The organism is Demequina flava, assembly GCF_000975035.1.
In the GTDB taxonomy this organism is placed as follows: Bacteria; Actinomycetota; Actinomycetes; order Actinomycetales; family Demequinaceae; genus Demequina; species Demequina flava.
Window position 1 is genome coordinate 1,056,885 of sequence record NZ_BBRA01000001.1, and the last position, 115,343, is coordinate 1,172,227.

Consider the following 115,343-nt stretch of genomic DNA (forward strand, 5'->3'; position numbering starts at 1 on the left):
ACTGCACGCACTTGCCCGGAGCACACGTCACCGACAAGTCGACGCTTCGCGGTCGCAAACGGGGAACGCATCGCAGAGTCCCACGGGCCCGACATGGTGACGCGCTTGGGAAGGTGCGGCACGAGCCCCCGACCGGTGTCTCCCAGTTTGGGGACGCCCGCCCGCAGGCAGATGTGGAGCGCCTCGCCCGTCGCTTGCGCGTACTCGAGCGCATTGATCATCTGGAGAGGGGACTCAACCCATGCGACGCGTGCCATCTACTTAGGACAACAGACGCACCTGAACTCTAGGTGGCGGCAATGTGAAGAATCGGTGCCGAAGGCTACTTTGAGGCTTGGTACGCCTTCACGACTTCCTTGGGATCGCCGTCCATCTTCAGGTTGCCGTGGTCGATCCAGATAACGCGGTCACACGTGTCCAGGATTGAACTCATCGAGTGGCTCACCAGGAACACCGTTCCGGCCTGCTCGCGCATCTCTCGGATACGTTGCTCGCTCTTCTTTCTAAAGCCCTTGTCGCCCACCGCTAGCGCCTCGTCGACTAGGAGGATCTGGTGGTCTTTGGACACGGCGATCGAGAACCGCAGGCGCGCAGACATTCCCGAGGAGTAGGTCTTCATCGGAAGGTCGATGAATTCCTCCATGCCAGCGAACTCCACGATCTCGTCGTACTTGGCTTCAATCTCCTTCTGAGTCAGCCCGAGCGCGAGACCTCCCAGAATGACATTCTTCTCGCCGGATAGGCTTTGGATCAGCGCGGCGTTGACACCGAGGAGCGCGGGTCGGCTGGCCGCAAAAACCTGGCCCTTAGCAGGCGCGATCAGGCCAGCGATCGATCGCATCAGCGTCGACTTGCCCGATCCGTTGTGACCGATGACACCGATGCTCTCGCCCTCGTGCGCCACGAAAGAGACTCCCTTGAGCGCGTGCACGATGCGCACGTCACGCTGCTTGGTGAGTAGGGCGCGACTCTCAGCGGCCTTCTTGCCGGAGGAGAACGTCTTGTACTTCACGTGAAGCCCGTCGACGACCACCGTAGGTGCGCCAGGTGTCACGTCGGCGGGCCGGTCAGATTCAGTCGTGGCCATATCGCTCCTCCGCGCGCCAGAAGAACAAGATGCCGACCACGAGGGTGATGAAGCCACCCAGACCAGCAATCCACCACATCCACGCTGGAGCAGACCCACTGTTGAACACAGCGTCACGAACTAGCGCGACGTAGTCGTGTACTGGGTTGAGTTGCGCGATAGTCAGCAGAGCGGGCTGGTCGGCCAAGACGGCTTCAAGCGAGTAAAAGATTCCTGTGGTGTAGAACATCACGCGGGTGATCAACGGGATGATCTGCGTCATGTCGCGGATATGCACCGTCAGCCGCGCGGAGATCAATGCGACACCCAAGTTGAACATCGTCATGCAGACCATGATCGGGATGATCATGAACCAGCTCCAGGCTGGCGGCACCCCGAGCACCATCACGATGATCATCATCACGATGATCATCGGTATCAATTCGATGACCTGGCGAATGATCTCCGCGATCGGCAGGAGCATTCGGGGGAAGTTCAGCGACCTCACCAATGAGGCGTTGCCGGTGATGGATTTCGCACCCGCTGAGAACGACTTCGAGAAGAACTGGAAGATGAAGACACCGATGATGAGGAACGGAATAAACGGCTCATCACCGCGGGTGTCTCGAGGCATGATGACGCCGAAAATCGTGCCGTAAAGCGCAGCATTCAACAGCGGAGAGAGAACAATCCACGCCAATCCAAGGCGGTTGTCGCTCATCGAGGCCTGGACGCGGTACTTCGCTAGCGAGATCGCGAAGCCGCGGCGTTCCCACATCTGCTTGAAGTACGCACCAAACGACGCACGTGCGCCGACGCGTTCGAGGCCTGCTTCGCGAGCAATCGCCTCGTAATCGATGGTGGTCACGTAGCTCCTACATCCTGGGACACCAACAGTCCACCAACGCTAACGGGCGCCTGTGGGCACGTATACGTTAACAGGCACCACGGGGAGGGCCGATGTTTGGGCACCTTTAGGCGCCCAGGCGCGCCATGGCCTGAAGGAGAGCGCCGTTCTCGTCCGGGGTGCCAATCGTCACGCGGATACCTTCGCCCGCGAAGGGACGTACCAGGAGTGATGGCTCGTCTTGGGCCAGAGTGGCCGCAATCTCGATCGACCGATCTCCGGCTGGGATCCACACAAAATTTCCCTCTGCAACGGGGACATCCCACCCCAACTCGCGCAAGCCATCCCGCAGGCGGGGGCGTTCCACGACGGTGCCCTCGACTCGCTCGAGCAGCTCGTCGACCGCGTCCAGCGAGGCCGCGGCCGCTACCTGGGCGACCGTTGACACCGAGAAGGGCGTCACACAGGCCCGCACAGGTGAAATCAGCTCGGCAGAGCCCACTGCATATCCCACGCGCGCGCCCGCGAGGCCGTAGGCCTTGGAGAAGGTGCGGGTGACGACAAGGTTAGGGTGGCGCTCGAGCGCAGCGAGGCCGTCGACGGTGTCGCCGTCGCGACCGAATTCCACGTACGCCTCATCAAGCACCACGAGGACACGCTGCGGCACCGCCGCCATGAACGCCTCGAACTCATCGTGGCGAATCGCTGGTCCGGTGGGGTTGTTGGGCGAACACACAATCGCAACGCGGGTCTGCTCAGTCACCGCCGCAGCCATCGCAGGCAAGTCGTGCCGAGCTTCGTCCGTGAGCGGCACGGGCTTCGCCGTCGCACCGGCGATGGGGGCAAGAATCGGGTACGCCTCGAAACTCCGCCACGCATAGATAACTTCGTCGCCCGCCCCGGTATAGGCCTGAAGGAGGTGCTGCAGGACGGCCACGGAGCCGCCGCCCACCGCGACTCGCTCGACGGCGACGCCCAGGAAGTCCGCGATCTTGGCGTGAAGTTCCACCGCGAACATGTCTGGATAGCGGTTGAGCGTGGTGCCCGCGTGCGCCACGGCCTCTGCGACCGATGGCAGCGGTCCCCAGGGGGACTCGTTCGATGACAGTTTGATGGGGGGCAGGCGGTCAGCCTGTCCGCGAGCGCCGGGGATGTACGCGGGTAGCGCTGCAACGGCGGGCCGAGGAGTAGGAAGAGTCATGGGGTCCAATATGTCAGGTGTGGCAGACTCGCGGTCATGAAGTTCGTCCTGAGATCAGCTGCCATGGCTCTTGCCGTGTGGATCACGACCCTTCTTCCGCTCGAGATTGTCGTCACCGGAGGTGAGGATGAGTGGTGGACACGCCTCCTCGTATTCCTGGGCGTCGGCGTGTTGCTCCAGCTCATGAATCAGATCGTCAAGCCGGTGGTGTCGATCCTCTCGCTCCCGATCACGATCCTCACGCTCGGCCTATTTGCCCTGGTGATCAACTGGTTCATCCTCTGGCTCGCGGCCTGGATCACGGGCTACATTCCCGAAGTGACGCTCGAGATTGGCGGCTTCTGGCTCACCCTTATTGGCGCGCTGGTCATCTCGATCGTGTCGGGCATTGTCAACGGCTTGACGGGGTCGAAGGACTAACAGTCGGGCCGATGCTCGGGCCCGGTCGCGGTTCCACGTTTGGCTGGGGTCGCGGTTCCTGTGGCGCTTCGAACGTGGGACGCGCATATGTCCGGGTGGCCTGGCGGCCCGCAGTCGATTTTGTGAGGGCCTCGCGGGCGGCGACGACCGACGATGCGGCTTCGAGATCCATGCTCGCGCCCACGTGACGGTAGGTCTCAATCCCGTGCGCACTAATGGGCCCATCGCCAAGCGCTGCGATGTCTGGGTCGGAGCTCGCCCTCAGGTCGGCATTGACGTACGTGACGTTGGGCGCAGCGTTGTCCGGAAGCCCATCCGACCCTGGCACCGGGTCTTGGACGTTCGCGATCACGACTGTGTCAACGTCGGGATTGTTGGGGACGTCTCCATGTGGTGACCCGACGAGCACCATGTTGGTGATGTTGAGCTGCGAGGTGACTTCCTCACACGCCGCAACAGAGGCCGCGGCGGCAGCACCCTGGCTGTGACCAACGAGGGTGATGGGAGCATCCGGCGGCAGACCCGCTTCGAGCAGGGCGTTGGCAACGAGTTGCGACAGGTCGTTGAGGTTGTCTACCTTGCTGAAGTCGTCGGTCGTCATCTGCGTGAAGTTGCCGTGCCAGTCGCCTGTTGCCCCGTCGCTCAACCCGTGGTCTTCGGTGCCGGGGATGTACACGAAGACGCTCGCATCCGCCCCTTCTCCATAGACGTCATAGGCAATCTCGCCATGTGGTGAGCTCGACACCTCACCGAGGTTGCCCATCATGCTCTCGAACCCCGCGAGTTCGCTCGGCCCGGCCACAGGCTCTGCAAACTCCACGCCCTCCATCCGGGGCTCACCGGCCCAGTACTCTCCCGCCTCAAACACACCTCTAAGTCCCGTCGCGGCGGCGTCGTACATACTCGGCCCTCCGAGCGCGGCCGAGAGCCCCCAGATTGGGGGTGTCCCGACGGGAGTCCGAGTGAGCCCCAGCACCCCCGTGACGGTGGCACGGTTCACGACCCCCGTCACGGCAGGCGCACGGTCCGGCATGAGGGCACTCCCTACGCGGTCCTTGCCTGTGATCGTCCCCAACGCACCCAAGGGCGTCGTCTTCCACGCACCCGCCGCGAGAACTCGCCCAACCCACAGCTGGGCTCCCAGAATGTCCCCGAAGTACCTACCGGCCGCGCCCCACAAGGACAGTCCTGCCGAGGCTGCCCGCTCGGCCTCCTCATACCCCGCTGCAACAACTCGGAGGCCCTCCGCGCAGTCCGTCAGCGCAGCATCCAGCGCCTCACACGAATCCACGCCATAGCGAGCATCCTCCACCGCGGTCTTGGCACGATTGACGTCGTCCCAGACGGTCGGCACCGCCTGAGTCTGCGCGAAGAGCAGCGACGCGTGCGCGATCCGCAGACGCAGAGAACACTCCGAGAGAAGACCGGCGCAGGTGTCCACAATGACCGCGGCCGCAGTGAGATCTGTCGTGACCGCCTGTGTCCCGCCGGCCCCACCCGAGACCGCAAGCGGAACGGCCTGTTCCTCGCTGCTCATTGACCAGCCGCATCCGCGGCACTCTGGGCCCCCCAGCACGCCGCGCGCGCCGCATAGACCGCGTCTTCGAGGGAGGTGAGCTTGGCCGTGAGCTCAGTGAGCCGTTCCTGATACGCATCGGCCGCAAGAGACACCCACTGCACATCTCCCGCGGCGGCCAGGGCATCGCGCGCGTCCTGCAATGCGTTCACGGCCAAACTCAGGGAGCCATGGGGCAGATCGAGGGCGGGTGGCGGCGCCAAGGTCGTCATGTCGTGTCCGGTCATGCCAGCGACGGTAAACACCAACAATTGACATCAAAAGCCCACAAACCCGACCTGTGGACAACTCCGCCGCCCACCCGCGCCTGTGCGTGGAACAATGGCGCCGTGACTTCTTGGAACCCCGCAGCCCTGACTGACTTCACGACCATTGAGCCCGCCGTGGCCCTGACGCCGCTGGATGGCCGTTACCGCGGCGCCGTGGCACCCCTGGTCAACCACCTCTCCGAGCCGGCGCTCAACCGCGCCCGCCTCCACGTTGAGGTTGAGTGGTTCATCCACCTGTGCGAGACCGGCGCAGTCCCCGGAGCCCGCGCCCTCACCGCAGACGAGACCGCACTCCTACGCGCCATTCCAGCCGACTTCGACGGTGCCGGCATCGCCGAGCACGCCGAGATCGAGAAGGTCACCGTCCACGACGTCAAGGCCGTCGAGTACTTCATCAAGCGCCGCATCGAGGGCACCTCGCTCGAGCCGCTCAGCGAGCTCGTCCACTTCGCCTGCACGTCGGAAGACATCAACAACCTGTCCTACGCACTCATGGTGAAGGGCGCCGTCGAGCAGGTCTGGGCTCCCGCCGCTGCCTCCCTGGTGAGCGATATCGCGGACCTGGCCCGAGCATCGGCCGGTCAGCCCATGCTGTCGCGCACCCACGGCCAGACCGCGACCCCCACCACGCTCGGCAAGGAGCTGGGAGTGCTCGCGCACCGCCTGAACCGCCAGCTCACCCGCGTGGCCAAGCAGGAGTACCTGGGCAAGATCAACGGCGCGACCGGCACGTACGGCGCCCACACCGCCGCAGTCCCCGGGACCGACTGGGTCGAAGTGTCGCGCACGTTCGTCGAGGGCCTGGGCCTCACCTGGAACCCGCTGACCACCCAAATCGAGAGCCACGACTGGCAGGCCGAGCTGTACGCGGACGTCGCGCGCTACGGCCGGATCCTGCACAACCTCGCGACGGACGTATGGACCTACATTTCGCTGGGCTACTTCGCGCAGGCAGCGGCGAAGGGTTCGATCGGCTCGTCTGCGATGCCGCACAAGATCAATCCCATCCGCTTCGAGAATGCCGAGGCCAACCTCGAGATCTCCGCGGCGCTCTTCGACACGCTGGGCTCCACGCTCGTCACCAGCCGCCTGCAGCGCGACCTCACGGACTCCACGTCGCAGCGCAACATCGGCGTCGCATTCGGCCACTCGCTGCTCGCGATCGACAACGTCCGGCGCGGCCTGGGCACGCTCAGTGTTAATGGCGCGGCGCTGGACGCCGACCTCGACGCCTCGTGGGAGGTGCTCGCGGAACCCATCCAGTCCGCGATGCGCGCCGCCGCCGTCGCGGGTGTGCCCGGTATGGAGAACCCCTATGAGCGCCTCAAGGAGCTCACGCGCGGCCACGTGATCGATGCGGGCGCGATCCGCACCTTTGTCGACGGCCTCGAGCTGCCTGCGGAGACCAAGGAACGCCTGGCCGCACTCACGCCGGGCACCTATGTGGGCCTCGCGGAGCAACTTGTGGCGCGCTACCTCAGCGTCTAGCGACTCCTGGCAGGTGCTGAGTGCTCATTTTCAGCGATTTTGGGCACTGAGCACCTGCTGAGACGCGCTACTCACGCGGTGACGACGCCGTCGCCAACACTCACCACGCCGGGCCGGTCGATCCCTAAGTAGACCGCCGCCTTCAGGTCGCGCGTTCCGCCCAGCGCCTTAAGCCACGCGGTGCGCCCGTCCACCCCGTCCTGCTCCTGGTCAATAGTCCGACACCGGGTGACCCGCTTGATGGTGTGAAAGACGACGTCGCCGATGCGCACTTCGCCGTCCCAGGCCTCTTCCTCGAAGGGGCGCTCGGTCTCGACTACGAGGTTCACCCGGAGACGTCGGGGGTCGGCATCGACGCCTAACTCGCGAGCGCACCAGTCCAATGTGGCCGTGCCGATCACTGACACTGGGCTGTCGTCAAAGTGCGGCACGTCGCTCTCCTGCGCCACCCTCACGTCCGCGTCAAAGTCTGCGGTGAGTGCAGCATCGGCCCTGGTGTCCCCCGCAAACCACGTACCTGCCGGACCCGCGATTTCGACTCCCCCGGCCGTGGTGTGGGCCGCGTACTCGAAGATGCGGTCGCGGCGCACAAACCTGCTCCCGTTCTTGCCGCACGCCAGGCGGTCATCCCCGTCGCGCACCGCCCACGCCCGGTCACCCACCAACCCGCGCGCGTCGATCTCGACGGACTCGAGCGACTCGCCGCCCATCGCTTTGACGGGGTAGCGGCGGATGCTCACAACAGTGGTGGTCATGATTCGAGCGTAGGGCCGATGCTCGGGGCCAGTCACGTACTGCGCTTACAGTGTCGGGGTGAGCCAGACAGTCCTGCCTAGCCGGCGCCGCATGCGGGCCGAGGTCCTCATCGTGCTCGGGCTGTCGCTGGGGTACTACGCGATCAGCGCGCTGCTCACGCTCATTGAGCGCTATCTGGCCGAGCCCGTGATTGGCGATCAGGTCGCTCAGCTCAACCGTTCGCGCTCCGACATCGACGTGGTCGACATGGTGCAACAGCTCGTCTACCAGGCGTATCTGTTGATGCCAGTTGCGCTCGCGCTCTACCTGTTGTCCGCGGGTGGGCGGCGTATCCGACCGCTGCTGGGCCTGACCGGCCCCGCGCGGGCGTGGTGGCGGGATGTGGCGATGGGCTTAGGGCTCGCGGCGTGCATCGGCCTGCCGGGCCTGGCCCTCTACGCCGTCTCGCGAGCGCTGGGCCAGACCGTCCGGATCGACACCTCGGGCCTGCCGGATGCGTGGTGGTCCGCGACCATCTTGCTGTTGTCCGCGGCCGTCGCTGGCGTCCTCGAGGAGACCATCGTGGTCGGCTACCTCATGACCCGGCTCAAGGATCTGGGATGGTCTGTGACCGCGGCGATCGTGGCATCGGCCCTGCTCCGCGGCGCCTATCACCTCTACCAAGGCTGGCCGATGGCGCTCGGCAATGTCGTGATGGGCCTGGTATTTGCGTGGTGGTTCCATCGCACCGGCCGCCTTGCGCCGCTCATCTTCGCTCACTGGACGCTCGATGCGGTCTCCTTCATCGGGCCAGAGGTCGTGCCTCAGGAGTGGCTCACCGAGCTGGGTATCGCATAAAGAAGGCCGCTTGCTCCTAGACTCTGGGCATGGCCGGATCTGAGCAGACGCAAGAGTCGCCTGCGCAGACGGAAGAGAGAGATCCGCTGCAGGGAGTCGCGGTCTTCGACGCGCCCGAGCAGCGCGTGCACCGCTTCACGGACATGATCGCCTTCATCGTGACGGTGCTCGGAATCGTGCTGACGCTGCTCCTCGGCGCGTACGGCACCTCCACGACGGCAGGGTTCGCTGAAGACGTCGAGGGCATCGCCTCCGTCCTCCAGCGACTGCTCGTGGCGCCGGTCAACATTTTCTCCGGCATCGTCACCGTCGTGGTGCCCACCGCCATCATCATCGACCTTGGCGTGCGCCGCGAGCCACGCCGCATACTGGAAGTGCTGGGCGCGGGAATCCTCGCGTTCATCGTCACCGTGATCGCCGCCATCACGACCCTGCTGTGGGGCAGCGACGAGCTCATCGCGAGCCTGTCGATCCCGGGCGCCGAGGGCGAGATGGTCGTCCAGCTTCCCGCGTACCTCGCCGCGGTCGCCGCGATGCTCACCGCCGCGGGACTGCGGACAACGCGTCGCGTGCTCGCGTGGTCGTGGCCGATGATCTGGATCTCCGCCGCGGTCGGCATCATCTCCGGCATCGTCACGGTGCCAGGGGCGATTACGGTCGTGCTGATTGGCCGTGCGACCGGGCTGGTGCTCCGGTACCTCTTGGGGTCTTCGGCAGACCGCGCGTACGGCGGGCCGCTTGTTGACGGTATTCGCCGCGCTGGGTTCGAGCCTAAGCGGATCGTGCGTTCGGACAAGGCCGAGGACTACGTGCTGGAAGAGGACGACGCCGTCGCCTCTGCGCTCGGCCGCACGCGCACGGGGCGCGTCTACGCCGTCACGACCGTCGAGGGCCACCAGCTCGTTGTGCTGGCACTCGACGGTGATCAGCACGCCGCCGGCTTCGCATCGAAGTTGTGGCAGACGATTCGCTTCCGCGGGCTCGACGCGCGCGCAGAGGTCAGCCTTCGCCAGACGGCCGAGTCAACAGCCCTGGTTTCGCACGCGGCCCGAACCGCCGGCGTCCGTACCGCCCGCGTGCTCGGCATGAGCCAAGCCCGCGACACCATGCTGATCGTCTACCAACGCCCTGCGGCTGTACGGCCGCTGTCGGAGTTCACGGAGGACGAGGTCTCCGACGAGATGCTCGACGCGACGTGGGCCCAGCTCGCTCATGCTCACGCCTCGGGAATCTCGCACCGCAAGCTCAGCTCCGACACCATCCTCGTGGGCGACAACGACGGCATCGGCGCGCCCGTGATGTGGATCACGTCGTGGGACATGGGAGAGGTCGCCACGTCGACGTTGGCTCGCCGCATCGACAACGTGCAGCTCCTCGCGGCGCTGGCGACCATCGTGGGTGCCGAGCGCGCCGCCGCCTCCGCGTACCGCGCGTTGGGCGAAGAGGTCGTTGAGCAGGTCGCGCCGCTCATGCAGGCGATCGTGTTGCCGCGGGACACCCGGGCGGCGATGAAGAAGGACAAGGGCATGTTGTCCCGCCTTCGCGAGAGTTTGGTGACGCTCGTTCCCGATGCCGAGGTCGAACAGCAGGACATCGCGCGCTTTGGCTGGCGCACGATCTTCACGTTCGTTGCCGCCATCATCGCGGTCACATTCATCATCACGCGGTTCAACACGCAGGACCTCATCGACGCCCTCCAGGGCGCCAACTGGTGGTGGGTCGGTGGCGCCGTGTTCTGGGGCATGCTCACCTTCATTGGCGCTGCCCTCGCGCTGATCGCGTTCTCGCCGGTAAAGCTGCCGCCGTGGCGCACCGTTGTCGCTCAGGTCGCTGCGGCGTACATCGCCCTCGCTGTGCCCGCCGGCATTGGGCCAGCGGCGTTGAACCTGCGCCTGCTGACCAAGCGGAGGGTTCCCACGCCGCTCGCGGTGGCCACAGTGGCCCTGGTCCAGGTGTCCGCGGTGATTGTCACCGTGGTCGGCCTGTTCGTGCTGACACTCTTCACGGGTTCGCAGGGCACGCTGGCATCGCTGCCGTCGACGTCCGTGCTGATTGCTGTCGGCGTGACGATGGCCGTGATCGTGGCATTCATGTTCGTCCCGAAGGTGCGACGCTGGGTCATCGCGAAGATCATGCCGCCGATTCGCCAGACCTGGCCGCGCCTTGTGCAGGTGCTTGGCCAGCCCACCCGCTTGCTCACAGGCCTGGCCGGCAACTTGATCCAGACCTTCGCCTACGTAGGCGCGTTCTACTGCACGCTCGAGGCGTTCGGCCAGAACCTCGCGATCATGGACGTCGCCGTCATCTACTTCCTGTCCAACGCTGTGGGCGCCGTGGTGCCGACGCCTGGCGGTATTGGTGCCATCGAGGCCGCACTCATCGGTGGTCTGACGTCCGCCGGTGTCCCGATCGCGGTGGCCACGCCCGTCGTGCTGATCTACCGATTCATCACGTACTGGGCGCGCATCCCGCTGGGCTACGTCGCCATGAACTGGCTGCAGAAGAAGGGCGAGCTCTAGCCCCCTTTTCCCCTGGCCGTACATACTCGGCGGGGTTGGGGCGGTTCAGTTGCCCTGGCCGTCAGTTTGCGTCGGGCCGATGCTGGCTCGCGACGACGTGGAACACATGCCAATGCTTGGGCCCGCTTGCGGACAAACCGTCCACGTCCTCTTCCTCCCCAGTCGAGAATGTCCAGCCCTGAGCACATGTCACGCACCTGCGCTTCGCTGTGGACGGTGACGTCGTGACGTCCCGCCCACGAGTCACGCTCCCCAAACAAGTCGACGGCAAGGATGCCCCCTGGTAGGAGCGCGCCTGTCATCCGCGTCCACAGCGCCGCGAGCGCGTTGGCGGGCAACCACGGGAGCGTGTACGCGGAGTGGATCAGGTCTGCACGGGAAGCTCGAGCCGCTCCCGGAGATCCGCTACCTGCGTCGCGACGCTGGCGGCTAGTTCCGGTGGGGTGCGCTCCCGCACCAATATCGAGAGCGGTGCGCCCCTCGCCGGGTCCGGCGTGTTCCACGACGGTGGCACACAAGTCGCGCGGCGACACGCGGCTCGCTTGCGACGCGTTGTAGTCCAACCAATGCCGGGTCGCCGCGTCCATGCGTTCAGCCTAGGCGCGCGCAGGGCCGATGCTCGGGGCGCCAACGCGGTCGATGACCACTAGGAGGGTGGTGGCGTCTGCCCTGTACCGCCCCGCAAGTGTGAGCGGGTTGTGAGCGGGCGATGGTCGACTGGAACCCGAGTGATCACGCAGCATCGAGAGCACGAACAGGAGCATCCATGACACCTAAGAGATTCCTCACACCGGCAATGGCAGTGGCAGGAAGCGTCGTGGCGACCGCATCTTTAACCGCCTGCGGCTCCAACCCAATCAATAGTGCGATTGACGGAGCCGCCGATCAGTTGGCAGAGCAGGGGGCGGAGGAGATCGTCGAGGGCATGTCCGGAGGCGGGGTCGACATCGAGTTCGAGTCGCTCCCCGACGGTTTCCCGGATGAAGTTCCGCTCGTGTCCACATCCATTGTCTCGGGCGTCGCGATCCCCGGAGAGGACGGCGAGGAGGGCGGCTTCAGCGTCAACGTGTCCGATGACCGAGACCCAGAGACCGTCGCAGAAGCGGTGAGGAACGACTTCGCGGACTGGGAACAACTCAACTGGAACGACGCACTTCTGGGCGGCCAATACACCACGAGTGACTGGTCCGTCGTGGTCGCCATCCTCGAGGGCGACTCCGAAAGCGACAGCGTCGTGGGCTACACCGTAATCCCTGTCGCCGACTAGGCGAAGCGCGCCTGCCACGACCCAGCACGGTGCCCACCTCTCCTGGTCGGCACGATCCCTAACAAGAAGGAGACCCATGTTCAACAAACAAAAGCCTGCTCGCGTCGCAGTGCTCGCTGGTGCCATCACAGTCACGGTCGTGCTAGCTGGATGTTCGTCTGACGCCGAGGGCGACAGTGCCCCGGCGGGTACCACGACCCAAGCTACCGAGGCCGCGTCAGACACCGTGAACTCGACGTCGGCGGAACCCGTTGAAGAGGATTCCGATGCCACAGCCTCTGCCGATGTCCCAGAGGGCTTCCCCTCGGAAGTCCCGCTGGTGTCTGGCGACGTCATTGACAGCACCAAACTCGACCGCGGCACCTACGTCCTTTACACGGTCACCGTTGCCGACGAGCGGGCCCCAGCGGACGTCCTCGCATCTCTACCCGCACAGTTCACAGGCTGGGGCCTGACCTTCGAGGACGACACCTCGTCGCAGTTCACGAGCAACGAGCTCGGATACAGCGTGACCGTCACGGCCACCGCACGGGATAGCGGGTCATCGGTGGAATACGACGTGCCGGTTCCGAGTGAATAGCCGACGAGTACCGAGGGTTCGCTATCCGGGCAACTCGGGCCCATGCCTTCGGGCAGCGTGAGAACCGCTGCTCGCTTCGCACCCACGTCGTTGGGGAGGTTAGTCCTCCCGCACCCAGAGCGCCATGCCTGGCGCAGCGAAGAACAACTCATCGACCGCGGACCGCTGATCGCGCACCGACGGTTTGTCACCACGCCCACTCGCGGGCACGCGCGAAAGCGCAAGCCACGTGTCGGCCGCGCTCGAGGCGAGGCCGAGCTCGTGCGCGTCCTTCGCTATCGAGTCCAACGTAGAGACGTCGCCGGACACCGATGCGGCAGCGTGTTCTGCCAACAAGTCGAGGAGGCCGCCCCCGCCCACATGTTTCGCCGCTTCGAGGATCGTGGCGGCCTCCGCCACGTTCTCGCCCACACGCACGGCGCAGTGCGCGAGCGTCCCTGCGAAGAAGCTGTGCTGAGCAGCGAGCAACCATTGTGCGGCGTCGACGAGCGTCCGCGACGCCAAACCCGCCTCACCAGCGGCGTTTGCTTGCCACGCCTGTGCCCACGCACGCAGCATGACGACCTTTGGATCGCCCTGCGCAGCTTCAGGAACTGCGGCGAAGTGCTCGTGCGCCGCGTCGCTCCCCGATGTCGCCGACGCTGCCGCGCCCGCGAGCGCGCTGGCAGCGGGGAGGAGCCCTGCCACATCACGCCACTGGAGGTGTGCGCACGCTGCGGTCGCCAAACTGTATGCCTGGGTCACATCCCCAGCGACGAGCTCCGTAAACCCCAGCGCATACTCCCAGGCACCCAACGCATCGGCCCCACGCGCCTGTGCGTCAACAATATTTGCGTTCAGCCGGCGCCGAGTAGCCTCCATGTCGCCGGTGTTGGACAGGGCCATCACTTCGGTCAGTTCGATGAGGGACGCCCCGCCCGGCACCTGCTCGACGGTCGCCTCAGGGACTCGCCGTAGCCGTGCCAGCACGGACTCGGCTTCCACAAGAGGGCCCGTGATCACTCCAGACATGCCCACCGTGATCAGACCCAGGACCGCTGAAGCCTCTGAGACCTCGTGCGGCGCTCCAACGGGGTCTCCGGACAGCCCCGCGACGGCCGTCCACCGCATCTGTTCGCGCCGCAACTGATCCGCGACCTCTGGGTCGTCGACGCGGGCCACCGCGTCGGCGAGGGCAGCCAGCGCTCCGTGTGCGTCGTGGCGACCCATTCCACGGTGGCGCGCACAGGCGACAGCCACGGAGGCGCGTTCCGCGTCACTTCTCACCCGTTCCGCAGCGTGGACGAGGTGCGCATCGGCGTCCCCCGCCATCCCCAAAGAGGAGGCGGCAAGCCCCGCGACCCGATAAGCGTCGGCGAGATCCGGAGCCTGTGCAATGACCGACTCCGCTGCGCGCAGCGCAAGTCGTTCGTCCGACGTCCCGAGCGCGTGCTCGGCAACCTCGAGCGTTGCGTGCGCATCGATCACGGTGTCGAGGTCAAGCGCCAAAATGTGGGCGCGTCGTCGCGCCACGGGCCGCTGCGCAGTCGCTTCGCCAAGCAGCACCTCGAGCACCTCGCCCATCAACTCGCGCCACAATGCCTCCGAAAGCTGAGAGCGGAGAACCTCTGCGTCGAGGGGATGCGACAGACGCAGCCAGCCGAGAGTCGAGGACTCAGCGATGCCGGCGCGGACCAATTCGCGCCTCACGTCTTGCCCGAGCGCGGCATCTGGGAATTCCCCTGCGATCGCCAACTTCGCCGCGCCTTCGCGGGCAGTCGCAGTCAGGCTGCGGCACCGCTCACCGACAAGTTGCGTCAATCGAGCACTGGACGCAGGTTCCCCCTGCAACTCCCAGACCGTGCCGTTGTCCACGAGCCTTCCCTCGTCGAGCGATGCCTTAACGACTTCACGCAAGTGCAACGGATTACCCTGAGCGGCACGGAGCATCGCGGCTCTGGCCGCGGGGCTGACAGGACCGTTCACGATCCGGGCAGTCAGTTCATCGGCTTCCTCGTTCGTGAGAGGCTCGACACCGATGCTTGTCACATCGCCGCTGTCATAGAGCGCCGTAATCTCCTGAGGAGCCTCAGTCAGGGTTCTCGAGGTAAGGATCGCGGGAATCCTCGTCGTGCGAATCAGCTGTGTGACCACGAAAAGTGAGGCGTCATCAAGGAACTCGACGTTGTCCACGAGCAACACCATCCTCGACCGTTGACGCGAAAAATGAGTGATGAGTGCCGCGGCGGATGTCCACTCATGGGGCATTCCATCGCCCGCGCCCGCGAATATCCCCAGTGGAACTTCCTGACTCAAGGCACTCGCCCTGAGCACGGGGGCCGAGAACCGGCGGCCTTGGAGCTGTGCGCTGATGGTGCGCAACAGGTGGGTTTTGCCTATGCCCGCTGGGCCAGTAAGCAATACTGTTCGGTCTTCGCGGAGCGCACCACCAAGCAGGTCGGGCCGATTGGACGTGAGCGAGCCCGAGGGCCCGGCAACGTCCTGGGGCGCATGTCGTGCGCCCGTGCCGCTCGTGGTCTGCCCCACAGCGCGTCGGAGCAGCGCCCGGGGCGGCTCCTCGCGCAAGATCCCGACGTGGAGCGAACCGAGATCACTGCCGGGCTCCGCACCGAACGCCTCCGCTAGCACCTCGCGCGCACGTGCATAGACATCGAGCGCCTCGTTCGCACGGCCGTCGCTGTACAGGGCCGACATGAGCTGACCCCAGTGCCGCTCGTTAAACGGTGACTCGTCGACGAGCGCATGAAGCTCGGGCAAAACCTCAGGGCCCCTGCCAAGAGCTAGGTCCGCGTCGATCCGCTCCGCGCGCGTTGCGATCCGGAGCCGCTCCAAGCGCACTCCGGCCGAGCGCACCTCTCCGACCTCGGGCACTCCCAAAAACGCAGGCCCTCTCCAAAGGTCGAGTGCCGCATGGAGGCGTTCGGCCCCCTCCGCCACATACCCGGAGTCAAGAAGCCGAATCCCATCCTCACGCAACACCTCGAATTGATCGGCGTCCGTGTGAACCTCCGCAGGGTCCAGCCTGTACCCACCGTCCGCAAACTCGATGTCCGCGGAGATGGCCGTTCGCAGGCGCGAAACCCTTGCTTGGAGAGCATGTACGGGATCTCGCGGGAAGTCCTCACCCCATAGGTCTTCGGCCAAGGACGCTGGCGAGACGGGATGCCCTCGCGCCACAACGAGCCGCGCCAGGAGTCCTTTTTGGAGGGCTCCGCCGAGAGCGCAGGAGCGACCGCCTTTGCTGGCGCTCACTGTGCCTAGCACGAGAACGTCCAGCATTCCTGATCCCCTTCAACTCAGTAAAAATCGACCCTATCAGGGACGAAGAAAGTGGCGCGATCGGACCCCAGACAGGCGAGTTTGAGCCTTCCCCCGGGTAGATTCGCCTTGACGGATCGGCCGCGAACCCATGAGCGCGCTCCAGGCTCCCGCTGAGGCACGACGCGCGCAACGGCACGGGCTGGCCGCCCGTCACGTCGGGCGTGATGCAGCCGTCGGGACTAGAGCGGCGCGTCCGTGGGCGACGTCGCCGCATGAAAGATCGCGCCGTGTCCAGCGCCAGCTCGCTAGGCCAGCGAGCACCGGTCTCTCACTGCCTGTCGAACTCGGACACGCTCCCCTCGGCAGTAATTTCCAAGACATCGCTCTCGCATACAAACGTTCCAGAGGCCCCGGACGGCTCGCCAGGAACCTCAATGGTTCCTGCGGGGCTCTCCATCGTGGCGACTGACCCCACCGTGTCCTCGGTCCACTCGACGGTTCCTTCATCTGCAGCCTGGTAGCGACCGGTATCAGTGCCCTCGCGCACAAGCTCGATGGTCATGCCGTCCTGTTCCAATGTCATGGTCCACGTTTCATAGGTGACGCCGTAGTGCCCCTCGGGGCCAAACGTGACCAAAACACTGCCGGTCGGATCCGAGACCGAGCCGTCCGCGCCCGTTCCGGCAGCAGCATCCTCGAACAGCGCGCCGAGTTTCTCGTTGTCGGCTAGCCAGGTTCCCACGAGGCAATTCGTTGGCGACGCCGCCTGGACGGGTTCACCGTCACCATCGTCGGGGCCAGCCAACTCCTCATCATCGTCGGGCGGGGCTTCGTCGGCGGAGGCAGTCGCGGCTGACGTGGGAGATTCCGGCGAGGACGATCCCCCGCCGCCAGATCCGTAGCCCTGAGCCTCAAGGTCGTCGTCACAGGCCGTCACAGCCACGGCACTTATAGAGGCGAGCACGCCCGCTGTAAGTCCTGAGATGAGGCGTCTACGCGTCGTCGGCATCCAGTTCCTCGCTTCCTACGATTCGGGATTGTTAAGGTGTCGCGGCAGCCGACGGCAAATCGGCAGGTAACTCAAACAAGCTGTCGTCCACCGGAGCGTCACGCTGGCATGTCCCCTCAGCAAACAAGGCTTCGTCATCAAAATCGGCTGGCTCGAAACCGGGGTAGCGAGCAGGCGCGGCCTCTTCATAGGCGTCGGTGTCGAACTCCATTGCCTCTGTCATGCCGGCGACCCACACCAGCGTGCGATCGGGGCCACGGATAACATGGGCCAGGCCTCCCTGGGCCTGTTGCTCAATTCGAAACACATCTTTCGATCTCAACGTCGTGGTCGCGTCGTACGCCTTATGGGTGTACGTGCATACAACGGCATCCCCGTCCGCGAAGGCCGCCTCCATGGGCGACAGTGCGGGCTCGTCATCATCCATCGCCAGCGCCGGTGTCCCGGAGTCTTGATCCGGCACCGGGGCCTGCGTCGTCTTGATGGGGGTCTTACTAGGCTCCGTTGGTGCCACGATCGCTTCCGATGAAGGCTCCGCAGTTTCCATAGGCGTCGCAGCTTCTGCCGTAGGACTCGCGGCCGCTGCGCCGTCACCGCCGAATCCGTCTGTCGCGACATAGACAACGGTAGCCGCCGCACCCACGAGCAAGACGATGCCAACGGTCAGTGACGTGGCGGCGAGGCCTCGGTCTGAGCCCACCAGCTCGCGACGCGCGCGGGCGCACGCCACAAGATGACTGAAGAAAGGCAAGTGCAACATCGGCCCCTCCGTCCATTGATGACTCATACGATTTCTCATTGTTCCCAGCGCCCCTCACATTCGGCTCACACGCGCGCTCGCCAGGTGGCGATGGTCGAGAAGAGCTACCGGCGCCGGCGTGCTGACGGTGCGCAGTCGCATTTGAGCGGGCAGGAGGCGCGATACCCGATGCCGGCGGGCACCAAGAAGGCCGCCACCACTGTTCGTGGTGACGGCCCTTGGAGTGCGGACCGGGCTGATGGGAGCGGTCCGCTTCCCGCGGTGACGGGAGAAGGAACTAGCCCGTGACGCCGGTGACCTCATTGAGTGCGAAGCCAACCTCGGCGGACTTCCAGATCTCTCCGGTCACGTAGTCCACGGCGTGCACGGTCTGCGTGGCGGGGTCGCTCACGTAGGCCATGCCGTCGAGGACCGTGACGGAGGGGTGGGCGGTCTGCCACTCTTCGGGGACATCCCACGCGTCGATGACCTGAGCCTCGGCGGTCTGCTCGCCGGTTGCCGGGTCCAGTGTGCGCAGCACGCCGTCTGTACCCAGCACCAGAGCCTCGCCGTCAGTGCCGCGAGCCTGGCCACGCCAGGTGTAGAGGGCACCGGCCCCCTGGAATGGGTCAATCACGGTGACGGTCTCTGCCGCGGGGTCGATGAGCGTGATCTCGCCCAGGCCCAGTCCTGCGTCCGGGTCATCCTTGAAGTCGCCGAGCACAATGTCGCTGCCATCGACGGCGTGCAGATTGCCGGTGCGCGCGTAGTCGCCACCCGTCGCCAGCTTGTGCACGTGGTCGCCGTGGAACACGAGCACGCCGTCGTTGCAACCAAACAGCACGAACTCCGTGCCATCAGCGGTCTCAACGGTGGTCTCGCCGTGAACACCAGGGCACTCGTCGCTGACGACGACCTCAGCGTCCTCCCCGTCAAGCAACATCGCGCCGGTGCGCTCCTCATCGTTGCCGCGGGTCACCCACATGTCGCCGTCCTGCTCAACAGCAGCAACGCCGTGGTGCGCTTCGTCGGCAGTCCACTCACGCATCACGTGGAGGTGCTCGTGCTCGACCATGTCGGTCCACTCCGAGGTCTCGACGACCGTCACACTTCCGGTGCCGTCGTCCCACAGAGCGGTCAGGCCATCGTGGGGGACCACGTGTCCTGGTGTCTCGGCTTCGATGAACAGGTCGGTGAGCGCCGGATCTGCCGTGAAGTAGTGGTCGTGGTCGCCGTGTCCCTGTGACCACGTTCCGGCATCGAGGATGGCCCAGCCGCCCTCGGTGGAAACGGCCACGTGGCGCCCGTCGCCCGCAGGAGAGACGCGGTTGAAGCCGTCAATGGCGACATCGCCGACGACCTCGAGGGAAGCGGCGTCGAGCACCACGATGCCTCCGTCATAGGTGGCTACGAGGCGAGGCGTCTTGGCGGCAGCTTCCTGCGCGCTTCCACCGTCGTCGTGGGCATCAGTTGCCTCGTCGTGGTGTTCGGAGTCGGAGGCATGTGCATCAGTTGCCTCGTTGGTGGGGGTGGACGAGGCGGCGGCGTCCACCTCGCCTTCGTCGGATGCGCAGGCACTGAGCGCGAGCAGCGCGACCAGGCCCAAGGCTGGGGCTGCGGTGCGAGAGTTTTTCATCTGTTTGTGGCCGGGGAAGGCCATCCCTTTCTATCGAGATGGGCCGGCGCAGTGCCGGCGGGACAGGACAGACGCAAGCGCGCCTGCCACTGCGAGAAACCTAACACATATCGGTAATCATTCTCATTATCGTTGAGGAGGTGCACGGAGCACGCTCGGCACACGAGGCGCACGAGGCGCACGAGGGACGAGGGACGAGGAGTCCACCGGGCAAGCAGAGTGGGCGCTGGGCGGGCGCGGGTAGCGTGTAGCCATGGCGCCCATCCGCGGCGCCTGTGGCTTCGAACACTTGAGTGCCCACCGGCATCCAAGGAGGATTCATGATCGACTCGGCTGCGCTTGCGTACGCGCTCGTGCTTGGCGCTGTTGCCGCCTTCAACCCGTGCGGCTTCGCGCTGCTCCCCGCCTACATCACCGCCATCGTGACCGGCAGCGTCGAGGACGACGTCAGCCGCGCCTCGGCCCTTCGCCGTGCGATTCGCTTCGGCGTCGCGATGAGCGTGGGCTTCCTGGGCGTCTTCCTGCTGTTGGGATTGCTCTTCGGGGGCGTGAGCCTCGCATTGCAGGCCTCGATCCTTCCGTACGTCTCCTACGTGACGATTGTCATTGGCGCCGGGCTCGTGTGGCTCGGTGTCGTCGTGACCGTCAAGGGTGAGATGCGCGGTCCCGGCCTTCGTATCAGTGGGGCCGCGCCACGCACCACGTTCTGGTCCCAGGTCGGATACGGAGCCGCGTTCGCGGTGGCGTCGCTTAGTTGCACGATCGGGCTATTCCTGGTGGTCGTCACGCAGGCGCTCAACGCCTCGGGGCCCGTCGCCGTGGTTTCGCCGTTCATCGCATACGGACTGGGAATGGGCACATCGGTCGTGCTCGTCTCCATCGCCGCGGCGCTCGTGGGCTCGGGATTGGCTTCCGCGCTACGGCGCCATACCGTGAAGCTCATGCGCATTGGCGGAGTGCTCATGGTGCTCGCCGGCCTCTACGTCGTCGTCTTTGGCCTGGCTGAGGTCCTACCGCGCTACGGCATCACGTTCCTCGAGCCGGTCCTCGAAGCCACAATCTCCGCGCAGGCCGCCGTGTCACAGGCTGTCGGGTCATGGGGCACTCCTGTCCTGCTGACCCTGGCAGGGATCGCACTCATTGCGGTGGTGTGGGCGTTCATCACTGGTCGACGCTCCGCTGACGCCCGGCCCAGCGACGGCGGACCCGGGGGGCCGGGAGGTTCCGGCGGCTCGGGCGGCAGCGGCGACTCCGCTACCGACACAACCCAGAAGGCGCCGGTATCATCCATCCGCACTGCAGACTCCTCGACCCTGGATTCAATCAAGCGGGCAGCCGGCCAATAGTTCGGGCCCGCTGAACACCACAAGGGCCGGTATCCCATCGTGGGATACCGGCCCTTGTGTGTAAGCCGTACGCGGCGAACGCGCCCTACTTGGAGGCGAGCTCCTCGGCGGCCTCGAGGATGCCGTCGGTGTCGAGCGAGCCGCCAATGGTCTCAAACGTGCCGTCGTCGTTGATCAGTACAAAGGCCGGCTGGTAGGCGATACCGAAGTTGGCCCACAGGGAGCCGTCCTCGTCGTAAATCTGGTCAAAGCTACCCACGCCGTAGGTGTCGACGAAGTACTGCGAGGACTCGATGTCCGCCTGGCCCGGCAGCCCGTACAGCGTCACGCCTTCGGGGAGCTGCTCGTTAGCGGCGACGACCTTAGGGGCCTCCGCCTGGCAGGTGGGGCACCACGAGGCCCAGGCCCACAGGATCGAGTCGACGCCCGCGAGCGACTCGCCGTTGAACTCTTCTCCGTCAAGCGTCACGGTCGTGAACTGGAGTTCTTCCGGTACATCGGCAGCCATAGCGTCGTCCGATCCCTCGTCCTCCATCGCGTCCTCTTCCATGGAGTCGTCCTCCATGGCGTCGTCGCTGGATTCGGACTCCATTGCGTCGTGCGTGGCTTCAGCCGTGGCCTCCATGGAGTCCTCGGTCGCGGACATCTCGTCGCCGGGTTCGGCCTCGGTGGCACAGGCGGCCAGGGACAGTGCGGCAACGCCCACCACAGCGGTGGTCACGAAGCGGTTCTTGCGGATCATGGGGTCCTCCCAGGTCAGTGTCTACACGGTACGACGCCGGGGCACGGCTCGCTCATCCTGGCATTCGTGACGAACGCGTGAGCGGATGGGTCGCATCTACCGGCAACAACGCGTGAGGACGCGGAATCACTCCCGGCGGACCGTCCGCCGGCGCTCAACAGCAGCTCTCGCTACAGATCGGGCGCCATATCCGTGAAGTGGGCGTAGTCCTTCTTGAAGGCCACGGCGATGGTGTCGGTGGGTCCCGCGCGGTGCTTGGCGACGATGAAGTCAGCCTCGCCGGGCCGGTTGTCGCGGTCGTAGACGTCCTCGCGGTGAAGCAGGATCACGATGTCCGCGTCCTGCTCAATTGCACCGGACTCACGCATGTCGGAGAGCATGGGCTTCTTTTCGGTGCGCTGCTCGGAGCCACGGTTCAGCTGCGAGATCGCGATGACCGGAACCTCAATCTCCTTGGCCAGGAGCTTGAGCGCGCGCGAGAATTCGGAGACCTCTTGCTGGCGCGACTCCACCTTGCGGCCCGAACTCATCAGCTGCAGGTAGTCCAGGACCACGAGTCCGAGGTTGTGCTGCTGCTTGAGGCGGCGGCACTTCGCGCGGATCTCCATCAGCGTCATGTTGGGGGAGTCGTCGATGAACAGCGGTGCCTTCGCAAGGCTGGCGGCCGTCTGCGCGAGGCGTTCCCAGTCGCTGGGACCCATGGGGCCCTTGGTGAGCTTGGAGAGCTTCACGCTGGCCTCAGCCGCAAGCATACGCTTGGTGATTTCTTCGCGGCCCATTTCCAGCGAGAAGATCACCGAGGCGCGATTGTGGTGAATCGACGCGGATCGCGCAATGTCGAGTCCGAGCGTGGACTTACCGACGGCGGGACGCGCGGCGATGACCACCATCTGGCCGGCCTGGAGGCCACCGGTGAGTTCGTCGAGGTCACGGAAGCCCGTGGGGATGCCGAGCATTTGGCCGTCGCGGCTGGAGGCGGCGTCCACCTGTTCGAGCGTCTGCTCCATGACATCGCCGATTGACAGGTAGTCCTGGGTGTTGCGGCGCTCAGTGACCTTGAAGATCTCGGCCTGCGCACCGTCCACGACCGCGTCGATCTCCGCGCCGTCGCCGTCATAGCCCATGCCCGCAATGCGCGTGCCGGCCTCGACCAAGCGACGCAGGATCGACTGCTCGCGCACCAGCCGGGCGTAGTAGCCAGCAGACGCCGCCGACGGCACCACGGAGATGAGGGTGTGGAGGTACTCCGCGCCCCCGATTCGCCCAAGCTCGTTCATGCGCTGGAGCTCTGCGCCCACCGTGAGGGCGTCAACGGGGTCACCCGCGTTGTAGAGCTTCACTGCGGTGTCGAAGACGACCTCGTGGGCCGGCTTGTAGAAGTCGTCCGCGCGGACCATCTCGATGACGTCGGCCATGGCGTCCTTGGACAGCAGCATGGATCCGAGAACGGACTGCTCCGCTTCGAGGTTTTGCGGGGGGAGTCGCTCGTAGGTCGTCGGCTCAGGTCCGTACGATGCTTCGAGTTCTTCCACCGACATGGTGCGCGCTACCTCCGTGCGATTCGGGATGTGAGAACAGTGTCTCGCGAGGCACTGACACGCCAACGTAGGGCCACTGCCACCCTGTGGACAACTCGGCCCGTGGATGACCCGTGGACAACACCATCCAAAACCGTGGATAGCTTGTGGACGGGCCCCGGGAACGCCTGTGGAGGGCGATGTGGATAATGCCACAGCATCCCGAGGCAAAGGTGAGGTACCAGGGAGTTTGGCTAACCGAACGCTGGGGATAAGTGATTCAGAAAAGTCCTCGGCGTGTCGCACATGGGCGTGTCGGCCGCAAAGATATCCACAGAATCAGTTCGGGGGACAACTGGGCGCGCCCAGCCAAGGCAACCCGCGCATCGGCCCGCGAACGCAACAAGGCCCGGCTCCCACCGAAGTGGGCACCGGGCCTTGTATGAAACGCGTTACTTCGCGGCCACGACCTGAACGGCAACGGTCGCGGAGACGTCACCGTGCAGCGACACGTCCACGTTGTACTCGCCCAGCGCCTTGATGGGCTGGCCGATGTGGATGCGGCGCTTGTCGACCTTGGCGCGGTCGCCAATGGCGGTCGCGATGTCAGCCGGGGTCACGGCACCGAAGAGACGGCCGGACTTGCCAGCCTTGACCTCCACCTTGACGGGGGCCGACTGCAGGGTGTTGCGTGCAGCCTGGGCCTCCTCGACGGAAGCGATCTCCTTGGCGCGCTGCGACTTGCGCATCGCCTCAATCTGCTTCTCCGCACCAGCGGACCACGGGGTGGCCAGCTTGCGGGGAACCAGGTAGTTGCGTGCGTAGCCGTCCTTGACGTCAACGACGTCACCGGCGATGCCGAGGCCTGAGACCTCGTGGGTCAGGATGAGCTTTGCCATGTCTGACCCCCGATCAGCGGCCGGAGCCGGCGTAGGGGAGGAGCGCCATCTCGCGTGCGACCTTGATCGCGCGCGCGATTTCACGCTGCTCCTGGACGGAAACTCCGGTCACGCGGCGCGAACGGATCTTTCCGCGGTCGGAGATGAACTTGCGCAGCAGTGCGGTGTCCTTGTAGTCGACCTTGTCGACCTTGGCCGCCTTAAGCGGGTTCACCTTCTTGCGCGGCTTGCGAATATCGGGCTTAGCCATTTCTTGTGCTCCTGAAGTGGTTACAAGTGTTTAGAACGGGGGCTCGTCGGACGCGGGGGCAGTTGCCCACGGGTCGTTCGAGGAACCGCCTGCCGGCGCACCTCCGCCGAAGCCACCGCCGCCGCCTTGGCCGCCACCTTGACGCTGCGTACGGTTCACCTTTGCGGTGGCGTATCGCAGCGAGGGGCCAACCTCGTCGACCTGCAGTTCAACGACTGTGCGCTTTTCACCATTGGACTCAAACGAACGCTGTACGAGGCGGCCGCTCACGATGACGCGAGTGCCCTTCGTCAGCGACTCGGCCACATTCTCAGCGGCCTCGCGCCACAGGGAGCAACGCATGAACAGGGTGTCGCCGTCCTTCCACTCGCCGGACTGGCGGTCGAAGGTGCGCGGCGTCGAAGCCACCGTGAAGTTGACGACAGCGGCGCCGGACTGGATGAATCGCAGTTCCGGGTCAGCCGTCAGATTGCCGACAACGGTGATGGGTGTTTCGCCTGCCATGTGGTTCCCCTAGTTTCGTGTTGAGTATTTGGTTGCAGTCGGGATCAGGTGCTACTTAGCGTCGGGACGCAGCAGCTTGGTGCGAAGAATCGACTCATTGAGACCCAGCTGACGCTCGAGCTCCTTGGCCGTGGCGGACTCAGCGGTGAAGTTCACAACCGCGTAGATTCCGTCGTTCTTCTTCTTGATCGGGTAAGCCAGACGACGGCGGCCCCAGATGTCGATGTTGTCGACGGTGCCCTTGTCGGTCGTGACCACGTTCAGGTACTTGTCGAGCGACGGCTGAACCGTACGCTCGTCCACCTCGGGATCGAGGATGACCATCATTTCGTACTGACGCATCGAGTAACCCACCTCCTTTGGACTATGACGGCCACGGACGTTCCGTGGCAGGAGGGTTGATGCTTGCGCGCATTTCACCCAGGTAGGTGAAGACGAGCGCAGACCAGGATACCCCGCCGGACTGACACTGCGCTAGCGGCTGTGAGGAATCTCCCGTAGGCGAACAGCGCACACGATCTATGCTGGCCGGGTGACTGACGCGCCTGACACTTCCCGCCCTGTGATCGTCCTCGGCATCGGAGGGGATATTGGCGTCTATGCGTTCCTGCGCGCCGGTCACGAGCGCTACGGCTGGATCCCCAAAGTCATGTCGAAGGTGCGGACGACCTTCATGAAGCATTCGACGCTCGTGGAGTGGATTCCCGAACCCCGGATGGACGACCCGTCCGCGATCGTCGCCCACCTCAACACCTTCGCGAGCGAGCACCCAGATCACGATCTCATCCTGTTCACCAACCTTGACTGGACGGTGCGGATGCTCGCGGAGAACCGCGACAAGCTCGACAGCCGCTGGCACATCCCGCTGTGTGACCTCGACGCCTTTGATCGGGTGTCCTCCAAGACCACCTTCGCGCGCCTATGCGACGACCTCGGCATTCGCACCCCGGTCACGTTGGACGTGGGATTTACGGCCGATGCCGTGGCAGCTGGCGCGCTCACGCCGGCCGATGCCGTGGCTGAGATCCAGGCCAGGGGCCTGGAGTATCCACTCATCGGCAAGCCCGCCGCAAGCGCAGATTGGTTCGAGGTCGACTTCCCGGGCAAGCTCAAGATCCATCACTTTGCCTCTGAGGCCGAGGTTGTTGACGTCCTCGAGCACCTTGCGGAGCGCAAGTACCCCAGCGAGTTTCTGGTGCAGGAGTTTGTCCCCGGCGACGAGACCCACATGCGTTCCATCACCGCGTACCGCTCCACCAGAGGCGAGGTAACGCTCTTGGCCGGCGGACAGGTCCTGCTCGAGGAACACACTCCCGGCACACTCGGCATCCCCGCAGCGATCCTCACCGAGCTCGATCACGACGCGCTCGACGAGGCCCGCCGCTTCCTTGACGCCGCCGACTACACGGGCTTTGCCAACTTCGACTACAAAGTCTCCAGCCGCACAGGTGAGCGCGTCTTCTTCGAAATGAACCCGCGCATCGGCCGCAACAACTTCTACGTGACCGCAGCCGGAGCCAACGTCGCCGAACCCGTCGCCCACGACCTGCTTGGCCTTCCCAGCTCAGCCACGGCATCGGCCGGTCCCACGAGCCCCGAAACCCAGGTGCTGTACTCCGTGGTGCCGTTCCGCTTGCTGAGCCGCTACCTGCTGGATCCCGCGCTCAAGGCGAAGGTCACAGCGGCCAAGAAGGCTCACGGCCTTGCCCACCCGCTGCGCTACAAGGCGGACCGCTCGCTCAAGCGGCGCCTGTGGGTGCGGGCGCTGGATGTGCGACTGGCTCGCAAGTACCGCACGTACTATCCCGAGCCCACCGAGACCGGCTTCTAGGCGGCCGCGCGGGGAGGCGCCTCGCCGGCCACGGGGAAGCGGTCTACCCTCGTGACTGTGACAGCCACCCTCCACATCGACGAGATCTCCACCGACGACTTCCTCGCGCTCGCGCGCACTGGCTCCGAGCCCGTGCCCATTGAGCAGGGACCCGCCTGGGACCCCTATGACGAGGCCGTCGAGGGCCGCGAGCACTGGCGCCGTCTCGTGATCAAAGCGGGGGCCGATGCTGTGGCAGTGGTCTCGCTCAGCGCTTACGAGGGGCGCGGCTTCCGTTACCTGTGGGCACGTCACGGTCCGGTCTGGCTGACCGAGCAGACCCCTGAGCGCGAGCGCATGGTGCGCGCGGCGCTGATTGCGTACCTGCGCAAGGAGGCTCCGTGGGCTGCGTTCGTGCGCTTGCACGCCAAGCACCCCGCAAGCGACCTGCACGAGCTCCTGCAGACGGTCACCTACGACCACACCGTCATCCTTGACCTCACCAAGTCCGAGGACGACATCCTCGCCAGCTTTTCCAAGCGCGGCCGCTACAAGACGCGGCGCACGCTCAAGGATGAAGCGATGACGGTCACCGAGGAGTCGAACTGCACGCCGGAGGAGTTCGAGGAGCTGTACGCGATCTATCGCGAGACCGCCGAGCGCGACGGCTTTGGAATCTTCCCCGCGTCCGTCTACCTCGAGATGCTCGAGAGTTTGGGCGAGCACGTTCGCCTGTGGGTCGCGCGCCGCCACGACACCGGAGCCGATGGTGACCTGTTGCCCGGTCGCGCCGTGTCCTGGGTGCTGTCCACCGTGTACGACAACGCCGGCTGCGACACCTACGCTGCGGGCAACATGGAGGCACGCAACACCAACGCCGCCATTCGCCTCAAGTGGGAGATCATCACGGCGCTCAAGGCCGAGGGCATCACGCAGTACGACCTCATGGGCGTGGGTTCCGACCGTGCTCCCACGCTGATGGGTGTGCGCGAGTTCAAGCAGCAGTTCGGCGAGATTGTGTACGTGGACCCGGCGTGGGACGTGGCGCTCAAGCCGCTGCGCTATCGCATGCTGGGGTGGGCGCTACGCGCCAAGCGAGCTCTGCGCCGGTAGCGGCCGCCGGCTCACCGCGAGGGCGGTGAGCCAGATGAGTGCGACGATCGCAGTCGCCCAATGGGTCATGTAGAGCGGGGAGTCGATCACGCTGGGGGTCGGCCCCGCCTCGTCTCGCAACCCGGCCATCGTCAGCGCGATCCACACTGCGCTACATCCAAGGATCACGGCGCGCCACATGGCACCGACGGAATCGCGGTCGCGCCTCCAGCCCCACACCACGGCCGCTGTTGCCGCGACCCAGGCGAGGATCATCGCTCCGGTGGCCACGGCATCGGCCGTTGGCGAGGAAACCTCAAACCGCAAGGTCGCTAGGGGTGCGTACGGCGCGTACGGCGCGTAAACGATTGGCGCCAACGCCACTGCGCTGACCACCCACGCCACGACCCCCATGCGGCGCCTCGTGCGATGGACGGCACTCACTGCGAGTGCCGCCATCACGACGATGGCGCTCAGGGCCGCGACGCTCACGGGCAGGCCCTACGGCGCCGCGCTCGCCGAGGGGGCTGGTGACGGGTTGGCGCCGGCGTTGTTGCCTCCGCCACCGCCACCGGAGTTGCCGCTATCGACGCTGGGGGACGGAGAGGGTTGCGGTGGGTCCGGGGTGTCGGTCGGAACCGGGTCCGGGGTGTCCGTCGGGACGGGGTCCGGCTCAGGCGGCTCCGTTGTTTCCGTCTCGGTCGGCGTGGGCGTCGGAGTCGGGGACGGAGTCACCGAGGGGCTCGGCGAAGTGGTCGGTGAGTGAGTGACGGCCGTTCCTACGTTTGCGCGGTCCGGGAATTCCTCGACCGGGTAGTCCTCGAGGATGTCTTCCATCATCCAGGTCCAGATCGACGCTGGGACGCTTCCACCGGTGATCTCGCTGTAGCCACCGAAGGGTGTGATCTGCTCCGTGGAGCCGTCCTCACCCACCTGGTACATATTCACCGCGCCCACAATCTGCGGGGCGAAGGCGACGAACCATGCGGAGCGGTTGTCGTTCGAGGTTCCGGTCTTGCCGGCCAGTGGACGACCGAGCTCCCGGGCCGTGATGCCGGAACCACCCTGAACGACCTGCTGCATCGCGTAGGTGGTGTCTGCCATCACGTCCTCTTCGAAGACCCGCTCTGGCTCAGGCTCGCGCTCATAGGCGACCTCGCCCTCGCGGTCCGTCAAGGACGCGACCAAGTAGGGCTCGGTACTGAGGCCGCCGGTAGCGAATGTCGCGTAGGCCGATGCCATGTCGATGGCGTGCGGCGATGCGGTTCCGAGGACGTTCGACGCGTTGGCCTCGAGGCCCAGGGTGTCCTCGGGAAGTCCGGCGCGGATCGCGGTATCCATGACAACCTCGGGGCCGATGTCCTGCGAGAGGCCCACATAGGCGGTGTTGATCGAGTCCTGAGTCGCCTGCACGAGGTCGACCCAGCCGTAGCTCACGCCACCGAAGTTGCGGACCGGGTCGTCGAACCCTGGGAATTCCATCTCGTTGTCGCCCAGGTACTGCGAGCTGAGTGCGATTCCGCGCTCGAGCCCGCCGACCAGGGCGAACGGCTTGAACGTCGACCCCGCCTGGGCGACGTCCTGCGTGACGGCGTTGCGCTGGCGCTCGAGGTAGTCCGAGCCGCCGTACAACGAGGTGATGGCGCCGGTGTCGGCTTCCACGGTGACAACTCCCACCTGGAGGTTGTCGGCGTGGTCGTCGGGCATTTCACCCACGGCATCCTCCGCCGCCTGCTGGTGGTCCGGGTTGATCGTGGTGATGATCGAGTAGCCCTGGGACTCCACTTCGTCACGGCCGATGCCCGTGTCGGCTTCAACCTCATCCAGCGCGGCCTGGAGGATGTAGCCCTGGGTGCCGCCGAAGGTGTCCTCGTTCGAGGGGTCGATGGGCTCAGGGAATTCCGTGATGTCGTCGCGCTCGGATTGCGTGAGGTATTCCGTGTCGACCATGCCGGAGAGCACGTAGTTCCAACGCTCTTCTGCCTTGTCGTGGTCCACGGCCGGGTCCCACGCGCTGGGCGCGGGAACGATGCCGGCGAGCATGGCGGCCTCTTCGATCGTGAGGTCAGCGGCGTGCTTGTCGTAGAACTCGCGGGAAGCGGCGTCAATGCCGTAGGCACCGCGGCCCAGGTAGATCGTGTTCATGTAGTTCTCAAGGACCTCGTCCTTGGACTGCTGGGAATCGATCTTGAGCGCGAGGAGCGTCTCCTTGATCTTGCCCGGGATCGACGTCGTGGTCTCGCCCACGTAGTAGCGCTCTACGTACTGCTGCGTGATTGACGAGCCACCGCGCGGGTTGTCATTCACCACGGTGTCCCACAGCGCGGACAGCATTCCGGGGATGTTGATGCCGGAGTTCGTGTAGAAGGTGCGGTCCTCGGCGGCCACGAAGGCCTGCGGCACGTAGTCCGGGAGATCCTCGATGGCGACCGATTCGCGGTCGGCGACGCCCAGGCGCGCCATCTCTGTCTCACCATCCGCGTAGTAGAAGACGGACGCTTCCGCCTGCGCGAAGTCATCGGGCTCAGGGATTTCGAGGCGCGCGTACACGATGATCAGCGCAACGATGCCGACAATCGTGACCGCAAGGATCGCGATGAGGAGCCACAGAAGGATGCGCTTGATCCAGCCCTTCCAGCCCAGCGGACCCTTCTCGTCATCCGAGCCGCCCGCACCGCCGTCGCCGCCCTTGCCGCCACCTGAGGCCGCCGGCTTGCCGGCTCCGGCACCGCCAGACTTGGTGGTGGCTTGCACGCCAGTGGCGCCCCATGGAGGCAGGCCGTTGGCCGGCTTGCCGTTTGAGGTGCGCTGCACCCCTGTGGTCGCGCGCTTCGGCTGCGCGCCGGTAGGCACGCGCGTCGAGGTGCGCTTCGGTGTGTTCGGACTGTCGGTCACAGTGTCAACCCTAAGAAATCGGTGTCGCGGATACGGCATCTGCGGTGCCGTGTCTGGTTCACACGGACTCCCGCCATGCCTGACCTAACGCGCGAGCAGGCGGAAATGTCGCCAAGACACCACATTCACTCAGTATAGGGACGCGTTTACTCGATGTATCGCGCCGATACAACGAACTGCTATGGTGGGAAGCCCGTCTCCACTGAGAGGCGAACTCGCGCGTGCACGGACCCAGGAGGGCTCATGGCTAAGACCGACGTCTTGTCATTGGCGATCCTTGGCATGCTCGCTGAGCAGCCCCTGCACGGGTACCAAATTCGCAAGCGACTGGCCAGCGAGCTGGGTCCGTTCCGCGCACTGAGCTACGGCTCCTTGTACCCGTGCCTCAAGCGCATGCTCACTGCGGACCTCATCGCGGCCGACGAGGCTGAGGGTGAGGCAGTCCGCGCCGGAAGCTCAAAGCGCTCGCGCATCGCCTACCGCCTCACCGAGTCTGGCCACCAGCGCCTGGCGGACGAGCTCGCATCGTCCACCGCCTCCGCGTGGGACGACGAGGCGTTTGATGTCCGCTTTTCGCTCTTCGGCAAGACGGATTCCGCCACGCGGTTGCGCATCCTCGAAGGACGCCGCACCCGCCTCGCAGAGCGCCTCGAACAAGTCGGAGAGGGTCTGGCACGCCAGCGCGATCGCCACGATGCCTATACCGCCGAGCTCCAACGCCACGGCCTCGAACGCGTTGAGCGCGAGGTCGAGTGGCTCGACAAACTCATTGAAAACGAACGGTCCGCACCCCGCGGAACCGGCAACCACACCGCTTCCGCGGGAGACAACAACTAAGGAGAAATCATGGCTTCACTTCGCGTTGCCATTGTTGGCGTAGGAAACTGCGCCACGTCGCTCATTCAGGGCGTGGAGTTCTACAAGAACACTCCGGCCGACGAGACCGTGCCGGGACTCATGCACGTCCAGTTCGGCGACTACCACATCTCGGACATCGAGTTCGTGGCAGCGTTCGACGTCGACTCGCTCAAGGTCGGCAAGGAACTCGTCGAGGCCACCGAGGCTTCCGAGAACAACACCATCAAGATCTGCGATGTCCCCAAGACGGACATCCAGGTGCAGCGCGGCGTGACGCTTGACGGTCTGGGCAAGTACTACAGGGAGACCATCGTCGAATCCGACGAGACCCCCGCAGACATCGTGCAGGTCCTCAAGGACACCGAGGCCGACGTCCTGGTCTGCTACCTCCCCGTGGGCTCCGAAGAGGCCGCCAAGTACTACGCGCAGGCAGCCATCGACGCGGGCGTCGCATTCGTGAACGCCCTGCCCGTCTTCATCGCTTCCGACCCCGTCTGGGCCAAGAAGTTCGAGGACGCAGGCCTCCCCATCGTCGGTGACGACATCAAGTCGCAGGTCGGCGCGACGATCACGCACCGCGTCATGGCCAAGCTGTTCGAGCAGCGCGGCGTGGTCCTGGACCGCACCTACCAGCTCAACGTCGGCGGCAACATGGACTTCAAGAACATGCTTGAGCGCGAGCGTCTCGAGTCCAAGAAGATCTCCAAGACCCAGGCTGTCACCTCCAACCTTGAAGGCCCCCTCAAGGGCATCAAGGATGGCCGCGACGTGCACATCGGCCCGTCCGACTACGTCGCATGGCTCGACGACCGCAAGTGGGCCTACGTCCGCCTCGAAGGTCGCGCGTTCGGCGAGGTTCCCCTGAACCTGGAGTACAAGCTCGAGGTGTGGGACTCACCCAACTCGGCCGGCATCATCATCGACGCCATCCGTGCCGCAAAGATCGCCAAGGACCGCGGCGTCGGTGGCCCGATCCTGTCGGCGTCGACCTACTTCATGAAGTCCCCGCCTGTCCAGATGGAGGACACACAGGGTCGCGCACAGCTCGAGGCGTTCATCGCCGGCGAGCTGGAGCGCTAAGTCCCCGGAGCGCTCAGCGCAACAAAGCCCGGGCCGCCGGTGTGGTGGCGGCCCGGGCTTTGTCATGCCTGCACCAAGAGGGCCGATGCTGGCTCAAGTTGAGGCGTGGGGCGCGGCTTAGACCTCGGCAGCAGCTTGCAGACCCCGCAGGACGGGTGTGCTTCCTTCGACTAGCTCCCACTGCTTGCCGACCGTGAAGTCCTGGTCGAGGCAATCTGCGACGACATGCGCAACGTCCGCGCGCGACACCGTCGAGCGATCCACCTCGGGGGCGAGGGTGACGAGCCCCGTGGGCGCATCGTCAGTCAAGCCGCCGGGACGGATGATGGTCCAGTCAAGGTCCGAGTCGCGCAGTGCGGAATCGGCGTCGCGCTTGGCGTCGACGTAGGCCTTCCATACGGGCTCGACGTCATCGGGCACCGGATTGTCCACGCCGATCGCGGAGATCTGGACAAACCGCTTCACGCCGGCGGCCTTGGCGCCAGCGATGGACTTGAGCGATCCTTCGAGATCAACGCTGCGCTTGCGGTCGATGTCGCCGTCGGGGCCACCGCCAGCGGCGAACACCACGGCGTCACAGTCGGTGAAGGCCTTGGCGAAGTCCTCTTCGGTGGATTTTTCGATATCGAGCCGGATGGGCACGGTACCCATACCCGCGAGGGTGATGAGTTGGTCTTCCTTGCGCGCAAGCGGCACCACGGTGCGGTCGCGTCCCACAAGGATCGGGATGAGCTGTTGGGCGATCTTTCCGTGGCCGCCAACAATGGCAATGCGCTGAGGTGTGGTCATCTCTCCACACTGTCAAGGATTCGCCGCGAGCGCACACCCGTTCACGGAGCGTGAACTTCCCTGGCCCGCGGGAATACGGGTCCTACGACACCGCCGCCCGGGGATCGGGGCCGTGGTCGTTCTCGCCAGCCTCGCCTTCGAAGACGCACATGATGAGCGGCACAATGCCTAATCCGATGACGTAGAGCCACAGCCACGCGGCGCTCAGACCTACGTCGTGGAGGCGGCGAGATGTCGCTGCAAGGGTGGGGAACAACAGTCCCAGGAACACCGCGGCCATGAGCGCAAGGCCCAGGTAGAACGGCAGCCAGTTGATGTCGCCGGTCGCCCCCGCGGGCAGAGTGCCGTCGGGGGCCATCTGCTCCACGAGCGGAACGAAGGCCGAGGACATGATGAAGACCCCAATGAACATCACGGGGATCACGAACAGTTGCACCGCGAAGAAGAACCACCAGAACTCGCTGCGGCGCGCACGCCCGGAAAAGTCGCCGTACTTGCGCAGGCACACTGCGATTGCGTCACCCAAACCCATGGGCCCCATTGTCGCAGGCGCGTGACCCCCTAGGCTTGCGCCATGTCTCTTGTCAGCGACGTGCGTCGCTTGTGGCACCTGTCTGGGTTCCGTCGCCTCACCTACGCACGGTTGCTTTCGCAAGGCGGCGACGGCATGTTCCAGGTGGGCATCGCCGCGGCCTTCTTCTTTGACCCCACCAACGCCACGTCTCCTGAGTCGATTGCGGCAGGCTTCGCGGTCCTCCTGGCGCCGTTCACGATTGTCGGCCCATTCGTGGGCCCCCTCATTGACCGGTGGCAGCGCCAACGCATCCTGCTCGTTGGAAACCTTGTCCGGCTGGCCCTGGTCGTGGGGATCTGCGTCGCCCTCATCGCCAACTGGCCGCTGTGGTCGCTGTATGTACTCGCGCTGCTCGCGCTATCGGTGAACCGCTTCCTGCTCGCCGCCATGACGGCCGGTCTCCCGCGCATCGTCCCTCGCGACGACCTGCTCGCGGCCAACTCCGTGCTGCCCACCCTGGGAACCATTGCGGCGGCGGTTGGCGGCGCGGTCGGCGGCATCGTCACGTTCTTCGTCCCCAACGCGTCCGATGCAGGACTGGCGTTCACCGCGCTGGCGGCCTCTGCCGTCGCCTTCGGACTCGCCTCGTGGGCGGCGACGCTCATCGGGCGGACGGACCTCGGCCCTGAGAATCCGCTCGAGCGCCTCGATCTTGGCAAGCAGGTCAAGGCCCTCACGCGCGAGCTCGCAGACGGTGTCCGCTACCTCTATCAGCGACGTACGCCGTTTCACGCGCTGGGCGTCATGTCCGCGCAGCGCCTGCTTTACGGCATGTTGTTTGTGTCATCGATCTTGATTTCGCGCCACGCACTCGGCGACCCTGATCATCCCGAGCAAGCGCTGGGCGCTTTCACGATCGTGGTCGCGTTCGCGGCAGTCGGCTTTGGTCTTGCTGCCGTGCTGACGCCGACCATCGGCGCGCGCATGGAGCGGCAGACGTGGATCCTGTTGTGTCTCGGGATTGGCGCCGGCGCGCAGCTGATTCTCGTGATCTCCTCGGAGCCATGGGCGCTGCTGAGCTCGGCCGTCATTGTGAGCTTCGCTGTTCAGGGCGCCAAGATTGCGGTCGACACGATCGTCCAGCGCGACACCGAGGATGAGATGCGTGGGCGTGCTTTCACGCTGTACGACATGGCCTTCAACGTCGCCTTCATTTCGAGCGCGGTGATTGCGGGTCTGACGCTGCCGGATACGGGCTACTCACGCACCGCGATGGCGGTCGTGATGGTGATGTACGTGGTGGTGGGTCTGATCTACGCCCGCGCCCCGCGCGTGCCAGCGCCAGCAACCACACCAACCCCCGCCCAGCCCCCTCCAAACTAGGCACGTCATGTACACGGAAGGCGCGCATCGTCCCTCACGAGGCAACTGATGCCCACTTCCGCCGCATCCCCATCGTTCCCAGCGCAACATCCCGGCACCACTCGGGCCGCTGCATGACATCCGCGTAGCCGAACCGCACGGTCATGATCCCGACCGTTGCCAATGCCGCATCGCGCCGAATGTCCTTCATCCGCTGAGGCGCGCGGTCGTGAAACGCGGCTCCATCGAACTCAAACGCTGTGCGCGTAGCGGGGTCGTATGCGTCGAGCCGGTACAAGTCGCCCATGATGCGAACCCGGTGCTGGCGCACCACGCCCTCAAACTCCGCGCCCACCAAGACGCGCGCACCGCCCTGTTCCTCGAGAAAGCTCTCCACTCCGTCCGCCGCCCAGTCGCACCGCTTGAGAAGCGACGCCCGGCCACGCACACGAGGCATCCGCTCAAGGTGCTGTCGCACCGCATGGGCATCAATCCGGTTGGTGCGTGCCAAGGAGTAGAACAACTCCGCGCGGCCGCGCTCGGGCGCGTAGCCGTAGGCGTGAATGAGCGCGAGGGCGGGGTCGACTTCCGGAGTTCCATCCGGACGTTCCTGTATGACCGGGGGCCGGTAGGTCGAACTCGTGACGCGCAGCCACCAGGGAGTTGGCCGGTGGCGCCAATGCGGGACGAGCACGTGGACAGTCTCCGGCGGCTCTGGCAACACACCCGCGTCGAAGAGTGCGCCCGTCCCCGTGACCGCACACCCCGCCGGACCCCACCGAGCGGCGGCGTGCGATCGAGTCCGCCATGAGTCCGCGTGCAGGCGGGCGGCGTAGCGATTGGGCAGAATCCGGGCGATGTCGCCGCGCTTGACGGCCGCCTCAATCCCGCCGCGGCTCGCGTGGGCCATGAGCTGGGCCAGCGTGAATGACTCCGGGATTGCTTCGAGTCGGTCAAGCAAGTGTGTGAGTGCCATACCCGCAGGTGTAGTCAGCGCCCTCTGCCACCACTAAGCGCCCGTCCGGTTCTGTGGACAGCGCGCTCTCAACGCCACCTAGGGGAGAACGCTTGCGCATGACGTGCCTCGTGAGGCACGGAAACAGCTCCGGCGTGCGCATGAGCTGCCTAGTTTTGTTGGGTGGCCCACCAGGTGCGGAGTTCCTCGAGCGCACGCTCTTCGCCAAGCGGCCCGTGCTCCATCCGGAGTTCGAGCAGGTGCTTGTACGCCATGCCGATCTCGCGTCCAGGCCCAATTCCGAGCGCCTCCATGATCTGGTTGCCGTCCAGATCGGGGCGGATGGAGTCGATCTCTTCCTTTTCGCGCAGTTCCGCGATGCGCGCTTCCAGATCGTCATAGGCGAACGACAGGCGATCGGCCTTGCGGCGGTTGCGAGTCGTGACATCCGCGCGGGTGAGCCGGTGCAGGCGTTCCAACTGGTCCCCGGCGTCGGTGACGTAGCGGCGCACGGCTGAGTCGGACCAACGTGCGTCGGCGTAGCCGTGGAAGCGCAGGTGGAGTTCGACGAGGTGGGAGACGGCCCTGATGGTGTCCTTGTCGAACCGCAACGCCTTCATGCGCTTGCGCGTCATCTTTGCGCCCACGACCTCGTGGTGATGGAAGCTCACTCCACCACCGGGCTCAAGACGGCGGGTGGGCGGCTTGCCGATGTCGTGCAGCAAAGCGGCAAGACGCAGCGTGAGGTCGGGTCCCGGGACGGGGCCGTCGGGGCCGGTCTCGAGATCGATCGCCTGCTCGACCACCGTGAGGGTGTGCTCGTAGACATCCTTGTGGTGGTGATGCTCGTCGACCTCAAGCTTGAGGGCGGGGAGTTCGGGCAGGACCTGCTCCGCAAGCCCGGCGTCCACGAGGGCGCCCAGTCCCGCGCGGGGGCTTGCGCCCAGCATCAGTTTGCACAGCTCGTCCCGGACACGTTCGGCGGACACAATCGAGATACGGTCGGCCAACCGAGACATTGCCGCGAACGTTCCCGGCTCAATCTCAAACTCCAGTTGGGACGCGAAGCGCGCCGCACGCATCATCCGCAGCGGGTCATCCGCAAAGGACATGTCCGCCTCGATGGGCGTACGTAGCAGGCCGCCGGCCAGGTCCTCGAGCCCTCCGTGGAGGTCGACGAACTCCTTGGACGGCAAGCGAACGGCCATCGCGTTGATCGTGAAGTCGCGCCGGGCAAGGTCGCCGTCGAGGCTGTCGCCAAAGGCCACGACCGGCTTGCGGGTCTCACCGTCGTATTCGTCGGCGCGGAAGGTCGTGATTTCGACGATCAGATCGTCCCGCCGGCCACCGATCGTGCCGAAGTCGCGCCCCACGTCCCAGGTCGCGCGTGTCCAGGTTCGCAGCACACGTTCCGTCTCATCGGGGCGCGCTGAGGTCGCGAAATCGAGATCGGAACTCGACCGCCCCAGGAAGGCATCCCGGACAGGTCCGCCGACCAGGGCGAACTCGTGACCGGCGGCGTCAAACCGCTCAGCAAGGTCGAGGATCTCGGGTGGCAATGCCTCCCACAGTGCGTGGGCGCGCTGACGGAGCACGTCGTATGGGGGCACGGCAGGCGAGTTCACGTTGTCTATGGTCCCAGATCCGTTGGCGAGGTGGCGCTCGGTCCGCGCGGATGCCACCGGTACCCGGGCGCGCTCGTTAGAGTTGGCGCATGCCCCGTCCGCCCGTCCCGCGACCCATCCCGGCGCCGCCGCCACCTGGTGGTGCGTCTTTGCGGCAGCGCAGGGACAGCGCGGCGCAGCGGGCTTCGCATTTGCCGGTTTCGAACGAGACCTCGGCCGGCGGGATTGTGGTTCGCGTCACAGACGGTGAGGCTTTCGTGGCCTGCATTGGGCGCCGCAATCGGGCAGGACGCCTCGAATGGTGCTTGCCTAAGGGCCACATCGAAGGCGAAGAGACCCCGCAAGAGGCCGCGATCCGTGAGGTTGCCGAGGAGACCGGCATCGACGCGGAGATCATCCAGCCCATCGGGGTCATTGACTATTGGTTCACGGGCGACGACCGGCGCGTGCACAAGGTGGTCCACCACTATCTTCTCGAAGCCAAGGGCGGGATCATCACGACGGAGAACGACCCCGATCAGGAGGCGGAGGTCGCCGAGTGGATCTCGGTGACCGAATTGCGACAGCGGCTGGCCTACCCCAATGAGCGCAAGATGGCCCAGGCCGCCATCGAATTGCTCACCGCGCAGTCGTGAACGCACGCATCTTTGGCGCCGCCATCGTGGTCGCGGCGCTGACGGGAGCCGCCACGCCCGCCATTGCCGCCGTGGACGCCCCCGAGGGGTACGCCACCGCAATCCAGACCCCCACGCTCCTGCGCGTTCCGGCGGACGTCGACGGCCTCGTGACCTCGGTGACGTCCGCAACCGCCCAGATCGATGAGGACACCGCACTCGAGGTGACGGCGTCCCTCAACAACACCACGGCATCGGCCATGGACGAGGTCGTGCTCGACATCGCCCTCACGACCGAGCCGCTGACGTCGAGCTCCGCGCTTGCCGACTTCCTCGAGACCCCAGAAGACTTTGAGTCCGAGTCGGTGGTTGAGGCCCCAGTTCCCGCGGACCCGGCCGATGCTGGCGAGGGTGAGTCTGAAGCAGACAGTTCGGAGGTGGCTGGCGACGCTGGCGACAGTTCCGGCGAGAGCGACCAAGCCGCCGCGGACGACGAGGAACCTGTCGAGGTGGGCGTCACCCTTGAGGCGGGACGCCAGCAGCTGTTGACCGCGACCACGGACGACCTGTCGCTGGGCGACGCCGGCGTGTACGGGATGACGGTGTCGGCACGCGTGGGCGACAACGTCGCGCAGATCGATGCCCTCCCTGTGACGTGGACCGCCGGCGTGGATGCTGAACTTGATCTGTCCGTGCTGGTCGAGGCGGACGGTACCGCGCCTGCCGTCGCCCAGATTCTCGGGGCTGCAGCGGATCCGCGCGTCGCCGTGGCGGCAGACCCCAGCCTGATCACCAACGCCAACGTTCTTGACGGCCAGCTCTTGGAACGCGAAGTCTTCTGGCTACCTGCCGGAGATCCCGACATCGCCTCACTCGCTCACGCGGATGATCCGCGTCTGCTCGAGTTTGCCGTGAGCCGCGCCCCGTCGGCATCGCTCGCCTCCTCGATTGACGCCGCGTGGATCGCTCCGCTTGCTGTGTTCGACGAGTCGTCCGTGGCCATGGCGAGCAACACCGGCGCAGTGGCCGTCATGGCGGACGAGGGCGCTGTCGGCCTCGACGAGGCACTCGACGCAATCGATGGCAATCCCGTTGTCACTGTCGGCGGCGAGACCCCTGTGCCCGCGCTGATGGCGGACGAGGCACTCACTGAGGCGTTCGCGACGTACCGGCCGGGCACGCCCGCGCACTGGAGCAGGATCGTTGCCGAGACCTTGCTCGCCGCCGATGCGGGTCAGGAACGCGCACTCATTGCCCCAGGTGACTCGTGGCTCCGCACAGCAGAAACAGCGGACCTCATCACGGCAATGTTTGACCTCCCGTGGGTAAACCCCGCATCGGTGGCATCGCTGGCCGAGGCAGATGCGCCCGTGGTTGACCTGGAATCGACCTTGGACACCGAGGCCGATCTGGACACGCATCGCGTCTTGTCGCTCGGCGATCAACTTGTGCCGTTACAAGAACTCGCCGCCGCAACGTCGGAGCCCACCGCGGCCTACGAATCTTGGGCCGCGGGCCTTGTGCACGGCGTGGCGACGATTGGACGAAGTGGGCCCTCGGGTCGCGACATTGCTTACGCGAACGCCCTGCAGGACTCGCAAGACGTACTGAGCTCCCTCACGATCGCGTCGGGCTCCGATCTGAACCTGTTGGCGCAGGACGGCGACGTCCCCATCACCGTCGAGAACGACCTTGACTGGGACGCGACCGTGACTGTGCGTGTGCACTCCAACTCTCCCAACCTCGTGGTCGAGGCGGCACCCACCGTCGAAGTTCCGGCGAACGAAACTCAGGCCAGCCTGGTTCCCGTGTCCGCGGTGTCCTCGGCGAACGTGGTGCTCACGGCAGAACTCATCACACCAGACGGAGTCGTGGTGGGCGAGCCCCAGACCTACTCCGTGCGCGTGCGCGCTGACTGGGGCACTGCCGCCACGCTGGTGTTCACCGGACTGTTGGTGCTACTGCTCATCGCGGGCGTGATTCGCACCATCCGCCGCGGGCGCAAGGACACCCGGACCGATGCTGTGGTGATCCCGGGTTCAGACGCTCCCGCGGCCGCGGTCGACGAAACAGACGAATCCGACCAGCCAGCCGAGCCCAACGAGGAACGCGAACGCGGAGACACCCGCGACGTGGACGGCACGAACGGCCGAGATGACTAATCCCGCCGCGGCCGACATGCCGCCTCCACGCAAGTCGCTGAGCCGCAACACGCTCGTCATGGCGGCGGGAACCGGCACCTCCCGGGCACTGGGACTGGTCCGCAACGCACTCCTGGTGGGCGCGCTGGGCGCAACCACGGTGGCCGCCAACGCCTACGACATCGCCAACCGGCTTCCCAATGTCATGTTCGCGATCCTCGCCGCAGGCGTCCTCAACGCCGTGCTCGTGCCGCAATTGGTTAAGGCGTTCGGCCGGCCAGGCGGCAAGCGCACGGTGGACCGCATCCTCACCATTGGCGGTGTTCTGTCGCTCGGCGTGACGCTCGTGGCCACTCTCACCGCGCAGGTGTGGGTGATGCTGTACACGAGCGATTGGCCGCCGGAGATGGTCGCCCTCGCCACCGCGTTCTCGTTCTGGTGCATCCCGCAACTCTTCTTCTACTGCCTGTACACACTGCTGGGCGAGGTCCTCAACTCGCGCGAACAGTACGGGCCGTTCATGTGGGCCCCCGCCGTCAACAACGTTGTTGCCATCAGCGGACTGTTGATCTACTTGGGCGTCTACGGATCCGCCGTGGTTCCGGAATCACCGGCTGCGGACCTCGCTTCGATCAGCGACTGGACGCCGGAGCGGATCGCGCTCCTCGCGGGCTTTGCAACCTTGGGAGTCGCGACACAGGCGCTGGTCCTGATCTATCCCATGATCAAGGGCGGTTATCGCTGGCGCTGGCAGTGGCGCGGGCCCAAGGGCGAGCTGGCTGTGGTCGGCACCATTGCCAAGTGGGCGTTGCTGGCTGTGCTGGTGGAGCAGGTCGCCGTCACGATCGTCACGCGCGTGGCCTCGGAAGCGGGCATCGCTGCAGTGGAGGCGGGCACCGGCCCTGTGGCCGGAAACGCGGCGTACTTCTATGCCCTGTCGCTGTACCTCGTGCCCCACTCGCTCATCACTGTCTCGCTCATCACCGCGATGTACACCGGCATGGCGCGCCACGCCGCCAACGGTAACTTCCGGGCGCTGCGGTCGGGGACCTCGCGCGCTCTGCGCCTGACAGGTATCTTCACGATCTTCGCCACTGTGGCGATGGTCGTGGTCGCACCGCTCCTGGTCCGCATCGCGCTGCCCTCGGCCACCTCACAAGAGGTGACCTCGATCGCGGAAGTCATGACCGCGATGTTGTTTGGGTTGGTCCCCCTGGGCGCAACCGTGCTGATCAAGCGGCTGTACTTCGCGCTTGAAGACGCGCGGTCCATCTTCATCATGCACATTCCCATGGCCGTGGTGTGGGTCGCGACGGCCTACGCGTTTCAAGCGCTCACCGATCCGCGTTGGTGGACCGTTGGAGTCGGACTAGGGATGGCGTTATCTAACTGGACCGGCGTGCTCTTGCGCGCCGGCGGTCTCCGCACCCGCTTAGGCGGCGGGGGTGGCGCGACTGTCTTGCGTACGCACGTCCGGGCGCTCGTGGCCGCGCTCGTGGCGGGTGCGATCGGGTGGGGGCTGCTGCGTTTCACTCCGTCAGCGGACACGCTCTCGGGATGGTCCGGCGTAATCACAGCTGGCGTCCTTGTCGTGGTGTCGGGGCTAGTCATGTTGCTCGTGTACGCCGGCATGCTCAAGGCGATGCGCGTCGCTGAACTCGATGAGGCGGTGACTCCCATCCTGAGGCGCCTGGGTAGCAAGTAACTGACCAAGAGCGCAATATGATGGGACTCGCTCACGCACGCAATTCAAGGGGGTGCCTTCTGTGGAAGCAGGCACGACGCTCGGACGTCGGTTCACACTGGTGTGCCGCGATGAGCGCGCCCCCGTTGGGCTTGAGCGTTGGGTCGCTGACGACACTCGCCTAGCCCAGAGAGTTACCGTCGACGTAGTTCGCGGCGACGCCGCCACAGCGGTTCGCCAAGGTGCCGTGAAGGCTGCGCAGGTGCGCGACGCACGGTTCGCACGGATCATTTCCACGGGTCGTCACTCAGGTGACGATGGCGCCTCCACGTACATCGTCTCCGAGCGGCCGCGCGGTGTGCGCGGCGACCAGCTACTCGGCGCCTCCGAGGGCGACCCAGAGGTGGTCGGCGCGCTGGTCGGCGACGCAGCGCGTGCTCTCGAAGCCATCCGGGCGCTGGGTGTTTCACACGGCGCGCTGAACGCCTCGTCGTTGGTGGTTTCTCCAGCGGGACGAGTCATCATCGTGGGGCTCGGCGTGGAGGGTCCGCTGGCTGTCCAGGACGGTCACATTGAAGCGGTTACGCCTGAGGCCGATGCTGCGGCACTGTCGGAGATGTACCTCACCGGGGTGACTGGTCGTCCGGCCAAGGAGGCAACCGCGGCGGACATTCCGCTGTCGCTGGGCACCGGGACCACGGCGCTCGCACACGCGGTAGTCGCCGGCGATGCCCCCGCGCGCCTGTCCCAGATCACGACGGCCATTGGGCCGTCACAGCCGCGCGCACTTCGCCGTGCCAGCGCACGCGCGACGACCCCGCCGTCCTCTGACACCGCCGCAACCCCAGTATCGGCCGCCTCCACCGCCACCGTCCCAACTCCAGCGAGCGTTGAGGAGGCTGGCGGCGATCTCGCGCCAGCATCGGCCCCCGTCGTTCAAGAGAACCCGCCGGAGCTTGTAAGCGCCGACCAGATTTCTGTCTCCCCCCTGACTGCCGTCGCCGCGGCGCAGGCGGCGGACAAGGCGATTGCGCACGCACGCCTCGTGGGCACAGCCCAACCACTGGCGATCCCCGTTCCTGAACCTGACCGGCCGCCGGACCCAAAGCTCGAGCCGCTGCGCGCGTGGGACACCATCGTGGAGGCCCAAAACGCAAAGCCGGCGCCATCGTTCGTCGAGTCAGTGTTGGGGGGCCTCAGGAAGCTCGCGCCCAAGAACGAAGCGCTCCAATCCGCGCACGTGAAGGCGCACGCACGCGCTCACCGCACCGCACCCCTGAACGTAGGTCCGCTACTGCTTGCGCTCACGATTCTCGCCGTCATCATCGTGGTGGTCGTGTCGTGGGAAGAGGTCCTGTCGCCCTTCCAACCGGACTTTGACCTCAACAACAACCCCCAGAACTCTTACCCCACGTATACCTACTCGCCGGAGCCGTATCCCACGGCATCGCCGTCTCCGTCCGAGTAGTTCACGTGGCCGCCGTCTTGGTGCGGGAAGATTCCGCGTCTAACATCTGTTACCGAGCATGTCGCATCAGCGACCGCCCCACACCGTCTGTGAAGGAAGTACCGTGACCGACACTCGCAACATCATCATCGTGGGCTCAGGCCCTGCCGGCTACACCGCCGCGATCTACGCCGCACGTGCGGGCCTTGATCCGCTGGTGATCGCTGGCTCGGTCACCGCCGGCGGCGCGCTCATGAACACCACCGAGGTCGAGAACTTCCCCGGCTTCGTCGACGGTATTCAGGGCCCCGAGCTCATGGAGACCCTCCAGGGCCAGGCCGAGCGCTTTGGTGCCCAGATCGAGTTCGATGACGTCACCGAGATGTCCCTCGAAGGCGACGTCAAGACCGTCAAGACCGGCCTGGGCAAGACCTACGAGGGCAAGGCCGTGATTCTCGCGACCGGCTCCGCCTACCGCGAGCTCGGACTGGACGACGAGAAGCGTCTGTCCGGCAAGGGCGTCTCCTGGTGCGCGACGTGCGACGGCTTCTTCTTCCGCGACCAGGAGGTTGTGGTCATCGGTGGTGGCGACTCCGCGATGGAGGAGGCAACGTTCCTCACCCGTTTCGCCTCGAAGGTGACGGTCATCCACCGTCGGGACGAGCTCCGTGCCTCGAAGATCATGGCTGACCGCGCCAAGAACGACCCCAAGATCGAGTTTGTGTGGAACGCCGAGGTCACCGGCCTTGAAGGTGACGACAAGCTTTCCGGCGTGGGAGTGCGTGACCGCATCTCCGGTGAAGAGTCAACCATTCCCGCGACAGGCATGTTCGTCGCGATTGGCCACATTCCGCGTTCGGAGCTGCTGACCGGCGTCGTTAACACCGACGAAGAGGGTTACGTGCAGGTCCAGGGCCGCACCACCGCGACCAACGTCGAGGGCGTGTTCGCATGTGGCGACCTGGTCGACAACCGTTACCGCCAGGCGATTACGGCCGCGGGCTCGGGTTGCTCAGCAGCGTTGGACGCTCAGCACTACCTTGACGGTCTGGCCGATGCTGAGGCCAGCGACGCGGTCACGACCGCCCCTGTCGAGGAGCCTGCGGGCGCCGCGCCCACCGCTCCCGTGGCTGCGACCGAAGACTCCTTCCAGGACGAGGTCATCAAGTCCGACATTCCCGTCGTGGTGGACTTCTGGGCGGAGTGGTGCGGTCCCTGCCGTGCTGTCGCCCCCGTGCTGGACGAGCTCGCCGCTGAGTACGCGGGTCGCGTCAAGGTCGTAAAGGTCGACACCGACGCCAACCCCAACATTGCGATGGCCTACGGCGTCACGTCGATTCCGACGATGACCTTCTTCAAGGGTGGCGAAGTCACCAAGTCCGTCGTCGGCGCGAAGCCCAAGCCTGCCCTGACTGAGCTGTTCGACGAGGCCCTCGCCTAAGTCCCCGAGCAAAAAGCGACCAAGCCGGGGCCATCTGGCCCCGGCTTTTCGCGTCTATGTAGCGCTGACACATGAAAGACTGACGCCCATGAGTTCATCCGACCGGCACGGCACCCGACTCGATCCGTGGTTCGACTCCTACGCCGCACGCGCCCACAACATGCGTGCCTCGGAGATTCGCGCCCTGTTCGCGGTCGCCAGCCGTCCCGAGGTCGTCTCGCTCGCGGGTGGAATGCCGTACATCGGCGGTCTGCCATTGGATGAGCTCTCCGAGATGTCGCGCCGGCTCATTCTGGAGCAGGGCGAGATTGCCCTGCAGTACGGCGGCGGCCAGGGTGACGAGGGTCTGCGTGAGCAGATCACTGGCGTCATGGCTCTCGAGGGCATCAATGCGCATCCGGACGATGTTGTGGTCACCACCGGCTCGCAGCAGGCGGTTGATCTCGTTTCCACCGTGTTCTTGGACCCCGGTGACGTTGTTGTCGCCGAGGCACCGTCGTACGTGGGTGCGCTTGGTGTGTTCCGTGCGCATGAAGCAGACGTGGTCCACGTGCCGATGGATGCCGACGGGCTAATCCCCGAGGAACTCGACCGCACGCTTGGCGAATTGGCTGCGGCTGGGCGGCGCGTGAAGTTCGTCTACACGGTGCCCAACTTCCACAACCCCGGAGGCGTGACGCTCATCGAGGAGCGTCGCCCGCGCATCGTGGAAATCTGCAAGCGGCACGGCGTCCTCATTCTCGAGGACAACCCCTATGGGCTGCTGGGCTTTGACCGCGAGCCCCTCCCCGCCATGCGCTCCATGAGTGAAGAGGGCGTGATTTACCTGGGGTCTTTCTCCAAGACCTTCGCTCCTGGTTACCGCGTGGGGTGGGCTGTGGCTCCTCACGCCGTGCGCGAGAAACTCGTGTTGGCGTCTGAAGCGGCGATCTTGTCACCGTCGAATGCTTCACAGCTGGCGATCCGTACCTACCTTGAGAACTTCGACTGGCAGGGCCAGATCAAGAAGTTCCAGGTGCAGTACCGGGAGCGCCGGGACGCCATGATCCAGGCGCTTGAGGAACACCTTCCCGAAGCAACGTGGAATGTGCCCGATGGCGGCTTCTACGTGTGGGTGAAGCTTCCTGAGGGCCTCAATGCCAAGACGATGCTGCCGCGGGCAGTGACCGCCCGAGTCGCGTACGTTTCCGGAACGGCCTTCTATGCGGATGGGCAAGGGGCTGACCACATGCGGCTGTCCTACTGCTATCCGACCCCGGAACGTATTCGCGAAGGCGTCAGGCGCCTCGCTTCGGTGGTCGATGCCGAGATGGAAACCGTCAAGATCTTTGGGGTGTCGGGCGGTGCCGATGGCGACGCCGTCGACTTCCCCTCGCCCGACCTCGCCTAACGATGGGAGAAGCAATGAATGTCCTGGTACTTGCCGGCGGTCTCTCTCACGAGCGTGATGTGTCGATCCGTTCTGGGCGACGCGTTCAGGAGGCGCTCCGCGCCTCCGGTGCGAAGGTGACATTGCAGGATGTTGACTCGGGTTTGATTCCTGCTTTGCAAAAGCTTGGGGATGACGGCGTTGTGTGGCCCATGCTGCACGGTTCCAGCGGCGAAGATGGGTCCCTTCAGGGCCTGCTGGAGCTCCTGGACGTACCGTATGTCGGTACGCGCGCCCACGAGGCCCGCGTCGCGTGGGTTAAGTCCGTCGCCAAGGCCGTACTCGAGCACGAGTCGATCCCAACGCCCGAGTACGTGACTCTCCCCCAGTCGTTGTTCCGCGAGGTCGGCGCCGAGCAGGTGATGGATGCGATTGTCGGGAAACTGGGGCTTCCGCTTGCCGTCAAGCCTGCGCGTGGCGGCTCGGCGCTCGGTGTTTCCATCGTGACCAATCGGGCCGATCTCAACCGAGCACTTGTCCACTGCTTCGCATACGACGTGACGGCGCTGATCGAAAAGGCTGTCAGCGGCACTGAGGTAGCGGTCTCGGTTCTCGGCACAGGAGACGACGCGGTCGCGTTGCCTCCCGTTGAGATTGCCGTTGACGGCCCCTACGACTACGACGCTCGATACAACCCAGGCCGCGTCGAGTACTTTGCCCCCGCACGCCTCAGTGATGACGACATCGCCACCGTTTCGGACGCAGCGGTTGCGGTCCACCGCGAACTGCGCCTCCGAGACCTCTCGCGCGTGGACATCATTCTTGACGAAGACGGCGCTCCCCAGGTGCTTGATATCAACATCACCCCTGGTCTGACAGAGACTTCGCTGTATCCGCAAGCGATCGCCGCCTCCAACGAGAACCTCGCCGAGGTCTACGCGCGCGTCGCCCAGGGCGCACTCAACCGTCATTCAACTCGCGACTCGTAGCCACCGGAGCCGTTCTGTCGCTCGCACCGAAGTGCGTTGCGGCCACGGCTCTGTAGTGCGTGCGGGTATTGGGATCCTTGCCCGTCACAACACCGTGGTGACGGGCACTATCTAAGCTCGTCAGGTCGTCGAGACCGCGCCTACGTGGCGTCAGGCTCCGCGACTCCACCAACGCCTGGGTCCGCTGGGTTGATCTCCTTGACAATCCGGTTGAGATCTTCGACCGTCGCAAACTCGATCGTAATTCGGCCCTTTGCTCGGCCCAACTGAACCTTCACGCGGGTGTCGAATCGATCGCCGAGGCGAGCTCCAAGGTCATCCAGTGCCGGCGTTCGTCCTCCTGCGCGGACAGACCCCTTCTTCTTGGGCTCATCACCGTCGACACCGAGCGCGACGGCTTCCTCTGTGGCGCGCACAGACAAGCCCTCCGCGACAATGCGCTGCGCCAGCCGCTCCATCGCGGCCGGGTCCTCAAGGCCCAAGAGTGCACGGGCGTGTCCTGCGGACAGCACACCTGCGGCGACGCGGCGTTGAACGACAGCTGGTAGTCGGAGCAAGCGCAAAGTGTTGGTGATCTGCGGTCGCGATCGCGAAATGCGCTCGGCCAACTGCTCGTGCGTGATATCGAAATCCTCGAGAAGCTGCTGGTAGGCGGCCGCTTCTTCGAGTGGATTGAGTTGGCTGCGGTGCAGGTTCTCTACCAGCGCGTCACGCAGCATGTCGTTGTCGTCAGTGTCGCGCAGGATGGCCGGAATCAGGTCAAGTCCCGCCTCCTTTGTCGCACGTAGACGACGCTCGCCCATGATCAGCTCGTAACCGCCCTCGGGCTTCACGCGCACGACGATGGGCTGAAGGACACCAATCTCCTTGATCGAGCCCACGAGCTCGGCTAGCGCGTCCTCGTCAAAGACCGCCCGCGGCTGGCGCGGGTTGGGAGTCACCTCATGAGGATCGATCTGGGCGAATCGCGCACCGGGAACTGGGAGAAGTTCTTCCTTTGGCTCCTTCGTGGACGAGGTGAAGAAGACATCGTGAGGGCGCTCGCTCGCGGGCTTAGCGTCAGCGCCCGCGTCCTGTGGTTCCTGGGCCTGTTCCGGGATCAGCGCACCAAGTCCTCGGCCTAGGCCTCGCTTCGTGGGTGTCATCGTGATCCTGCTTCCTGCTGATGGGGTGCTCCCCGCTCAGCGATTTCCTTCGCAACCGCGAGGTACGCGACGGCGCCACTTGAATGAGGGTCGTGAGTGATCACAGTGCGCCCAAAACTGGGTGCCTCCGATACTCGGACTGACCTAGGAATGGTGGTTTCGAGCGTTTGTGATGGGAAGTGCCCCCGGACTTCCCCGGCAACCTCGCGCGCCAAGTTCGTTCGCGCGTCATACATCGTCAGAACGATCGTCGACAGCGTCAGCCCCTTGTTGAGATGCTTGCGGACCATGTCAACGGTCTTGATGAGCTGCGTCAACCCCTCAAGCGCGTAGTACTCGCACTGAATCGGAATCAACACCTCTTGCGCCACGACCATCGCGTTGAGCGTGAGGAGCCCCAGGCTTGGCGGGCAGTCAATGAAGATGTAGTCGAGATTCTTCCCGGGGCCCTCGAGCAGCTCGTGTAGCGCATCGTGCAGCCGGAACTCACGTCGCACCACGGAAACCAGTTCAATATCCGCACCAGCGAGATCAATGGTCGCTGGAATGCACCACAGTGACGGGATGTCTTTGCTCCGTTGTGCAACGCGCGCCATCGGAGTGTCATCCAACAACACGTCATAGATTGAAGGCGTGCCCTCGTGGTGTTCCACGCCGAGCGCGGTCGAGGCATTCCCCTGGGGGTCAGCGTCGATCACGAGCACGTTCGCACCACGCTGAGCCAAAGCCGCGGCAACGTTGACCGACGTCGTGGTCTTCCCTACTCCGCCCTTTTGGTTCGACACCGCGAAGATTCGTGTCGAGGAAGGGATGGGGAACTCGGCGGCTTCAAGGGCGCGCCGCTTGCGCTCCGTCTCAATGAGTTCGTTCGCCAAGGGACTCCCAGCATCGTCGTTGAGGCCAGCAAATGCGTCTCCATCGTCCCCGCCGGGCTGTGATGTCGCGTGAGGGTTGATATCCACGCACTCTCCTGTCAACGCATCGTGGTTTCACGTGAAACCGCAAAGTCTCCCAGCGGCTACATTCCGGGTTCCGACTCTACCGGCTCCCACCGGAGGCCGCGTACGGAACGGGGCCTTGTGGAAGTTGCTTTGTGCAACCCTTTGAACGGGCCCACTGCGATCTACGTGCCTGCACAGCAGTCGCGGCGCTCTGAGGATCCCCTGGCGCTGCGCAGTCCAGCATGGTTCCAGTACCTCGTTGCAGAGCCAGACAGCGCGGACGCCCACTGCAACAGCCCTGTCCCACACGACGAGCCTCGAATTTGGCGTCGACCACCAACAGCACCCCTTCGACAGCACGCCTTCGACGTCTGTTTCACGTGAAACACGGTGAGGCCACCTACGAGTTCCCAGGCAGCTTCGTCTCGGAAGGCGGCGATAGGCGCGGGCAACGCGTCAGTACTGTTCCACGTGAAACACACCGCGCGGACTACCCCACCGCTCCAGCTTCTTGATGCGCGGAGGGCTGCAGACGACTTGCATGCTGGGAAAGGACAGTGGCGGGGTCGGCGGAAACCACAGCCGCGAAGGCGCCTTCCGTAGCGCCACGAAAACCGAGAAGCGCCGCCCAATGCGACGTGCTGTTTCACGTGAAACAGCGTGGCTGTGTACAAGCGCCAACCGCACGGAGCGCTGATCTGCGTTCACCACAGACAACCCCGAACTGGGGATAACTAGTACAGAATGTCCGGTTTTCCCGTTCAGGAGCCTGTGGACAACGCAGTGGATAAATCGGGGGACAACGCCGGTGCCGCAGTCGTACTCGGCTCAGGCCGAAGACGCCCCGGTGGAGCGAAGGCATATCCCGTTAGCGAGAATCGCGCTCAAGCGTCACAACCGTCGTGGGCTCTACGCCCTCGATAGTGGACGCCTCGTGTACCTCGCCCACGAGGTTCGCGCGCCGCAGCACATACTTCGCCCGTTCGAGTTCGTCTGGTGCAGAGCGGCCCTTAAGCAAGGCCATTGACCCGCCGTCGCTCAACAGCGGCAGGCACCACTTCACGAGCTTGTCTATAGATGCCACTGCCCTCGCGGTGATCACATCCGCTTCAACGCTTTCACGGACCTCTTCGGCACGGCCTCGAACAACGACGACGTTGTCGATTCCACATTCTTCAGCCGCGTGGAATAACCACGCAGTCCGACGCTCCATGGGCTCAACGAGTACTACACGGCGCTCGGGCATCATGGCGCCAATCACCAGACCGGGTAGGCCGGCACCGGAACCAACATCGACGATGGTGCCCTCACCTAGGAACGGAACCACCGCTGCAGAGTTGAGGATGTGCCGCTCCCAAACTCGAGTCAACTCTCGAGGACCGATGAGCCCACGCAGTACGCCTTGATCCGCCAACAGTTCGGCGAACGCGCTCACCCGGGGATAAGCATCAGAAAAGTAGTCCTGCAGGAGAGCCGACCCGTTCAATGGGTCATTGACGAGGGTGCGGAGCTCTGGGGGTACTTCATCCTCGGATGCCATGAGAATGCTCTCCTGTCGCTGTTGTCATCGTTTCACGTGAAACTATGAACCATGTTTCACGTGAAACGCCCTAGCCCTCGGCCGGAAGAACCACTACGTGACGGTGCGGGTCTTCACCTTCGGACTCGGATACCAGACCTGCTTCGAGCACCACGTCGTGAACGACCTTACGCTCGAACGCATTCATCGGCTCCAGAGCCTTCTTGACGCCGGACTCACGCACCTCGCCGATCGCGACGCGCGCTTGCTCGGCGAGGCGCTCCCGGCGTCCCGCGCGGAAGTCTGCGATGTCAAGCATGAAGCGGCTGAGCTGCCCCGTGTCCGACTGCACTGCGAGCCGCGCGAGGTCCTGGAGCGCATCAAGCACTTCACCGTCGGGGCCAACCAGACGCTTCAGATCCTGGTTGGGGCCATCAGCCACGATTGCGACCTTGGCACGTCCCGCCTCAACGGAGATATCAATATCGCCGTCCATGTCCAGAATGTCGAGCAGTTCCTCGAGGAAATCGGCGGCGACGTCGCCCTCCGCCTCGAGTGCGGACTTGTCCTGATCAGTCATCGTCATCCTTTTTCTCGCCTTCATCGGCGGAAGTCTTGTCTTGCGAATCCTTGGGCTGTTGGTTCGGGCTAGCGCTCCCCTTCTTGCGCTGTGACCGTGTACCAGACTTCTTGGGTTGTTGACGTTGGCGCGGCTCCGGCGCTTCAATCGTCGTCACGTCTTCGCTGGTGCCCTCAATAACCTGGCCCTTGCGCTTCGCCTTTTCAGCTTGCTTAGCCTTGTACGCCTTCTCTGCTTCCGACCCGGGAGTGGGGTTGCGTTTGATGACGTAGTACTGCTGTCCGAGTGTCCACAGGTTGGTCGTGGTCCAGTAGATCAACACACCAACCGGGAAATTGGGGCCCGTGATGACGAAGATGAAGGGCAGCGCGTACATCAGCACCTTCTGCTGCTGAGCCATGGGGCCTTCGAGCGCAGATGCCGGCATGTTCTTGCGCGTGATCTGGTGCTGTGTGATGAAGGTGGTTGCCACCATCATGATGATCAGAACGATTGAGACGATGATGGCCGCAGGGTCACCATCACCCCAGGTACCGATCAGGCTGTCAGACAGTTTCGCGCCAAAAATGGTCGCGTCGTGAGCCTCTACGGCAAGCTCTTCGGTGAGCATACCGATGGGCTTCGCCTCATCGACGCCCTCAATTCGATAGTTCAACACGCGGAACAGTGCGAAGAAGATGGGGGCCTGCACGAGGATTGGCAAGCACGAGGAGAACGGGTTTGTCTTGTGCTTGGAGTACAGCGCCATCGTCTCACGCTGCATCGCCTCCTTCGAGGCCTGGTCCTTCTTTCCTCGATACTTCGCCTGGATCTCCTTCATCTCCGGCGCCAGCAGCTGCATTGCGCGCTGCGACTTGATCTGCTTCACAAACAGCGGGATCAGCAGAATACGAATCGTGACAACGAGGCCGACGATCGACAATGCCCATGCGGCACCCGAGTCGGAGGGGAGGCCCACGGCAGTGAGCATCCAGTGCCACGCCACCATGATGTTGGCGACGCACCACTCCAGTGGATACATGATCGTGTCAAACATGCGGAAGTGACGTCCTTAGGGTGTCGACAGTGAGACAGCAGTCTCAGTGGAAGTCTCTTGACGGCGGCGGAAAAGCGGAGATCCCTTGGCGGGGACATCGTCAATCCCACCATGACTCCACGGGTTACAACGCAAAATCCGCCACGCAGCCAGCACCGGGCCGATGAGTGCGCCATGAACACGCACTGCATCGAGCCCGTAGTGGGAACACGACGGATAGTACTTGCACCGAGGGCCCAGAATCGGAGAGATCGTCACTTGGTAGAGGCGGATCAATCCCATCAACACCAGTTGCGGCAACGAAAGTATGGCGCTCCACAGCTGTGCAGGCGTCATACGAGCGCCGCCTTGCGTTGACAGGTGTCAAGACCACTCACGACATCCCCACGTAATCCCTGGTAATCGGTGGTTGCCGACCGGGGGAGCGCGCGAACAACGACCGCGGAGCCCGTAGGGAGGGTAGGGAGCACGTCAGCCATGATCGCTCGCAAACGTCGCTTGACGCGGTTGCGGATCACGGCACCTCCTATAGCCCTGGATACAGCGAAACCGGCGATGCTGTTCGCATTGCCGGTTTGCTTAAGGTAAACGACGACGGTGGGCCGGCCGCTCTTGGTGCCCCGGCGCATCACGGACTTAAAGTCCGCTGCCGAGGTCATTCGAGAGGCGGCCGGAAGCACCTTACGCCGAAAGCTTCGCGCGGCCCTTGCGGCGGCGCGTCGCGAGAATCGAGCGTCCGGCGCGGGTGCGCATGCGCAGGCGGAAGCCGTGCGTCTTGGCGCGCTTGCGGTTGTTTGGCTGGTAAGTCCGCTTGCTCACGGGTCACTCCATGCGTAGAAATTTATGTAGTCAAATCAGCGCACTAACGTTACGCGCCTGCGGAGCCAGGGTCAAATTGGCCGCTGCGCATTGGTCGGAGTCGACGAACAAGATAGGCTCCCCCAGACGGGAGCCCACCGCGTGTATCGACACGCCGTGCGTGGGTAACGAATGCGTGACACAGTATCAACCGGCTGTGCACAACAGTGTGGATATCCACACCTGAAGGAGGGCCAATGGCCGGGGATACCGACGCTGAGTCTATGGAAGCGGTCTGGTCGCGTGCGACTCAGCGACTTTTCGCAGATGACAAGCTCACTGCTCAGCACCAATCCTTTATCCGGTTGATCAAACCGCTGGCGATTGTTGAGGACAACGTCTTCCTTGCCGTTGCTGAGGACTTCACCAAGAACTACGTGGAAACCACTCTTCGTGATCCGCTCACGGGAGCACTGTCCGAGGCACTAGGCCGCTCGGTCCGGATCGGTGTCACTGTTGACTCATCTGTGAAGTCTCCGTCGGCGCCGATTGTCAGCGATGATGACGAGCCCATTCGGGAGAGCCGTCCAGAACCTACGCCCCAGCGGGCACAGCCCAAGGTTGAAGACCCCCATCTCAACCCGCGCTACACGTTCGACACTTTCGTGATCGGTTCTTCCAACCGTTTCGCGCACGCAGCTGCTCTAGCAGTCGCTGAGTCTCCTGGTAAAACGTACAACCCGCTCTTCATCTATGGCGACTCCGGCCTCGGAAAGACTCACCTGCTCCACGCAATCGGTCACTACACCCGGCACCTCAAGCCTCAAACGCGCGTCAAGTACGTCAACTCCGAAGAATTCACCAACGACTTCATCAACTCGATCCGTGATGACCGCTCGCTGAGCTTCAAGCGCCAGTACCGCGAGGTCGATGTACTGCTGATCGACGACATTCAGTTCCTGCAGGGCAAGGAACAGACCCTCGAAGAGTTCTTCCACACGTTCAACGCGCTGCACAATGCAGGCAAGCACGTCGTGATCACGTCCGATGTCAGTCCTCGCAACCTTGACGGCATCGAGGAGCGCATGCGCACGAGGTTCGAATGGGGCCTCATGACGGACGTCCAGCCACCAGACCTAGAGACGCGAATTGCCATCCTGCGCAAGAAGGCTGCAGCCGACGATGTCCAAGCACCGCCGGACGTTCTCGAGTACATCGGATCGAACATCACGAGCAATATTCGTGAACTCGAGGGTGCACTCATCCGCGTGACGGCGTTTGCTGCGCTCAACAAGCAGCCCGTGGATCTCTCTCTCGCTCAAGTAGTGCTCAAGGATCTGATCTCGGACGACGACTCTGAGATCACGGCGTCATCCATCATCGGCACCACCGCCGACTACTTCGGCATCTCGATGGAGGAACTCACGGGCACAAGTCGCTCGCGGGTATACGTCACCGCACGTCAGATCGCGATGTACCTCTGCCGTCAGCTCACCGATCTGTCGCTTCCGAAAATTGGCGAACACTTCGGTGGCAAGGACCACACCACGGTGATGTACGCCGTCAAGAAGGTCGAAGACCAGATCGCTCAACGCCGTCAGATGTACAACCAGGTCAACGAGATTCACGCTCGCATCAAGCAACAACAACGCGGTTGAGCGCCTCCACCCATCAGATTTGCCGGGATAGGTGCGTACTACACACCTGTGGAGAAAGTTGTGGATGGCCGTGGATACAGACGGGCACTCACAGGGACGGATCTGTGCAGAACTACATGTTTCCTGTGAGCCAGGTCCGGCCATCCACCGGTTCTTGTCATTCATCCGTGGGTCTATCCCAAGCACCTACACAGCCTGAGAATCACAAATATCAGGGACAACACCAGTTCTCCCCAGTTTCCACCGCCCCTATGACAACTACTCACTCTTGTAATTTCCCCATCCACACGATGGACCTTCATCGTCCGAACTCGCTTGACCGGCTACCTGTGTGCCACCACTTGTCACACCCCTGTGGTGGCGTAGTCTGTGCGACAGAATCTGAGGAGTGACCATGAAATTCACCGTCGATCGCGACGTCCTTGCGGATGCCGTTGCTTGGACATCGCGCGCCGTTCCAGCGCGCCCGCCTGTTCCCGTGCTCGCAGGAGTCCGCATCGTGGCGGATGACGAGGGTTCTGTCCGGGTTTCGAGCTTCGACTACGAAGTGTCAGCACGGGGCGAATTCCCCGCCGATGTCGAAGCGCCAGGCGAGGTTCTCGTATCGGGTCGTCTCCTCAAGGAGATCGCCAACGCACTGCCCCACAAGCCCGTTGAATTTTCGCTTGAGGGCACCAAGGTTTCCGTGACCTGCGGCGCCTCCCGGTTTACGTTGGCGACCATGCCCGTCGATCAGTACCCGGAACTCCCTGAGCTTCCGGAGCAGTCCGGAACTCTCGACGGCGCGACTTTGCAGCAGGCCGTGAGCCAGGTCACGTCTGCAGCGTCGCGGGACGAGACTCTCCCCATCCTCACCGGCGTGCGCATGGAGATCGAAGGTTCAAACATCTCGATGCTCGCCACCGACCGCTACCGTCTCGCGTTGCGCGAGTTCACGTGGAAGCCGTCCGCGGCTGACGTGTCTGCGGTCGCATTGGTGCGCGCGAAGACCCTCAGCGACACGTCAAAGGCTCTTGGGGCTGGGGACGTCACCGTTGCGCTGAGCTCGGGTCAGGGTGTTGACCTCATCGGTTTCGAAGCTGGCGGACTCGTCACCACATCACTCCTCATGGACGGCGACTACCCGCAGGTTCGCCGACTCTTCCCTGATGAGAGCCCCACGACTGCGGTCGTCAAGACGACGGACCTCATCGAGGCAACGCGACGCGTCGCGCTCGTGACGGAGCGCAATTCCGCGGTGCGCTTGGCCTTTGCCGAGGGCGAAGTCACCTTGGACGCCGGGCAAACGGACGATGCTCAAGCATCTGAAGCTCTCGAGTGCACCTTGGAGGGCGACGACATCACGGTCGCCTTCAACCCCCAGTACCTGCTCGACGGGTTGAGCGCGTTGGGCAGCGAGTATGTGCGCCTGGGCTTCACTCAAGACACCAAGCCTGTTGAGTTCGTGGGCTTGTCCGAGCCGGGCGGCGACCTTGCCACCGAGTTCCGTTACCTCCTGGTCCCCATTCGCATTCAGTCCTAGGCGATGCGCGTCACGCATCTGAGCCTTGTCGACTTCCGCTCGTACGAGGCGGTCGATATTGAGTTCGGTCCCCGCGTGACCACGTTGGTGGGACGCAACGGGCAAGGCAAGACCAATGTGGTCGAGGCGGTTCGGTACCTGTCGCACCTGTCTTCGCACCGGGTTGCATCCGATGCCCCGCTGATTAGAGCCGGTGCTGAGCGTGCAATCGTGCGAGGGCGCGTCGAGAAAGCAGGACGCTCGCTCGCCCTCGAAGTCACCATGGTGCCTGGTAAATCGAACACCGCGCGCATAGGTCGGTCAATCGCGAAGCCGCGCGACATCCTGGGAACGCTGCGCACGGTGACGTTTGCGCCGGAGGATCTCGCATTGGTGAAAGGTGACCCTGGCGGTCGTCGCAGTTTTCTTGATGAGCTCATCGTTGCTCTGCATCCCAGGTTGGGCGGCGACCTCAGTGACTATGACCGGGTCCTGCGCCAACGATCGTCAATGCTGAAGACCGCGAAGAATGCACGTGGCGATCTCACGATGCTCGATATCTGGGATGAAAAGCTTGCTGACTTGGGCGGAAAAATCATCGCAGCGCGGCTTGAAGCTGTGCGGCGACTTGCGCCATACGTAGCTGAGGCATACGCGGCCGTGGCTCCCGAAGGTGGCGACTGCTCCATCACCTACGCAAGTACGCAAGACGTGGTGGGCGAGGACGCGACCACAGCATCGGCCATCAGCGCGCGACTACTCGAGATTTTGCGCCAACTGCGACCCAAGGAAATTGATCGCGGAGTCACCCTGGCCGGCCCGCACCGCGACGATCTCGTGATCAACCTCGGGGAACTGCCGGCCAAGGGATATGCCAGCCATGGGGAATCGTGGTCGTGCGCGCTGGCGCTCAAACTCGGTTCCTACAAGCTGCTGACGGACGATGACGGCCCGGACTCCGATGACGATGGTGAACCGGTGCTGATCTTGGATGATGTCTTCGCCGAGCTCGACTCGGGTCGCCGGAGCGCCCTTGCTGCCTCGCTCGTCGATGCGTCCCAGGTGCTCATCACCGCAGCTGTCGCTGAGGATGTGCCGATCGAGCTGCAGGGCGATGTGTTGACGGTGACGACTGGCGCGGTGTCGCGAGATGCCTGAGGAAGAACGCCCGCCGCAAGACAGTGACGCCACGGAACCACCCTTGAACAGGGACGATGCTGCGCTTGCCGATCCCGTCGATCACCAGTCGGGCAGCGAGTTGGCGAAGCAAGCGATGGAGCGAGCCCGAGCATCGGCCCGGCAACGTGGGGCATACCGAACGGCGCCGCGCGCTGCGCGGCGGCAACAAGAGCAAAAGCGCCGAGACTCACAACCTTTCACTTCAGGGCGTGACCCCCAAGACATGTCGGATGCCGTCAACGCCCTCCTTCGGCGCATGGGGTGGAGCGAGCAAATCGAGATGGCGTCGGTCATTGGCCGGTGGCGCGAGGTTGTCGGGGATCAGATCGCGGACAAGTGCGAACCGCTGACTTTCGATGACGGAATTCTGACTGTGCGCGCTGAATCGACGGCGTGGGCCACGCAGTTGCAGATTATGAACGGACAGTTAAGGCACCGCATCAATGAAGAGTTCGGACGAGAAATCGTCCGCGAACTCAAAATCAAGGGTCCGACCTCGCGGTCGTGGACCAAGGGCCCCAGAACCGTCAAGGGACGCGGTCCACGTGACACCTATGGTTGATGTTTCAAAGAAATGTTGTCATTGACAAGGGAAAATTACCTTCGCTAGCCTCACTCTTGTTCACTTCGAGCCACGATTATCTACGGGCTAGGAGTGAATATCGGACACGGCCCTATCTGTTCGATGAGATTTCTGTCCCTGACCGAACTTCTGCTGAGGAAACACGATGACCGAAAACACGGATAGCACGCCTGCCGCCATGCCCCCATCTCCCCCGGGTCAGTACCCCCCACCCGAGACTGAAAAAGCAAAAAAGGGCTTCGCCATAACAGCCCTGGTCTTGGGTATCGTTGCCATCTTGGGGTCTTGGATCCCGTTCCTATCAATTGGATCAATTTTGATCGCGATTGTGGCGTTGGTTTTTGGCATCATCGCGATGATTAAGTCTTTCAAGGGGACAGCAGGCGGCAAGGTGATGGCGATCATTGCCACTATTTTGAGTGTTTTGTCCATTATCTTCGGGTTTGCTTCAACGGCTTTGGGCGTAGGTGCGGTAGACAGCGCGCTCAACGAATCTACTGTCGATGATGTGGAATCAAGTCAGCCGGTAGACGAGGATTCTCAGGAAGAAGAAGCTAGTGACACTAGTGACGCCGGTGACGCAGAATCCTCCGAAGATGTGGCATCGGAAGCGCAGGCGGGTGACGACGGCTCCAATTTGGGAAGCCTCGACAGCCCAGCCGCGATCGGAGATGGCACCGTGTGGACCTTTGAATCGCTCGGTGATGAGTGGGAACTGACACTAGATTCCATTGAGTTGACAGACGGTTACGACGGTGGAGAGGTCGCGGTGCTGCTCGGCACGGCAACGCCCACAGTCATTTCGGAGGGAGACACCTCCTCTTGGGTGACTTTCCCCACCATTGGCTGGATGGCCGATGGAGCGACAGTCGAGGACACCTTTGGGATCGCGACCGATCACTCGGCGTTCGAGGACTATAGAAGCATTATCGATCTTGAAGCGACGGCTGGCACCACTATGAAGTTCTACAACACCATCGGCTTGCCCACCGGCGTAACCCCGGACCTCGTAACCGTAGAGAGCTTGTGGGGGGAAAACATGGTGTTTTTCGCGTCAGGGCTTTGACGTATTGATCTAGCTCCCTTCCTTGCCACTCGGGCCCACCGACTTCTCTTGTCGGTGGGCCCGAGTGCGTCATATGGGCGTCTTGGGTCGCTGGCCCTGCGATCTGAGTGGCACGAGTTGGTGAGAACACCCCCCCAGCGCTCCCAGATCGGCCCTGGAACGCGCTAGAATAGCCCGGAATACATCGCGTCCCGTCTGAGGCCGCGTGAGTCCCGTGAAAGGCGAAATCTGTGGCCCAGAACGACGCGTCCGAGGCGCAGCCTGCGTACGGTGCCGAGAACATCACCGTCTTGGAGGGCCTCGAGGCCGTCCGCAAGCGCCCCGGTATGTACATCGGATCGACCGGCGAGCGTGGTCTTCACCACCTGGTCTACGAGGTAGTCGACAACTCAGTCGATGAAGCTTTGGCTGGCTATTGCGACCAAATCACCATCACTCTTCTTGAAGATGGCGGCGTCCGCGTAGAGGACAACGGCCGCGGTATCCCCGTGGACATGCACCCCACGGAGGGCAAGCCCACCGTCGAGGTCGTCATGACGATCCTGCACGCGGGTGGAAAGTTCGGCGGCGGCGGCTACGCGGTCTCCGGCGGTTTGCACGGTGTCGGTATCTCCGTCGTGAACGCTCTGTCCTCGCGCGTTGAGACCGAAGTGAAGCGTCAAGGATTCGTCTGGCGCCAGACCTTCGCTGAGGGCGGCAAGCCTCAGGGAACCCTGGAAAAGGGAGAAGCGACCGAGATCACGGGAACCCAGCAGACGTTCTGGGCCGATGACGAGATCTTCGAAACCACGGACTACGACTTCGAGACTCTCCGCGCGCGTTTCCAGCAGATGGCATTCCTCAACAAGGGTCTGACCATCACGCTGATCGACGAGCGCCCTGACCACGTCACGGTGTCGGATGACACGGAGACGGGCGGCGACGAAGACGCTCCTACCTCGCGCTCGCTGACGTACAAGTACGACGGCGGTCTAATCGACTACGTCACCCACCTCAACGACACCAAGAAGTCGGAGCGGGTGCACGAGGACGTTGTCGCGCTCGAGGCCGAGGACACCGAGCGGAAGATCTCGCTTGAGCTCGCCATGCAGTGGACGAACGCCTATTCGGAGTCGGTGTTCTCCTACGCGAACACGATCTCGACCACCGAGGGTGGAACCCACGAAGAGGGCTTCCGCGCGGCGCTCACGTCGCTGATCAACCGTTACGCCCGCGACAAGAACCTCCTGAAGGAAAAGGACGACAACCTCACCGGTGACGACGTCCGTGAGGGATTGACCGCGGTTATCTCGATCAAGCTGGGCGAGCCGCAGTTCGAGGGTCAGACCAAGACCAAGCTCGGCAACACCGAGGCGAAAACCTTTGTCCAGAAGATCGTGGGCGAGCAGCTTACTGACTGGTTCGACTCGCACCCGAACGAGGCCAAGGAAATCATTCGCAAGGCGATGCAGGCGTCGCAGGCACGCATGGCTGCCCGCAAGGCACGCGAAGCCACCCGGCGTAAGGGGCTCCTCGAGTCCGGAGGAATGCCCGGCAAGCTGCGTGACTGCTCGTCAAAGGACCCCAGCATCTCGGAGATCTACCTGGTCGAGGGTGACTCCGCAGGCGGCTCGGCCGTGCGTGGACGCAACCCCGCGACGCAGGCGATCCTGCCGCTGCGCGGAAAGGTCCTGAACGTTGAGCGCGCGCGCCTCGACAAGGCTCTGGGCAACACGGAAATCCAGGCGCTGTTCACGGCCTTTGGCTCTGGCATCGGCGACGAGTTCGAGCTCGACAAGTCGAGGTATCACAAGATCGTTCTGATGGCCGACGCTGATGTCGACGGCCAGCACATCCGCACCCTCCTGCTGACGGTGCTGTTCCGCTACATGCGACCGCTCATCGAGGCCGGCTATGTCTACCTCGCACAGCCGCCGCTGTACAAGATCAAGTGGAACAACTCGGATCACGAGTACGTCTTCACCGACCGCGAGCGTGATCAGTCACTCAAGGACGGCCTGGCCTCGGGCAAGAAGATCCCGAAGGACAACGGCATTCAGCGTTACAAGGGTCTGGGTGAGATGGACTACTCGGAATTGTGGGAAACCACGATGAACCCCGAGACCCGCACCCTGCTCCAGATCACCATGGAGGACGCGGCGCTTGCCGACGAGACCTTCTCCATTCTCATGGGCGACGACGTTGAGTCGCGCCGCAGCTTCATCCAGCGCAACGCGAAGGACGTGAGGTTCCTTGACATCTGAGGTCCACAACCACGGCAAGATCGACAAGGTCGATCTCAATGTGGAGATGCAGCAGTCCTACCTGGACTACGCCATGTCCGTCATCGTCGGCCGTGCCCTTCCGGACGTACGCGATGGTCTGAAGCCGGTCCACCGCCGCGTGATCTACGCGATGTACGACGGCGGCTACCGCCCTGACCGTGCGTACTCCAAGTGCACCCGCATCATCGGCGAAGTGATGGGTAACTATCACCCGCACGGTGACAGCGCGGTCTACGACACCCTCGTGCGCATGGTGCAGGACTGGTCGCTGCGCTACCCACTGGCCGACGGCCAAGGAAACTTCGGTTCCCCCGGTAACGACCCCGCTGCTGCCCACCGTTACACAGAGTCCCGCATGGCGCCCATCGCCATGGAGATGGTCCGTGACATCGACAAGGAAACCGTCGACTTCCAGGACAACTACGACGGTCGCACCCAGGAGCCGGTGGTTCTTCCCGCTCGCTTCCCCAACCTGTTGGTCAACGGTTCCGCGGGTATCGCGGTCGGTATGGCGACAAACATCCCGCCACACAACCTCCGCGAAGTTGCCGAGGGCGTGCAGTGGTCGCTCGACCACCCCGAGGCCACGAAGGACGAACTCCTCGAAGCGCTGATTGCGCGCATTAAGGGCCCCGACTTCCCCACCGGCGCAATGATTCTGGGCCGCCGCGGTATCGACGAGGCATACCGAACGGGTCGTGGATCCATCACGATGCGCTCCATCGTGAACGTCGAGGAACTCCAGGGACGTCAGTGCCTGGTTGTGACCGCGCTGCCGTACCAGGTGAACCCTGACAACCTCGCGTTGAAGATCGCGGAACTCGTCAAGGACGGAAAGCTCGCAGGAATCGCCGATATTCGCGACGAGACCTCCGGCCGCACCGGTCAGCGTCTGGTCATCGTGCTCAAGCGTGACGCCGTCGCGAAGGTCGTGCTCAACAACCTCTATAAGCACACCCAGTTGCAGGACACCTTCGGCGCCAACATGGTGGCGCTGGTGGACGGCGTCCCGCGCACACTCCCCCTCGATGCGTTTGTGCGCCACTGGATTTCCCACCAGATCGACGTCATTCAGCGTCGCACGGTCTACCGACTGCGCGAGGCAGAGCGCGAAGCCCACATCCTGCGCGGATACGTCAAGGCGCTCGACGCTCTGGACGAGGTCATCGCGCTCATCCGTCGCTCGCCCACCGTCGACGAGGCCCGTTCCGGCCTGATCGAGTTGCTCGACGTCGACGAGGTACAGGCGAACGCGATCCTGAACCTCCAGCTCCGCCGCTTGGCAGCGCTGGAACGCCAGAAAATCGAAGCCGACTACAACAAGTTGATGGAAGAGATCGAGGACCTCAAGGACATCCTGGGTTCCGAGGTCCGTCAGCGCACGATCATCTCCGACGAACTCGCAGAGATCGTGAAGAAGTTCGGCGACGAGCGTCGCACCGAGATCTCGCCATTCGACGGCAGCGTCGATGTCGAGGACCTGATCGCCCAGGAAGAAGTGGTCGTCACGATCACCCGCGGCGGCTACGCCAAGCGCACCCGCTCTGACCAGTACCGCGCGCAAAAGCGTGGCGGCAAGGGCGTTCGTGGAGCCACGCTCCGTAGCGACGACATGGTCGAGCACTTCTTCGTCACCACCACGCACCACTGGCTGCTGTTCTTCACGAACTTTGGCCGCGTCTACCGCGTGAAGGGCTACGAGTTGCCCGAGGGCGGCCGTGACTCGAAGGGTCAGCACGTCGCGAACATGCTGGCCTTCCAGCCGGGCGAGGAGATCGCACAGGTCATGGACCTGCGCTCTTACGAGGACAAGCCGTACCTGGTGTTGGCCACCAAGCGCGGACTCGTGAAGAAGACGCGCCTCGAGGACTACGACTCGAACCGCTCCGCCGGCCTCATCGCAATCAACTTGCGTGACGTCGAGGGTGAGGACGGGCAGATGCGTCCCGACGAGCTCGTGTCCGCACGACTGGTCGCTCCCGAGGACGACCTCATGTTGGTGTCGCGCAAGGGTCAGTCGGTGCGCTTCCACGCCACCGACGATGAGATCCGCGCCACCGGCCGTGCAACCTCTGGCGTCAAGGGAATGAGTTTCCGCGACGATGACGAGCTCCTCGCGCTCGATGTCATCCCCGCCGACGTCCCCGAGGGAACCGATGCCGACGGCACGGTGACCGACGAGGACGGCGACGAGGTCAACGTCTCGGACGGCCCCTACTCCTTCGTCGTCACCGAACTCGGCTATGCCAAGCGCACCGCAGCATCGGCCTGGGATGCGAAGCACCGCGGTGGTCTGGGCGTCAAGGTCGGCAAGCTGACCGATGAGCGCGGCGACCTGGTCGGATCCCTGCTGGTCGATGAGACCGATGAGGTCCTCGTGATCATGTCCTCGGGCAAGGTCGTCCGCTCCAATGTGTCGGAGGTTCCCGCGAAGGGTCGCAACACGATGGGCGTGATCTTCGCCAAGCCGGCCAAGAACGACAAGATCATCGGCATCGCACGCAACGTCGAGCGCAAGGTTGAAGAAGAGGTCGAGGCCGCCGAGGCTGAGGACGACGACGCACCGGTGACCCCGGACGCGGCGACCGCCCCAGCAGCTGAGGTTGCTACGGAGTCCGAGGAGGACACCGACGCCTAACCCCTAGCCGTACATACTCGGCGGGATTGAGTCCCGCCTCGAACCCTGGCCGTCGCTTTTCGTTGAAGCGGCAGCCAGGGTTTCGGCGTTTCGGAGCGGCTCAGCGGTGGTGGCCCAAGGGAGCAGGGCCGATGCTGGGGTCGCCTCGCGTACAGCGGTTCGGGACCCGGAGGGCCTAGGAAGCGGCGGCCGACTGCGCCGCAACGCCGCGGTCCGCAGGAGTGCGAACGAGGAGCAGCAGGACCAGTCCCACGGCCACGACCGTGATCACACCCACCGTGCCCCAGATGGTCGCACCGAAGATCGAGATGAACAACGCCCACATCGCGGGCGCCATGAATGAGGCAGCGCGTCCCGTGGTCGCGTACAGGCCGAACATCTCCGCCTCGCGCCCCGCCGGTGACAGCCGCGCAAGCAGCGAACGCGACGCGGCCTGAGCCGGCCCCACCATCCCGGACAGGATGAGTCCGCAGATCCAGAACACGATGGTGCCGACCTGGTAGAAGACGACGATCACGATTCCGGCCACGACGATGGTCGCCAGCGCCAACACAATGACTCGGCGCGGGCCCCAGCGGTCGTCGAATCGGCCAAAGATCATGGTGGAGACACCGGCAATGAGGTTCGCGGCGATACCGAAGATGATGACCTGCTGATCGGAGAACCCGAAGGCCTTCGCGGCGATGATCGCGCCAAAGGTGAACACACCGGCGAGCCCGTCGCGGTACACCGCAGAGGCGAGCAAGAACCACAAGGTGGCGCGCGCCTCGTTCCACAGGCGTTTGAGGTCGCCCACCAGCACCGCATACCCGCGCCACAGGCTCACGGTGGGCCGGCGCTTGACCTTGGACTCGGGCACGTAGACGAACAGCGGCCACGCGAACAGCAGCGTCCACACCGCGCAGCCCACGGCGATGAGCCGGTAGGCCATCCCCTCGGACGTGTCCATGCCAAACCACGAGAACGTATCCAGGACCACCACGATCACGAGCGCCACGATGCCGCCCATGTACCCCAGGCCCCAGCCCAGACCGGACACCCGGCCCATGGTGCTGGGTGTCGACACCTGCGTCATCATCGCGTAGTAGTTCACGTTCGCGATCTCCGCAACGATCGAGCCCAGCGCGATCAGCCCGGCTCCCAGCCAGAACATGTCGGGCGCCGGCTCCACGAAGTACAGGCCACCCACACACGCCACGAGCACCAGCGTCATGACACCCAGCCACGACTTGCGGCGACCCGCAGCATCGGCCCGTTGTCCTAGAACCGGAGCGAGAAGCGCGACCAAGATTCCAGCGGCCGTGATGCCCCACCCCAGGTTCGCGTCCAACGCCGCCGACGCATCGAGGTACTCCGGGGAGTCCTCCCCTAGCGCGACGATCTCGGGATCAATGAAGCTGTCCGACGTCAGGTACAGCGCCGTGAACACGAACGTGATGATGACGGAGTTGAACGGCTGCGTCGCCCAGTCCCACAACGCCCACGCCCACACTTGCTTGCGCGGCGCGGTGTCGGCGTTGGGATGCCCGGGGGCATCGGCCACGGCGGGCAGAACGTCATCGTCAGAGCTCATGAGAGACAGTGTGCCGGGGTCAGGTTGCGGGTAGGTGGCGGGCGCGCGGGGGATTGTTCACCTGAGCGTCATGCCAGGTCGCGCCGCTAGTGTCGTGTCATGAGCACGCTTGCCTGGAACGACGACATCCTCGACGGCTACGAGTCCGCATCCCTTGGAGCGCCCCGCAGCGCGACCGACGGGTTGGGAGACGGACCGCTCGAGCGAACCTTGGTCCGCAGCATTGCCGTTCCCGACAAGCCGCGTGCGGTCGCGCTCGTGGTGCACGGATACAACGACTACTTCTTTGGCGTGGAGCTCGCCGGGCACCTCGCCAAGCATGGATGCGCCGTGTACGCGGTGGACATGCGCCGGGCTGGCCGTTCGCTGAGGGAGGGCAATCAGCCGCATCACATCGGCCACATTCGTGAACTCGGGGAGGACATCGGGGACGCCGCTGAAGCCGCGGTCACCGATGCTCGTGAGCGCGGCCTTGGCGACCTCCCTCTGCTGGTGCACGCTCACTCGACCGGGGCTTTGGCCACGACGGTGTGGGCCCACGACAATCCGGCCGATGCTCTGGCCGGCCTAATCTTGGACGGTCCCTTTTACGGTTTGGTTCTGCCGGGGTGGCAGAAGGCCGCGATGCGCATCGTCCCCGGTATTGCGCGCGTCCGTGAGCGCCAGGTCGTGGTGCCTGCTCCCTCGCCGTACACCACTGGCCTAATCAACCGGGGCTGGGACTTTGACACCGCGTGGAAGCGGCCAGACGGAGTGGGCGCCACGGCCGGCTGGGTTGCGGCCACCGGTCAGGCGCAACGTCGAGTCAGCGAGGGGCTCGAGATCTCGGTGCCGATTCTGGTGGCCACCTCCGACACGAGCGGACCCGACAGGCTCGAGAACCCTCACCACGGAAGCCAGGACACGGTTGTCGATGTTGACGCCGTGCGCCGCTACAGCGCGGGTCTTGGCGAAAATGTCCAGCACCTCATCGTCCCTGGTGCCATCCACGATCTGACGATGTCGGAAAATGAACCTCGGGCGGCTTACCTCGACGCGGTGGGCAGGTTCGTGGATACAGTCGTGGGATGAAGCATCCTTACTTCGACAACGGTGGCAAGCCCGTAGCTCTGGCGCATCGGGGCTTCTCTTTGGAGGGCCTCGAGAATTCGATGAAGGCCTTTCAAGCGGCCGTCGACCTCGGGTACGGCTATCTCGAGACGGATGCCCACGGCACTGCCGATGGCGCGGCGGTCGCCCTCCACGATGAGACGCTCGATCGCACCACGGACGCCACTGGGTTGGTGGCCGAACGCGAATGGTCGTCGGTGAAGGTAGCGCGCATTGGCGGGATTGAGCCGGTCCCCAAGCTCGAGGACGTCCTCGCCACCTGGCCCGACGTCAAGGTGAACATCGATGTCAAAGGGATCTCGGGCATCGGCCCTGTGGCAAAGGCGATTGAGCGCACCAAGTCGCACGACCGCGTGTGCCTTGGATCTTTCAGCGCCGACCGGCGCCGCGAGACAGTGGCGCTACTGAGCAAGCCCGTCGGCATGCCGGCGGCTGAACGTGAAGCGATCGCGTGGTGGCTGGGAACCTGGGTTGGGGCCGATGCTGCGAAGACTTTGGGCGATGTTCACGCCTTGCAGATTCCGTGGCGTCGCGGCAACTTCCCGATCCTGTTCCCCCGTCAGGTCAAGGCGGCTCAGGAGGCGGGCAAGGAGGTTCACGTGTGGACGGTGAATCGCGTCGAGCATATGGAGACTTTGCTCGATATGGGCGTCGACGGGATCGTGTCCGACCGGGCCGATTTACTCAAGGACCTGCTCATCAAGCGCGGGCTGTGGGCCTGAGCCACGAGAGGTAAGTCCTGTCCGTGCAGCTCCGGCGCGCCTCATGACTAGATAAAGAGTGTTGTTCCGGATTCTTGAGCCTCGCCCAGGAACGTTGCCACGCCACCTAGTTCCACATCATCCAAAAGGTCAGACTGCGCGATTCCCAGCAGGTCCATGGTCATGGTGCATCCGATGAGGCGTGCACCGTTAGCCTGAGCCGCCGCAATGAGTTCGGGCAGGGACTGCACGTCATGCTGCTTCATCACGTTCTTGATCATCTTGGTACCAGCGCCACCCATGTGCATTTGTGACAAGGTGAGCTTGTCCGCACCTTGCGGCATCATGGCACCAAACATCTTCTCCATGCCGGACTTGTCGCGCGCAGGCGGGTCGCTGCGGCGGAGTGAGTTGAGGCCCCAGAAGGTAAAGAACATGGAGACCTCCTGGCCCATGGCGAGCGCGCCGTTGGCGATGATGAAAGCGGCAAGTACCTTGTCGAGGTCTCCGCTGAAGACCACCATCGAGGTCTTTGGTGTGGCGTGGACGGCCGATGCTGCGACAGGCGCCAAGCTTCCCTTGCGGAACGTGGCCACGAACCCGGACCCCTTCGGGTCCATGGAGACCACGGTGTGGCCGTTCTTGGAGGCCCATGCGGGACCATCCAGCGCAAACCCGGGGTCGGATACGGTCACACGGATCTCGTCACCGACGCTCGCCTCCTTCATGGTCGAAGACAACCGCATGATGGGACCAGGGCACGCCAGACCGGTGCAGTCCAGGTCTTGTGTCTTCCCCGTGGCGACCGCTACCGCGCTGGCTACTGAGATCTTCTCCGCGTAGTTCTCCATCGGGGGTAGTGGCTCCGCCGCGGGCTCGGCCCCGGCGTGTACGTGCTTGAAGGTGGTGGACCCGCCGGACAGTGTGGCTACATCAGTGAACCCGTTTTGCACCAGAATGCGGTGTGCCAGGTACGAGCGGAATCCCACCGCGCAATACACGCGCATAGGCTGGGTGGTGTCCCATCCAGAGACAGCCTCGCGGAAGGTGTCCAAGGGCACCGACTCGGCGCCGGGAATGTGCCAGAGGTCGTACTCCTCGGGGGTTCGGACATCAATAATGCGAGCGCCCACGGTGGTCTGGGGGAAGTCCTCGGCGTACCAGAGCTCCAGGTCTCCACGGATGACGTTGGAGGCGACAAAGCCGGCCATGTTGATCGGGTCTTTCGCGCTACCAAAGGGTGGCGCATAGGCCAGTTCTTGTTCTTCGAGATCAAACACGGTGAGTCCCGCACGGATAGCCATGGCAAAGAGGTCGAGGCGTTTGTCGACTCCGTCGAATCCACAGGCCTGGGCCCCCAGAATCCGGCCGGTGTCCGGGGCAAACAGCACCTTGATGTGCATCATGGCGGTGCCCGGGTAGTAGCCAGCGTGGCCGGAGGGATGCACGTGCACCATGCGGTACTCGATGCCAGCGGCATCGAGTTGGCGTGATGTGGCGCCGGTTCCACCCGCAACCATGTCGAAGACCTTGACGATGCTGGTGCCCTGTGTGGAGTCGTAGGACGTGGAGCGTCCGCAGATGTTCTCTGCAGCCACCCGGGCCTGCCGGTTGGCGGGCCCTGCCAGTGGCGCTAGATGAGACCCTGGAAGTACAGGGTGGGGCGTCTCAACCGCGTCACCCGCGGCCCAGATGTGCGCATCCGAAGTCCTCATTCCGGTGTCCACCTTGATCCCGCCGTGGTCCCCGAGCTCCAGACCCGCGGCGACGGCAAGGCCGACCGCGGGCTTCACCCCGGCGGCCAGGATGACGAGGTCAGCGGCGAGGGTCTGGCCCTTGTCGAGTTCCACTGAGACGCGATCGGCGCCGTCCCCGTCGGACAGCGGCTGGAATGCTGCGGCCTTGGTGGACAGGTGAAGGTCGATGCCGCGCGAGCGGAGGTGTTGGTCCACGGGGGCGGCGATGTCCTGGTCCACGGGAGGAAGGATTTGGTTCGCGGCCTCCACGACGTCGACCTTGACGCCGCGGTGGTGCAAGTTCTCAGCCATTTCAAGGCCGATGTACCCGGCGCCCACGACGACGGCGGACACGGTGCCGCGTGAGCCTGACCTTTGGGCGGCGAGTGCACCGTCGAGCCGTGACTTGATTCGGTCCATGTCGCCTATGCGGCGCAGGACGTCTACGGCCGGGTGGTCAATGCCGGGTAGCGGTGGGCGCACGGGCTCGGCGCCCATGCAAAGAGCCAAGGAGTCGTAAGACTCGGTGTACTCGCGCCCACTGTCCACTTCACGTGCCGTGACAGTTTGCGCGGTTCGGTCAATCGAGACAATCTCAGTCCCTACGCGGACATCAAGGTTGAGTGATTCACGCAAGCTTTCGGGGGTCTGTAGGAGGAGCCGGTCGCGATCAGCGATGACTTCGCCCACGTGGTATGGGAGTCCGCAGTTGGCGAATGACACGTGGTGACCGCGCTCGAAGACAATGATCTCGGCGTCTTCGTCGAGCCTGCGGGCACGGGCTGCGGTGGACGCTCCGGCGGCGACGCCACCAATGACGAGCAGTTTCATGAAATACCTCCCGGGGTATCTGTATCTCCCCAGATTATTTGGGAGACCAGCATCGCGCCCGGGCCGTTGGTCACATGTGCGGGTGGGGGCATGGCATAGCACTCACTATTTTGACCTATTCAAAAAAGTGCGTAGGCTTGAGCACATGCAAACAGCCGTGACAATCGATCCCGCCGCCATGTTGCGCGAGGCTGGTTTACGCGTCACGGACAGTCGCATCGCAGTGCTCACCGCATTGGCCAACAATCCCCACGCGGGGGCGGATGCCCTCTTTGTGCGGGTGCAGCAGGTGCTCCCCAATACATCCCGTCAGGCCGTGTACAACGTCCTCAACGACATCACCGACGCCGGGCTCGCGCGCCGCATCGAGCCAGCCGGACAGCCCGGACTATTCGAACTGCGTGTAGGCGACAACCACCACCACATCGTGTGCAAGACCTGCGGCGCCATTGCTGACGTCGACTGCGTCACCGGCCACGCGCCGTGCCTGACCCCCAACGAGACCCAGGGCTTCGACCTCTCAGAGGCCGAGGTCACCTTTTGGGGAGTATGCGCCAACTGCAAGACGGCAGCGCTTCCCAACACCAGCATCGTCCCTGCTTGAGAACTAGAAGGAGATATCTCATGAGTGAGAAGTTCACGACGACTAACTCCGGTGCACCCGTCGCATCGGATCAGCACTCGCAGACCGTCGGCAACGACGGCGTCACCGCGCTGACCGACCACTACCTGGTCGAGAAGCTCGCGCAGTTCAACCGCGAGCGTGTCCCCGAGCGCGTGGTGCACGCCAAGGGTGGCGGCGCCTTTGGAACGCTCACCGTGACGAACCCTGAGATCGCGAAGTACACCAGCGCGGCGCTCTTCCAGCCCGGCGTCGAGACCGAGATGCTCGCGCGCTTCTCCTCCGTGGCCGGCGAGCACGGTTCGCCCGACACCTGGCGCGACCCCCGCGGCTTCGCTCTGAAGTTCTACACCTCCGAGGGCAACTACGACCTCGTGGGTAACAACACCCCCGTCTTCTTTATCCGCGACGGCATCAAGTTCCCCGACTTCATTCGCTCGCAGAAGCGCCTCCCAGGCTCGCACCTGCGCGACAACGACATGCAGTGGGACTTCTGGTCGCTGCAGCCCGAGTCCGCTCACCAGGTGACCTGGCTCATGGGTGACCGTGGCCTGCCCCGTTCGTGGCGAGAGATGAACGGCTACGGCTCGCACACGTACCAGTGGATCAACGCTGAGGGTGAGCGCTTCTGGGTGAAGTACCACTTCATCTCTGAGCAGGGCATCCACAACATGACGGGTGACGAGGCTGCTCAGCTCGCCGGCTCGGACGCCGACCACCACATCCGCGACCTGTACGAGCACATCGACGGCGGAGACTTCCCGCGCTGGAAGGTGTCCGTGCAGATCATGCCGTACGCCGACGCGAAGGATTACCGCTTCAACCCCTTCGACCTCACCAAGGTGTGGCCGAAGGCGGACTACCCCCGCATCGAGCTGGGCGTCATGGAGCTCAACCGCAACCCGGAGAACTACTTCGCGCAGATCGAGCAGGCCACGTTCGCACCGAGCAACTTTGTGCCCGGCATCGGCCCCTCGCCCGACAAGATGCTGATGGCCCGCATCTTCTCCTACGCGGACGCTCACCGCTACCGCGTCGGCACCAATCACGCCGACCTGCCCGTCAACGCCCCGCACAACGCGGACGCCAACGGCCACTCGTACTCGAAGGACGGCGCCATGCGTTACTCCTTCGCGTCGCCTGACACCCCGGTGCACGCTCCTAACTCACGCGGTGGCGCTCACGCCGACGCGGAGCGTGCCGGTGACGCCGGCAACTGGCAGAACGACGGCGAGCTTGTTCGTGCCGCTGCGACCCTGCACTCCGAGGACGACGACTTCGGCCAGGCCGGAACGCTGTACCGAGACATCTTCAACGACGGTGAGAAGGAGCGCTTCCTCGCTCAGATCACCGGCCACGTGGGTGCGGTGCAGAACGCGGACATCCGTGAGCGTGCAATCCAGTACTGGACCAACGTTGACGCCGACCTGGGAGCCGCGCTGCGCGCCAACCTTGAGGCTGACGACGCACCGAACGAGGCTGGCGAGCCGGGCACGAAGTGGGAGCCCACCGACGTCTAAACGACGCCTGACGTGACAGAAGGCCGGATCCCTGACGGGGGTCCGGCCTTCTGCGTTGTCGCGTGTCGCCTTGAGTGGGCCCGCTATTCGCCCTGGCTCACGAGGGTTCCGAACATGACGGTAACTGCAGGAACGATGGCGACCCACTATCACGCGAAGTGGCCGCCCCTGTGGATCGCATACGGAACGGTCCAATTGATAAAGGCGAGACCGAGGTCACCGATCAGGCTTTCAGTCGGACCGTCGGGGAGACCGAAATCGAGGATGCCTCCGGGGTATAGACCGAGCCGATGAGCCGCACTCGACGGCCCCACACCGCTGGCATGCCAGCGGAGACGGCGCCCAGTGAGCCGAAGCCGGCGTTGGACAAGCCCACGTCCGAGATCTGCGACAGTTCATCCACCCACGGCAGGCCAGTGTCGCGCAGGAGCCAGAACGTTCCGTCCACAATGAGGACTGCGGCGATGTGGGCGCCAATCGTGACAATCAGCATCTTGATTGCGCCGTAGTGACGTTCTAGGTAGCCACCACCGACAATAAAGATGGGCAAGATCAGTACATACATCCAGGGTGTGGGTGCGATCAGCATGCCTGTGATGATGGTCCAACAACAGCCCTCTTCGAAGGCGACCTCTCCCCATCCCCACGTGTCTACCAGGCCCGACGTTTCCGCGGACTCCCATAGCGCACCGGTGATGGCACCGGCGACGAGGACCACCACGACGACAACCAGGGTGACGGGGACGGACTTAACGTAGGCCCACAGTCGTTGGAGGGCGGTGGGTTCGGAGTGGGCCGATGCTGGGTCACTCAGGCGACCAACCTCCCGAGACGATTGGCGTACACCTGGGCCGACACTTCAGACTGAGAGAACCCTGAAGTACCCTGGGGGCTGGCCCACGCGCGCACGACGCTTGGAATCACGAGGAGAATGCATGACCGCGGACGACCGTAACGCCCCCGGAACCGGGCAGACCTTCACTCCCCAGGAGGAATCGACCCCGGCCACGGGAGAGCAGCAGGTGCGTCATACGAGCGTGCCCCCACAGGTGGCGACGCCTCCCGTGAGCGGGACTACGCCCACGCGGTCATCGATCCGTCCCACGACGGGCCAACAGCCCACCTCCGCGGCCCAGCCCACGTCGGCTCAGCAGCCCACCTCGCGCCAGCAAGCATCGTCCGCTCCCTGGGCACCGACCACGAGCGGCGCAGAGCCCGCGACCGACGAGCAGCCGGTCACCTCGCGACGCCAGGCGGCAGCCGCGCAGCAGGGTCAGGGCGCCGGCTTCACCGCGTCGGTGACGGCCGGTCTAGGAGCGGGACTTGGCAAGGCCAAGGAGTACGCCTCCAAGCCCACCTCGGGCACCACATTTACTGACGCAGGACCGGCCACCACCGCTCCTGATGGCACGCGCCGTGCACGCGTGCTCGTTTCCCGCATCGATCCCTGGTCCGCGCTGAAGATTGGCTTCTTGCTGTCCGTCGCGGTCGGCATCATGACCGTTGTCGCGGTCTACGTCGTGTGGAACGTCCTCAACGGCATGGGCCTGTTCCAGCTCGCCAACGAGTGGATCAGCGACCTGTTCACGCTTGAGCAGGAGCTCGACCTGTTGCAGTTCTTCGCACTCAATAAGTGGATGTCGGCGGCAGTGCTAGTGAGCGTGGTCAACGTCGTGATTTTGACGGCGATGAGCGCGGTTGTGGCGTTCCTGTACAACATCGTTTCGTCGATCGTGGGTGGCGTGTACGTCACCCTCACTGACGACTAAGAGAGGTGCCCCGACCCGACCATGAGGCCCAGTTTGGAACAGGGCCCACGGTTGGGGTAAGGTTTCTCTCCGCGGCAGTCGCCGTGTTGGGGCCCATAGCTCAGGCGGTTAGAGCGCTTCGCTGATAACGAAGAGGTCGGAGGTTCAAGTCCTCCTGGGCCCACTGAAGGAGATCGATGAAGAAAATCACAGTTATCGTGGTGGTCGTCGCAACAGTAGCCGTAGGTTACGGTTTGCTGGCGCGTGACACGAAGCGAGATATCTGGGATGATGTTCATCGTCGCCTTTGACCTCACCGGTCACTAGGGGCCTTAGCTCAATTGGTAGAGCGCCTGCTTTGCAAGCAGGAGGTCGTGGGTTCGATTCCCACAGGCTCCACGCTAAGCCGTCACCTTCGGGTGGCGGCTTTCGTGCTTCTCGGGGGGTAACGCGCGCAACGCGAGCACTCCAACGACCGGGCCAGCAGCAAGGACCACGAGCGCGTACTTCCAATCGGTCGCGGCGGCAACCAACGGGACGATCTGGATGCTCGCAACGGTGAGGGCAAAGCCAATAGCCGTCTGGCCGGTGAGCGCCGTCCCTACGTGCTCTGCTTCCACGGACTCGGACAAGGCGGTCGAGAAGACACCGGAGTCGGCGATCACGGAGGCGCCCCACACCGCACACAGCGCTGTGAGCACAACGGCGGTGGCGTCAAACGCCACCGGAGACAACACGCAACACAGTCCACTCACCGTGAGCGCGGCGATCGCAGCCCGAGCTCGCCCAAACCGGTCCGCGGCCCAGCCCCCAATGAGGCAACCGGCCAGTCCGCCGAGCCCCATCGTGAGGAACACCATGACCTGGCCGGAGCCCGAGAACTGCGCGGACGAGTTAAGGACAAACACCGGGATCCACGTCCACAGCGCGTACAGCTCCCACATGTGGCCGAAGTACCCCAGGTTGATCAGCCGTGCTCGCCGGTTACGGAACATGTCGATGATGTAGCCCGGCTCCAGCTGGGTCCGGGAACGCGTGAGGTAGGGGCCCGGCCGGATGAACGTGAACGCGAGAGCCGCGCCCGTGAGCCCAATCAGCGCGGTGACCTGGAGCGTGGCCCGCCACGGCAAGTCTGCGAGTCCGCCGATGAGGTTCGGCAACGCTGAGCCGACAGTCAGCGCGCCAATGAGTAGACCCATCGATAGGCCGCGCCGGGCGGGAGGCGCCCACGACGCCATCAACTTCATGCCCACCGGGTAGACCCCCGCGAGGAAGACGCCCGTGAGGAAACGCAGCGCGATCATCACGCCCAGCCCGTCGGCAAACCACGCCAGGGCCGAGGTGCTCAGCGCAGCAATTGCCGCACTGGCCGCCAACAGCAGATGGGTCGGAATGCGGTCGGCGAGATTGGCGACTGTCGACAGCACCGCCCCCGTCACAAATCCCAATTGCACCGCTGCCGTCAGCCACACCGCCGCGGCAGAACTGATTGAGAAGTCCGCCTGGACGCTCGGCACCACCGCGGACACGGAAAACCAGACGGCAAGCGCCAAGACCTGCACCAGCGCAATGAGGCCGCGCTGCACCGCAGGCGAGGTCGGGGCAATCATGATGCGCCGCCGCTAAGACGCGACGTTCCAGATGACTGGGTTGGATGTGTAGGCGACGGCGGAGGCGTGAAAGGTGCCGCGATACTCGACCGCCGCGAGGGTGCTTCCCTCGCTGACCATCATGACGGCGCACCCGGTCGTCGATCCGGTGGCCTCGAGCTCGTCCACATCTGCAGGCTCACACGAGGGCGGAGCGCCCGTGAGTTCCGGGGCAGCGGCCTGGCCGCCATCAGTGTCAATGCCCGTGAACGTCGGCAACTCATCGAGGCTGAATCCATCGGGCACCGGCGTCCCCACGAGGTCGAGCGACACATGCACATATGAGGGGTGGAACCAGCCGTCCAGGCCGGCGTAGTCGGATTCGCTCAAGACCTCGGTCAGGTCGGAGATGTCACCCTCCGCGACCTCGTCGAGAGATACCTGGATCTTGAGTTCGGTCTCTGCGCCGCTGGCGCCCGTGGCAACGAGCGGCAGTACAAGGTCTGTTGATCCCTCGACGGCCGCGCCAGGCTCTGTGAGTGGTGCATCCGGGAGGGCCGATGCTGGGGCCGGGGTGGGTGAAGCCGTGACCGCTGGGTTGGAGCTAGGCCCCGAGGAGGTGGTTTGGGCAGGAGCCGAGGTGTCCGTCTCGTCACTGCCACCACCGCAACCGGCGAGTACGACCACCGCCACCACAGCGCTACTGGCGGCTGCTGTTCGCGGGTGAGCGAGCATCGGCCCTAAGCTCCCGAGAGTCAGCGGAAGGTCACGTCTCATGCCTGCCACTGTGCCACGCCGTCGCGCCGTGCCCAGACAGCCCCGCTGGCCCGCTACTCTGTCTCGCACGCGCACGAGCGCGCGACCGGCATGAGGAGGACCAGTGGCCAAGCTCTACTTCCGCTATGGCGCGATGAATTCGGGCAAGTCCACAATGCTTTTGCAAGCTGCGTACAACTATGAGGAACGCGCGCAATCCCCGGTGATCGTGAAGCCCGGCGTGGACACCAAGGCTGGCCGCAAGGTCTCGTCGCGTATCGGCCTTGAGCGTGAGGTCGACGCGATCATCGCGGGCGACGTGTTGCTTGAGGACGTGCTCGAGTCGGTTCGTCCTATCGCGGACACAGACGCCATCTTCATCGACGAGGCGCAGTTCCTGACGCCCGCCCAAGTCGACGAGGCGTTCACAATCGCCGTCACCCGGCGCGTGCCCGTCCTCGCCTATGGCCTCCGCAGCGACTTCCGCACGCGCGCCTTCCCTGGCTCTGCACGCCTGCTTGAGTTGGCGCACTCCATTGAGGAACTCAAGACCATCTGCCGTTGCGGCTCAAAGGCGATGATGAACGCCCGCCTGATCGACGGCGTCTTTGTGTCCGACGGCGCCCAGGTCGCAATCGACGGACAGGCAGCGGAATACGAGTCGCTGTGCGGCACGTGCTACATCGAGAAGGTCGGCCCGGTCAGCCACAACAGCTAGTTTTCGTGACCACGCCGGTGACGAAAGCACGACCACGGTGACGCTCCACTAAACCCTGGATGAAGGTCCGGCGACGATGGGGCTGAGTGGTCGTGGCGCGCGTGGCGAATCGGTTGACTCGGTGGTGTGAACGTCAAAGGCATCGCCCTCACTGTTCTTGCCGCCCTCACCGCTGTGGCGTGGCTCCCCCAACCGGCCGCTCAGGCCGCGACCTGGCCGCCGCCGGAGCCTTACCGGCACGATCCGCTGTGGCAGGTCTCCGAGATTGTGGCGAACTCCCCCAACGTGGGCGGGGGTGACGCGTACGAGTACGTGGAGATCCGTAACGCCTCGGATGGACCTCTCGCCTGGGACGACTTCCGCATGCGCTACGTCCGCCCGCTCGTCGACCTCACGACGGTGTGGGCCGCGCACTGGCCGACGTTGACGCCGGACGTAGTGGTCGAGCCCGGCGGCACCCTGGTGCTGTGGGTGCGCAACCCCGTCAACGACGGACTGACTGTCGCCGACTTCAACGCCGCGTATGGAAGTTCGTTGGTCGAGGGCGAGAACCTCGTGATGGTTGATGGGACCGGGTTGTCCAACAGTTCCCTGCGGGGAGTGGCGTTGTCGACCAAGTTTGGCGTGCAGCTCGCGCAGGCGTATTACAACGAGGACGGCAACGCCGATGCTGCGGTCAAGACGGGCGTTGGCGTTCACTTTGAGCCCACGGTCGAGCCGGGCGGGGTGCAAGAGCGCGTTGGGACCGCGACCCCATCCCCCGGTGTTGTGTCACAAGCGCATGCAGACCTGTCGCCCATTGCACAGCCGGAGCCGGGCGACGCCCCAGAGATTGTGGACGATGCCGGCCACCTGTTCACGCAGGGGCGCGGCGTGGAGATTGATGCGTGGGTCGGGGACGACGGGCTCGTCCACACTGCGGACATTGAGGTGTGGAGCGACATCGACCCCGAGCCCACCGTGTATCCGCTGACCGGGGAAGCGGTCGGAAGCCGCACCGTGCACCTCGGGGCCGCCGACACACTTGGGCGCAGTGAGATCTACTACCGCATCACGGCCTCCGACGGCACGCACAAGACGACCTCGGACACAGTGACCCTGACGTCGACACTTGATGAAGGGCCCTTGCGAATTGGGGGTGGGCACGATGGCCTGCCTCTGGGCGAGGATCTTGTGGTCCCCTTGTTCCCCCAGGCACTCACCCGGCACAGCGGGGACGTAGTCGCAGGCCAGACGCGACTTGTCGTGGGTGGAGACGTCTACCCGCCGCAGCACGGACTTGAGATCGACGGAGCCGAGGTCGATACGGAGCTGTCACTCGAACACGAGCCCTTCTTCGCCTTTGAGGCGACCCTGACGGACCCGTACTTCCGGAACGGGATCGTGATGGGTGACGACGTGTTGCATGTGTTCGACACGGGAACCTACAGCGAAGTGGAAACGGTCGAGACCCGCCTGCCACTGGACGATATCCGTCCTGGTCAGCCCGTCACCGTCAGCATCGTCGCCGGCACCAAGGCCGCGCCTGAAGTTGACGACTTCGAGGCCAATGATGACTTCATCGCGATGAACCCGCGCCTGGCTTTGCCGGACGGCCGCGTGCTGACGGCCCGGGGCTACAGCGAGGGCCAGCTGTTGCCTATGGGCGACGGCGCTCGGACGCTCGCGACGTATGAGGCGACCTTCGACATCCCCGACGATGCCTTCACTGCGGTCGCGCATGAGTGGGACACCACGGGCGTAGCGGACGGCCTGCACTCGGTTGTCTCTCGCAACGATGCCGGCGACACCGTGACCATGGACTTGGCCGTCGACAACACCGCCCCCGCGGTGGAGACGTCAATTGCGGACAGCGCGGTGGTGCGCGGAGAGGTCACTCTCGATGCCACCGTTACCGATGCGGAAGCCGGCGTGGACGTCGTCACGGCAGCTCTTGACGGCCGCGCGGTGCGCCTCCCGCTGGAGATCTCCTCGCTCACCGCGACGCCAGGTGCACACGACCTCACCGTGACGGCCACCGACGACGCCGGGAACGTCCGCACCGTGACGCGCGAGTTCACCGTCCCGGAAGAGCACCCCACGGTCGCGGAGGCCGCAACCGTGAGCGACGGCAACGACATGGTGCTCGAGGCCACCGTGGAGGACTCGTCAGGCGACACTCTGGACGTTGACTTTGCCCGTGGCGAGGCGCTCGCGGTCGGCGATGAGATTCAGGTGTTCGCGGGGACCACGAACTGGTCTGGAGATACCGAACGCACGGAGGCACGTGAACTTGCTGCGGGCGACCGCGCTGCGGTGACCAGCCCCGACGCACAGGTGGTGTCGACCACCAGCGACAGCGCGCTACCTTACGTCCTGCTCACCGCAGACGTCTCTGAAACGCAGGGAGATCAGCTGCGCCTCGTGTGGAACGGGACGGCCGAGCCCGATGCCCGCGTGACCCTCAGCCTCTTGGATCCGGATTCGGGTGAGTGGAGTCCCGTAGCCGCACACGTGACCGCCGCTGCAGATGAGGACATCACGCTTGAGGCCGTCGTGCCCGTCTCGCAGTGGGAGAGCGACGGCGAGGTTCGCGGCCTGGTGCAGCACACCGAAGGGTATGCCGGCGAGGACCACTCAACCCGAGCATCGGCCGTGACCCCCAACCACCCCGAGGACACCCCACGCTCCGAGTACGACTTCTCCCTCGCGTGGGAGTCGGACACCCAGTACTACAACGCCCGCCCGGACATCTACGACCGGCAGCTCTCCATTCACGACTACGTCCTCAACGTGCGCGAGGACATCAACCTTCAGTACCTCATTCACACGGGGGACATCGTGGACTGGTCCACCGACGATGAGCAGTGGGATAGGGCCGATGCTGCCTATACCCCGCTCGATGACGCGGGGCTTCCGTACGGGGTTCTGGCAGGCAACCACGATGTGGATCACCGCACGAATGACTATGGGCCGTTCTCCGAGTGGTTTGGCGACAACCGCTTTGCAGACAATCCCTGGTTTGGCGAGAGTCACCTCGACAACCGCGGCCACTACGACTTGGTCACGGCGGGCGGCATCGACTTCCTGTTCCTGTACATGGGGTGGGCGCCCGGCGATGAGCAGGTGGAGTGGATGAATGACGTGTTGAGCGCGTATCCGGAGCGCGTGGCTGTGGTGAGCCTGCACGAGTACATGCTCACGACTGGTGGCTTGGGCCCCGTGCCTCAGCAGATCTTCGACGAGGTGATTGCCACGCAACCCACTGTGAAGTTCGTGCTGTCGGGTCACTATCACGACGCCTACACGCGCCTCGATCACTTCGACGACGACGGCGACGGCGCTGACGACCGCACGGTCACGTCCATGTTGTTCGACTACCAGGACCTGCCCTATGGCGGACAGGGGTACCTGCGGCTCATGCACTTCGACAATGAGGCGGAGTCGATCCAGGTGCGCACGTACTCCGACTACCTCAGTGACTACACCGCGGTTCACACCGCACTCGATGACGTGAACCAGGACTTCGCAATTCCTTATGCGCAGGCCGGGATCACGGTGGCGCCCAAGGTGCTCACCACCGACTCGGTGTCCGTCGATGTGTTGTCGGACGAGGTCATTGCGAGCTTTGACCAGGTGGACGCCTCGACTTCTCTGAACGCCAGGTGGGACGAGGACGGGTCGTGGTACGTCCGGGCGACTGACCCTTACGGTGCGACGGCGGTGTCCGACGTCATTGATGGGCCTGGAGGGTCCGGAACCGTGTTGACGGCGTCCCGCGACTAGCGGCCGGCGTCGTCCCCGACCCAACCAAACGAGCGCTCGACGCCCTTGTCCCATTGGCGTTGCGCGGCGTCCCGGTCCTCGATCGCCGACTGCGGAACCCAGCGGCGATCCTCGGCCCACAACTGCCGCAACTGATCGAGGTCTTCCCAGAATCCCACTGCAAGGCCGGCAGCAAAGGCCGCGCCGAGGGCGGTGGTTTCCGAGACCGCTGGACGGACCACTGGGATGCCCAGAGCATCGGCCTGGATCTGCATCAGAAGGTCGTTGGCGACCATGCCGCCGTCGACCTTCAATTCAGTCAACTCACTGTCCACGTCCTGCGCCATCGCGCCAAGGACGTCGCGAGTTTGCATCGCCACGGACTCAAGCGCCGCGCGAGCAATGTGACTGTGATTCGTGAATCTCGTGATTCCGAGAATGGCGCCGCGAGCATCGGACCTCCAATGGGGCGCCAACAGGCCAGAGAATGCTGGAACCACTACGACGCCGCCGGTGTCCGGCACTTGTGAAGCGAGCGCCTCGACCTCGGACGCGGTAGAAATGATGCCGAGCGAGTCGCGCAGCCACTGGATGAGTGAGCCGGTCACCGCGATCGAGCCCTCGATCGCGTAGATGGGCTGCCCGGCCTCCAGGCTGTACGCGACCGTGGTGATGAGCCCGTGCTCCGAGAAGACCGGCTCGGACCCAGTGTTGACCAGCACAAAGCTGCCCGTTCCGTACGTGCTCTTGGACTGGCCGGGGTCGAACGCCGCCTGGCCGAACGCGGCAGCCTGCTGGTCGCCCAAGATGCCCGTGATGGGCACGCCGCGGAGGAGACTGGATTCGGAAGCGCGGCCGAACGCATCCGACGAGGGGCGGATCTCAGGAAGCGCCTCGATGGGGATGTCGAAGAGTTCGAGCATGGTGGGGGACCACTCGCAGGTGCGCAGATCCATGAGGAGTGTTCGGGAGGCGTTGGTGACGTCGGTGGCGTGGACGCCACCTTCGGGCCCACCGGTGAGATTCCACAGCACCCAACTGTCTATGGTGCCAAGCATGAGTTGCCCGTCGCGAGCCAACTGCCGGCCGTTGGGGATCTCGTCGAGGAGCCACGCGAACTTTGAAGCGGAGAAGTAGGCGTCGAGCGGCAAACCGGTGATCGACACGAACCCGTCGCGACCGTGCTCGCGCGAGAGCTCGTCGATCTTGCCCTGAGTGCGGGTGTCTTGCCACACGATTGCGCGGTGCAGGGGCTGGCCGGTGGTCGGGTCCCACGCGACAACGGTCTCTCGCTGATTGGTGATGCCCACCGCGGCCAGGTCATGGCGGGTGATGTTGGCCTTCGCCATCGCGAACCCAACGGCCTCGCGCACGTTGGTCCAGATCTCCACTGGGTCGTGTTCCACCCAGCCGGGCGCGGGGAAGTGTTGCTCGTGTTCAAACTGCCCCGACGCAACAATCTGACCGCCTTCATCGAAGATGATGGCGCGAGTGCTGGTGGTGCCTTGATCAATGGACACGATGTAGGCCACGGGGGACTCCTTTGTGCTCGGGGACTGAAGTGAAACTACGACGTGCGGAGCGAGGCGTGCCACCGCAGTGCACGAACGTGCATCACCGGGCCTCCGCAAGCTTGCGCGCGAGAGCTTCGTCCACGACGAGGTCGGTGACGAGGCGCCCTTCAAGGGCTCCCCTCACGCCGGCGAACTTTTGTGCGCCCGATGCAATGCACATGCGCCGCGGGACGCGCCGCAGTGTTGCCAATCGCGGCCCGCTGCTGCGCGTGTTGAGCGTGATGTTGTCGCTGGAGCCGTCTGCACGGAAGAACACCGTGGCGACGTCTCCCACCACCTTGTCTTCCTTGAGGCTGCGATAGTCGGCCTGGCCTAGGTAGCCGCCAATGTAGACGTGACTGGGCACCTCTGAGAACGGTGACCCCACTCCGAACACGGCGATGTCCAGACGTGTTTGGAGCTCCAGGAGCCTGCGGATGCTCCGCTCGCGCCATAGGGCGTCACGCGTAGCGGGGTCGTCGAAGAACGCGGGGACCGGAAATTGCTGGACTCGGGCGCCAAAGGCCTGCCCGAACCGCTGCAAGATGTCTGAGGAGTACTCGATTCCCGTGCTTTGAGTGTTTCCGGCGCCGTTCATCTGGACGATGACGCTGTGGCGAGTGGGTCGGGACACCAGGTGACGGCTGACCACGCTCATGGTTGATCCCCAAGCGACACCGACGTTCATGTGGGAGTCCACGAACTCGCTCACAAGCCGGGCCGCGTTCATCGCCACGCGTTCAAGTCGCTCCACGTCCGTGAGCGTGTCCGGTGTGGGTACAACGTGCGCGCGGACGCCGTACCTGTCGCCCAACCTCTTCTCGGTGTCGCCCACGTGGTCGTCTGGAGCGGACACGTTGATCTCCACGATGCCGCTGTCGCGGGCGTGGGTCAGCAGACGTGACACGGAACTGCGGGAGACCGACAGCTCGCGGGCAATCGTGTCCATGGTCTGGTCCTGCACGTAATACAACTGTGCGGCCCTCAGCGCCTGTCGCGTTCGCCGGCCCTCTGAACTGAAATCTTCCACAGCGACCTCCCGTTGCACGTTTGTGCAGTCGCATTGCGCGGCGGTGCACTGGGAGAGATTCTAGCCACAGTGATCCGACGAGGAGGAAAGATGATCGACACGCCGGCCGTGCCCGATGCGACCGCAGTGGCACAACGCTTGGACTTGGGTGCCGTAAAGAAGACCCAGGTAGTGGTGATTGGCGGTGGCATCAACGGCGCCGCGACTTTCCGCGACCTCGCGTTGCAGGGCATCGACGTTGTGCTGATCGAGCGCAACGATTTCTCCTCCGGCGCATCGGCGGCATCGAGCCACATGGTGCACGGCGGCTTGCGTTACCTCGAGAACGGGGAGTTGCGCCTGGTCCAGGAGTCAGTCCGGGAACGCAACGCGCTGCTGATGACCGCCCCGCACCACGTGAAGCCACTCGCGACGACGATCCCGCTGCGCAAGACCTGGAGCGGCGCGATCGCAGCGCCATTGCGTGTACTGCGCCATAAGCCGGGCAACAGCGGCACCGAGCGCGGCGCGATTCTGGCGAAGCTTGGCCTGATGATGTACGACTCGTACTCGCGTCGGAACGGCTCCGTGCCCGCGCACGTGATGGAGCGCCGCTCGTCATTCGAGGACAAGTTCCCGGACTTTGCGCCAGATATCTCTTGGGCTGCGACGTACTACGACGCTTCGGTCGGCCAGCCCGAGCGGGTTGCCATGGACCTCATTCTTGATGGTGTGAATGCCCACGCGGGCGCGCACGCGGTCAACTATGTGGAGGCGACGGGCCTCGACGACGGGGTGGTGCGCTACCGCGACGGAATCTCCGGCTCCGAAGGTTCGATCGAGGCAGACGTGATCGTCAACGCCAGCGGACCATGGACTGACCTCACCAATGCCTCCTTCGGGCAACCATCCGAATACATGGGCGGCACCAAGGGCTCGCACATCGTGGTGGACTCGCCTGAACTGCTGGACGCCACCCATGGTCACGAGATCTTCTTTGAGCACCCCGACGGCCGCATCGTGCTCATCTACCCGCTGCACGGGCGAGTCATGATCGGCACCACCGACATTCCGGTTGATCCGCGCGAGCCAGCTGTCTGCACTCCGGAGGAGGTGGAGTACTTCCTGGATCTCGTGGGACTGGTGTTCCCTGACATTCCGGTGGCGCAGGACCAGATTGTGTACAAGTTCTCTGGCATCAGGCCCTTGCCCAAGGCGGAAGACTCCGCACCCGGAGTCGTGTCACGTGACTATCGCCTGGAGCAGGAGACTTCCGGTGACGCGCACGTCATCAGCATTGTGGGCGGAAAGTGGACAACCTTCCGCGCCCTCGGTGAGCGCGTGACGGATGAGGTCTTGCCTCTACTTGGCGCAACTCGCAAGCGCTCGACGCTGCGTGAGTGGATCGGTGGGGGGCGGGGCTACCCCAAAACCCCCGGCGAGATGGCTGCCTGGCGGGATCGCAACATCCCAGGACTCGATGACCGCCGGCGTAACACATTGTTCGAGCGCTACGGCACCCGGGCGCGCGACGTCGCGCAGTTCATTGCGGCCGGGCCCGACGTGGACATTGAAGGAACTGACCTCAGCACTGCCGAAGTGCGTTTCCTTGTCCACGTCGAACACGCCGTCCGTGTGGCTGACGTGATCCAACGCAGGACTACGTCGGCATTCCGGGGAGGACTGACTGCGAAGGCGGTCCGCGATGTTGCAGATGCCATGGCCCCGGCGCTCGGGTGGAGCGAAGAAGAGACCGCGAAACAGGCCCAAACCTGCATGGATGTGCTGGAAAGTGCACACGGCGTGGCCTGGAATCACACCTCCCAGGAGGTGTAGCGCGCACGTTTGTGCAGTTTCGCTGAAACTGCGACCAGGTATTGCGGGAGCACCATAAGGTTCCCAGCGAAGAGTGCGTCTTGGGCGCACGGTTAGTCCCCCAACAAAGGAGTTGACCCTCATGAGTACCCCTGTCCTCAGGCGCAACGGATTCTGGTTTGCCGTTGCCCTCATCATCTGTCTGGTGTCGGCCATCGGCGCCGCCACGGTCCAGAGTGACCGCGGCAACGTCGATATCAAGGACATGCAGTGGGAGACGTCATCCGGCCGGATGCTCAATGCGCTGCTGTTCCGTCCCGACACCGCGACCGCGGACACACCCGCCCCTGCCGTCGTCGTGAGTCACGGCTGGTGGAACAACCGCGAGATGCAGGACGCGAACTACACCGAGCTTGCACGCCGCGGCTATGTCGTGGTCTCGATCGACATGTACGGACACGGCAACTCAGATCCCCTTCCGTCTGAGGAGATCGCAGTCAACGGCACCGGCATGTACGACGCCGTGCAACTGGTCGCCGACCTTCCCTACGTCGACACCGAGCGCATTGGTGTCGAGGGTCACTCCAACGGAGCCCGTGCCGCTAACTTCTCCATCGGGATCGACAACACGGTTGAGACGCCCTTGATCGCAGCAGCGTTCCTGGTCGACAACGAAGCGTTCTACACGGACTCTGCCAATGACAACGCGTACTTCAACTACTACGGCTCCCGCGATGTGGGCCTGGTGGCCGACCAGTACGACGAGTTCTTCTTCCGTAGTTACTCCCCTGAGGGCGAGGCGCTCACACCACCCCGGGACTTCGCGACGACCCCGAACGCGCAGTCGTTCTTGCACTTCGGAGCAGATCCTTCGACGTTCGACGACGTGCGTGAGCCGGGCGAGTACTACTCGCAGGATGTCGACGGCGAAGAGGCAGTCCGTGTTCTGTACACGCCCAACGAGATTCACCCGTGGTCCACTGTCTCCGCGACGACCGTGGGCTCGATGCTCGAGTTCTTCGAAACCACGCTTGGCGCGCCTGACACCATTGCCCCCGATGACCAGGTCTGGCAGACCAAGGAGTTCTTCAACGCTCTGGGCCTGATCGGCTTTGGAATGTTCCTCGTGACCTTCACAAAGGTTCTGCTGCGTACCCCCTTCTTCGCGACGTTGCGCGTCAAGGAAGTCAAGAAGGCCGTGGCGCTCGACAAGGCAGGACACGGGTGGTTCTGGGGCGGTCTGGTATTCCTCGCGATCGTCTCCGCTTGGAGCTACGTGTGGCTGAGCAACCGTGAAGGCCTGTCTGGAACGGTGTTCAATGCCGCGCCATCCTTCTGGCCGCAGGGTGCGGTGTTCTTCATCGCGTTGTGGGCGGCGATCAACGGTGTAGTTGCGCTCGCACTCATGACGGTGATCTACCTGGTCCGAGTTCGGAAGCAAGGCACCTCCCTGCGGGACCTCGGTGTCCTTCCGGGCTGGGGTGCTGCTGGCAAGACCATCCTGCTGGGAATCGCGACGACTGCCGCCGCCTTCACCGTGGTCTTCATCGTGGACTACTTCTTCAAGACGGACTTCCGCTACTGGGTCCTGGCCGTCAAGTGGTTCCCGGCAGACAAGATCGGCTACGCGCTCTACGTCATCCCGCTGTTCCTGATCTACTTCATCGGAAACTCGATCGCCGTCAATGCCTTCAGCCGCTTCACGCTCTTCGGCAAGGAATGGGTCAACACGGCGGTCCTGGCACTGTTCAACGCCATGGGCCCCCTGGTGTTGGTCATTTGGCAGTACTCGACCTTCTTCTCCACGGGCTATCTCACGGACCAGTTGGGCGGAATCTTCAGCATCTGGCTGTTCCCAACCCTGGTGTTGCTCCCCGTCGCGGCGATCATCTCGCGCAAGCTCTACCGCGAGACGAACAACCCATACATCGGCGGCATCATCATGGCCCTGGTGGTGGCGCTAATCTCGTCGTCCAACACGCTCGTGACGACGTTCTAGAGGCCGCTGGCGGGCGCCCGACCGGGGCGCCCGCCAGCAACCTCACTGGGTCGGAGGCCCCAGCCGGACAACTCCATGGGTGTCCGATGACCTCAGACACAACGAGGCCCCGCAGCATATGTGCTGCGGGGCCTCGTCAGTTGAGCGGCGCTCAGGCCGCTAATTGGCTTACTTGCCGGACTTCTTCGAGGAGTCGCCCTTAGCGGTTGACTTCTTCTCTGCGGGGGTCTCGCCGGTCTCGTCCGAGCCGCCCTCGTCTTCCCACACGTCCTCGGCGTCATCGATCACGTCGACGGCAGCGTTGGTAGCACGCGAGCGAGCGGTGTCCACGGAGGACTTCACCTTCTCGGTCTCGGAGTCGAGCGTCGAACGCACCTTGTTCACTGCGTCGTCCGTCTGCGACTTGACCTTGTTCACTGCGTCGTCCGTCTGTGCCTTGACCTTGTCTAGCGCGGGGCCAGCCTGCTCCTTGACCTTGTCGATCGTGGGGCCGGCCTTCTCAAGGGCGTCCTTGCTGAGCACGGTCGCCTTGTCTGCGCCCTGCTTGGCGGCACCGGTCACGGTGTCGACGGCCTTGTTGACGCCATCGCGAACCTTTTGCGTGAGGTCGGGGTCGGTCTCAAGCTCCCACTCGTCGTCCTCGCCAGCCCAGGCGTCGCGGCCCGGGTCGCGACGTGCCCAAACCACCAGCGCGGCGGTGCCGGCAGCGACCAGCGCTCCAGCGATGACGACCTTGCCGAACCCGCTCTTCTTCTTGGGCTCCTCGGCAGCGCTCTCCACGGCACCAATCACCGCGGGAATGGCAGCGCCAACAATGGCGGCGTGCGCAATGTCGGTCCACTCCTGAGCCTTGAGGCCAGCGCGGCGGACATAGGGGCTCGCCTTACGTGCGCCCTGGTGATAGGCCGTTTGTGCCTTGGGGGCGGCCCAGTCCTTCGCGTTCTTGACCTGGGGGCCAGCCCATTCCTTGGCGGTTCGCACCTGAGGCCCGGCCCAGTCCTGCGCGCGCTTAGCGGCGGCCTTGGCCGACCCTGAAGCATCCTTAGCCGCAGCCTTGGCCTTCTTGGCTGCGTCCTGCGCCTGGGCGCGATACTTGTCGGTGTCGGTGATGTTCTGAAGTTCCTTCTTCTTACGTCCCACGAGTCGCCTCCGTCTAATAACCAGGTGTATTCCTGTCGTCCATCTTGTCACCTACTGTGTTTGAACGCGATACCCGTGTGACAATGTTCCCTATGATCGCAACTCTTGAAACAACTGAAGGCGACATTCGCATCGAACTGATGCCCAATGACGCTCCCGCAACCGTCAAGAACTTCGTGGGCCTCGCCACTGGCGAGAAGGAGTGGACGAACCCCCAGACCGGCGAGAAGAGCACCGAGCCCTTCTACAACGGCCTCGTGTTCCACCGCATCATCGAAGGCTTCATGATCCAGGGTGGCTGCCCGCTCGGCACCGGCACCGGTGGTCCCGGCTTCACCTTCGACGACGAGATCCACCCCAACAACAACTTCTCCGAGCCCTACATGCTCGCGATGGCCAACGCTGGCAAGCGCCAGAACCCCATCACGGGTCAGCCTGCAGGCACCAACGGCTCGCAGTTCTTCATCACCGTGGGCGCCACGCCGCACCTGAACCAGGGCCACACCCTGTTCGGCAAGGTTGCGGACGAGGAGTCGAAGGCTGTCGTCGACAAGATCGCGACAACCGCCACGGACGGCCGTGACCGTCCCCTCGAGGACATCATGATCACCGCGGTGACCATCTCCTAACTCTCTTCACATGAGCACACCCGCGCAGGGCTCCGCGCCCACCTGCCCGCGTCACCCTGATCGCGTCGCCTACGTTCGTTGCCAACGCTGCGAACGGCCGACGTGCCCCGAGTGCCAGCGGCCAGCTGCTGTCGGAGTGCTCTGCGTGGATTGCCTGAAGCAGGCTCAAGCCCAGGCGCGGCCCATCCGGTCGCGCCTGGGCTTCACCATGTCTGCGGGACCGCCCATCGCTACGTATGTGTTGATGGCGGTCAACATCGGACTCTTCATCCTTGGGCCGATGCTGATCGGCAGTGCGTGGGAGGGGTACCTCGGTCTGTGGCCGGGTTACACCGCGGAGTTGGGCGCCGCCTACGCCGACGTCGGCAACGAGTGGTACCGCTGGATTACGGCAGGCTTCGTGCAGTTCAGCTGGATGCACTTGCTCTTCAACATGCTCGCGCTGTGGCAACTGGGCCAGGTGCTCGAGCCTGCGCTGGGGCGTGTGCGATTTCTGGTGCTCTACTTCGGATCCCTGCTGGGTTCCTCGGCCGGCGTCATGCTGCTCGCCGACTCGGGCGTTCACGGCGGTGCCTCTGGCGCCATCTTCGGCCTCATCGCGGCCTACGGCGTGATCCTCAAACGCATGAACCTCCCCGTGACGCAGGTGGTGGTGATCGCCGCGATCTTCATCGGCGCTCCACTGCTGGGCATCATGTCGGGGGTGTCGTGGGAGGGCCACCTCGGCGGTGCCGTGGTGGGACTCGTCATCATGCTGGCGATGTTCCGGGGCGTGGACAAGCGCGAGGCAGCTCAGCGCCGCTAAGTCCCCGGCGTGCGCCCCTGTGCATGGCGGGCGGGGTTATCCACAGTTCCCCGAGCCCGATTGTCACATCTGTCACACACGTCACATCGACGGCGACTCGGGCGACCGGTCGAGGTAGATGAGCAGGGTTATCCCCAGATGACCTGTGGATAACCCTGGGGATATGTGAATGACACGGGTGTAGTTATCCCCACCGTTATCCCCATCGGGGGATAACTACATGGGTGTAACTCCGTGGCGTGGCGCTATTTCCAGCGCGTCAGCACCACCATGCCGCCACCCAGGAAGACAAAGCCGATCAGCAGGTTGTAGTTGCCGATGGGCAGCGGGTAGTTCGCGGCGGTGATGTAGTACACGACAATCCAGGCGAGACCGAAGATCAGCAAGCTGACGGCGGTCGGAACCAGCCACTTGGGGTTGTCCGACTGCGGCTTGCCCAGATTTCGGGGCGCCTTGTAGACGTCCTTGTCGCGCTTCTTCGAGACGGCCACGCTGCTACTCCGATGTCGTTGGTGCCCGCGATGTGCGGGAGGTGCTGCCACTAGCGTACCTAAGCCCAAGCATCGGCCCTAGCGAGGTCACTTTGGCGCCCGCTCCACAAGGCTTAACAGGTCGCGTAATGTAAAGGCACGATGAGTGTCCCGACAGACCTGAAGCCCGCCGAGCACCCGCCCTCTCACGCGCGCACGCGCACTGGCGTCAGTGTTGTCGGCATCCTGGGCGAGCTGCTGATAGCCGCCGGGGTGCTGCTGGGCCTGTTCGTGGTGTGGCAGCTGTTCTACACGGACGTCCAGGGTGAGCGCGAGCAAGCGGAAATCGTCGACAACCTTGAATGGGCCGAGGACCCTGTGGCGCCGGCGGATGTCGAAACGACCGACGTCCAGCTGATCCCGGACGACCTCAAGGTCACCGATGAGGACCCCGAGACCTCGCCCACGCCAGACTTCACGGAGACGTTCGCGACCATGATGGTGCCGCGCTGGGGCGACGACTACGTCAAGCCCGTGTCCGAAGGTGTGACGCGCCCCGACGTGCTGGACCCGCTGGGAATCGGCCACTATCCCGAGACCGCGATGCCGGGCGAGGCGGGCAACTTCGCGCTCGCCGCCCACCGCACCACGTACGGCAAGCCGTTCAATCAGGTGGACATCCTCGAAGTGGGCGACAAGCTGATCGTCCAAACCGAAGACATCTGGGCGGTCTATTCCGTGACGTCCTGGGAGATCGTCCAGCCTGAGGAGTACGACGTCGTCGCACCGACTCCGCGCGAGCCGGAGGCCGGCGTGACGGACCGCTTCATCACCCTGACTACTTGCCACCCGCTGTACTCGGCCGCCGAGCGTTGGATTGTGTACGGGGAGATGGACTACTGGGCTCCCGTAGGACATGGTGTGCCCGCAGAACTCGTGGAGGTGCCCGCATGATCTCGTCGTGGATCTGGTCCCACCTGCCTGGACCGGCCATCGTGAAGCTGCTGATCCTGCTGATCGTGCTAGCGGCGTTGGTCCTGGTGCTGTTTGAATGGGTATTCCCCTGGGTGTCGGAGTCCCTCCCCATTCAGGATCCGACCATCGCGGAGGAAACATGACGCGCATCCTCGTCATCGACAACTACGACTCGTTCGTCTACACGATCGTCGGCTACCTGCGTCAGATGGGCGCAGAGACCACCGTCGTGCGCAACGATGCCGTGGTGGACGCCGGTCCGCTCGACGACTACGACGGCGTGCTGGTGTCACCTGGACCGGGCACGCCTGCTGAGGCCGGCTCCTCCAACGACGTGATCCGCGAGTGTGCCCGCACCGGCACCCCCATGCTGGGCATCTGCCTCGGGCACCAGGCCCTTGCCGAGGTGTACGGCGGCGTTGTGAGCCACGCACCGGAGCTCATGCACGGCAAGACCTCCGCGGTCAGCCACCACGAAGACTCCGTTCTTGTCGGGCTTCCCTCCCCCTTCACCGCGACGCGCTATCACTCGCTCGCCGTCGAGGAGGACACCGTCGCGGCCGACCTCGAGGTCACCGCGCGCACCGACAACGGCATCATCATGGGCCTCAAGCACAAGGACCTGCCGCTCCACGGCGTGCAGTTTCACCCCGAGTCCGTTCTGACCGAGGGCGGTCACCGCCTCTTGGCCAACTGGCTTGAGGTGTGCGGGATGCCCGATGCCGAGGGTCGGTCCGCTGGCCTGTCGCCCCTCGTACGGGGCTAGGTCACGAAGCGAGCGCTGTCAGAGCCAGCCGTTCCACACGACGATTAACAGCATCGTCACGAGGAAACCGACGGGCTGATTGAGCCATAGGAACGTGCGCCAGCCCCGGTTGGCGGCCTCGCACGTGTCGTCGGTGACGTTCCACCAGCGCGAAGTCGATGCAACGTAGGCAAGCGGAAGCGCCGCGGCAAGCAGTCCCGGCCAGGGCAGGAACAGCAAGATGGCCGATGCCGCGAGATACAGCGCTACAGCCAGCCGCACCGTTGCGCGCGCGCCGATGACGGTCGCCACTGAACCGATCCCGCCAGCGCGGTCCGCCCGCACATCCTGCACGGCTCCGAACGCATGTGACGCCATGCCCCACAGCACGAAAGCGGCCCAGACCGGCCACACGCCCGCGGCGGTGAGCGAGACGTCGGCGAGGACGAGCGCGTAGATCAGGGGACCGGCGAAGTGCAGGGCAGAGGTGAGCGAGTCGAGGAACGGCTTCTCCTTGAACCGCAACCCCGGTGCCGAGTAGGCGATGACACCGAACACGACCAGTACCAAGGTGATACCCGCTGCGACATCTCCCACCCACAGCAGCCACGCCATGAATGGCAGCACGGTGACGGCGCAGGCGATGAGAATCGCGCGGTGGACGCGCTTGGCCTGCGCACGGTCGCGCACCACGTCCCCTTCAACCCCGCCCTTGCGCGGGTTCGCGAGGTCGGACTCGTAGTCGAAGACGTCGTTGATCCCGTACATCAGCAGGTTGTAGGGAATGAGGAAGAACAGTGTGCCGACGATGAGTGTGGCATCCACTTCCCGGGTTGCCATGAGGTAGCCGGCGGCGAAGGGGAAAGCCGTGTTGATCCAGCTAATGGGCCGCGAAGACTTGACCACGGACATCACGAGAGAGGTCGTCATGATGTCTCACTTCCGTGAGGGTCAGCGGTGCCATCGGGCCGATGCCGTGGTCGCCACCCGCCGAGCAGTTCCCAGATCGTGGGCACCAGTAGGACAGCGCCGAGAGCGTAGGCGAGGTCCTCGATAGGCGCGATCGGCATCGTGACGCCGGAGATCAGTGACTCGTCGTAGTCCACGATCCCGACTCCCACAATGATGTTGTCGAAGACCACCGTCAGGGCAATGAGCGCCAACGCGGTGAGCACGAGCGGCCGCCGCGGGAGATGTCGCAGCACCGGCAGACAACAAACAGCGAGTAGCGCGAGAACCACGACGGAGAGAACGACGTAGGTCATGCCTTCTCTCCTCGCTTGGCGAACGCCCGCCACAGCAGCAGGGTCTGGTAGGTCAGGAGGACCAGGAAGAACACTTCTTCAAGTGGCACCTCGGGAGCAACCGTGATGCCTGATAGGTACTCGGCGTCGCCAATGAAGAAGATGCCAAGGCCCACGCCGATCAAGTCCCAGACCAGGAAGAACACGACCGCGATCCCGACGGTGACAAGAGCGCGGCGCGGCTGCTCAAAGGCGGCCACGCGGTAACGCCAGTCGAGTGTTGCCAGGCCCGCGAGGCTCACCACGAGGGCGATGAGGTAGAGCCAGGACGTCATCGGCCGGCCTCAGGCCTGGACTCAGGAGACGAGTGTGACCCAGCCGCATTCCCGCCCAAAGCACGCGCGATCTGGCCAAGAGTGCCGCCCCGTCGCGACCGCGCAAGGTAGCCCTGAGGCAACGGCGCCTGCAGTGGCGAAGCGTCCGTGGCGCCAAGGAGTCGCTTGGCGACGAGCTCCGCGGAGATGAGGCAGATGGGCACGCCGATCCCCGGCACCGTCGAGGAGCCTGCGTAAAGGAGGTTGGGAACCGCGCCCGAGACGTTGGCGGGACGGAACATCGCCGACTGCCGCAGACTGTGTTCAAGCCCCAGCGCGCCGCCCTGCCACGCATTGAGTTCGGATGCGAAGTAGTGCGGCGTGAGCACCTTCTTCACCGAGGTGCGGCGACGCAGCTCGGGAATCTGCGCCCACTGACCGACCTGATCGAGGTAGCGCCCAATGTGTTGGTCCAAGTCCGCGCGGGAGCCCGCGTCCGCGCCCAGCGCCGGATCAGCGGGGAAGGGCACCAACATCACGAGGTTCTCGTGTCCGGGGGGCGCGGTGTCATCGGTTGCAGACGTTCGTGAAACGTAGATCGACGCCGGTTGCGGCACGGCGCCACGGTCCATGATGTCCGAGAAGTTCTTCTCCCAATCGCGCGTGAAGAGCAGGGTGTGGTGCTCCAGTTCAGGCAGTTCTCCCTCCACGCCCGCCATGACGAGAAGCGCGCTGATACCTGGGCGTTTCGAGCTCCACGTGCGTTCGGGCCGCGACTGGAACTGGCGCTCAAGCAACGCTGTCTCCGTGTGGTGCATATCTGCGCCGGAAACCACGGCATCGGCCCTTAGCACTGAACCATCCTGCAGTCGCACACCCGTTGCGCGCCCCCGATGAACAATGATCTGTTCAACCGACGCCCCGGTCCGGATGCGAACGCCCTCCTCCTGCGCCACGCGGGCAAGGGCCTCGATCACCGCGTACATGCCCCCGCGCGGGTAGCTGACGCCCTCGATGAGGTCGAGGTGGCTCATGAGCGAGAACAGGCTTGGGAGGCGATCCGGCGTTGAGCCAAGGAACACGGCGTGAAAGGCCAAGATCTGGCGCAGCCGTGGATCTGCAACCTTGTCCGCGATCGCGTCGCCGAGCGGGCGGGTCAGCAGTCCGGCAAGTTCAGGCAGGCGCCGGGCCGTCGCGGCGTCCAGCGAGCGGGTGGGCTTTTCGAAGGTCGTGTACAGGAACCGGTCCAGTGCCAGGCGGTACCGCTCCCCCGCCGCATCTGCGTAGGCACGCATCGCGTCGCCATCGCCGGGGCTGAGGTCGTTGAACGCGGCCCAGTTGCGCGCGGCGTCAGCGCTGACATCGAGGGCCGATGCTGGCTCGCCCTGTCCTTCAAAGAACACGCGGTAGCGGGGGTCGAGGTCGATGAGGTCGAGCTCGTCGTTGACGTCCCGGCCAAGCAGGTCAAAGAAGTGCTCGAATGCGTCCCGCATCAGGTACCACGACGGCCCCGTGTCGAAGGTGAAGCCGTCGATCTCGAGCCGTCCGGCGCGGCCGCCCACTTGCTCTTGCTGTTCGACCAGCGTGACATCCGCGCCACCACGCGCCAGGAGGGCGGCGGTGGCGAGGCCGGAAACGCCGCCGCCGATGACGACGACGCGACCGTTCACGCGCGCTCCTTGCGCACTGCGGCGAGCGTGCGGGCGGTGATGGAGACCTTCACGCGGCGCGGCACGCTCACGCGGGTAGAGGTCAGGGCCGATGCCTGGGTCGCCTCGATGCGGTCCAGTAGCTCCTCGTAGATGGCCAGGGTGGAGGCGACCGATGCGTGCGCTCGCGGCGGTAGGGCGGGGAGGGTGGCCTTCGCGAGGGTGAGGTCGGCGCGGCAGCCCTGGGTGAGTGTCGCGATGTCGGCGTCGGTGAGGGTGTCCAGCGACAGCCCCGGAAAGTAGACACGGCCGCGCGAGGCTAGGTCGGCTCCCAGATCGCGCAGGAAGTTGATCTTTTGGTAGGCGGAGCCCAGTGCGCGGGCGCCGGCACGGACATCCTCGGGCGGGGAGGCGGGACCGTTGCCGTCGCCATCGCCGTCACCATCGGCGAGGAAGACGGCCAGGCACATCTCGCCGATCACCTCAGCGGACCCGTAGACGTACCGGTCGAACGAGGCCTGATCGTGCTCCGTCTCAGTGAGATCCATCCGCATGGACTCAAAGAATGGGTCGACCAGGTCGTGCCCAATCCCGACGGCCGCCGCAGTGACGCCGAAAGCGTGCGCGATGACGTCCGAACAGAACTTGCCGTCGAGGGCTCGTGCCACCTGCGCCTCGAAGCCGGCAAGGACCTCGCCCGCATCGGCCCCTTGGTAGGTGTCGACGATCTCATCGGCAACGCGCACCATCGCGTAGATCGACGCGATGTGGGTGCGCATGGCGGGCGTCAGCAGCCGCGCTCCGAGCCCAAAACTGGAGGAGTACTTGCGGATCACCTGGGCTGCTGCAGCCTGACACGCCTCGTCATAGAGCGCGAGCGACGTCTCGTTCGTGTGGTGGACCTCTCGGCTGACCTGACTCACGAGGCGCGTCCCTGTAGTTCATCGATCAATCGGACCAAGTACCCGCTAAGCGGCGCAGGTATGCGCTCGGCGGCAATGCGTGAAGCTTCCTTGCCCCGGCGGCGAGCTAGGCGGAGTGCGGCCTTGCGCGCGCCGGTGTCTTCCAGGACCGTGCGCACTTGTGCCGCGCCTTTCTCGGTGAGGTGAGGATCGCCGAGGTGCGCTTCCAGAACCGCCTTTTGGGCAGCATCGGCCCTCTCGAAGCCCAGGCGCATGAGTTCGGTGCGCTTGCCCGAACGCAGGTCGGACAGGGTCGACTTGCCAATGACGTCGGCCGAGCCAAACACGCCTAGGTCATCGTCGATCAACTGGAATGACACACCCAATGCGATTCCGAGCCGCTCCAGGTGGCTCTCCATCGTCGGATCCGCGCCCGCGAGCTTTGCCCCTGCCAGCAGTGGAACCACACAGGAGTACCAGGCGGTCTTCAGCGCTGACACCATGATGGGATCAGACTGTTCCACGGGAAGAATGTCGCCGTAGACGTCGAGGAGTTCGCCGGCAATCGTGGCGCGAATCGCGCGCGTCACAAGGTCAAGGCACGCGACACGGTGGTGAGCGGGAAGCGCGGAGCGAATGATGAGGTCATATGCGCCGGAGATTGCGAGGTCGCCCCCCAGCAGGGCGGCAGCCATTACTTGGTCATCGACCTTGTCCTCAGGCAGGGTCGATGCGGCAAGATCTGACCGCCGCAGTCCAGCAATATTGGCTCGCCCGCGACGCACTTCGTCGTGATCGAGAATGTCGTCGTGGACAAGCATGGCTGTGTGGAGCATCTCCATCGCAGCCGCAACTGGGACCGCCGGAGTGGGCTCGTCACCGCTCAGGCCCACATACGCGGCGAGAGTCAACTGTGGCCGCAGGTTTTTCCCGCCGATGAATTGGGCGCCAAGGTGGTCCCACAAACGTGCATAGTCAGGGGCCGCGTGCGGGATAGCCGTACGGGCCTGGGAGACATGCTCAACTAGAGCGGCGTCAACGGCAGGCATCTGTCGCAACACGACTTCGTGAAGAGTCTCGCCGGTGAGCAACGGGGTCATAGTGCCCATGAGAACCCTCCTGATCCTGACGATATTCCCTTATGAAACCAGGAAGAGCGTGGCTCGTGCGGCATGTCACCGCGCGAGCCACGCTCTTGGCTTGGGCGCCCAGGCCTCTCGGCCTGTGGCGCTACGGTGTTGGTGACGGGTTCGCGCCGCCGCCCGTGGGGGTGGGGTTCGGATCGGGATCCGGCTCCGCGCCCTGCGACAGCACCAGGGTCACCGTGGTGTCAGGCGCGACCTCGGTCCCCGGGTTCGGGTTCTGCGAAATTACGGAACCGTTCGGGATGTTGTCCGAGTACTGCGGGCTGCCGTACGTGAAGTTCAGTCCTGCAGTGCCCAACTCGCGCTCGGCATCGGCCTGACTACGACCGGTCACGTCAGGAACGCTCACGAACGACGGCGCGACGGCCACGTCCAACTCGACGGTGCTGCCCTGTTCAACGGTTCCCGCGCCGGGGCTCTGGTCAAGGACCGTGCCCTCAGACTCGGAGTCGTCCTCGACGTCGTTGATCGACGGAGTGAGGCCAAGCTCGTTGAGTGTGGAGCGAGCATCGTCCTCGTGCATGCCGACCAGGTCCGGAAGCTCAACCTCGCCGCTCGAGATGAACAGCGTGATCTCGGTGTCAGGGGCAACCTCTTCGCCCTCGGCGGGATCGGTCTCGATGACGCGACCAGCCTCTAGCTCGGGGTCGTCGACCTCTTCGACGTCGCCCACTTGGAGCCCGGCGTCCTCGATCTCGAGGCGCGCACGGTCCTGAGTGAGGCCGCGAACCGAAGGAACCTCAACGGCGTCAGGACCTGAGGAGACGAACAGGATGACCGTCGGAGGACCAGTGTCTGCAGAGACCGCGACGCGGCCGCTGGCGGACAGCGCGAGGGCTTCCGCCTCAGGCTCTGTGGTCCATTCCAGCTCGGTGCCCACGTCGGGGTCGGTGCGGGTGACCAGGCCCTCCTCTTGCTCCGTGCTGGTCTCTTGCTGCGTGTCGACCACGAAGCCGAGGTCCTCAAGCGTGGAGCGTGCCTCGGCTTCTTCCAGCCCCACGACATCGGGGATGGTTGCCGTCACGGTTTCGGGTTCCTCGTCACCGCCACCTGACAGCAGAATCCACAGCAGCAAGATGATGGCCAGCAGGGCCGCTCCACCGAGCGACCACCACAAGATCTTCTTGTTGTTGCCCTCGTCCTCGAGCTCCTGCTCGTTCTGGACGGCCACAGGCGACGTCTGCGGTGGCGGCACAGTTCCGCCCGCGGGGCTCGAAGCCGAGGCTCCGGTGGTGCCCCACTGCTGAGCGCCGGCCGGCATTACCTCGGTCGCGCCGGAAGCGGGACCTGCCGACTGCGCGGGCATCGCCTGCGTGGGCTGGTCTTCGATCTCTTCCTTCGACATGTTCGCCGCAGCCATGCCTGCTGCAGCACCCACGGCACCCGCACCCAGCACGGCACCCGCGACGGGAATCGAGCCGGTCGTAGCGTCCACAGGCGCTCCGCCCTGGACAGCGCGGAGGTCAGAGAGGAACTCCTGTGCCGTCGAGTAGCGGGCGTCACGGCTCTTGGCGAGCGAGCGCAGGACCACCTGGTCAAGTTCCGTGGGAACGTCGGAGGCGAACTGCGAGGGAGCGGGCGGCTCCTCGCGCACGTGCTGGTAAGCGACGGACACGGGGGAGTCGCCAATGAACGGCGGGCGGCCCGTGAGGAGTTCAAACAGCAGGCAACCCGCGGAGTACAGGTCCGAGCGCGCGTCAACAGTCTCGCCACGCGCCTGCTCAGGCGACAGGTACTGAGCTGTACCCACGACTGCCTGCGTCTGCGTCATGGTGTTGCCAGCATCGGCCAGTGCCCTGGCAATACCGAAGTCCATGACCTTCACCGCGCCCGTGGGCGTCAGCATGACGTTCGCGGGCTTGATGTCGCGGTGGACGAGCCCTGCGTGGTGCGCGTAGTCGAGAGCGGTCAGCACACCCGAGGTGATCTCGATGGCCTCATCGATGGGCGCGGCGACGTCACCCTTCAGGATGTCGCGCACCGTGTGGCCCTCGACGTACTCCATGACGATGTACGGAGTCGCGTGCGGATTGCCGTCCGGACCGGTGGTGTGCTCCTCGCCCGTGTCGTAGACGGCAACGATTGCCGGGTGATTCAGACCCGCAGCAGCCTGGGCCTCACGGCGGAACCGCGTCTGGAATGACGGGTCGCGGGCGAGGTCGGCGCGCAGAATCTTGATGGCAACAGTGCGTCCGAGGCGTGTGTCATAGCCGATATGCACCTCGGCCATGCCGCCTCGTCCGATGAGGTCGCCGATCTCATACCGGCCACCCAGGATCTTCGCTTCGTCGTTCATATGTCCTTCAGTCTTCCACGTCACTCGTGCGTGTCGGGTGACATTGTCGCACTTGCGAGCGATGGGCTCTCGATGGGCATGGTCTAGTCACCGACCCCGGGGAACATCAGGACGGGGTCGAAACGCTTTGGGGGCAATGGTCGGCGGCATGGAGCGCTGGGGTGCCGCAGGCCGTTCGGGCTCGTGACCGGAGGGGGCCGGAGACACCATGTCATTGGACAGCGTGAGTGCCTCGATACGCTCCGCAAGGTCCTTCCCCGAATGCGGGCGCTTGCGCGGGTTCTTCTCAAGGAGGTCCGTGATGAGGGCCGCCATTTCGGGCGACACTGTGTCCGGCAGCAGCGGCACGTCTTCATTGACGTGGGCGATTGCGATGTCTACTGCCGTCGCGGCGGTGAAGGGACGCTTCCCGACCACGCATTCGTAGGCAATGATGCCCAAGGCGTAGAGGTCCGATGCTGGGGTTGCGGGCTTACCCAGCGCCATCTCGGGTGCGAGGTACTGGGCGGTGCCCATCACCATGCCGGTTTGGGTCAGGGTGGTCTGGTCGTGGCTTCGCGAGACGCCGAAGTCGGTGATCTTGACCCGGTCGCCTTCGCGGACGATGAGGTTGCCTGGCTTCACGTCGCGGTGCATGACGTGGGCCTTGTGCGCGACGTCGAGGCCGCGGGCAGTCTGCGCGAGGATGGTCGCGATGCGTGCCTCGGGCAGCGTCTTCTCGCGCTCGATGATCGTGGAAAGCGGCTCGCCTTCGACCAGTTCCATGACCAGATACGCAGTGTGGTCCTGGTCGCCGTAGTCAAAGACTTGGGCGATGCGGTCGTCGATGAGCCCCGCGGCGTTGCGCGCCTCGTTGCGGAAGCGCTTGAGGAAGGTCTCGTTCGCGGCTGCGTGTTCTTTGAGCACCTTGACGGCGACTGGGCGGCCGAGCTCGGTGTCCTCTGCGCGCCACACTTCGCCCATGCCGCCCACTGCGAGCAGGGAGCGCAGGACGTAGCGCCCGCCTAGCGTTGTACCGGCGTGGATGCTCATAGGTCGCCCTCCTGAGCAAGCTGGATGCCTTCTTGCATGACCGCGCGCGCAATCGGTGCGGCGACTGCGCCACCAGTCGCTTCATTTCCGACCGAACCGCCGTTTTCAACGATGACGGCGACGGCGATCTTGGGGTCATCCGCAGGAGCGAAGGACACGAACCATGCGTGCGGGGCCGTGTCCTGACCCGTCTCCGCGGTGCCCGTCTTGCCCGCAACCTCGACTCCGCCGATCTGCGCGGCGGTGCCCGTGCCGTTGTCCACGACGCCGACCATCATGTCGGTGAGCGTGTTGGCATCGGCACGCGTCATCGCTTCTTTGTAGACCTCGGGTTCCGTCACATCGACCACGGTGAGGTCAGAGGCGCGCACCGTGTCGACCAGGTAGGGCTTCATGACCACACCGTCATTTGCGATGCCCGATGCGACCATCGCCATCTGTAGCGGCGTGGCACGCACGTCGTACTGGCCGATCGCGCTCATGGCGGTCTGCGGCTCGTTGGGGTCCTCAGGCAGGCGGGAGGCGGTGACGGACAGCGGGATGTCGATTGAGTCGGTCCACCCAAAGTCCTCGGCCTTGCGCTCAATCGGGCCCCACTGCAAATCCATGCCGAGATCGGCGAAAGCGGTATTGCACGAGATGCGTAGAGCATCGGCCAGCGTCATTTGGTCGTCTGCCGAGCACGCCTCGCCGCCGTAGTTTCCGATGGTGTTCGATGTGCCAGGCAGTTCGAGTTCCTGTGGAGCGTAGAGCTCCGTGTCCTCGTCGTATCCAGCTTCGAGGGCTGCCGCGGAGTCGATCAGCTTGAAGGTTGAGCCGGGTGGGTACGTGTCTCCGGCGATCGCACGGTTCACGAGCGGGCTGTCTTCGCGGTTGAGGAGGTCCTGATAGGCCTCGTTAACCTCGGTGGTGTCGTGGCTGGCCAACAGGGCGGGGTCGTAGGTGGGGCTCGTCACCATCGCGAGCACCTCTCCCGTCTCCGGGTTGAGGGCGACGACGGAGCCGCGTTGGTCTCCGAGTTGCTCCGCCGCGACTTGCTGGAGGGAGTGACGCAACGTCAACTCGATGGCGGCGCCCTGCTGCTGCTCACCGGCGAACAAGTTGCCCAGGCGAGTCCAGAACAAGGAGTCGGCGGTGCCGTTGAGCAGTTCGTTCTCGGTCTGCTCGAGGGCCGTGCGGCCGTAGACGATCGAGTAGAAGCCAGTCGCTGCCGCGTAGAGCTCGCCGTTGGAGTAACTGCGCTGGTAGTTGTACGGGTCGTCGACGGGCTCGGACCACACCACGGATTCGCCATCGACCACGAACGTGCCGCGGTAGTTGCCGTACTCCCGGTACAGCGTGCGTACGTTGCGCGGGTCCTGGTTGAGGTCGCCAGCGTTGAGCACCTGGATCCAGGAGGCCGCCGCCATGAGAGTGAGGACCAACAGCAGGATGATGACGCTGACGCGCCGGACCGGTTCATTCATGTCAGTCCTCCTCTCCTGATGGGCGGCGGGCCAGATCGGACACACGCAGAAGGAGCGCGATTACAAGCCAGTTTGCGAGCAGGGACGAGCCTCCGTACGCGAGGAACGGGGCCGTCAGGCCGGTCAGGGGGATGACGCGCGTCACGCCGCCGACCACGATGAAGACCTGCAGCGCGATGGCCACACCGAGGCCGCCTGCGAGCAACTTGCCGAAGCCGTCGCGCACGCCGATCGAGGTGCGGAACGCGCGCTGGACAATGATCAGGTAGAGCGTGAGGATTGCCATCAATCCGGTCAGGCCCAGCTCTTCGCCGAGCGACGCGATGATGAAGTCGGATTCGGCGTAGGGGACAAGGTCGGGACGTCCCTCGCCCAGCCCAGTGCCAAACAATCCCCCTGAGGCCATGCCGAACAGGCCGCGCACCAACTGCTCGGACGTGCCAGAGGAGTACACCTCGGGATCGAGCGCGTGCAGCCAGGCGTCAAAGCGGGCACGGACGTGCGGAATGGTGAGAGCCGCGAAGGCGCCTCCGATGAAGAACAGGCCCATCCCGGTGAGCACCCAACTGAGACGTTGCGTGGCGATGTAGAGCATTCCGAGGAAGATGCCGAAGAACAGCAGCGAGGCACCGAGGTCGCGCTCGTAAACCATGATGAGCATGGCCGCGGCCCACACGAGCAACAGCGGCCCCATGTCGCGCGGCCGCGGGAAGCGCATCCCGAGGAACTTGGGTCCTGCGAGGGCCAACGTGTCGCGGTTGGTGACGAGGTAGCCGGCAAAGAAGATGACGAGCGCGATCTTTGCGAACTCGCCGGGCTGGACGGAGTGCCCCAGGACCGAGATCCAGATGCGTGCGCCGTTGACCGTGATGCCCAGGCCCGGCACCAGCGGCAACAGGTACAGGGCCAGCCCTACGAACCCAGCGGTGTAGGTGTAGCGGCGCAGCTTGCGGTGGTCGCGCAGGAGGAGCAGCGCCACGATCATTGCGGTCACGCCGACCACGGCCCAGATCATCTGCTGGCCGCCAAAGGACGTGCCCTCGGCGTAGTCGATCCGGCGGATCTCCGCGATGCCGACGCCGTTGAGTGCGAACACGGCGGGCAGCAGGACAGGATCAGCGTGCGGTGCGACCTTGTCCAGCACGAAGTGCGCCGTGACCATCATTGCGGCCCACACCGCGCCGTAGATTGCCAGATCGACCAGCTCGAGGTACGCAGCGTTGTAGTCGACCAGGGCGCGTGCGAGTACAACGATGACCCACGTCAGGCCCATCAGCGCGAGTTCCGCGCGCCGCCCAGCACGGGCGGTCACCACCGCGACGGTCGCCACTTACGCGTCCTCCGCGGGCGCCGATGCTGTGGGCGCCGGGCTGCTCCCCTCACCGGGGGTTGTCGAGGCCGAGGGTGTAGGGGTGGGTTCGGGAATGTCGGCCGTGGCTTCCAGGGACGTGACGATCCCGCGGGCGTCCTCGAAGCTGGTGGCCCGAATGCTGTCCTCGATGCGCTGCTGTTGATACGGCGGAAGGCTAGCGACGGGTATGCCGGTGTCCTCGACGAGCGTGTCGAGGTCGAGCAGGGGAAGGTCCTCGGGGATGCCCTGGTAGATGGCGATGTTCAGGCCATCGGAGCCCACGTAATACTGTTGCTGAGTCCACCAATAAGCACCCCAGGTGCCCGCGACTACGACAGCCAGGGCGATGAGGGGCAGTACCCAGGGGCGAATCTTGACCCAGCGGGACGATGCTCGGGAAGGCTCCTCGTCGTCGTCCACCTCTTCTTTGGCGGACAACTTTGCGGCCTTTCCTGCGGCGGAGTTACCGCCCGAGGTGGGGCGGTGACGATCGCGTGCGGCGGACCCTACGATTTGCGTCGCAGTGGACGGACCCACGCCATCGGTCGCATCGATGTCGACGACGTCGGCCACGATGCACGTGACGTTGTCGGGCGCGCCTCCCGCCAGAGCAAGCGTCACGAGTTCGTCTGCGCAGTCGCCCGGGTCTTCGATCTCCGCCATGGTGTGCTCGAGCGTTTCCCGGCTCACGACGCCTGACAAGCCGTCTGAACACAGCATCCACCGGTCGCCCGCGCGCGTTTCGCGGACGGAGATGTCGACGGGAACGTCCGCATCGACGTCTCCGAGGACGCGAAGCAACATCGAGCGCTTGGGGTGGTTCTCGGCATCCGCAGCGCTAATGCGACCGGTGTCGACAAGGTGCTGCACGAACGAGTGGTCCGTGGTGACCTGATCGAGTTCCCCGTCGCGCATGAGGTAAGCGCGTGAGTCGCCGATGTGGGCCATGGACAACGTGGATCCGGCGCGCAGGAGTGCCGTGACCGTTGTGCCTAGTCCTGACAGTTCAGGGTCGTTCGCTGCGCGCTCGACGATCTCCGCGTGCGCGTCCGCGATGGCTTCCTTGAGCTCGTCCAGTGCCTCATCTGGCCCATGAGACTCGCCGTCCAATGCGGCCAGTCGGCCCACCGCGATCGACGACGCGATGTCGCCACCGGCGGCGCCACCCATGCCGTCTGCCACGACCAACAGGTGCGGTCCGGCAAACGCGGAATCCTGGTTGTTCGAGCGCACCAGGCCAACGTCGGAGCGCGCGGCGTAGTGGAGGGACAGGAACACTCTTAACTCCTCAGCTCAAGCGTCGTGGCGCCCAGGCGGACCTGGTCACCTCGCTTGAAGGGCATCGGATCACCGACGCGCTGATTGTCGAGGAAGGTGCCGTTGGTGGAGCCCAAGTCTTCGATGCGCCAGCCGCCCTCTTCAGGGAAGATGCGGCAGTGCTTGGCTGAGCAGTAGTCATCATCGATGACCAACGTACAGGTGGGGGAACGGCCAATCAGGATCGGCGCGGTTCCAAGCGGGATGGTGGTGCCCTTCAAAGCCCCGGTCACCACTGCCAAGTGGCCCACAGCATCGGCCCCTGTGGAAATGGAACCCGTACGGATGCCGGTCGCCGAACGGGACGGAGCCGCAACCTTGTTCGCGCGGGGCTCGGGCTTGCGTTTGTCGCGACCCCGGCCACGAGCGGTCACGCGCGTGCCGTAGAGGTCCGCGCGCAGCACGCCAATCGCCGACAGCACGAGGGCCCACAACAAAATGAGGAAGCCAAAGCGCAAGAGGGTGATCGAGAGTTCGCTCATCGGCTAGTCATCCTCGTCCGCCGGGACACCGTCCCAGTACATGATGGTGGTGCGCCCCACCGTGACCACGTTGCCATCAAGCAAGGTGACCTCGTTGACGCGCTGGTCCTCCACCATCGTGCCATTGGTCGAGCCCAGGTCCGTGAGGATGGTGCCGAAGTCGGTCACTTCGAAGCGACAGTGCTGCCGGGACACGCCCGTATCGTCCACAACGATGTCCGCTTCCTGGCCGCGGCCAATCACCGTCATGTCGCCAGTGAGGTGATAGCGCGCGCCGTCGATGTCGAGCAGCGGGTAGCGAGAGCGGTGGTCGCGCTCCGTCGCGGGGGCGACGGGTCCGCGCGTGGTGCGGCTCGTCACCGCTAGGCGCCCTGTCGCGAGCGACTCGTCCTGCGTGAACTCCACCTTCACAGCACCCACGAAGGAATACTGCTGGCGGCTAGCGTGGTCGCGCAGCGAGTCCTCGATCTCGCGCGCCAGGGCCTCGTCGCCCCACTGCTCGATCGTGTCGTGGTCGGTTTCGGACAGCGCAATGGCGTACTCATTAGGCGCGACGGTGCGGTGACGATCCACAGCAGCGGCGCGCGCATCACATTCACGACGGACGGCGCTCGCGAGCTCCACGGGCTTAACACCCGACTTGAAGGTCCGCGCGAACGCTCCCTGCACGACGTTTTCAACGCCCTTTTCGAAGCGATCTAGGACTCCCATACACCGAATCGTATAGGGCCGCGCAAGCGTGCTAAAGTTACCCGGCACGCGCGAGTGGCGGAATAGGCAGACGCGCACGGTTCAGGTCCGTGTGTCCGAAAGGACGTGGGGGTTCAACTCCCCCCTCGCGCACGTGAAAAAGGCCCCCAGGGATCTGGGGGCCTTTTGCTTTGCCAGGGTCCTTTGTGGGCGTTTCCGGGTGGTTTCCGGTGGCGCCCTTGTTGCCCCGTGGCGGATTGTTGATCCCCATGCACGCTACGAGTGGCCGAGCCCGACTTGCTCGGTGATCAGCGGGCCGTGGCACTTCCAGCGCGCAGTGCGCGACGCGACGGTCCGCGTCACTGCATCGCCCGACCCGCTCGCGGGCCTGCGTAGGGTGGGCGTCGTGAATCCCAACCCTCATGTTGTGCTCGTTGCAGGTCCGCCAGCCTCCGGAAAGTCTACGACTGGCGCTGCCCTGGCGAAGTCTCTCGGCGCGGCTCTGCTGGACCAGGACCGACTCACGAACCCACTTATGGATGTCCTGACGGAACTGGTTGGGGCTCGCGAGTACTCGGACCCGGCTGTGGCGTCCATTGCGCGCGACGCTCGCTATGAGTGTGTCTTCAGGGCTGTCGAGGACTCTGCGCGAGCGGGTGTATCCGCTGTTGCAGTGGCGCCGTTTACGCGCGAGTGTCGAGACCCCGAGGCGTGGCGAGCGCTAGAGGCGCGGCTTGCGATGCTCAATACGCCCGTGAGGCTGGTGTGGATCGCGCTCGACCGCGAAGAAGTGGGGCGCCGGATGCGCGGTCGCGCCGCTGCCAGGGATGCAGAAAAGCTCGTGGAACTGGATGCGTATCTCGCGGGAGTTGAGCTGTCTGTGCCGGTCGGCCCGCACGTGGTGGTCGACGGCCGCACCTCCGCTGAAGAGCAGGTAGCCTCCCTGCGCACGGCGCTTGACCTGTAGCCCTACCTGAGCCCAGGGTCCAAATATAACGAAAGCATCACAACAATGACATCGGTGTCATCTCCTGATTGACATCGGTGTCATAGGCCTCCATGATGGGTGCCACGCAGTTGATGACAACGATGACATTTCTCGATGGAGAGGGCAGCCTGATGCAACTTTGCATGGTGTGGGACGCGTCTAGCGCCCTCGCGGTCGCCCTCAGAGGTAGCGCCGGATCCTGGATGCGCGAGGTGCGCTCATGACTGCCATGAAGGACGCCACGCTACGAGACGTCGCCGCACATGCCGGGGTATCCATCAAGACCGCATCGCGCGTTCTCAACGATGACCCCCGCGTCGCAGACGGAACTCGCGCATCGGTCACCGCCTCGATGGTTGCGCTTGCGTATCAGCCAGATCCCACCGCTCGGTCACTGCGTGCAGGGCGGGATCGCACAGTCGGCGTCGTGGTCGAGAGCATCGGAGACGTGTTCGTCGCCGCATTGGTGGCTCAGATTGAACGCCTTCTTGCGGAGGCTGGCTACCAAGTTCTCGTCGCGTCGAGCTATCGGGAACTGGAGCGCGAGCGTTCGATCGTCTCGAACTTCGTTCAGCGTCGATGCGCCGGCCTCATCGTCATGCCCAGTTCGCTTGACGCCTTGCAAGGTATGCCGTTGCGAGGCCTGCCGGTCGTATTCGTCGACCGCGAAGGTAGTGCCCCGGGCAGCCAGTCCGTGATCGTGAATGACCGCGATCTCGCTCGTGTGGCGACCTCGCACCTGATTGCGCAGGGGCATCGCCGCATTGCGCTCATGAGCGACGCACTCGTTGTCGATACCACCCGTCACCGCCACGAGGGTTACCTCGACGCCTTGCGTGACGCAGGCATCGAATCCGATCCAGAGCTGATTCGGGATGACTGCATCGACGAGCCACGCGTCTTCTCCGTCCTTGACGAGGTTTTTGCGCTCGACGAGCCTCCGACTGCGATCTTCTCGGCGAACACCCGAGTGTCGCTCGGCATAGTGCCCGGCCTTCATGTCGCTGGGCGGACGGACATGGCCCTGGTGGCCTTTGGAGATTTCCCGATGGCGGCGAGCCTCAAGCCGGCTGTGACCGTCATCGACCACTCGCCCGCCCGAATCGGCGAAGTGGCCGCGCGCACTCTACTCGCGCGCCTTATTGAACCTTCTGACCAGCTACAGGGTGGGCCCGTCATCACGGTCCCCGCCCACTTGATCGAGCGTGGCTCAGGGGAGATCCCCGCTGAGCCACGCTCTCGATCCCCTCGGGTTCGCCGCTAACGCGGTGATCCGGTGCAACACGGCAATCGACAAGGGAGTGGAAATGCCAGCACAAGCGTCAAACGCAAAGGAGGTGCGCACATGAGCACCCCACTGTACGAAGCCCGCGGAATCTCGCGGTCCTTCGGATCCGTTCAGGCACTGCAAGGCGCTGACTTTGATGTCCGCCCGGGCGAAGTGTCCGCACTCATTGGTGACAACGGTGCCGGCAAGTCGACCTTGGTCCGCATCCTGTCAGGAGCCGACAAGCCCGATGCTGGCGAGATCCTGTTCAAAGGTGAGCCCATCTCTCTTGAGACCCCCACAGATGCCCGCGTGAGGGGCATCGAAACCGTCTTCCAGGACCTCGCCTTGGCGAACCACCTCGACCCGATCCAGAACATGTATCTGGGGCGCGAACTTCCGCGCTCAGGGGTACTCGGCAAGTTGGGTTTCATGGATCGCGCTCAGATGCGCGAAGTGGGCCAGGCTGCGTTCGCGGACCTTGGTGCGACTGTGCGTGACTTTGAGAGCCCAGTGGGCGGGATGTCGGGCGGGCAGAGGCAAGCGATTGCAGTCGCCCGAGCCGCTGCGTGGGCAAATGAGGTCATCTTCTTTGACGAGCCCACTGCAGCTCTTGGTGTTGTGCAGACCAAGGGAGTGCTCGACCTGATCCGCCGCATCCGTGACAAGGGAATCGGCGTGGTGCTCATCAGTCACTCCATGCCGCACGTGCTCGACGTGGCAGACCGCGTTCACGTCCTCCGTCATGGACGGCGCGCCACGGTGATGAATACCGCGGACACGAACGTCGAAGAACTCGTCGGTGCCATGACCGGTGCCCTTGATGGCAAGGAGGCCGCAGCATGACCGCGACGACAACAACGACGGCTCAGCAGAGTCCAGGCAACCAACAGCCCGGTCGCGTCCACACCATGACTGCGCGGGTTCAGCACATGGCGCGAGCCCAAGCCATGCAGATCGTCTTGGTCTGGCTGGGAATCGTGGCGGTCTTCACCGCTTTGGCGCCAGGAGCCTTCTTCGACGTCGCCAACTTCCGCAATATCGCGATCTCGGTGTCAATTCTCGCGATCCTCGGTGTCGGAACAACGTTCATTATCGTCACGGGCGGCATCGACCTCTCCATGGGCTCCGTCCTTGTGTTCAGCGGTGTGGTCTCGTCCCTCGTCATGCAGTCCATTGGCGACGGGCAGGGCTGGTTTGTGTCAACAATCGGCATCTGTGTCGCGCTGTTCGCCGGCCTCGCGTGGGGTCTACTCAACGGCGTCCTGGTCGCGAAGGCGAAAGTCCCGCCAATGATCGTCACACTCGGAACATTCGTGGCGGCGTTGGGACTCGCGCAGGTGTTGACCGGCGGCCTCGACCTCCGCGCTGCGCCTGAGGTTCTCGTTGACAGCGTCGGATTTGGCGACGTGCTCGGTGTTCCAAGCCTCGTCATTATCTCCGCCGCGGTCGTCATTATCGGAATCATCCTGCTGAACCGCACTCGCTTCGGTCTTCACACCTCGGCCGTGGGTTCCAATGCGGAAGCTTGCCGGCGAGTCGGCATCAACGTCGATCGCCAACTCATCAAGGTTTACGCCTTCGCGGGCCTGTTGGCGGGTCTCGCGGGCCTCCTCAACTTGGCCTTCTTCCGCTCTACGACGATCGCAGGCCACAGCCTCACCAACCTCGACGTCATCGCCGGAGTGGTGATTGGCGGCACGAGCCTCTTTGGCGGCGTTGGCTCGGTCTTCGGAACGGTGATCGGTTTGCTGATTCCCGCCACGCTTCGCAACGGCTTCGTCATTCTCGGCGTCGAGCCGTACTGGCAGCAGGTAGTCGTGGGCGCGTTCCTCATCGGAGCCGTGTACGTCGACCAGGCGCGTCGCGCCGCAGCGGCTCGTAACACCACACGAAAAACCTTGTTCGGCCAGCTCTTTAGACGTAATTCAGAACACAAATGAAAGGAAACACCACGATGCGAAAGACGCATGTTGTAAAGGCTGCCTCGGTAGCCACCCTTGCCCTCGCACTGGCTGCGTGCTCATCGTCGAGCGACGCTACTGACGAGGCATCGGCAACCGCAGGTGGAAGCAACGATGCTTCGTCCTCGGAATCCGTCAGTGTCTCGTTCATCCAGGGAGTTATCGGCGATAACTTCTACATCTCGATGGAGTGTGGAGTGCTCGCTGCGGCCGAGGACCTCGGCGGCATTGACGTGAGCGTTCAGGGTCCACAGAAGTGGGACCCTGCGCTTCAGCAGCCGGTGCTCGCATCGGTGACCGCGGCAGACCCGGACGCGATCTTGATTGCTCCGAATGACATTTCTGCCCTGCAGCGCCCCCTCGAGGAGGCTGCTGAAGGAAGCGAGATCGTGCTTGTGGACACGACGGTCGAAGACCCGTCGTTTGCCGTGAGCGAGATCGCCTCCGACAACGTCGGTGGCGGTGCCGCTGCTTTCGATGCGATCAAGGAGATGGTGCCGGAAGGCGGCAAGGTTCTCGTGATCGACAACCAGCCAGGAATCTCGACGTCCGACGCTCGCGTCGAGGGGTTCGAGGGTGCTGTTGAGGCGGACGCCGACTTCGAGTACATCGGGGTTGAGTATGCCCAGAACCAGCCCGCGAAGGCCGCACAGATCGTGACCTCCACCCTGCAGGCCCACCCGGACCTCAAGGCGATCTTTGCCACCAACATCTACAGCGCTGAGGGTGCCGCGACTGGCATCGAGCAAGCTGGCGTTGCCGGAGACGTGCAGGTTGTCGGATTCGACGCGGGCCCGGCGCAGGTAGAGGCTCTCGAGGACGGCACGGTCCAGGCCATCATTGCGCAGCAGCCCTTTGACATTGGGTACCAGGGCGTCGAGCAGGCGCTCGCAGCTCTGAACGGTGAAGCAACTGAGTCCAAGATTCAGACCGGCTTCACCATCGTCACCAAGGAAAGCCTCGACACTGAGGAAGGTCAGGCGGCTCTGTACGCCTCGACCTGCAAGTAGTACCCCCTCCCTGTGGTGGGTGCGCGCTCCCGTAGCCGAGCGCGTACCCACCACTCCCCCTCCTTTACTCGCCCCACGCGGCGGCACTGTGTGCTGCCCGAATGACCCGACGGAGCTAATGTGACCACCCCACTTCTCATGGGAATCGACCTCGGCAGCACCGGCGTCAAGGTGCTCGTGAGCGACGCCGACGGCGCCGAGCTGGTCGTGGAACAGGCCGCAACGCCGTGGATTCACGGTGCAGCTGGGGCAGCGGAACTTGATGGCCGGACACTCCTCGACACAGTGATTGAACTGTGTCGCAGCGCGTGTGCTCGCCTTGCGCCTCAGGTGGAGCCTGATCCGGTTCGCATCTCTGCCATCGGTGTGACCGGGATGGGTGAAGCCGGGTTCGTCGTCGGCCCCGATGGGGTGCCCCGTAGCCGCGCGCTTGCGTGGTTCGACCCGCGCGGCGAGAGCCAACTGAGCGCCATGCCCGCGTCTCTTGCCCGTGAGTTTGCCGGGAGAACTGGATTGCCCCTGGGCGTCCAGGTGTCCGTCATGAAGGTGCTCTACCTGCGTGACGAAGGGCTTGACCTTGAGGGATGCCACTGGGCGAATCTTCCGGAGTGGATTGTTGCGCAGTTGGGCGGGCGCGTCGCTGCTGAACGGTCCCTCGCTTCGCGCACGGGTTTCATTGACCAGGACTCCGGCGCACCGTGGGGGCCGATGCTTGCTCACCTGGGCGTGAAGCAGGACTTTGTGCCGACCTTGATGACGGCCGGGTCCTCGTGGGGAACCGTCGCCGGTGAGGGGTTGCCCGCCGCGATCGCTGGCGCGCACCTGACTGTGGCAGGCCATGACCACCTTGTGGCCGCTCGCGCAGGAGGCGAGATGCCCGCTGACCGTTATCACGTCTCCATGGGTACTGCCGAGGTGATCCTGCAGGTGCTGGATGCCCCGTTGAGCGCAGGCGCCCGGGACCGCCTTGCGCAGCACTTCATTAATCACGTGAACCACGTGGTCCCCGGCCAATATGTGCTCGTCGCTGGGGTCAAGACAGGGCTGTTGATGCGGCGAGCGTTTGATCTCTTTGGTGTCACCGACTCCGATCAGCGCACCGCTCTTGACCACTCCGCGCGACGGCTTCCCCCGGGCGGGACACTTCCGGACGGCGCGATTGATGTCCACGGAGCGCGCAACGACGACGGCATGCTTTCGCTGGTCATCCGTGCAGATGGCGCCACCCCACCGGAGGTATTTGCACGGATTCTTGAGCACGGCAACGACGAGATTCGACTGCTACTGCAGGCGATGGCGCGTGAGGCTCCCGTGCCGTCCTCGACGCTCATGTCCGGAGGTTGGACGCGCATGGACAGTGTCGTGGATGCGCGCTCTCGGGTACTTCCGAGGGTCGAAGTCTCTCACCGCTCTCAAGACACCGCGCTGGGCGCGGCGCTCGCGTCAGCAGCCCTGGCGGGGACCGAACCCACCCCACATCTGACCCACCACCAATAGAACACAAGAGAAGAGGATCGCTGTGTCTACAACACTCACCACCGCGCCATCGCTCACCACCCAGGAACGCCGGGGAATGAGCGCCATTTGTACACCCGCAGGTCGCATGCTGATCGTTGCGGCTGATCAACGTAACGGCATGAAGGCCGTCATGACCGATGGCGACGGTTCGCCTGTCAGCCAAAGTCAGCTCGTCGAAGCGAAGTCTGATCTGGTTCGCTATCTCGGCAACCACGCAGCTGCCATTCTGCTCGACCCTGAGGTCGCGTTGCCTCACGTCGTTGATGAGGGCACCTTGTCGCGCGACACGGCGCTCGTCGTCGGCATGGATGCGTCGGGCTTTGAGGACGTCAACGGCATTCGCTACACGCGCTACGTCGACGGTGTCACGCCGGAACGGGTCCGCGAGCTCGGAGGGGATGTTGCCAAGATGCTCTGGTACTTGCGCCCAGATCGTCAGGACGAGTCGGACCGCGCCGTGCGCGAAATCCGGGAACTGACCGAAGCGTGCAGTCAGGCTGGCCTGCTCCTCATCGTGGAGATCCTTACCTACCAACTGGAGGGTGAGACTGACGAAGAATACGCAGCGGCATTCCCCGGGTTGGTCGCTGACAGTGCGAAGATTGCGGTCGCCAATGGCGCGCGCGTCCTGAAGCTCCAGTACCCAGGATCTGCCGAAGCGAGTTCGGCCGTCACCGAGGCTGCTGCGGGAGTGCCTTGGGCCGTTCTCTCCGCCGGTGTCGATCACGAGACCTTCATGAAGCAGGTCCGCACTGCGGTCGCGAACGGCGCGTCCGGCGCCATGGCCGGGCGCAGCCTGTGGAAGGACAGCCTGTCCGTTTCGCACGATGTGCGTGAGGACAAGCTCACGAATCTCGCGCAGCCGCGCTTGCGGGAACTTGCTGAGGCCGTCGAAGGCTAAGTCAGTCCTGGGCCCGGTCGTGATCTGCGGCCGGGCCCTTTCGCGCACTGGAGTCGCGTGGGACGAGCGTTGTTCCCACGGTCACACGCGAGTCATACGCCCCATCGGGATCGTCAATGCGCGCGAGCAGACGCCGCGCTGCCTCTGTCCCGATCTGGGTCGGGTGTTGGTCGAGTGCGGCGACGCTCGGGGTCAGTGCGTCAGCAAGCGGGAAGTCACCGAATGAGATCACCGCGATAGGAATGCTCGCAAGGTGTGGGCCCAATGCCATGGCTGCGCGAGCGTTCGAGCAGATCACTGCGGATGCCGGCGGGGATGCTGCGAGCATCGTTTCTGCCATGGTGGGCGCGAGTGCGGGGTCGTCTCCATGGAACTTGATCAGCTCTGGGTCTTCGGCGAGTCCCGCAGCCCCGAGTCCTTGGCGATAGCCGCGCAGTCGCTCTTGAGTTGTCGTGATGGCTGCGTCGTTCCCAATGAAGCCGATGTGCGTGTGGCCGTTGGCTGCGAGGTGTGCCACTGCCTTTTCAGTCGCCTGAACGTCGTCGGAGAGCACAACGTCCGCATCGAGCCCCTCTGGAGGCCGATCAACAAACACGATGGGAAGTTGTGCCGTCCACGGGGCCAGATATGAGTGGTCGTGTGACGATGGCGCAATAACAAGGCCGCTGAGACGACGGTTGAGGAGCGCCTCAACGCGGTCTTGCTCGTCGCTCGGGTCTGCGACGGCCGCAACGACGGTCATGAGATCGGCGCCGGCGACCGTCGCGTCGATTGCCTGCACCAGGCTCGCGAAGAAGTGATCGGTGAGAGACGGAACTACCACTCCTACCAGGGGAGAGGTGCCTTGGCGAAAGGTCGTGGCGAGGGCGTTGGGCAGGTAGCCCAGCTCCTTCATGGCCGCCTCAACGCGTTCCCGCGTCGCCGGCGCAACGTTCGGATCGGAGTTGTGAACGCGGGACACCGTCTTAAGGGAAACGCCCGCTGCCAGCGCGACGTCTCTCATGCTTGTCACGGCGGCGGCCCCCTCCTGTTACTCCGGCTGTGATTCAGAGGCTAGTGCCTAGCCCTCCGTTGGGCGCTCCCTACACGCAGGTGTAGCCACCATCGATCGGCAAGTGGGCTCCCGTGATCATGCTCGCTCCGTCACTCAGCAGGAACGCAATGGGTGCGGCGATCTCGTCCTCGGTCGCCCACCGCCCAAGTGGCATGCGCGCGAGCGCGGGCCCTTCGATCTCCGGACGGCCCCAGTAGAACGCTGACATCTCTGTCATCACGACTGTGGGGTGGACCGAGTTCACGCGAATTCCGTGCGGACCGAGCTCAAGAGCGCTGACCCGAGTGATGTTGTCGAGGGCGGCCTTCGACGAGCCGTACGACACGTGATTGCGCAGAGCCACCAGCGAGGCCTGGCTCGAGACGTTGACGATCGAGCCGCCATTGGCAGCCTCGATCATCCGTCGCGCGGCGTGTTTGATCACGAGCAACGCGCCACGCGCATTGACAGCCATGACTTTGTCGAAGACGTCGATATCAGTCTCGGTGGGCGAGGCAATCTCACCGCCGAAGCCTCCACAATTCACGACACCCCACAACTCGAGGCCGGAGAGCGCATTGGCGATCTCCTCTTCGGACGTCAGATCAAACGTGACGGTGCTGCAGCCAGTCTCTTCGGCGATCTGAGTGAGGCTGTCGCTGGAGCGGCCGCTTGCGATCACAT

General features: G+C 64.4%; 103 protein-coding genes and 3 tRNA genes (2 of these 106 cut by a window edge). 50 read left to right on the forward strand and 56 right to left on the reverse strand.

Annotated features, from left to right (window positions below):
- The 4 genes from AOP74_RS05010 to hisC all read right to left on the reverse strand — a co-directional run.
- Nucleotides 1–257: the 5' portion of a hypothetical protein gene (locus AOP74_RS05010; RefSeq protein WP_061961241.1), read on the reverse strand. 715 nt of this gene lie to the left of the window's left edge; the window shows 257 of its 972 coding nt (coding positions 1–257); the start codon lies at nt 255–257; the stop codon falls past the left edge of the window.
- A gap of 65 nt (nt 258–322) precedes the next feature.
- On the reverse strand, nt 323–1,087 hold the full coding sequence (locus AOP74_RS05015; protein ID WP_061961242.1) for an ABC transporter ATP-binding protein: 765 nt from the start codon (nt 1,085–1,087) through the stop codon (nt 323–325).
- Nucleotides 1,074–1,934 carry an ABC transporter permease gene (locus AOP74_RS05020; protein WP_061961243.1) on the reverse strand — a complete coding sequence of 287 codons (861 nt, stop codon included), beginning with the start codon at nt 1,932–1,934 and terminating at the stop codon, nt 1,074–1,076. The genes AOP74_RS05015 and AOP74_RS05020 overlap by 14 nt, the downstream gene beginning before the upstream one ends.
- A 106-nt stretch (nt 1,935–2,040) precedes the next feature.
- Nucleotides 2,041–3,114 (reverse strand): histidinol-phosphate transaminase, encoded by a 1,074-nt coding sequence (hisC, locus tag AOP74_RS05025; RefSeq protein WP_061961244.1) that lies wholly within the window; start codon nt 3,112–3,114, stop codon nt 2,041–2,043.
- 36 nt (nt 3,115–3,150) lie between these two features.
- Between hisC and AOP74_RS05030 the strand changes: the two genes are divergently transcribed.
- Nucleotides 3,151–3,534 (forward strand): phage holin family protein, encoded by a 384-nt coding sequence (locus tag AOP74_RS05030; RefSeq protein WP_061961245.1) that lies wholly within the window; start codon nt 3,151–3,153, stop codon nt 3,532–3,534.
- Here the strand turns inward: AOP74_RS05030 and AOP74_RS05035 are convergent.
- Nucleotides 3,506–5,071: a hypothetical protein gene (locus AOP74_RS05035; protein ID WP_061961246.1), complete on the reverse strand. Its 1,566-nt coding sequence runs from the start codon at nt 5,069–5,071 to the stop codon at nt 3,506–3,508. The two genes, AOP74_RS05030 and AOP74_RS05035, sit on opposite strands and share 29 nt — an antisense overlap.
- Complete coding sequence (locus AOP74_RS05040) at nt 5,068–5,337, reverse strand: hypothetical protein (protein ID WP_169746266.1); 270 nt, start codon at nt 5,335–5,337, stop codon at nt 5,068–5,070. The genes AOP74_RS05035 and AOP74_RS05040 overlap by 4 nt, the downstream gene beginning before the upstream one ends.
- 102 nt (nt 5,338–5,439) lie before the next feature.
- On the opposite strand from AOP74_RS05040, the gene purB reads away from it, so the two are divergent.
- Nucleotides 5,440–6,867, forward strand: coding sequence for an adenylosuccinate lyase (purB, locus tag AOP74_RS05045; protein WP_061961248.1), 1,428 nt, complete (start codon nt 5,440–5,442; stop codon nt 6,865–6,867).
- A 71-nt stretch (nt 6,868–6,938) separates the two neighbouring features.
- Here purB and AOP74_RS05050 read toward each other — a convergent pair whose 3' ends face one another.
- Complete coding sequence (locus AOP74_RS05050; protein ID WP_061961249.1) at nt 6,939–7,622, reverse strand: MOSC domain-containing protein; 684 nt, start codon at nt 7,620–7,622, stop codon at nt 6,939–6,941.
- 58 nt (nt 7,623–7,680) lie between these two features.
- On the opposite strand from AOP74_RS05050, the gene AOP74_RS05055 reads away from it, so the two are divergent.
- Together AOP74_RS05055 and AOP74_RS05060 are read left to right on the forward strand one after the other, a co-directional pair.
- A complete protein-coding gene (locus AOP74_RS05055) occupies nt 7,681–8,460 on the forward strand; it encodes a CPBP family intramembrane glutamic endopeptidase (protein WP_061961250.1) in 780 nt (259 codons plus the stop codon).
- Nucleotides 8,461–8,489: 29 nt separating this feature from the next.
- Nucleotides 8,490–10,979, forward strand: coding sequence for a lysylphosphatidylglycerol synthase transmembrane domain-containing protein (locus AOP74_RS05060; RefSeq protein WP_061961251.1), 2,490 nt, complete (start codon nt 8,490–8,492; stop codon nt 10,977–10,979).
- On the opposite strand, the gene AOP74_RS12140 is transcribed toward AOP74_RS05060, so the two are convergent.
- Nucleotides 10,976–11,566 (reverse strand): class I SAM-dependent methyltransferase, encoded by a 591-nt coding sequence (locus tag AOP74_RS12140; protein WP_152649175.1) that lies wholly within the window; start codon nt 11,564–11,566, stop codon nt 10,976–10,978. The genes AOP74_RS05060 and AOP74_RS12140 overlap by 4 nt on opposite strands.
- A gap of 179 nt (nt 11,567–11,745) precedes the next feature.
- Here AOP74_RS12140 and AOP74_RS05065 point away from each other — a divergent pair, with 179 nt between their 5' ends.
- Both AOP74_RS05065 and AOP74_RS05070 read left to right on the forward strand, forming a co-directional pair.
- The gene (locus AOP74_RS05065; RefSeq protein WP_061961252.1) at nt 11,746–12,246 is read left to right on the forward strand and encodes a hypothetical protein; all 501 of its coding nucleotides are present in this window, start codon (nt 11,746–11,748) and stop codon (nt 12,244–12,246) included.
- Nucleotides 12,247–12,322: 76 nt separating this feature from the next.
- Nucleotides 12,323–12,826, forward strand: a complete 504-nt coding sequence (locus tag AOP74_RS05070) for a hypothetical protein (RefSeq protein ID WP_061961253.1) — start codon at nt 12,323–12,325, stop codon at nt 12,824–12,826.
- A 99-nt stretch (nt 12,827–12,925) separates the two neighbouring features.
- Here AOP74_RS05070 and AOP74_RS05075 read toward each other — a convergent pair whose 3' ends face one another.
- The 4 genes from AOP74_RS05075 to AOP74_RS05090 all read right to left on the reverse strand — a co-directional run bounded on the left by AOP74_RS05075 (nt 12,926) and on the right by AOP74_RS05090 (nt 19,471).
- Complete coding sequence (locus AOP74_RS05075) at nt 12,926–16,105, reverse strand: AfsR/SARP family transcriptional regulator (RefSeq protein ID WP_082096002.1); 3,180 nt, start codon at nt 16,103–16,105, stop codon at nt 12,926–12,928.
- 310 nt (nt 16,106–16,415) lie between these two features.
- Nucleotides 16,416–17,096: a hypothetical protein gene (locus tag AOP74_RS05080; RefSeq protein ID WP_152649176.1), complete on the reverse strand. Its 681-nt coding sequence runs from the start codon at nt 17,094–17,096 to the stop codon at nt 16,416–16,418.
- A 31-nt stretch (nt 17,097–17,127) separates the two neighbouring features.
- Complete coding sequence (locus AOP74_RS05085; protein ID WP_061961256.1) at nt 17,128–17,856, reverse strand: hypothetical protein; 729 nt, start codon at nt 17,854–17,856, stop codon at nt 17,128–17,130.
- Between the two features lie 277 nt (nt 17,857–18,133).
- Entirely contained in the window at nt 18,134–19,471 is a 1,338-nt protein-coding gene (locus tag AOP74_RS05090) for a hypothetical protein (protein ID WP_236683722.1), read from the reverse strand.
- Between the two features lie 320 nt (nt 19,472–19,791).
- On the opposite strand from AOP74_RS05090, the gene AOP74_RS05095 reads away from it, so the two are divergent.
- Entirely contained in the window at nt 19,792–20,817 is a 1,026-nt protein-coding gene (locus AOP74_RS05095; RefSeq protein ID WP_061961257.1) for a cytochrome c biogenesis CcdA family protein, read from the forward strand.
- A gap of 85 nt (nt 20,818–20,902) precedes the next feature.
- Here the strand turns inward: AOP74_RS05095 and AOP74_RS05100 are convergent, their stop codons facing one another.
- The 6 genes from AOP74_RS05100 to rpsF form a co-directional block, all read right to left on the reverse strand.
- A complete protein-coding gene (locus AOP74_RS05100; protein WP_061961258.1) occupies nt 20,903–21,559 on the reverse strand; it encodes a redoxin family protein in 657 nt (218 codons plus the stop codon).
- A gap of 170 nt (nt 21,560–21,729) precedes the next feature.
- Complete coding sequence (dnaB, locus tag AOP74_RS05105; RefSeq protein WP_061961259.1) at nt 21,730–23,097, reverse strand: replicative DNA helicase; 1,368 nt, start codon at nt 23,095–23,097, stop codon at nt 21,730–21,732.
- A gap of 431 nt (nt 23,098–23,528) precedes the next feature.
- Nucleotides 23,529–23,975, reverse strand: a complete 447-nt coding sequence (gene rplI, locus AOP74_RS05110; protein ID WP_061961260.1) for a 50S ribosomal protein L9 — start codon at nt 23,973–23,975, stop codon at nt 23,529–23,531.
- A 13-nt stretch (nt 23,976–23,988) separates the two neighbouring features.
- Nucleotides 23,989–24,225, reverse strand: a complete 237-nt coding sequence (rpsR, locus tag AOP74_RS05115) for a 30S ribosomal protein S18 (protein ID WP_061961261.1) — start codon at nt 24,223–24,225, stop codon at nt 23,989–23,991.
- Nucleotides 24,226–24,255: 30 nt separating this feature from the next.
- Nucleotides 24,256–24,729 carry a single-stranded DNA-binding protein gene (locus AOP74_RS05120; RefSeq protein WP_061961262.1) on the reverse strand — a complete coding sequence of 158 codons (474 nt, stop codon included), beginning with the start codon at nt 24,727–24,729 and terminating at the stop codon, nt 24,256–24,258.
- 51 nt (nt 24,730–24,780) lie between these two features.
- Entirely contained in the window at nt 24,781–25,071 is a 291-nt protein-coding gene (gene rpsF, locus AOP74_RS05125) for a 30S ribosomal protein S6 (RefSeq protein WP_061961263.1), read from the reverse strand.
- 190 nt (nt 25,072–25,261) lie between these two features.
- Between rpsF and AOP74_RS05130 the strand changes: the two genes are divergently transcribed.
- Both AOP74_RS05130 and AOP74_RS05135 read left to right on the forward strand, forming a co-directional pair.
- Nucleotides 25,262–26,560: a carboxylate--amine ligase gene (locus AOP74_RS05130; RefSeq protein WP_236683723.1), complete on the forward strand. Its 1,299-nt coding sequence runs from the start codon at nt 25,262–25,264 to the stop codon at nt 26,558–26,560.
- A 57-nt stretch (nt 26,561–26,617) separates the two neighbouring features.
- Nucleotides 26,618–27,652: a lipid II:glycine glycyltransferase FemX gene (locus AOP74_RS05135; RefSeq protein WP_152649177.1), complete on the forward strand. Its 1,035-nt coding sequence runs from the start codon at nt 26,618–26,620 to the stop codon at nt 27,650–27,652.
- Here the strand turns inward: AOP74_RS05135 and AOP74_RS05140 are convergent.
- The gene (locus tag AOP74_RS05140) at nt 27,623–28,123 is read right to left on the reverse strand and encodes a hypothetical protein (RefSeq protein ID WP_061961265.1); all 501 of its coding nucleotides are present in this window, start codon (nt 28,121–28,123) and stop codon (nt 27,623–27,625) included. The genes AOP74_RS05135 and AOP74_RS05140 overlap by 30 nt on opposite strands.
- A 9-nt stretch (nt 28,124–28,132) precedes the next feature.
- A complete protein-coding gene (locus AOP74_RS05145; RefSeq protein WP_061961266.1) occupies nt 28,133–30,526 on the reverse strand; it encodes a transglycosylase domain-containing protein in 2,394 nt (797 codons plus the stop codon).
- 243 nt (nt 30,527–30,769) lie between these two features.
- On the opposite strand from AOP74_RS05145, the gene AOP74_RS05150 reads away from it, so the two are divergent.
- Together AOP74_RS05150 and AOP74_RS05155 are read left to right on the forward strand one after the other, a co-directional pair.
- A complete protein-coding gene (locus AOP74_RS05150; protein WP_061961267.1) occupies nt 30,770–31,363 on the forward strand; it encodes a PadR family transcriptional regulator in 594 nt (197 codons plus the stop codon).
- A gap of 9 nt (nt 31,364–31,372) precedes the next feature.
- Entirely contained in the window at nt 31,373–32,464 is a 1,092-nt protein-coding gene (locus AOP74_RS05155) for an inositol-3-phosphate synthase (RefSeq protein ID WP_061961268.1), read from the forward strand.
- Nucleotides 32,465–32,581: 117 nt separating this feature from the next.
- Here AOP74_RS05155 and AOP74_RS05160 read toward each other — a convergent pair whose 3' ends face one another.
- Nucleotides 32,582–33,253 (reverse strand): SDR family oxidoreductase, encoded by a 672-nt coding sequence (locus AOP74_RS05160; protein WP_061961269.1) that lies wholly within the window; start codon nt 33,251–33,253, stop codon nt 32,582–32,584.
- Nucleotides 33,254–33,335: 82 nt separating this feature from the next.
- A complete protein-coding gene (locus AOP74_RS05165; RefSeq protein ID WP_061961270.1) occupies nt 33,336–33,785 on the reverse strand; it encodes a DUF805 domain-containing protein in 450 nt (149 codons plus the stop codon).
- A gap of 42 nt (nt 33,786–33,827) precedes the next feature.
- On the opposite strand from AOP74_RS05165, the gene AOP74_RS05170 reads away from it, so the two are divergent.
- Nucleotides 33,828–35,150: an MFS transporter gene (locus AOP74_RS05170; protein ID WP_061961271.1), complete on the forward strand. Its 1,323-nt coding sequence runs from the start codon at nt 33,828–33,830 to the stop codon at nt 35,148–35,150.
- 34 nt (nt 35,151–35,184) lie between these two features.
- On the opposite strand, the gene AOP74_RS05175 is transcribed toward AOP74_RS05170, so the two are convergent.
- The gene (locus AOP74_RS05175; RefSeq protein ID WP_061961272.1) at nt 35,185–36,105 is read right to left on the reverse strand and encodes a putative endonuclease domain-containing protein; all 921 of its coding nucleotides are present in this window, start codon (nt 36,103–36,105) and stop codon (nt 35,185–35,187) included.
- 149 nt (nt 36,106–36,254) lie between these two features.
- Nucleotides 36,255–37,709 (reverse strand): CCA tRNA nucleotidyltransferase, encoded by a 1,455-nt coding sequence (locus AOP74_RS05180; protein ID WP_236683724.1) that lies wholly within the window; start codon nt 37,707–37,709, stop codon nt 36,255–36,257.
- Between the two features lie 89 nt (nt 37,710–37,798).
- On the opposite strand from AOP74_RS05180, the gene AOP74_RS05185 reads away from it, so the two are divergent.
- The 7 genes from AOP74_RS05185 (at nt 37,799) to AOP74_RS05215 (ending at nt 47,394) form a co-directional block, all read left to right on the forward strand.
- Nucleotides 37,799–38,344, forward strand: a complete 546-nt coding sequence (locus AOP74_RS05185; protein WP_061961273.1) for an NUDIX hydrolase — start codon at nt 37,799–37,801, stop codon at nt 38,342–38,344.
- Complete coding sequence (locus AOP74_RS05190) at nt 38,341–40,485, forward strand: DUF6049 family protein (protein ID WP_061961274.1); 2,145 nt, start codon at nt 38,341–38,343, stop codon at nt 40,483–40,485. Before AOP74_RS05185 ends, AOP74_RS05190 begins: the two co-directional genes overlap by 4 nt.
- Nucleotides 40,478–42,169, forward strand: a complete 1,692-nt coding sequence (murJ, locus tag AOP74_RS05195; RefSeq protein WP_082096007.1) for a murein biosynthesis integral membrane protein MurJ — start codon at nt 40,478–40,480, stop codon at nt 42,167–42,169. Before AOP74_RS05190 ends, murJ begins: the two co-directional genes overlap by 8 nt.
- A gap of 226 nt (nt 42,170–42,395) precedes the next feature.
- Nucleotides 42,396–43,616, forward strand: coding sequence for a protein kinase family protein (locus AOP74_RS05200; protein ID WP_152649178.1), 1,221 nt, complete (start codon nt 42,396–42,398; stop codon nt 43,614–43,616).
- A 58-nt stretch (nt 43,617–43,674) separates the two neighbouring features.
- The gene (gene trxB, locus AOP74_RS05205; protein ID WP_082096008.1) at nt 43,675–45,036 is read left to right on the forward strand and encodes a thioredoxin-disulfide reductase; all 1,362 of its coding nucleotides are present in this window, start codon (nt 43,675–43,677) and stop codon (nt 45,034–45,036) included.
- An 88-nt stretch (nt 45,037–45,124) separates the two neighbouring features.
- A complete protein-coding gene (locus tag AOP74_RS05210) occupies nt 45,125–46,426 on the forward strand; it encodes an aminotransferase-like domain-containing protein (RefSeq protein ID WP_061961277.1) in 1,302 nt (433 codons plus the stop codon).
- 14 nt (nt 46,427–46,440) lie between these two features.
- The gene (locus tag AOP74_RS05215; protein ID WP_236683725.1) at nt 46,441–47,394 is read left to right on the forward strand and encodes a D-alanine--D-alanine ligase family protein; all 954 of its coding nucleotides are present in this window, start codon (nt 46,441–46,443) and stop codon (nt 47,392–47,394) included.
- A 140-nt stretch (nt 47,395–47,534) separates the two neighbouring features.
- On the opposite strand, the gene AOP74_RS05220 is transcribed toward AOP74_RS05215, so the two are convergent.
- The 8 genes from AOP74_RS05220 to rpmH form a co-directional block, all read right to left on the reverse strand.
- Complete coding sequence (locus AOP74_RS05220; RefSeq protein WP_061961279.1) at nt 47,535–48,539, reverse strand: ParB/RepB/Spo0J family partition protein; 1,005 nt, start codon at nt 48,537–48,539, stop codon at nt 47,535–47,537.
- Nucleotides 48,536–49,501 carry a ParA family protein gene (locus tag AOP74_RS05225; RefSeq protein WP_369345492.1) on the reverse strand — a complete coding sequence of 322 codons (966 nt, stop codon included), beginning with the start codon at nt 49,499–49,501 and terminating at the stop codon, nt 48,536–48,538. Before AOP74_RS05225 ends, AOP74_RS05220 begins: the two co-directional genes overlap by 4 nt.
- An 847-nt stretch (nt 49,502–50,348) precedes the next feature.
- Entirely contained in the window at nt 50,349–51,020 is a 672-nt protein-coding gene (gene rsmG / locus AOP74_RS05230; RefSeq protein WP_061961280.1) for a 16S rRNA (guanine(527)-N(7))-methyltransferase RsmG, read from the reverse strand.
- A gap of 70 nt (nt 51,021–51,090) precedes the next feature.
- Complete coding sequence (locus AOP74_RS05235) at nt 51,091–51,579, reverse strand: Jag family protein (RefSeq protein WP_061961281.1); 489 nt, start codon at nt 51,577–51,579, stop codon at nt 51,091–51,093.
- Complete coding sequence (gene yidC, locus AOP74_RS05240) at nt 51,572–52,615, reverse strand: membrane protein insertase YidC (protein ID WP_082096009.1); 1,044 nt, start codon at nt 52,613–52,615, stop codon at nt 51,572–51,574. Before yidC ends, AOP74_RS05235 begins: the two co-directional genes overlap by 8 nt.
- Nucleotides 52,616–52,630: 15 nt before the next feature.
- Nucleotides 52,631–52,951, reverse strand: a complete 321-nt coding sequence (gene yidD, locus AOP74_RS12040; RefSeq protein ID WP_082096010.1) for a membrane protein insertion efficiency factor YidD — start codon at nt 52,949–52,951, stop codon at nt 52,631–52,633.
- The gene (gene rnpA, locus AOP74_RS12425) at nt 52,948–53,295 is read right to left on the reverse strand and encodes a ribonuclease P protein component (RefSeq protein ID WP_082096011.1); all 348 of its coding nucleotides are present in this window, start codon (nt 53,293–53,295) and stop codon (nt 52,948–52,950) included. The genes yidD and rnpA overlap by 4 nt, the downstream gene beginning before the upstream one ends.
- Nucleotide 53,296: 1 nt before the next feature.
- On the reverse strand, nt 53,297–53,434 hold the full coding sequence (gene rpmH / locus AOP74_RS05250) for a 50S ribosomal protein L34 (protein WP_061961283.1): 138 nt from the start codon (nt 53,432–53,434) through the stop codon (nt 53,297–53,299).
- A 236-nt stretch (nt 53,435–53,670) separates the two neighbouring features.
- Between rpmH and dnaA the strand changes: the two genes are divergently transcribed.
- The 7 genes from dnaA to gyrA all read left to right on the forward strand — a co-directional run bounded on the left by dnaA (nt 53,671) and on the right by gyrA (nt 64,302).
- On the forward strand, nt 53,671–55,071 hold the full coding sequence (gene dnaA, locus AOP74_RS05255) for a chromosomal replication initiator protein DnaA (protein WP_061961284.1): 1,401 nt from the start codon (nt 53,671–53,673) through the stop codon (nt 55,069–55,071).
- Between the two features lie 394 nt (nt 55,072–55,465).
- The gene (gene dnaN / locus AOP74_RS05260) at nt 55,466–56,593 is read left to right on the forward strand and encodes a DNA polymerase III subunit beta (RefSeq protein WP_061961285.1); all 1,128 of its coding nucleotides are present in this window, start codon (nt 55,466–55,468) and stop codon (nt 56,591–56,593) included.
- Between the two features lie 3 nt (nt 56,594–56,596).
- On the forward strand, nt 56,597–57,730 hold the full coding sequence (gene recF / locus AOP74_RS05265) for a DNA replication/repair protein RecF (protein WP_061961286.1): 1,134 nt from the start codon (nt 56,597–56,599) through the stop codon (nt 57,728–57,730).
- Nucleotides 57,723–58,313: a DciA family protein gene (locus AOP74_RS12045; protein ID WP_082096012.1), complete on the forward strand. Its 591-nt coding sequence runs from the start codon at nt 57,723–57,725 to the stop codon at nt 58,311–58,313. Before recF ends, AOP74_RS12045 begins: the two co-directional genes overlap by 8 nt.
- Nucleotides 58,314–58,479: 166 nt before the next feature.
- Nucleotides 58,480–59,400, forward strand: coding sequence for a DUF4190 domain-containing protein (locus tag AOP74_RS05275; protein WP_152649179.1), 921 nt, complete (start codon nt 58,480–58,482; stop codon nt 59,398–59,400).
- A 230-nt stretch (nt 59,401–59,630) separates the two neighbouring features.
- Nucleotides 59,631–61,643, forward strand: coding sequence for a DNA topoisomerase (ATP-hydrolyzing) subunit B (gyrB, locus tag AOP74_RS05280; protein ID WP_061961289.1), 2,013 nt, complete (start codon nt 59,631–59,633; stop codon nt 61,641–61,643).
- Between the two features lie 46 nt (nt 61,644–61,689).
- Nucleotides 61,690–64,302 carry a DNA gyrase subunit A gene (gyrA, locus tag AOP74_RS05285; protein ID WP_082096187.1) on the forward strand — a complete coding sequence of 871 codons (2,613 nt, stop codon included), beginning with the start codon at nt 61,690–61,692 and terminating at the stop codon, nt 64,300–64,302.
- Nucleotides 64,303–64,477: 175 nt separating this feature from the next.
- On the opposite strand, the gene AOP74_RS05290 is transcribed toward gyrA, so the two are convergent.
- A complete protein-coding gene (locus tag AOP74_RS05290; protein ID WP_061961291.1) occupies nt 64,478–65,875 on the reverse strand; it encodes an MFS transporter in 1,398 nt (465 codons plus the stop codon).
- A gap of 99 nt (nt 65,876–65,974) precedes the next feature.
- Here AOP74_RS05290 and AOP74_RS05295 point away from each other — a divergent pair, with 99 nt between their 5' ends.
- Together AOP74_RS05295 and AOP74_RS05300 are read left to right on the forward strand one after the other, a co-directional pair.
- Complete coding sequence (locus AOP74_RS05295; protein WP_061961292.1) at nt 65,975–66,946, forward strand: alpha/beta hydrolase; 972 nt, start codon at nt 65,975–65,977, stop codon at nt 66,944–66,946.
- The gene (locus AOP74_RS05300; protein ID WP_061961293.1) at nt 66,943–67,707 is read left to right on the forward strand and encodes a glycerophosphodiester phosphodiesterase family protein; all 765 of its coding nucleotides are present in this window, start codon (nt 66,943–66,945) and stop codon (nt 67,705–67,707) included. Before AOP74_RS05295 ends, AOP74_RS05300 begins: the two co-directional genes overlap by 4 nt.
- Before the next feature lie 47 nt (nt 67,708–67,754).
- On the opposite strand, the gene AOP74_RS05305 is transcribed toward AOP74_RS05300, so the two are convergent.
- Nucleotides 67,755–70,253: an FAD-dependent oxidoreductase gene (locus AOP74_RS05305; protein ID WP_061961294.1), complete on the reverse strand. Its 2,499-nt coding sequence runs from the start codon at nt 70,251–70,253 to the stop codon at nt 67,755–67,757.
- Nucleotides 70,254–70,398: 145 nt separating this feature from the next.
- Here AOP74_RS05305 and AOP74_RS05310 point away from each other — a divergent pair, with 145 nt between their 5' ends.
- On the forward strand, nt 70,399–70,857 hold the full coding sequence (locus tag AOP74_RS05310) for a Fur family transcriptional regulator (protein WP_061961295.1): 459 nt from the start codon (nt 70,399–70,401) through the stop codon (nt 70,855–70,857).
- Between the two features lie 20 nt (nt 70,858–70,877).
- A complete protein-coding gene (locus AOP74_RS05315; protein WP_061961296.1) occupies nt 70,878–72,395 on the forward strand; it encodes a catalase in 1,518 nt (505 codons plus the stop codon).
- A 223-nt stretch (nt 72,396–72,618) separates the two neighbouring features.
- Here the strand turns inward: AOP74_RS05315 and AOP74_RS05320 are convergent, their stop codons facing one another.
- Nucleotides 72,619–73,116: a hypothetical protein gene (locus AOP74_RS05320; RefSeq protein WP_061961297.1), complete on the reverse strand. Its 498-nt coding sequence runs from the start codon at nt 73,114–73,116 to the stop codon at nt 72,619–72,621.
- A 214-nt stretch (nt 73,117–73,330) separates the two neighbouring features.
- Here AOP74_RS05320 and AOP74_RS05325 point away from each other — a divergent pair, with 214 nt between their 5' ends.
- The 3 genes from AOP74_RS05325 to AOP74_RS05335 all read left to right on the forward strand — a co-directional run bounded on the left by AOP74_RS05325 (nt 73,331) and on the right by AOP74_RS05335 (nt 74,542).
- A complete protein-coding gene (locus AOP74_RS05325) occupies nt 73,331–74,164 on the forward strand; it encodes a DUF3566 domain-containing protein (protein WP_061961298.1) in 834 nt (277 codons plus the stop codon).
- 89 nt (nt 74,165–74,253) lie between these two features.
- Nucleotides 74,254–74,327: transfer RNA gene (locus tag AOP74_RS05330), tRNA-Ile, on the forward strand.
- A 142-nt stretch (nt 74,328–74,469) separates the two neighbouring features.
- Nucleotides 74,470–74,542 (forward strand) — tRNA-Ala (locus AOP74_RS05335).
- A gap of 2 nt (nt 74,543–74,544) precedes the next feature.
- Here the strand turns inward: AOP74_RS05335 and AOP74_RS05340 are convergent.
- Together AOP74_RS05340 and AOP74_RS05345 are read right to left on the reverse strand one after the other, a co-directional pair.
- Nucleotides 74,545–75,753, reverse strand: coding sequence for an MFS transporter (locus AOP74_RS05340; protein WP_061961299.1), 1,209 nt, complete (start codon nt 75,751–75,753; stop codon nt 74,545–74,547).
- Nucleotides 75,754–75,765: 12 nt separating this feature from the next.
- Nucleotides 75,766–76,509: a hypothetical protein gene (locus AOP74_RS05345; protein ID WP_152649180.1), complete on the reverse strand. Its 744-nt coding sequence runs from the start codon at nt 76,507–76,509 to the stop codon at nt 75,766–75,768.
- Between the two features lie 103 nt (nt 76,510–76,612).
- On the opposite strand from AOP74_RS05345, the gene AOP74_RS05350 reads away from it, so the two are divergent.
- Together AOP74_RS05350 and AOP74_RS05355 are read left to right on the forward strand one after the other, a co-directional pair.
- Nucleotides 76,613–77,206 carry a thymidine kinase gene (locus AOP74_RS05350; protein ID WP_061961301.1) on the forward strand — a complete coding sequence of 198 codons (594 nt, stop codon included), beginning with the start codon at nt 76,613–76,615 and terminating at the stop codon, nt 77,204–77,206.
- A gap of 126 nt (nt 77,207–77,332) precedes the next feature.
- On the forward strand, nt 77,333–80,971 hold the full coding sequence (locus AOP74_RS05355; RefSeq protein ID WP_061961302.1) for a metallophosphoesterase: 3,639 nt from the start codon (nt 77,333–77,335) through the stop codon (nt 80,969–80,971).
- Here AOP74_RS05355 and glpK read toward each other — a convergent pair.
- Both glpK and AOP74_RS05365 read right to left on the reverse strand, forming a co-directional pair.
- Nucleotides 80,968–82,482 carry a glycerol kinase GlpK gene (gene glpK / locus AOP74_RS05360; protein WP_061961303.1) on the reverse strand — a complete coding sequence of 505 codons (1,515 nt, stop codon included), beginning with the start codon at nt 82,480–82,482 and terminating at the stop codon, nt 80,968–80,970. The genes AOP74_RS05355 and glpK overlap by 4 nt on opposite strands.
- An 82-nt stretch (nt 82,483–82,564) precedes the next feature.
- Nucleotides 82,565–83,533, reverse strand: a complete 969-nt coding sequence (locus AOP74_RS05365) for a sugar-binding transcriptional regulator (protein ID WP_061961304.1) — start codon at nt 83,531–83,533, stop codon at nt 82,565–82,567.
- A 90-nt stretch (nt 83,534–83,623) separates the two neighbouring features.
- Between AOP74_RS05365 and AOP74_RS05370 the strand changes: the two genes are divergently transcribed.
- Both AOP74_RS05370 and AOP74_RS05375 read left to right on the forward strand, forming a co-directional pair.
- Nucleotides 83,624–85,348: a glycerol-3-phosphate dehydrogenase/oxidase gene (locus AOP74_RS05370; protein WP_082096014.1), complete on the forward strand. Its 1,725-nt coding sequence runs from the start codon at nt 83,624–83,626 to the stop codon at nt 85,346–85,348.
- A gap of 121 nt (nt 85,349–85,469) precedes the next feature.
- Entirely contained in the window at nt 85,470–87,326 is a 1,857-nt protein-coding gene (locus tag AOP74_RS05375; protein WP_174435633.1) for an alpha/beta hydrolase family protein, read from the forward strand.
- A gap of 168 nt (nt 87,327–87,494) precedes the next feature.
- Here the strand turns inward: AOP74_RS05375 and AOP74_RS05380 are convergent, their stop codons facing one another.
- Nucleotides 87,495–88,466 (reverse strand): hypothetical protein, encoded by a 972-nt coding sequence (locus tag AOP74_RS05380; RefSeq protein ID WP_061961305.1) that lies wholly within the window; start codon nt 88,464–88,466, stop codon nt 87,495–87,497.
- Between the two features lie 92 nt (nt 88,467–88,558).
- Here AOP74_RS05380 and AOP74_RS05385 point away from each other — a divergent pair, with 92 nt between their 5' ends.
- A complete protein-coding gene (locus tag AOP74_RS05385; protein ID WP_061961306.1) occupies nt 88,559–89,095 on the forward strand; it encodes a peptidylprolyl isomerase in 537 nt (178 codons plus the stop codon).
- Between the two features lie 145 nt (nt 89,096–89,240).
- On the forward strand, nt 89,241–89,900 hold the full coding sequence (locus AOP74_RS05390; protein ID WP_061961307.1) for a rhomboid family intramembrane serine protease: 660 nt from the start codon (nt 89,241–89,243) through the stop codon (nt 89,898–89,900).
- A 245-nt stretch (nt 89,901–90,145) separates the two neighbouring features.
- Here AOP74_RS05390 and AOP74_RS05395 read toward each other — a convergent pair whose 3' ends face one another.
- Nucleotides 90,146–90,391 carry a cell division protein CrgA gene (locus AOP74_RS05395; protein ID WP_061961308.1) on the reverse strand — a complete coding sequence of 82 codons (246 nt, stop codon included), beginning with the start codon at nt 90,389–90,391 and terminating at the stop codon, nt 90,146–90,148.
- 141 nt (nt 90,392–90,532) lie between these two features.
- On the opposite strand from AOP74_RS05395, the gene AOP74_RS05400 reads away from it, so the two are divergent.
- From AOP74_RS05400 to AOP74_RS05405, 3 genes are read left to right on the forward strand one after another with little or no spacing between them, the layout of a single operon-like run.
- Nucleotides 90,533–91,324 carry a class E sortase gene (locus AOP74_RS05400; RefSeq protein WP_061961309.1) on the forward strand — a complete coding sequence of 264 codons (792 nt, stop codon included), beginning with the start codon at nt 90,533–90,535 and terminating at the stop codon, nt 91,322–91,324.
- Complete coding sequence (locus AOP74_RS12210; RefSeq protein WP_160297455.1) at nt 91,321–91,488, forward strand: hypothetical protein; 168 nt, start codon at nt 91,321–91,323, stop codon at nt 91,486–91,488. Before AOP74_RS05400 ends, AOP74_RS12210 begins: the two co-directional genes overlap by 4 nt.
- Entirely contained in the window at nt 91,485–92,111 is a 627-nt protein-coding gene (locus AOP74_RS05405; RefSeq protein WP_061961310.1) for an aminodeoxychorismate/anthranilate synthase component II, read from the forward strand. Before AOP74_RS12210 ends, AOP74_RS05405 begins: the two co-directional genes overlap by 4 nt.
- A gap of 18 nt (nt 92,112–92,129) precedes the next feature.
- On the opposite strand, the gene AOP74_RS05410 is transcribed toward AOP74_RS05405, so the two are convergent.
- From AOP74_RS05410 to AOP74_RS05470, 13 genes are all read right to left on the reverse strand, one after another.
- Entirely contained in the window at nt 92,130–93,020 is an 891-nt protein-coding gene (locus AOP74_RS05410) for a prenyltransferase (RefSeq protein WP_061961311.1), read from the reverse strand.
- Nucleotides 93,017–93,355, reverse strand: coding sequence for a lycopene cyclase domain-containing protein (locus tag AOP74_RS05415; protein WP_061961312.1), 339 nt, complete (start codon nt 93,353–93,355; stop codon nt 93,017–93,019). Before AOP74_RS05415 ends, AOP74_RS05410 begins: the two co-directional genes overlap by 4 nt.
- Entirely contained in the window at nt 93,352–93,669 is a 318-nt protein-coding gene (locus AOP74_RS05420; protein ID WP_061961313.1) for a lycopene cyclase domain-containing protein, read from the reverse strand. The genes AOP74_RS05415 and AOP74_RS05420 overlap by 4 nt, the downstream gene beginning before the upstream one ends.
- On the reverse strand, nt 93,666–95,318 hold the full coding sequence (gene crtI / locus AOP74_RS05425; protein WP_082096017.1) for a phytoene desaturase family protein: 1,653 nt from the start codon (nt 95,316–95,318) through the stop codon (nt 93,666–93,668). Before crtI ends, AOP74_RS05420 begins: the two co-directional genes overlap by 4 nt.
- A complete protein-coding gene (locus tag AOP74_RS05430; RefSeq protein ID WP_082096018.1) occupies nt 95,315–96,220 on the reverse strand; it encodes a phytoene/squalene synthase family protein in 906 nt (301 codons plus the stop codon). Before AOP74_RS05430 ends, crtI begins: the two co-directional genes overlap by 4 nt.
- Complete coding sequence (locus AOP74_RS05435) at nt 96,217–97,308, reverse strand: polyprenyl synthetase family protein (protein WP_061961314.1); 1,092 nt, start codon at nt 97,306–97,308, stop codon at nt 96,217–96,219. The genes AOP74_RS05430 and AOP74_RS05435 overlap by 4 nt, the downstream gene beginning before the upstream one ends.
- 121 nt (nt 97,309–97,429) lie before the next feature.
- On the reverse strand, nt 97,430–99,640 hold the full coding sequence (pknB, locus tag AOP74_RS05440; RefSeq protein WP_061961315.1) for a Stk1 family PASTA domain-containing Ser/Thr kinase: 2,211 nt from the start codon (nt 99,638–99,640) through the stop codon (nt 97,430–97,432).
- A gap of 87 nt (nt 99,641–99,727) precedes the next feature.
- Nucleotides 99,728–100,672 carry a serine/threonine-protein kinase gene (locus AOP74_RS05445; RefSeq protein WP_061961316.1) on the reverse strand — a complete coding sequence of 315 codons (945 nt, stop codon included), beginning with the start codon at nt 100,670–100,672 and terminating at the stop codon, nt 99,728–99,730.
- Nucleotides 100,669–102,138: a peptidoglycan D,D-transpeptidase FtsI family protein gene (locus AOP74_RS05450; RefSeq protein ID WP_061961317.1), complete on the reverse strand. Its 1,470-nt coding sequence runs from the start codon at nt 102,136–102,138 to the stop codon at nt 100,669–100,671. The genes AOP74_RS05445 and AOP74_RS05450 overlap by 4 nt, the downstream gene beginning before the upstream one ends.
- A 1-nt stretch (nt 102,139) precedes the next feature.
- Entirely contained in the window at nt 102,140–103,468 is a 1,329-nt protein-coding gene (locus AOP74_RS05455) for an FtsW/RodA/SpoVE family cell cycle protein (RefSeq protein WP_061961318.1), read from the reverse strand.
- Entirely contained in the window at nt 103,469–104,767 is a 1,299-nt protein-coding gene (locus tag AOP74_RS05460) for a PP2C family protein-serine/threonine phosphatase (RefSeq protein ID WP_061961319.1), read from the reverse strand.
- A gap of 2 nt (nt 104,768–104,769) precedes the next feature.
- The gene (locus AOP74_RS05465; protein WP_061961320.1) at nt 104,770–105,288 is read right to left on the reverse strand and encodes an FHA domain-containing protein FhaB/FipA; all 519 of its coding nucleotides are present in this window, start codon (nt 105,286–105,288) and stop codon (nt 104,770–104,772) included.
- A 3-nt stretch (nt 105,289–105,291) separates the two neighbouring features.
- Nucleotides 105,292–105,999 (reverse strand): FHA domain-containing protein, encoded by a 708-nt coding sequence (locus AOP74_RS05470; protein WP_061961321.1) that lies wholly within the window; start codon nt 105,997–105,999, stop codon nt 105,292–105,294.
- 48 nt (nt 106,000–106,047) lie between these two features.
- Between AOP74_RS05470 and AOP74_RS05475 the strand changes: the two genes are divergently transcribed.
- The 8 genes from AOP74_RS05475 to AOP74_RS05510 all read left to right on the forward strand — a co-directional run bounded on the left by AOP74_RS05475 (nt 106,048) and on the right by AOP74_RS05510 (nt 113,626).
- Nucleotides 106,048–106,131 (forward strand) — tRNA-Leu (locus tag AOP74_RS05475).
- Nucleotides 106,132–106,384: 253 nt separating this feature from the next.
- Nucleotides 106,385–106,945 carry a P-loop nucleotide/nucleoside kinase family protein gene (locus AOP74_RS05480; RefSeq protein WP_160297456.1) on the forward strand — a complete coding sequence of 187 codons (561 nt, stop codon included), beginning with the start codon at nt 106,385–106,387 and terminating at the stop codon, nt 106,943–106,945.
- 241 nt (nt 106,946–107,186) lie between these two features.
- Nucleotides 107,187–108,230, forward strand: coding sequence for a LacI family DNA-binding transcriptional regulator (locus AOP74_RS05485; RefSeq protein WP_061961323.1), 1,044 nt, complete (start codon nt 107,187–107,189; stop codon nt 108,228–108,230).
- A gap of 81 nt (nt 108,231–108,311) precedes the next feature.
- Complete coding sequence (locus AOP74_RS05490; protein WP_061961324.1) at nt 108,312–109,079, forward strand: ATP-binding cassette domain-containing protein; 768 nt, start codon at nt 108,312–108,314, stop codon at nt 109,077–109,079.
- The gene (locus AOP74_RS05495) at nt 109,076–110,176 is read left to right on the forward strand and encodes an ABC transporter permease (RefSeq protein ID WP_082096020.1); all 1,101 of its coding nucleotides are present in this window, start codon (nt 109,076–109,078) and stop codon (nt 110,174–110,176) included. The genes AOP74_RS05490 and AOP74_RS05495 overlap by 4 nt, the downstream gene beginning before the upstream one ends.
- 14 nt (nt 110,177–110,190) lie before the next feature.
- Nucleotides 110,191–111,207, forward strand: coding sequence for an ABC transporter substrate-binding protein (locus AOP74_RS05500; RefSeq protein WP_061961325.1), 1,017 nt, complete (start codon nt 110,191–110,193; stop codon nt 111,205–111,207).
- Nucleotides 111,208–111,327: 120 nt separating this feature from the next.
- Nucleotides 111,328–112,704 (forward strand): FGGY-family carbohydrate kinase, encoded by a 1,377-nt coding sequence (locus AOP74_RS05505; RefSeq protein WP_152649181.1) that lies wholly within the window; start codon nt 111,328–111,330, stop codon nt 112,702–112,704.
- 106 nt (nt 112,705–112,810) lie between these two features.
- Complete coding sequence (locus AOP74_RS05510; protein ID WP_201774295.1) at nt 112,811–113,626, forward strand: hypothetical protein; 816 nt, start codon at nt 112,811–112,813, stop codon at nt 113,624–113,626.
- Nucleotide 113,627: 1 nt separating this feature from the next.
- Here AOP74_RS05510 and AOP74_RS05515 read toward each other — a convergent pair whose 3' ends face one another.
- Both AOP74_RS05515 and AOP74_RS05520 read right to left on the reverse strand, forming a co-directional pair.
- Complete coding sequence (locus tag AOP74_RS05515) at nt 113,628–114,629, reverse strand: LacI family DNA-binding transcriptional regulator (RefSeq protein WP_061961328.1); 1,002 nt, start codon at nt 114,627–114,629, stop codon at nt 113,628–113,630.
- Nucleotides 114,630–114,708: 79 nt separating this feature from the next.
- A protein-coding gene (locus tag AOP74_RS05520) for an SDR family oxidoreductase (protein WP_201774296.1) crosses the window boundary here: on the reverse strand, nt 114,709–115,343 show its 3' portion. It continues 175 nt past the right edge of the window; 635 of the gene's 810 nt are visible here — the last part of the coding sequence; its start codon lies off the right edge, out of view; the stop codon is at nt 114,709–114,711.

Coding starts and splice junctions, on each gene's coding strand:
- AOP74_RS05015 (WP_061961242.1), bottom strand. CDS start 1,087: ATGGCCACGACTGAATCTGACCGGCCCGCCGACGTGACACCTGGCGCA.
- hisC (WP_061961244.1), bottom strand. CDS start 3,114: ATGACTCTTCCTACTCCTCGGCCCGCCGTTGCAGCGCTACCCGCGTAC.
- AOP74_RS05030 (WP_061961245.1), top strand. CDS start 3,151: ATGAAGTTCGTCCTGAGATCAGCTGCCATGGCTCTTGCCGTGTGGATC.
- AOP74_RS05035 (WP_061961246.1), bottom strand. CDS start 5,071: ATGAGCAGCGAGGAACAGGCCGTTCCGCTTGCGGTCTCGGGTGGGGCC.
- AOP74_RS05040 (WP_169746266.1), bottom strand. CDS start 5,337: ATGACCGGACACGACATGACGACCTTGGCGCCGCCACCCGCCCTCGAT.
- AOP74_RS05050 (WP_061961249.1), bottom strand. CDS start 7,622: ATGACCACCACTGTTGTGAGCATCCGCCGCTACCCCGTCAAAGCGATG.
- AOP74_RS05060 (WP_061961251.1), top strand. CDS start 8,490: ATGGCCGGATCTGAGCAGACGCAAGAGTCGCCTGCGCAGACGGAAGAG.
- AOP74_RS12140 (WP_152649175.1), bottom strand. CDS start 11,566: ATGGACGCGGCGACCCGGCATTGGTTGGACTACAACGCGTCGCAAGCG.
- AOP74_RS05065 (WP_061961252.1), top strand. CDS start 11,746: ATGACACCTAAGAGATTCCTCACACCGGCAATGGCAGTGGCAGGAAGC.
- AOP74_RS05070 (WP_061961253.1), top strand. CDS start 12,323: ATGTTCAACAAACAAAAGCCTGCTCGCGTCGCAGTGCTCGCTGGTGCC.
- AOP74_RS05075 (WP_082096002.1), bottom strand. CDS start 16,105: ATGCTGGACGTTCTCGTGCTAGGCACAGTGAGCGCCAGCAAAGGCGGT.
- AOP74_RS05080 (WP_152649176.1), bottom strand. CDS start 17,096: ATGCCGACGACGCGTAGACGCCTCATCTCAGGACTTACAGCGGGCGTG.
- AOP74_RS05085 (WP_061961256.1), bottom strand. CDS start 17,856: ATGTTGCACTTGCCTTTCTTCAGTCATCTTGTGGCGTGCGCCCGCGCG.
- AOP74_RS05090 (WP_236683722.1), bottom strand. CDS start 19,471: ATGAAAAACTCTCGCACCGCAGCCCCAGCCTTGGGCCTGGTCGCGCTG.
- AOP74_RS05095 (WP_061961257.1), top strand. CDS start 19,792: ATGATCGACTCGGCTGCGCTTGCGTACGCGCTCGTGCTTGGCGCTGTT.
- AOP74_RS05100 (WP_061961258.1), bottom strand. CDS start 21,559: ATGATCCGCAAGAACCGCTTCGTGACCACCGCTGTGGTGGGCGTTGCC.
- dnaB (WP_061961259.1), bottom strand. CDS start 23,097: ATGTCGGTGGAAGAACTCGAAGCATCGTACGGACCTGAGCCGACGACC.
- rplI (WP_061961260.1), bottom strand. CDS start 23,975: ATGGCAAAGCTCATCCTGACCCACGAGGTCTCAGGCCTCGGCATCGCC.
- rpsR (WP_061961261.1), bottom strand. CDS start 24,225: ATGGCTAAGCCCGATATTCGCAAGCCGCGCAAGAAGGTGAACCCGCTT.
- AOP74_RS05120 (WP_061961262.1), bottom strand. CDS start 24,729: ATGGCAGGCGAAACACCCATCACCGTTGTCGGCAATCTGACGGCTGAC.
- rpsF (WP_061961263.1), bottom strand. CDS start 25,071: ATGCGTCAGTACGAAATGATGGTCATCCTCGATCCCGAGGTGGACGAG.
- AOP74_RS05150 (WP_061961267.1), top strand. CDS start 30,770: ATGGCTAAGACCGACGTCTTGTCATTGGCGATCCTTGGCATGCTCGCT.
- AOP74_RS05155 (WP_061961268.1), top strand. CDS start 31,373: ATGGCTTCACTTCGCGTTGCCATTGTTGGCGTAGGAAACTGCGCCACG.
- AOP74_RS05160 (WP_061961269.1), bottom strand. CDS start 33,253: ATGACCACACCTCAGCGCATTGCCATTGTTGGCGGCCACGGAAAGATC.
- AOP74_RS05165 (WP_061961270.1), bottom strand. CDS start 33,785: ATGGGTTTGGGTGACGCAATCGCAGTGTGCCTGCGCAAGTACGGCGAC.
- AOP74_RS05170 (WP_061961271.1), top strand. CDS start 33,828: ATGTCTCTTGTCAGCGACGTGCGTCGCTTGTGGCACCTGTCTGGGTTC.
- AOP74_RS05175 (WP_061961272.1), bottom strand. CDS start 36,105: ATGGCACTCACACACTTGCTTGACCGACTCGAAGCAATCCCGGAGTCA.
- AOP74_RS05185 (WP_061961273.1), top strand. CDS start 37,799: ATGCCCCGTCCGCCCGTCCCGCGACCCATCCCGGCGCCGCCGCCACCT.
- murJ (WP_082096007.1), top strand. CDS start 40,478: ATGACTAATCCCGCCGCGGCCGACATGCCGCCTCCACGCAAGTCGCTG.
- trxB (WP_082096008.1), top strand. CDS start 43,675: ATGTCGCATCAGCGACCGCCCCACACCGTCTGTGAAGGAAGTACCGTG.
- AOP74_RS05210 (WP_061961277.1), top strand. CDS start 45,125: ATGAGTTCATCCGACCGGCACGGCACCCGACTCGATCCGTGGTTCGAC.
- AOP74_RS05215 (WP_236683725.1), top strand. CDS start 46,441: ATGAATGTCCTGGTACTTGCCGGCGGTCTCTCTCACGAGCGTGATGTG.
- AOP74_RS05220 (WP_061961279.1), bottom strand. CDS start 48,539: ATGACACCCACGAAGCGAGGCCTAGGCCGAGGACTTGGTGCGCTGATC.
- rsmG (WP_061961280.1), bottom strand. CDS start 51,020: ATGGCATCCGAGGATGAAGTACCCCCAGAGCTCCGCACCCTCGTCAAT.
- AOP74_RS05235 (WP_061961281.1), bottom strand. CDS start 51,579: ATGACTGATCAGGACAAGTCCGCACTCGAGGCGGAGGGCGACGTCGCC.
- yidC (WP_082096009.1), bottom strand. CDS start 52,615: ATGTTTGACACGATCATGTATCCACTGGAGTGGTGCGTCGCCAACATC.
- yidD (WP_082096010.1), bottom strand. CDS start 52,951: ATGACGCCTGCACAGCTGTGGAGCGCCATACTTTCGTTGCCGCAACTG.
- dnaA (WP_061961284.1), top strand. CDS start 53,671: ATGGCCGGGGATACCGACGCTGAGTCTATGGAAGCGGTCTGGTCGCGT.
- dnaN (WP_061961285.1), top strand. CDS start 55,466: ATGAAATTCACCGTCGATCGCGACGTCCTTGCGGATGCCGTTGCTTGG.
- recF (WP_061961286.1), top strand. CDS start 56,597: ATGCGCGTCACGCATCTGAGCCTTGTCGACTTCCGCTCGTACGAGGCG.
- AOP74_RS12045 (WP_082096012.1), top strand. CDS start 57,723: ATGCCTGAGGAAGAACGCCCGCCGCAAGACAGTGACGCCACGGAACCA.
- AOP74_RS05275 (WP_152649179.1), top strand. CDS start 58,480: ATGACCGAAAACACGGATAGCACGCCTGCCGCCATGCCCCCATCTCCC.
- gyrA (WP_082096187.1), top strand. CDS start 61,690: ATGCAGCAGTCCTACCTGGACTACGCCATGTCCGTCATCGTCGGCCGT.
- AOP74_RS05290 (WP_061961291.1), bottom strand. CDS start 65,875: ATGAGCTCTGACGATGACGTTCTGCCCGCCGTGGCCGATGCCCCCGGG.
- AOP74_RS05295 (WP_061961292.1), top strand. CDS start 65,975: ATGAGCACGCTTGCCTGGAACGACGACATCCTCGACGGCTACGAGTCC.
- AOP74_RS05300 (WP_061961293.1), top strand. CDS start 66,943: ATGAAGCATCCTTACTTCGACAACGGTGGCAAGCCCGTAGCTCTGGCG.
- AOP74_RS05305 (WP_061961294.1), bottom strand. CDS start 70,253: ATGAAACTGCTCGTCATTGGTGGCGTCGCCGCCGGAGCGTCCACCGCA.
- AOP74_RS05310 (WP_061961295.1), top strand. CDS start 70,399: ATGCAAACAGCCGTGACAATCGATCCCGCCGCCATGTTGCGCGAGGCT.
- AOP74_RS05315 (WP_061961296.1), top strand. CDS start 70,878: ATGAGTGAGAAGTTCACGACGACTAACTCCGGTGCACCCGTCGCATCG.
- AOP74_RS05325 (WP_061961298.1), top strand. CDS start 73,331: ATGACCGCGGACGACCGTAACGCCCCCGGAACCGGGCAGACCTTCACT.
- AOP74_RS05340 (WP_061961299.1), bottom strand. CDS start 75,753: ATGATTGCCCCGACCTCGCCTGCGGTGCAGCGCGGCCTCATTGCGCTG.
- AOP74_RS05345 (WP_152649180.1), bottom strand. CDS start 76,509: ATGAGACGTGACCTTCCGCTGACTCTCGGGAGCTTAGGGCCGATGCTC.
- AOP74_RS05370 (WP_082096014.1), top strand. CDS start 83,624: ATGATCGACACGCCGGCCGTGCCCGATGCGACCGCAGTGGCACAACGC.
- AOP74_RS05375 (WP_174435633.1), top strand. CDS start 85,470: ATGAGTACCCCTGTCCTCAGGCGCAACGGATTCTGGTTTGCCGTTGCC.
- AOP74_RS05385 (WP_061961306.1), top strand. CDS start 88,559: ATGATCGCAACTCTTGAAACAACTGAAGGCGACATTCGCATCGAACTG.
- AOP74_RS05400 (WP_061961309.1), top strand. CDS start 90,533: ATGAGTGTCCCGACAGACCTGAAGCCCGCCGAGCACCCGCCCTCTCAC.
- AOP74_RS12210 (WP_160297455.1), top strand. CDS start 91,321: ATGATCTCGTCGTGGATCTGGTCCCACCTGCCTGGACCGGCCATCGTG.
- AOP74_RS05405 (WP_061961310.1), top strand. CDS start 91,485: ATGACGCGCATCCTCGTCATCGACAACTACGACTCGTTCGTCTACACG.
- AOP74_RS05410 (WP_061961311.1), bottom strand. CDS start 93,020: ATGACGACCTCTCTCGTGATGTCCGTGGTCAAGTCTTCGCGGCCCATT.
- AOP74_RS05415 (WP_061961312.1), bottom strand. CDS start 93,355: ATGACCTACGTCGTTCTCTCCGTCGTGGTTCTCGCGCTACTCGCTGTT.
- AOP74_RS05420 (WP_061961313.1), bottom strand. CDS start 93,669: ATGACGTCCTGGCTCTACCTCATCGCCCTCGTGGTGAGCCTCGCGGGC.
- AOP74_RS05435 (WP_061961314.1), bottom strand. CDS start 97,308: ATGGGCACTATGACCCCGTTGCTCACCGGCGAGACTCTTCACGAAGTC.
- pknB (WP_061961315.1), bottom strand. CDS start 99,640: ATGAACGACGAAGCGAAGATCCTGGGTGGCCGGTATGAGATCGGCGAC.
- AOP74_RS05445 (WP_061961316.1), bottom strand. CDS start 100,672: ATGAGCATCCACGCCGGTACAACGCTAGGCGGGCGCTACGTCCTGCGC.
- AOP74_RS05450 (WP_061961317.1), bottom strand. CDS start 102,138: ATGAATGAACCGGTCCGGCGCGTCAGCGTCATCATCCTGCTGTTGGTC.
- AOP74_RS05465 (WP_061961320.1), bottom strand. CDS start 105,288: ATGAGCGAACTCTCGATCACCCTCTTGCGCTTTGGCTTCCTCATTTTG.
- AOP74_RS05470 (WP_061961321.1), bottom strand. CDS start 105,999: ATGGGAGTCCTAGATCGCTTCGAAAAGGGCGTTGAAAACGTCGTGCAG.
- AOP74_RS05485 (WP_061961323.1), top strand. CDS start 107,187: ATGACTGCCATGAAGGACGCCACGCTACGAGACGTCGCCGCACATGCC.
- AOP74_RS05490 (WP_061961324.1), top strand. CDS start 108,312: ATGAGCACCCCACTGTACGAAGCCCGCGGAATCTCGCGGTCCTTCGGA.
- AOP74_RS05495 (WP_082096020.1), top strand. CDS start 109,076: ATGACCGCGACGACAACAACGACGGCTCAGCAGAGTCCAGGCAACCAA.
- AOP74_RS05500 (WP_061961325.1), top strand. CDS start 110,191: ATGCGAAAGACGCATGTTGTAAAGGCTGCCTCGGTAGCCACCCTTGCC.
- AOP74_RS05510 (WP_201774295.1), top strand. CDS start 112,811: ATGCTGATCGTTGCGGCTGATCAACGTAACGGCATGAAGGCCGTCATG.
- AOP74_RS05515 (WP_061961328.1), bottom strand. CDS start 114,629: ATGAGAGACGTCGCGCTGGCAGCGGGCGTTTCCCTTAAGACGGTGTCC.